The organism is Sphingobacterium sp. BN32, assembly GCF_030503615.1.
In the GTDB taxonomy this organism is placed as follows: Bacteria; Bacteroidota; Bacteroidia; order Sphingobacteriales; family Sphingobacteriaceae; genus Sphingobacterium.
On sequence record NZ_CP129963.1, the window covers coordinates 173015 to 288357 of the forward strand.

Consider the following 115343-nt stretch of genomic DNA (forward strand, 5'->3'; position numbering starts at 1 on the left):
ATACTATGTAGATCTTCCGTATCTAAGATCAGCAGGGCGTTAGGACATGCCGATTTCACCCGCCAGCTATATTGTTCCTCGACCATAAAACGATCGAATAGCACAATGTCCGGATGGAGTTCAGTAATAAAGCGATCGAAGGAACTGTCGTTCAATAGGATGTTATGTTCGCTGACCTGTAAATCAGTTAATGGGAAGGAATATTCCGATTTTCCGGCAGCACAGGCAAAATGGACGTCGTAGCCATATGCTAGGAAGCATTTTACTAATTCCAACATCCGCCAACCGGCCGCCGAGGAGTTCGGCTCCGGCCATACTAACCCCATTATTAAAACGCGCTTTCCCATGATGCAAATTAACATAATTAGGGCGATTCCACCGGATGAATTTTGTTTTCGTACCTTTGCGCTATAATATGAGCAGCTATGTTAGGATTAAAATTATTGACAGATCCCCGTTGGGCAAATATTGCGGAGTCGAACTTAGAAGAGATATTGACAGACCACGCTTGGTGCGAGCAAAAGGCCGCATCGAACGCGATTTCCTTGATCACACAGAACTCAGAGCATGAGGACTTGGTGCATGAATTGACGGCAATTGCCATCGAAGAGATGGAACACTTTAAAATGGTGATCGATATTATCCAGCAGCGCGGCTATATCTTAGGGAGAGAGCGCAAGGATGATTACGTAGGCCAATTAATGAAATTTGCAAAGAAAGACGGTTCTCGCAATATGGCATTTATCGATCGCTTGCTATTTGCGGCAATGATTGAAGCGCGAAGCTGCGAACGCTTTCGCGTATTGTCTAAGAATATTGCCGACCAAGAATTAGCGAAGTTCTACCATGAACTGATGGTATCGGAAGCAAACCATTATACAACGTTCTTGAACTTTGCAAGAAAATATACGATAGACGTCGATGTGGATAAGCGTTGGAAAGAATGGCTTGATTTTGAGGGCGAGCTGATCCAATCTTATGGAAAAAAAGAACATATCCACGGGTAGAAGATCTTTCTTAACATATATCAATGTATAGCCTGTTCATTCAGGCTATTTTTGTTTAACATTTAAGGAGAAATATCATGGAATTAGGAATAGGCATGTTTGGTGATTTACAAATAAATCCACAAACAGGTGAAATACAGAATACACAAGTTCGCTTAGGCGAAATCATAGAAGAGATCAAATTGATGGATGAAGTCGGCGTAGACTTCTTCGGTATGGGCGAGCACCACCGTGCAGACTATGCTGTTGCTTCCCCAGAGATAATCTTAGCCGCCGCCGCAACAGTGACGAAGAACATCAAACTAGGAAGCGCAGTTTCCGTATTGAGCTCCGCAGATCCCGTAAAATTATATCAGGATTTCGCTACGGTCGACTTGTTGTCCAATGGTCGTGCGGAAATTATGGCGGGACGCGGTTCGTTCATTGAATCTTTCCCACTATTTGGTTTTGATTTAAAAGACTACAGCTCGCTATTCGAAGAGAAATTGAATCTTTTAACACGCTTAAATAACGCTGAGACTATCACTTGGACGGGCAAGCATCGCCCAAGCCTGATCAATCAATCGATCTATCCAAGACCAACCAACGGTAAAATGCCGATCTGGGTTGCGGTAGGTGGTACAACAGAATCGGTTATCCGTGCCGGAAAATTAGGATTGCCCGTGATGTTCGCGATTATTGGCGGTTCGCCGATAAACTTCAAACCTTTGTTTGAGGTTTATGAACAAGCTTTTGTAGACTCCGGACATAACCGTGAGGATATGCAAGTCGGCGTGCATATGCATTCTTTCTTCGGGGAAGATTCGCAAGAAATAGCAAACTGGTACTACCCTTTCTACGCTGCACAAATGGATAGAATCGGGGCTTCCCGCGGCTGGCCTTCTTACCAACGCACGCAATACGATTACGGCCGCTCAAGACATGGACACTTAATTGTTGGCGATGTCAACGAGTCGGTAGACAAAATCCTCCAAATGCAAGAAACTTTCGGTCTGACCCGTTTCTCAGCGCACATGGACGTAGGTAGCCCGGACCATAGCAAAATGATGAAAGCTATCGAACTGTATGGTAATAAGATTATTCCACAGGTGAAGAAAGGACTTGTTTAGACATTAGATTTTAGATATGAGATATTAGAGCGAAGTCGGCTAAGTATAATTAGGCAGACTGCGTTGTAAGATAAGTCTACATAAACTAAATCACACCCAATACTAACCCCTATCAAAGCCCTTTCGAAGCGGCTATGATAGGGGGTTGTATTGGGTTTACATTGGGTTTGAAAGGGAATTAAGCAGTATTTGGTAGGGTGTGTTGTTTTGAACCAGGCAAGGAAGGATGCAAGGATTGTCAGGATCGGGTGGAAATGAAAGATGAAAGGATTGGCAGGATGTCTGGTCTTTGAACCAGGAAAGGAAGGATGCAAGAATTGGCTGGATCAAGGTCATCCTTTTATCCTTCCTTTCCTGGTTCAGACAAAATAGAAATTTAAGGATTTAAGGATTGGTAGGATCCTGTTCATCCTAAAATCCTTTCTTTCCTGGTTCAAAACAAATTTTCCTTACAGATTCAAAACAAACGAATACAATTTTCCTTTTTCGTTCAAAACGAACAAAACGAACAAAACGAACAAAATACCCCCGCTTTTCGCTAAAAGATAGCGACCATATCTAGCCGTCATATGTCCATCCCTGAAATAGGTTGACCACAAAATGGAGGTACTAAATGCAAACAAATTTGCGGTTAATCAGGAAATCACGGGTTTATTCTGATGATTTTAAGCGGGAAATAGTTTCCCTATTTGAGAGAGGGAAGTTGAGTGTTCTACAGTTAGAGCGGCTTTATGGAATAAGTAATCCCACGATCTATAATTGGATCTTAAATTTTCTAACTTTAATGAGAAAGGACAACGTATAATGGAGATGAAATCAAGTAGCACCCACAAAGTAAAAGCCATGGAACAGCGTATCCGTGAACTGGAGCGGATGATCGGCCAGAAGCAGATCAAGATCGATTTCTTGGAGAAGATGATCGACATCGCTGGAGAGGATCTTAAGGTCGATATCAGAAAAAATTTCAACACCCCACCATCGGATGGTTCCGGGAACACGCAGGAAAAATAGATTATTCCCTCAATCAGCTTTATAGAACCGTTGGTATGAGCAAACAGGCGGTGCATCAGCGCGCTGTTCGCCATTCCCGTTATCAGGTTCAATTCGCTGAGCTGATCGAAAAAGCGGATAAAGTGCGTAAGGAACATCCCGGTTGTGGGGTGGAAAAACTGTATTATATGCTCCGTCCGGATTTTGTGGGGAGAGATCGTTTCATAGAGACCATGATGTCTTTAGGATATCGATTGAAGGTCAAGAAGAACTATCGCAGGACGACTCGCGGGCTTTCCACAGCCTACCCTAATCTGATCAATGGCATGGTTGTAGGGACTCCCAATCAGGTTTGGCAATCGGACATCACCTACTTCTACGTGGGCGATAGGTTCTACTATGGAGTGTTCATTATCGACATTTACACCAAAAAGATCGTTGGATATCAAGTATCCAATCATATGCAGTCAACAGCTAATCTTAAGGCACTACGCATGGCCCTTAAGAATAACGGGGCACCCCAATATCATCATTCAGACCGAGGTTCCCAATATCATGCGACAGCTTATCTGCAGCTGTTGAAAGAGAATAATTGCAGGGTGAGCATGGGCAAGAGTGCCCAGGACAATGCATACGCTGAGCGGATCAATGGAACCATCAAGAATGAGTATCTGGATTATTGGAAGCCCAAGACGTTCGAAAGCTTAAAAAAAATGGTCAATAGAGCTGTCAAACAGTACAATAAACGAAGACTGCACACCTCATTACATAGGATGTCGCCAGAGAGTTTCGAAGAAAAGTGGTTTAGGGAGATATTGTCTCCTAAACCACTAATAACTATATTTGATCATGTTGATAAATTGTAAAAACGGTCAACACTATTCAGGGACAGACAATACTCTAATGTCTAAAATCTAATGTCTAATATCTAAAAGATACTTTATGGAAAACCACTCTTTTCTGCATCCTCCTAAAAACATAGCTATGAAAAGAGTCTATTTGTTAATGCTAAGTGCATTATTGTTGCTTGGTTCTTGCAACCAAGCGCATAAGAGAGAAAATGCAGCGGTCGCTGAAGTTGCATTAGAGGACAATATGAGTGCGGCGGATTATGCGGATGCGGCGGCTACAGGAAAGATTGCGGCAGAGATGTCTTCTCCAGAACAGGTTTCCACCGTCGATCCGGTCAAGCCTGTTGCGGAGAAAAAGATTATCCGTAGCGGGACGCTGTCCATCGAAGCGAAGGACGTAAAGGAGAGCAAGGCCGGTTTAGACAATACCCTAAAGAAATTTCAGGGCTATTATGAAAATGAGTCGGCAACAAATGCAGATACTTACACCTCTTATGACTTGGTTGTGCGTATACCGTCTGCCAATTTAGATAAGTTTTTATCGGAGTTGGAGCGTGGGAAGGATAAGATAACGGAGAAGAGCTTGAAGGCGGAGGACGTTTCTACGCAATATTACGATGTGGAATCGCGCTTAAAGAGCAAGCGTGCTTATTTAGAGCGCTATCAGCAGATGGTTTCTTCGGCAAAGTCGGTTAAAGACTTGTTGGAGATTCAGGAGCAGATCAGGATGCTGCAGGAGGAAATCGATGCGAGCGAGAGTGTGTTACGAAGCATGAGCGGTCAGGTGAATTACAGCACATTGACGATTCGTCTTTTTGAGGAAAAAGCCAACCTTCCGATGGGGTCTAATTCTTTTATGACAAGGGTGAAAGAGGCATTTGCATTCGGGTGGAATCTGATTGAAAACTTGGCTTTGGGCGTGATTGGATTATGGCCGGTAGTGCTATTAGTAGCTGCTGTGGTTTATGTTTTGCGGACGATTCGGAAGAGAAAAAGAGCGAAGCGAACAGGCACAGGTATCGAATAGTGTGACTGATGATTTCTAGCAATAGCATCAAAATTACGTTCCACTGATAAAAAATAACTTATCTTTGCACTGTGGAAAAAGCAACAAAATTGGTAGATATCAGAAGTTTGAGCCTCGATCAGATTAAGGCTGCTCTTGTGGAAATGGGGGAGCAGGGATTCCGTGCGAAGCAGATTTATGAATGGTTATGGCAGAAATCTGCTACTGATTTTGATCAGATGAGTAATTTGAGCAAGTCTTTGCGAGAAAACTTGAAGTCGCGTTTTTCTATTAATGCTGTTAAAGTTCGTCAGTCGCAGATTTCCTCCGATAAGACCATCAAAAGCAGTTTTACGCTTTACGATGGGAATGTTATTGAGGGCGTTTTGATACCTGCAGATGATCGGATGACGGCTTGCGTGAGTTCGCAGGTTGGTTGTAGTCTGACCTGTAAATTCTGTGCTACGGGCTATATGGATCGCAAGCGTAATCTGAATGCCGATGAAATCTATGATCAGGTTGTTTTAATCAGCAAGCAAGCCGAGGAGCAGTATGGGCACCCATTGACCAATATCGTGTATATGGGTATGGGTGAACCTTTATTGAACTATAGCAATATGCTGAAGTCGGTTGATCGTATCACCTCACCGGATGGTCTGAACATGGCTGCAAAGCGTATTACCGTTTCTACAGCGGGTATTGCAAAGATGATCAAGAAGCTCGGCGACGATCAGGTACGATTTAATTTAGCGTTATCCTTACACGCTGCTAACGACACGAAGCGTAATGAAATCATGCCTATCAACGAGCAGAACTCGCTGAAAGCGCTTGCGGAAGCTTTGAAATATTTCTACGCTAAAACCAAGAACCCTATTACCTTCGAATACATTGTATTCCATAATTTCAATAATGAGCTTGAAGACGCAAAAGAATTAGCACGATTCTGTAAGCATGTTCCTTGTAAAGTGAATATCATTGAGTATAACCCTATCTCACTGGCTGATTTTGTCAATGCCGAAGCCGATAAGATTGATCAGTTTGCTAATTACCTCCGCAGTCAAGGCGTTACGACCAATGTGCGCAGAAGCCGGGGTAAAGATATCGATGCCGCTTGTGGGCAATTAGCAATCAAAGAGAAAGAGTCTGAAAGCGTAGAAATATAGATTTAACTATAAAGCAAATATTATTTGATATAAGTTGCTTAGTTTTCGGCATGAAAATGCTTAAAGCTTATAAGAGCGCTGTATTAGACTTGTTTTTCCCAAAAGTGTGCATGGCATGTTCTAAGATATTGTTATATCAAGAATATACGATTTGTACCCCCTGTCTGTTTCATCTGCCCTATACAGACGATCATCTCAATCCTTATAATGAAAGTTTTATCCTCATGCAGGGTAAATTAAAAGTTGAACGTGCCGTCGCCATGCTTCGCTTTCGTCCATCTTCACGGGTGGAGCATCTTATCTATCAGATGAAATATGCGAATAAGCCACAGCTTGGACGCTTTTTAGGGTTAATGTATGGTACGCTTTTAACCGAGATGGAGTATTTCCATGATGTGGATGCCATTATTCCTATTCCGCTGCATCCTAGGCGGTTCGCGAAACGAGGATATAATCAAAGTGCGTATTTTGGGATGGGGATTGCAGAGCGCTTAGCCAAGCCCCTGTTGGAAAAGGCTTTATATCGCGTCGTGCATAACGCTAGCCAAACCAAGAAAGATCTGGTTTCTAGAGCAGAAGGGGTGGATAAGATCTTTCGCTGTTCTGAAGAATTAGACCTTAATCACAAGCATGTTTTGTTGCTCGATGATGTGTTGACTACGGGTGCCACCCTGGCATCAGCCGGAAATACATTGCTAGATAAATTTCCAGGCTGTCGTATTTCTATCGCTACGATTGCAAAAGCTTAGCGGCGTACTTTTCCGTTGTGAACGGATGGGCAGTCGTAATTGTTAGAGATGGAGCATGAGCTTACCGTGAAGCTGATCAATGCGGCAGCAAAGGCTATTTTAAAAAATCTTTTCATTATTGATACTGTGCTCTAGGGCTATAAAATAATAGGAAACTGAATAAGGCCATTCCTATTCCGACCATATCTGCAAATACATCCCACCAATCGGCTTGACGCGTGCTGGTGAAATACATCTGACCGAGTTCAGTAATGGCAACAAAGAGTATCGCGATGAAGAAAACGATGGACATGGTTTTTATTTTCACAGCTCTACGTTTTGTCTGTATCGCACTACCGAATAACATTAATGTGGTGAGGAGATAGAAGCTTCCGCAATGCACCATTTTGTCGGATCCGCAGAAGTAGTTTCCTGAAGGCAGTTCTGTAGCGGGCATAAACATAAGGACACACATTAAGATCGCCCAGATAATTGCCCACGCATAATTTAATATCCAATTCATTATCGTTAAAATTCGCTTTTTTAATTGAGATTAAAAAGAATTCAACCTCTTTTTATGTTTATCACGGAATTGATAATTTGCTAATAAAAATTATTGCATTGTAAATCAATGTGTTATGTGTATATTTTGCTTTTTTATAGTACTATGTATTGCAAAGTACCATCCAAAGGATATATCTTTGTATTGTTATGATAGCAGAAAACACACAAACCCAAATGAGGAAAGGAATACTAGAGTACTGTATTCTGTCTATAATTTCTCGGGGAGAGATATACGCCTCAGACATCATCGGCGAGTTGAAGAAGGCCGAGTTGTTAGTGGTTGAAGGTACGCTGTATCCCTTGCTTACTCGGCTTAAGAACAATGGGTTGTTGAGTTATAGCTGGCAAGAGTCGACGTCTGGACCGCCACGTAAGTACTATCAGATTACTGCCGAGGGCACTGAGGTGCTGCAGAAGCTCGATGTGACCTGGAAAGAATTGGTCTACGCAGTACAAACTGCAATTGGAGACCGCGAGATTAACTAAGACAATTAACTAAATATAGCCATGAACAGAACGATAATTATTAATATAAATAGCATAGTCTTCCACATTGAGGAGGATGCATACGAAATACTCCGGTCATACATGATCGAAATTAAGCGACACTTTGGAAAAACTGCCGACAGCAAAGAGATTCTTGAGGATATCGAGAATCGTATTGCCGAAATGTTTGCAGAGAAAATTCAAAGCGGTCGTAAAGAGGTAATCAATGTACAGGATGTCAACGAAGTCATTGGTCAAATGGGTCGTGTGAGCGACTTTGACGTGGACTTTCAAGAGGATGTTCGCGAGGAGCACGAGCCGCAATTTGCTGCTGCAACCGACGCGGAGCCTAGCCATGTTTTTGAAGAACCTGTTGAGGAGCCAAAACAAGAGGAGGAACCCTATAGCGAACCTGCATTTACATACCCTGCATCGAAGAAGTTAATGCGCGATATGGATGATCGCATTTTCGGAGGGGTGTGTTCAGGATTAGGTCATTATTTTAACCTAGAGTCCAAATGGATCCGTATCATCTTTGTCTTGTTCTTCCTATTTGGTGGTTCTGGGGTGCTATTGTATGTTGTTTTATGGGCAGTGATGCCTAAAGCATTAACGCGAGCTGATAAAATGGCCATGCGTGGAGAGGCAGCCAACCTGCAGAACTTTAAGAAGTCCTTCGATGAAGAAATGAAAGGGCTCGGAGAAAATTTTTCGGGCGCCGGCGAACATTTTAACAGAGGGGTTCGTACGGTAGGTGATCTATTGGGTCGCATTCTCACGATGTTTGGGAAGTTTGTGGCGATCATCTTGCTGATTACCTGTGGATTTGCAATTATTGGCTTGTTTATCACTTTTGTGTTCGGCACGTTGAACCTAATGGGTATCAAGAATGATATCATGCTTCCGCCACTCGAAGTGATGACCCCAGTTTCTGGATTCTTCGCCCTGCTAGCTGGATTCATGGCTATCGGTATTCCTACTTTTGCTCTGTTCTACATTATGCTGCGCATCGTGTTCAAGGTGCAACGCATGAACAACTACTTGAGCATGACCTTGTTCGCTACTTGGATTATTTCAATTGTCATGATCTTGTACTTCGTTGTTATCACACAGCAAGAGTTCAAGGAAGTGAGTACGATCAGTGTTGAAAAACCACTGGATAAAAGCGCTTCTTATGTATTTACAGAGAACGATGTTCGTGTGATCAAAGCTTCAGACGAGGAATTCAACAATAAGAAATTCAATATCAATGTTAAGGGCGAAAACTTGGCGGATTATTTAAGACGCGATATTTCTATCCGTTTTGAAGCGATAGATTCATTAAAAGCACCATATATACAATACAATTATAGAGCGAAAGGAAATACCTATAAAGAAGCTTCTGACCGTGCATCGCGCATTTCTTACAAGGTCAAACAAGATAAGAATGTCGTTTCATTCGACAGCCACTTTGCGATGAGTAAGCAAGATAAGTTCAGGGATCAGCATGTAGGTATGGTTGTTTATCTTCCGGTAGGTACGAAAGTATCGTTGAATGAATCTCTCGATTATAAGGTACATGATATCTCTACATGGGAGTGCTCTCAATATGATGCGGAAGCGAAATCTACCGAATGGATTATGACTGCAAACGGACTTCGTTGTATCCGAAAGATGGAAGAAGATCGATTGAAGGCGGAAGAGAAAGCGCAGGAAGAGGCTGATGAAATAGAGGATGAAATAGAAAAGAAAGCTAAAGAACTCGAAAAGGCCGCAGAAAAGAAAGCCAAGGAAATTGAAAAAGCAATTAAAGATTTAGAAGATAAAACTGAAAAAAAAGATAAAACTACTGCAACCAAAGCTTAAATAGTATCGTCAATAGAGTAAATTATTATTAACCGATCTAATCGTTTTATAGACCGGACAGGGAAACATATTTCAACAACCAACCAAAAGAGAAACAAAAATGGGAAGAGTAATTGTGCTAATCGTCGTAACAATGGTTATGCTATTTAACCAGGCATTAGCAAAGTCGCAAGACGCAGATATTAAAGGGCGAGTCGTTAATCAAGATAATCAACCCATTGCTTCGGCATCGGTGTATTTGATGTCTTCATCGTCAGATGTATTAATTAAAACAGCATTGACCGACCAAGACGGTAATTATATCATATTAAAAGCGCCTAAAGGAAATTACTACATCCAAGTTTCTTCTGTAGGTTTTGCGAACGGCAAGTCGGCGAACTTTGATTTAGGCGAATCTGCTTATAACGTCCCAGATATTAAACTTGCGGCAGCAAGTCAGGCTATAGAAACTGTTACTGTGCGTGGTCAGGCTCCTATGGTTCAGAATAAGGATGGTAAGTTGATTTTGAATGTAGAAAATTCCACCCTCGCTGCCGGTAGTAACGCCTTAGAAGTTGTTAAGCGTGCTCCTGGAGTTAGTGTGGATAAGGATGATAATCTGCAGCTCATGGGGCAGCAAGGTGTAACTGTGACCATTGATGGCCGTCAAACTTTCATGACTGGCGAGCAATTAGCAACCTTCTTGAAGTCTACCGATGCGGCTCAGATCAAAAGTGTGGAAGTAACAACGACCAGACAGGCAAAGGACGATGCAGAAGGCGCTGTGGGAACCATTAATATTGTGTTGAAAAAGAATAATACAGAAGGCTTCAATGGATCGTTTGTGGCTAGTGCTGCCCAAGGAAAACATTTTAGAGGCAACAGCTCAGTAAACCTGAACTATAAAAAGAATAACACAACGGTATTCGGTTCTTACGCCTATACTGACAATAAACGTGAAACTGAGTTGAATCTGGAAAGAACGATTGCGAATAATGGGAAGTCTACGGTATTTGATCAGCAAGCTGGTCTGATAGAAAGAGAGAAGAACCATAACTATCGTTTTGGTGTGGAGCAAAAGACTTCATCAAAAAATACGATGTTGTTACAGTTTACCGGAAACAACAATGAAGAAGACGGCGACAACCTGAGTGCTTCTTACATCGGTCCTTCGCTGAATGTAACAGACTCGATTATGCGAGCGAACTCCTATAGCCTTGCGAAGTTTAACCGCTATTCGGCAAACTTCAATAATGAGTATAAGATCGATACGACGGGCAGTAAGCTGACGTTCGACTTCGACTGGAGCATGTTTCGTACGAAGTCTGATGTCGATTACTTCTACACAACGGAAAACCCAGTAGGAGGACTATTGCGTCCGGAAGAAAGAGAACGAAGTAGTATGCCGGTAGATATTGATATCTATGTTTCCAAATTAGACTATGTGAAGCCTTTCAAAAAAGGGAAGTTAGAGGCCGGGTTAAAATATAGCAATGTAAAGTCGGATAACGACCTTGGTTTTGAGCGCTTCGTAGGCGGGCAGTGGGAAGATTATGAAGGAAGACCTAATCATTTCGTGTATACCGAACAAGTGTCGGCGGGTTATGTGGATTACAGTACCGAGTTTGGGAAGTGGACCGCGAAAGCCGGTGTGCGCGCAGAATACACCATCTCTGATGGTCATTCGATCACAAAGGATTCCCGCGTGAAACGCGATTATTTGGACTTTTTCCCTTCGGCAAACCTGGGATATAACATTAGTCCTAATCATATCCTGACCTTAAGCTATGCACGGAAGATCAGCAGACCTAACTATCGTTTCTTAAATCCGTTCCGTTATTATATCGATAAATTGACGTTCCAGGAAGGTAATCCTTACGTCAATCCACAGTATACTCATGGCTTCTCTTTGAACTATACGCTGATGCAGATGTTCAACTTTACCTTAGGTACCGATATCACCAATGATGCAATGGTGGAAAGCATGGGGCAGAATAAGGAAACCAACGAGACCTGGATTACGCGTGATAATTTAGCCAAGTCAGTAACTTCTTATTTGAATATGAATATTCCATATCGCGTCGGCAAGTTCTGGACAATGAACAATAATTTTACAGGGATCTACATGCACTTTAAAGGGCCGATTGCTGGCTATTATGCCGACCTAGGATCGTTTTTTATCCAAGCAAACAGTATGCATACCTTTAAATTGAGCAATCAATTTTCTGCGGAAGCCAATATTAATGGAAATACGCCGTTTATATATAACGTATACAAGATTAGTGGCCGCATAAACTTAGACCTAGGCTTAAACTATAATTTCAAAGATCAGAAAAGCTCATTGAAGCTTGCTGTGAGCGATGTGTTCCGATCGAACAGAAATAATGTGGACACTGACTTCGAAGAGTTTAATTCAAAGATTCGTCAATATAATGATAATCAAAGCGTTCGTCTTACCTATACCTACAAATTCGGTAACTTAAAGCAACAGATTCGCCGTCGCGATTCAAGTAACGAAGAGAAGGAGAGAGCGAACTAATAAAAGAGTTTTGTTTCAATGTTTAGTTAAGTTAAAGGCCTACAGGTTCTCCACCTGGGGCCTTTCTGTTTTTTAGATGTTAGATATAAGATTTTAGATAATAGAGTACGGCGGCTAGGGATGGGCGCTTTTTTGTTTGCGGATTTATGTTTTTAGAGGGGAGGGGGGGCAGTTTGTCTTTGAAGATAAGGATAGCGCTGTCTTGAACCAGGAAAGGAAGGATGAAAAGATGAGCAGGATATGGCAATCCTTACATCCTTCCTTTCTTGGTTCTAAACCCTTAAACAGCTTCTTTCATATTCCAAAAATAACGCCCGTACCTAGCCATCATACGCTAATGTCTTATATCTAACATCTAAATATCTAAAATCTAATTCCTATACTTGTTTTATGAAATTAAAGCAAATTGTAGTGTTCTGTGCTTCTAGCCCAGGTTTCGGGAATTCCTTTGTTGATGCTGCCAAGGCTGTAGGGAAAGCATTTGTAGATCGAGATATCCAGCTTGTTTATGGTGGCGGGCGTGTGGGATTGATGGGTGCTGTTGCTGATAGTGTGATGGAGCATGGCGGTGTCGTTGTTGGAGTTATTCCGCAGTTTTTGAACAGCAAGGAGATTGGACACTCAGGTATAACACAGCTCATCGAAGTGGATACGATGCATGAGCGTAAAGCGAAGATGAATGCGCTATGCGATGGTATTATCGCCTTGCCAGGGGGATTCGGGACGATGGAAGAGCTATTCGAAATGATTACCTGGGCCCAGTTAGGATTACATAAGAAACCTGTGGGTATTCTGAATGTGGATGGCTTCTATGACCACCTGATTCAATTTATACAGCAAATGGTCGATACAGGTTTGCTGAAGGAAGAAAACCAAAAGATGCTTCAGTATGCTGACATTATCGATGACTTGATCGATTTGATGGAGCAGTATGAAGCACCTCCGGTACCTAAATGGTTAAATATTGAAAGATCTTAAGCGCTAAAAAGCGCTGTTATTTAAATGGGAAGTAAGCCTTCGCATTATAATAGCAAATATCCTGAACGATTTTGCCTATCCATTCCATGTCGTGCGGTAATTCGCCTTTTACAATATCCTCAGCGAAGATATCACAAAGGATTCGACGGAAATACTCATGCCGAGGGAAGGATAGGAAACTTCTGGAGTCAGTTAACATTCCGACAAATCGGCTAATTAATCCGATATTCGATAGTGCAGTGATCTGACGTGTCATCCCATCTTTTTGGTCGTTGTACCACCACCCCGAACCAAACTGCATCTTTCCGATGGTCTTTCCATCATTAAAGTTTCCGCCCATAGCTGCAAACAGCTCATTGTCCATCGGGTTCAAATTGTAGAGTATGGTTTTTCCTAGTGTGTTCTGGCTATCCAGACGATTTAAGAACTTCACCAGTGCTTCCCCTTGTTTATAATCGCCGATGCTATCGTAGCCCGTATCAGCACCCAACGTTTTTATTGCTTTCGCATTGGTATTGCGGAATGCACCCACATGAAACTGCTGCACCCATTCTTTTTCATGATCCCACTCTGCAAACTGCACTAGCATCGCCGATTTGAACTGATTGAACTCCTGTTCGTTCAACTGCTCTTTGCGTCTAATTTTTGCAAAGATAGTCTTGATGTCAGCTTCCGTGTAGTCATCTGCATATAAATGGCTAAGGCCATGATCGGATACACAGCAACCGTTATCTGCGAAGAAGTCATGGCGTGCTTTCAGCGCGTCCAGATATTCTTGATAGCTGTTTATTTCCCGATCCGATATCTGCGCTAGTTTATCGATATATTGATTAAAGCTTTCGATGTTCTCCGGGCTCATGGCTTTATCCGGTCGGAATGCTGGAAACATTTTCAGCTTTTTACCGCTTTTTGCATAAGATTGATGGTATTCTAGGCTATCTATAGGATCGTCTGTTGTACAGATCACTTCTACGTTCATCTTATTCAGTAAGCCATCGACAGCGAAGTCTGGCTGCTGCAGCTTTGCGGATGTCGCTTCGTAGACTTCGTCGGCATTCTTTTCTGTAAGCAGATCATGGATGTCAAAGTATCGCTGTAATTCCAGGTGCGTCCAATGGTAAAGCGGGTTCCTGACAGTGTAAGGCACAGTTTTCGCCCATGCTCTAAACTTATCTTGATCCGATGCCGTGCCGGTGATAAATTTTTCGTCAATACCATTAGCGCGCATAGCACGCCATTTGTAATGGTCGCCCTGAAGCCAGATTGCCGTAATATTATCAAATTGCTTATTCGCAGCGACTTGATCGGGAGGAAGATGGTTGTGATAATCGATGATAGGAAGGTCCTTCGCATATTGATGGTATAACTCTTCTGCTACCTTGCTGTGTAGAAGAAAGTTGTCATCAAGAAATGTTCTCATGTCTAAGGGTTTTGGTTAATGCCATTGTAAAATGAAATTCAAAATACGGTTTTCTAAAACAAAATGTCTATAAAAGAGGTGTAATTAAGTATATTTATTTTGTAACTTAATAAATATTAATGTTTTAACGATGATGAAATACGTACTATCTCTAGCCCTTATCTTCTCTTTATGTACTTCTTTCGGGCAAAAAAAACTTACCCAGTTATGGGAGTCCAAAGAACAATTACCTGTCCCTGAATCTGTATTATATGTTCCGGAGCGTTCCGAGCTATTCGTAACATTGATTGATGGCGATGGTTCTACAGCCGATGGAAAAGGCGGTGTGGCCATTCTTAATTTAGACGGAACGATGAAGAATGCAACCTGGATCGAAGGATTAAATGCACCTAAAGGAATGGCACTGTATAGAGATCAACTCTATATTGCCGATATTAATGAAGTTGTTGTCGTCGATATCATTACAGGGAATGTTATCAATCAGATCAAGATTCCCGAATCAAAATTCTTAAACGACGTAACGGTAGATCGCGCAGGTAAAGTCTATATCTCCGACACGCGCGATGGAAAGATCTATCAACTACATAACAATCGTCCGTCCCTATTTATGAGCAATGTCCCTAATGTAAATGGCCTACGTGTTATCGATGGAAGCCTATATGCGATGGCAGGTCCGGAGCTTTGGAAAATAGACAGCAAAGCAAATAAAACAGTTATAGCGAAGGGTTTGAAACTAGGAGGAGATGGTCTGGAGCCGGTTGGCGATGGAAGCTTCTTAGTGACGTGCTGGGGAGGTTTGATCTATCACATCACTGCGCAAGGGCAAGTAACGGAACTATTGGATGTACAAGGGAAGATGAATACCGCCGATCTTGGTTATAACCCAAAGGATAGGATCTTATATGTCCCTACCTTCAATAGTAATTCAGTTGTTGCCTATAAATTAGACTAAACAGGCAAATACCAAATAAAAAGCCGATGCTTATGTTTAATCAAACAGCATCGGCTTTTCTATTTTTTGTATTTAACGCCTATTTCAATACCTCACGAAGCTTTGCGTTCAATGCGTCGCCATGCAAGTTTTTAGCGATAATGATTCCATTCGGATCAATCAGGATGTTTTGAGGAATAGCTTTCACACCATACGTCTGGCCGGCAGAGTTATTCCATCCTTGCAGGTCTGACACATGTTTCCAGGTCAGCTTATCATCTTTGATTGCCTTGTCCCAATTCGCAAACTCCTTATCAAAGGATACCCCTAAGATTTCGAAGTTCTTATCTTTAAATTCCGCATAAGTCTTTACGAGCCTAGGGTTTTCTTCGCGGCAAGGCGGGCACCAAGACGCCCAAAAATCCACCAAAACATACTTGCCCTTTAAATCTGAAAGGGCATAAGGTTCGCCCGCAAGATTTAATTGCGTAATGCTAGGTGCTTTCTTGCCCACTTGCGTGTTCTTCAAGGCATCTAAATAACGCTCAAATAATTTCCCGGAGTTGCTTTTGCGAACTTTCTTGTCCAGCTTTTTGAATAATCCTTGAAGTTCTTTATAATCAGGATCATAGACACCAATGCGCTGTAAAGTCTGCAAGGTCTGCACATCCTTCGGGTTTGCTTTCACTGTCGCGATAAGCTCTTCCTTGGTCTGTGCGAATAGCAAAGTCGGTACAAACGCCAATATGAATAGTAATTTTTTCATCCTAAAACTGTTTTATGCTCAAATATAAGGATATGCTACTAAGTTGATAGAATATGCATTGTCAAAAAAACTTAAACTTTGATGCGTAGAGCCTAACGAACTTATTCAAAGGCGCCATTTTTTAGCTGTACATTATGACTTTTACAATTGAGGAACTTTGACCTACGGAGAAATTTCAAATTTGTGCAAAAGAAATTGCAAATTTTACGCTAACAGCCCAATTTATTAGTAAATTTGTTACTCACTAAGGTATTTTTCAATTTAAATGGCAAGATTAAATTTATTAGAGGAAACCCGTTTTGAGAAAGTGCCGGTCTCGGTATACCCCTCTCAAGATGAAGCTTCTATCCAAGTTGCTCAACGCATTGCCGCTATCATCCTTGATAAGCAGGCAAAAGGGGAAAAGGCCGTACTCGGACTAGCTACCGGTGCGACGCCTGTTAAAGTCTACAAAGAGCTTGTACGCTTGCACAAAGAAGAAGGTTTAAGTTTTCAGAACGTAGTAACATTCAATTTGGATGAATACTACCCTATGCTTCCTAATGCTGAGCAAAGCTATGTGGCTTTCATGAAAAAACAATTGTTCGATCATATTGATATCCCTGAGGAGAACATCAATATCCCTGATGGAACATTAGCGCCAGAAGATGTACAGGCTTACTGTATAGCTTACGAACAAAAAATCTCTAGCTTCGGAGGATTGGATATCCAAATCTTAGGTATTGGTCGTACAGGCCACATTGGTTTCAATGAACCTGGTTCTGCTCCTAACTCTGGTACTCGCTTGGTAACCTTAGATGACCTTACTAGAAGAGACGCTTCTCGCGACTTCGGTGGTAAGGAAAATGTACCAACAAAAGCGATTACAATGGGTGTGGGCACTATCTTCAAAGCAAAAGAGATTGTGTTAATGGCATGGAATGAGAAGAAAGCTGAAATTGTTAAGAAAGCAGTAGAAGGCGAAATCTCTTCAGATATTCCAGCAACTTACCTGCAGATGTCGGATAATGTAGAGTTTGTTTTAGATACAGACGCTGCATCCGCATTAACGCGTTTTAACCTTCCTTGGTTAGCACATGACGTGGTATGGGAAGACAAATTAGTTAAGAAAGCAGTCGTATGGTTGTCTCTTCACCTGAAGAAAGCAATCTTGAAGCTTACTGATGATGATTACAATAACTACGGTATGGCTCAGTTAATTACCGAGCAAGGCCCAGCTTACAGTATCAACATCCGTATTTTCAACGAGTTACAGCGCACCATTACAGGATGGCCAGGCGGTAAACCAAATGTGGACGACTCAAACCGCCCAGAACGTGCAGAGCCAGCGAAAAAGAACGTTATCCTATTCTCACCACACCCTGATGATGACGTGATCTCTATGGGGGGTACTTTCATCCGTTTAGCAGATCAAGGCCATAATGTACATGTGGCTTATCAAACATCTGGAAATACTGCGGTATGGGATGATGACGTATTACGTTATTTAGAGTTCGTTCAGGACTTCGCTGTAGCAATCGATGACGATAATGGCGTAACAACCAATATCTATAACGAAGCACGCGAGTTCTTCAAGATTAAAAAACCAAATCAGGTAGATCCAGAAATTATCCGTACGATCAAAGGCTTAATCCGTAAGGGTGAAGCGATCGCAGGAGCACGCTTTGTAGGAGTACCGGATGAAAATATTCACTTCCAGAACTTACCGTTCTACGATCGTGGCAAATTCTCGAAGGAAGTTTCTTACGAAGATGATATCCAACAAACCATGGAGTTATTGCGCCAAGTTAAACCTCATCAGATCTTCGCTGCAGGTGACTTTGCCGATCCACACGGAACACACAAAGTATGTTTCGATATCATATTGGCAGCAATCTTACGCCTTCGCGAAACCGACGAATGGACAAAAGACTGCTGGTTATGGTTGTACCGTGGAGCATGGCACGAATACCCAATCCACGAGATCGAAATGGCGGTTCCACTATCTCCACAAGAGGTGAAACGCAAGCGCCTAGCCATCTTCAAACACCAGTCGCAAAAAGACCTTCCAGTATTCCCTGGAGATGATCCAAGAGAGTTCTGGGTGCGCGCTGAAGACCGTACTAGCGAAACAGCAGGCCTATACCATGACCTGGGTTTAGCAAACTACGAAGCTATCGAAGCTTTTGTGAGATGGAAATTTTAGGCTAGTAGTTAGTATTTAGTAGTTAGTATTTAGACCTATGGTCGAAGAGAAAGCTCGAATATATTAAAAGGGATACCAGAAATGGTATCCCTTTTTTTTTAGATTTTAAATATTAGAATAGATTTTAGATATCAGATTTTAGACTGTATAGTTTAATAGATTGGTTGGTTGGTTGGTTGGTTGGTTGGTTGGTTGATTTTGTTTTGAACCAAGAAAGGAAGGATGCAAGGATAAATTGGATCATGGTCATCTTTTAATCCTTCCTTTCCTGGTTCAAGACAACCTTCCTGTTAAGACGAAAGGTTCAAGACAAAACATCCTGAAAATCCTTTTATCCTTTTTTTCCTGGTTCAAGACAACCTTCCTGTTAAGACGAAAGGTTCAAGACAAAACATCCTGAAAATCCTTTTATCCTTCCTTTCCTGGTTCAAGACAACCTTCCTGTTAAGACGAAAGGTTCAAGACAAAACATCCTGAAAATCCTTTTACCCTTTTTTTCCTGGTTCAAGACAAGCGCTAAAACAAACTATACAACCGCCATACTCTAATATCTATTGTCTTATTTCTCAAATCTATAACAGCCATAGGTCTAAATACTAAATACTAACTACTAACTACTAACTACTATATACTAGATTATTTTCCGATTATTAAAGTTTTTAGCCGAATGTTTATTTTTTCTGAAATAACCAGGAATTACATTTGTACTTTATTTAGATTTAGTACAAATAAAGATGAGAATTGCTAAAATATTAACCTTACTATTCACAATATCTGCTGGAACGACCGTGATGGCGCAGACCACTGTTAAAGGGAAAGTTGTCAATCCGAAGGGTAAGGGCTTATCTGAAGTTAATATTTCCTCGAATGGATATGCTGCCAAAACGAACGGCAGTGGTCATTTTGAACTATACATCGGGCATCCGGGCGAATTCGTACTGGTTGTGAGTGCGGTAGGCTATGAATCTCGGAATATACAGGTGCAGCCGGATGGCGTCGAAACTAGAATTGCAGAACTGGTATTGAATGATAACCATAATAACATTGACAGCGTTGATGTGGTGGGTTATCACACCGTGAACGACAAGAAGCTTGCAGTGGGCAAGGGTGGTATATTGGTGCGCGATCTACCGCAGTCAGTACAGATTATCAATGCGCAGGTTATTCGCGATCAGCAGGTTAACCGATTGAGTGATGTATTGAAAAATGCGAATGGCGTAGCATTGGGAGCTAATCGGGGTGGCGTAAATGAAAATTTTTATGCCCGAGGCTATAGCTTGGGATCCAACAATATCTTTAAGAATGGTGCTAGAACCAACAACGGTGGGTCGATCGAAGCAAGTACGTTAGAATCTGTTGAAATTCTGAAGGGTACAGCCGCTTTATTATATGGAGGCGTATCGGGTGGTGCTGTCCTTAACTTGGTCACCAAAAAGCCTAAGTTTGAGCAGGGCGGCGAAGTTTCTATGCGTGTCGGAAGCTTCAATCAATATAAACCGATCGTTGATGTGTATGGACCGATAAGTGATCGATTAGCATTCCGAATTGTTGGAACAGGTGAATACGCGGAGAGCTATAGAGATAATGTCGAAAGCAAACGTTTCTATATCAATCCGTCTTTATTGTACAAAATCTCAGAGAAATCAACATTGAATGCCATGTTCGATTATTTAAAGAGCGACTTTACTCCGGACTTCGGAATTGGATCAGTCGACGGGAAAATCGATCAGCGCGTGGGAAGAAATACGTACCTAAATACCGAATGGGCATACAATAAGACGAATTCCAGCAATGGACAGTTGGCTTTTTCGCATGACTTCTCCAGCAACTGGAAACTGGACTTAAGCGCTAGCTACCAACAGTATAACAGAGACTACTTCGGCGCAGAAAGAATACAAGCGAAAGCGGACGGGACCATCCCACGTGCTTTAAACCGAACGGAATCAGAAGAATTAACCTTTAACCAACAGGCTAACTTAATGGGGACAGTGTATACCGGTACGATTAAACATCAGGTCTTGGTTGGTGCAGATTTCGATCAGTCAAATACCAAAAACTATGCGTTGAATATCTATGCCGGTGCGGATCCTTTAAAGCCATCCAGCGCCTACGATGAAATCAACGTTTTTGAAAAAGATTCCTATAAATCAAGAACTGACATCCCAAATACCGATCTGAAAACAAGGACAGCAACGAATGTCTATCGCTATGGCGTATTCGCTCAGGACTTGGTAAGCCTGACAGACAAGTTCAAAGTTTTAGTAGGCCTTCGCTATACGGAACAGAATAATAAACAAGCAGCGGGTTATGACTATGCAAAAGACTCTTCCTATGTGGTAGAGAATAAAACAAAAGATGGCCAGTTATTAGGCGATAAAAAGGAGCGTGCTTGGTCTCCGAAATTTGCTCTGATCTATCAACCGATTAAATCGACAACCCTCTTTGTGAGCTATGCCAATAACTTCACCTCAAATTCGGGCTATGATAGCGAGTTTAGACCCATGGGCCCATCCATTATCGACCATTATGAAGCCGGAGTGAAAAATGAATTATTCGCGGGACGCTTGACAGCAAACCTAACATGGTACCGAATCATCAACGATCGCTTTGCTCAAGCGATTATCGACGAGAGCGGAAATGTTCCGGACGCAAACATGAAGGAGTTTACCGGCAAAACTGCATCTGATGGGCTTGACTTGGATATCACAGGTACTATTGTTGACGGCCTGGAGGTCATGGGTGGATATGCCTACAACTTTATGCGCTATCTCGAGACCAATGATAATGGCAGCGTCGAAGGCGTTCGCCTGGTGGGAACTACAGCCCACACCGGAAATGCATCGTTATTTTATACAATTCAAAACGGAGGCGCAAGAGGTCTGAAGTTAGGGTTTTCAACCTACTACACCGGAAAGCGCAACGCAGGTTGGAACAATACTAAAATCAATGAAAGTAAAGGTGAAGATCGCATTATCCCAATCGATCCATTTACCACATTCGATTTCTCCGCAGGATATACCTACAAAAACTGGAGCATACTCGGTAAGATCAGTAATATCAGCAACGAGTTTAACTATTATGTACACGAAAACTACAGTGTGAACCCAATTCCGCCAAGAAGTTTTACGACGACCTTGAGCTATAAGTTTTAGATTAGATCTTAGAATATAAGATTTTAGATATAAGAGTATGGCGCCTAGTTTTTCTGGGCGCTTTTTGTTTTCATGTTTTTGAAGGAAAGGAGGGTATTGTTTTAAAGAAGGGAACGTTTGTGTTGAACCAGGAAAGGAAGGATTTAAGGATTGTCAGTATCGGGGTTAACGGTTAAATATTCACTACGACACTTTCCCGCACTTTTTGTCTTAGCGTAGAGGTAAGCTAGTCTACTTACTCCCATTTCAAACCCAATGTAAACCCAATTCAAACCCCAATCATAACCGCTCCGAATTGGGTATGATATGGTTAAGAAAGAGGTGTGAAATGCTATTCAGTAATAGCAGGTATGTCCAGGTCCTGTCCCTCCTTGCATCCTTCCTTTCAAAGACAAACTCCTGCTAAACCATCGGTTCAAGAAAGCACCTATCTCTAGCCGCCATATTCTAATGTCTAAAATCTGATGTCTAATCTCTAATAAAATCTCTATAATGAAATTTTCCCTATCATATCGACCATTTCGGTGATTCCTTCCTGTGCTACGAGGAAGGTGTATCTCAGGGAATTAGGGATAATTCCGAAATACTTTTTAAAGGCGGTGGTGAAGTGGGTGGAATGTTTGTATCCGGTCATGCGCGCAACGTCGGAAATGCGGTGCTTGCCGGTCAATATCAGGGATTTGGCATGCTCCATCTTTTTTTCGGTGATGTAATTCATGACGGTCTTGCCATAATATTGTTTAAAATGTTGCTTCAGATATTGCTCGTTGGTTCCGACATGCTTAGCGAGACTGGATATCGAATGGTTCTGAGAGAGATCTTCGTCAATTAATTGTTTTACCAGGACGATTCGTTCGTAATGGTTTTTGTTTGCAATCAGCTCCTTATTCTCATTTTCGGCATATAGGCCTTCAATTTGATGAACGATAGTTTCCAACAATAGAGACTGTACGCGCAACTGGTTGATAAAGGAGTCCGCAGCATATAAGCCAATAATTTGGTTTACGGCTAGACTGATACGTTTATCCGATTTGGTCAACAGACCGTTCTCAAAGCGTTCCTGTTGTTCTGTATAAGTTTTGTGGAAAGACTGTATTTTCTCGCTAGGGATGATGAGTAAAAGGAGGGTGCAGTCGGAGGAAAGACTTTTAACGTCAATTGCCGTTCCTTTTTGTAGGTGCTTGAGCAGGTTTTCATCCGCGTGCAGTATATATTGTTGCTGCTTTACCTGTAAGCTTACATTGGTTGAATTCTCCGCAATCAATACATTCAAATAACCATCCACGGGACTGTTGAAGGCGAAACGCTGTCTTCCTTCCAGCACCGTAAAATACATCTCGGTTCCCAGCGCCATGATACTTTGCTCGTCGGAGGCTTCCGGGATACCCAATATTTCTGAATGTGTAGCTTTTTTTTCTGATTGCGTCATTTTGTTATTTAGAATAATTCTAGATTTGCAGCAACATTTATTTAGACTTGTTCTAAATGATGCTCCAAAATTAGGTATTAATCTGGTATAATGAAATTTTTTTACATTACCTTAGTCCTTTTCCTGTGTTCAATCGCTTGCTTCGGGCAAACAGCAAGCATCAAAGGTATTGTACATTTATTAGACGGAACCCCTGTAAAACAGGCAACAGTACGTATAAAAGGCACCACAATCGCTTCTGTTTCCAATGAGAAAGGCGAGTATCTCTTAGCCGAAGTTCCTTATGGCTCACAAGTAATCACCGTAACTTCTGTAGAAGTGCAAACGAGGAATCTACCGCTTCAGGTCGATAAGTCGAAGTATGATTTACACATTCACATCGATCCGCGTGGAGAGGTTAGTTTGGACGAGATTCGTGTAACGGGAAACTCTGCCAAGCGAGAGATCGAGACAAAGGGCTTTGCGGTCAATGTGATTGAGACGAAATTAGCCGCATTACAGTCTATTCAAACCAATGAGTTATTAGACAGAAGTGCGGGGGTTCGGATCCGCCAAGATGGAGGATTGGGCTCGCACATCCATTATAATATCAATGGCTTGTCCGGCAATGCTGTAAAGGTCTTTATAGATGGTGTTCCTGCAAGTAACTATGGATCATCCTTCTCGCTTAACAGTATTCCTCCAGCTTTGATTGAGCGAATCGAGATTTTTAAAGGCGTCGTTCCTGGTTACCTCTCTGAGGATGCGCTTGGCGGAGCCATAAACGTGGTAATGAAGAAACAAAGAACACGCAATTCGCTTTTAACCTCTTATTCAGCGGGATCATTTAACACGCACCAATGGAATATGATTGGAAGCTTTAAAAATGAAAAAGGCTTGGGCGTCGATGCTTCTGCATTCTACAATTATAGTGACAATAACTACGAGGTTTGGGGAGAAAACATCTCTTTCAAGGATTATACAGGGGCAACCACTTTGAACCAACGTGCAAAGCGATTTCATGATGCATACCGTTCTTACGGTGGCCGCGTAAATTTTGGATATACGGATGTCAGTTGGGCTGATCGGTTTCTGATAGGCGGAGTTCTTTCTAGAGATTACAAAGAGGTTCAACACGGACGCACAATGAATAAGCCTTACGGAAATAGACATACGAGGGGGAATAGCAATGTCGCGACCTTAACCTATGAAAAGAAAGATTTATTGTTAGAAGGCCTTTCGGTTAAATTGGATGCAAGTTATTCTTATTTAGAGCGTCAATTAATCGATACAATTGACTGGATGTATGATTGGAGAGGGAAGCCTATCCAAAATCCTGACGGCTCTTATGTTACCTATACATCGGGAGCAGAGTCCTCAAGTTCCAAAACAACCGCTTTAAATAGCGATAAGACCTTAGTATCTCGTGTTAATTTAGGTTATGCGATCAATGCTAATAACCACCTATTCGCTAATTATTTATACAATAATTTCAAACGAGGTACCGAAGATAAAATGCAGCCCCTAGGCATTCAATTGCTAGAAAACACAAGAGATCTTCAAAAGAATATTTTTTCATTTACATACGAAAACTTATCCTTTTCACAGAAGTTAAGAACTAATATTTTTTATAAACACTATCTGCAGAAGGTTACATCGAATGAGCCCTATCAAATAAATGCAAACCCGCCAGAATATGGTCTGAAAAAGTTCGAGCGCGACCGAAATCACAGTGGATATGGTTTTGCGGCCTCTTATGCTTTGCGACCTACGCTATTTCTTCTTGGGTCGGGCGAGAAAGCTATTCGCTTGCCAAATGCTAATGAGATATTTGGGAATGTTGCAGACAACCTCTTGCCGCCTGTAGGCGAGTTGAACCCTGAGATCAGCTATAATGCGAATCTTGGAGTGAACTTGGGGCCATATATTATGGATAAGCATATGATCCGCTTGAATAGTTCGCTTATTTATAGAAATACGCAAGGCATGATTCGGGAAGGTCTTCAATCTGGAAACAATGATAACACGCGTTTCGAGAACTTAGAAGACGTAGAGACAAGAGGGATTGACGCGGAGATAAGGTACACATACAATCAAAAATTAGACTTCAATTTTACGATTTCCAAAATCAGTACACTGTTCAATACAGAGTTTAATCAGAATGGAGATCGTTATTTATTCTATCGTACGCAGATTCGGAATGAACCTTCTTTTAAGTTCAATGCGAACCTCGCCTATCGTTTGGAAAATCTGTTTGCTGATGGATCACATTCTTCCATTTATTACAACGTCAATTATGTGGAAGGCTTCTTGCGAAATTGGGCAAATGTTGGTGGAGTTAATTTGGACAAGATACCCACGCAATATGCAAATGATATCGGTTTAACCTATGCTTTTCCTTCAAGCAAGGTTATTCTGAGCGTTGATGCTAAGAATATTTTCAATCAACAGACATTCGACAATTTCGGTCTGCAGAAGCCTGGAAGAGCATTCTACGCAAAAATTACTTACGCAATTTTTTAACTATAAAATATCAATAATCATGAATATGTTTACAAAGAACACAAGACTTAAGGGGCTTTTTGCAGCAACAATCTGCGCTGCTGCTTTAATGACAAGCTGTTCTTCTGATGACAATCCGGTTACCCCGGAAGTAGTTGGAAGAGATTTTCAATTATCATTCGCAAGTGGATCAGGCTCAATTTCGGGAACTTATTTACAGGGTGTTTCTGATCTTAGTACTGGTGAAGTTTCCTTTTTGAGCAAAGGTTTCTTAATGAGTACTGCACGTACTTCACGTATATTCCCTTCATCGGACGGCAAGACAATCTACAGTTTAACCTATACCGTAGGTGAGATTGATAAATTTACATATAATGGCGGTAGTCAATACACTAAAGTGGCGACGTTTGACTCTTCGGTTCCCTTAGGAGCAACTGCAGTTCGATTAACCAAGTTGAGCGATGCAGCAGCCTCGGTACACTATATCAGTTCAAAAGCGGAATATGATGCCGTAAATACAACAGTTTACAAGAAGCACAAAATTACAGCGAGCATTGGTATTCTAAACTTGGATGCGATGAATTTTGGAACGAACTTCAATAAAGCTATTGATGTTGTATTACCTGGGACTCTAGCGCAAGAAGGCTATAATATAACGCGTATTGATGCTCCGGTGGTATCAGGAAGCAAAATTTACTATGGTGCTGCCGTAGGTAAGTTTAATCCGACCACTGGTAAGAACATTGAAACAGATAAAACTTTCACACTCGTTCTTGACTACCCGAGCTTAACAAACGCGACCGTTATTACAAGAAACGACGTAGCAGGTTCAACAAATGGATACCGTACGCCTACTCAGCATGTAAACGAAGCTGGTGAGATCTTACAAATGGTAAGCGCAGGTGGAAAAACGCATATTGTAAAAATTGTGAACGGCCAATACAACACATCTTATAAATTCAATTTAAGCGAGAAATTAGGTAGGGAGACAAGCAGTAACGGGTTTTTCTATGCTGGAAATGGTATCTGCTATATGCCATATGAAAAAGTTGGTGATGATAAGGTGCAAATTGGAGTAAATCCTCAAGGCGAGCCAACATATTCGTCTGCCTGGGGTTTAGCAAGAATTGATTTGAATAATAATTCTGTCGTAGATTTGAATACGCCATCAGGATTGTGGTTGCAACAGTATCAATCATCAGTAGTAAGAGATGGTAAGTTTTATATCGCTTTATCGCCTGTTGGGAAAGAAGGAAACATCTACATTTATGATGTGAACTCGACAAGTAAAGACGGTGTTAAAGGTGCTAAAATTACTTCAGGTGCGGACCAATATTACATTGGAATCTATTAATTAATACTTGATAAATCTGACATAAAAAAGCCGGCAATCATATTTTGCCGGCTTTCTTGTTTCTCCATTATGGAGACTAATGCATTTCCCAATAGGTAGCTTTATTTTTTGTCGGATGTCATTGCTCCGATAATCATTTCTATCACTGCAACAGCGATAGCGAAGAAGAATGCTGGCCAGAAGCCATCAACTTCAAATTTGGTACCCATGATTTTGTCAGATAACATAATCATCAATACCGTTATGATAAAGGAAACTAATCCGAACGTCAACCAATTTAAAGGGAATGTAAATAATCGTAGTATGCCCCCAACAATAGCGTTTACAAGCCCAATAACAAGACCTGTTAAAATCGCCCAACCAAATCCAGCGACTGCTACGCCAGGGATAACCCAAGATGCTAAAGCAACGACTAAACCTGTTACTAAAAGACTGATGATAAACCTCATAATTCGTACGTTTTGACTTATGATGCATCATTCAAATTTGATGCCAATACAGGTCCTCAATCGATTGATTATGATTAGTAACAAAAATAATATTATGCTAACATAGAATAATTTTGTTATCTTGACTTAACAATTTTAAACGATGTGAACTATGAAAAGATTATTGACAACAGTATGCGCGATATTCATCGGGCTAATGGTCTTTGCACAAAGTAATGATCCAATTCTTGGGAAATGGCAAAATCCAAGTGGAGAAGGGCGTATTGAAATCTACAAAAAGGGCGATAAGTTTTATGGGAAGTTGTATTGGATAAAGGACTCCAGCAAGAAGGATTTGAAGAATCCGAAAGAGTCTCTGCGTTCGCGGAATCTTCAAGGCTTAGAGATTTTAACAAATTTCACGAAGAATGGGAAGACCTACGAAGATGGACAGATTTACGACCCGAAATCAGGAAAGACTTATAGCTGCAAGATGACGCTGAAGGGCGATGATGCCCTGGATATTCGCGGCTATGTAGGCGTTAGCTTACTGGGGCGTACTGAAACATGGAAGAGAATTAAATAGCAGCTTGCTATGTTGAAAAGGGAAGAGTCGTAGGTTTAATGCGGCTCTTTCGCTATTTAGGGGGCTTTTGAAATTTCACACAAACGTTTTCGTGGGTCTGACTTTAAAAAAAAGCTTATCTTTATCACAAATAAATTTACCGATATGTACAAAACCTTAAAGCCCGCTTTAGAAACGGAATTGGCAGCGATTAAAGATGCTGGTTTATATAAAGAAGAACGCATTATCACGACTCCTCAAGGTGCGGATATTAAAATCAGTACGGGTCAGGAAGTGATCAACTTCTGTGCGAATAACTATTTGGGATTGTCTTCACATCCGAAAGTTGTTGCTGCAGCCAAAGCAGCGATCGATTCACACGGATATGGCATGTCATCAGTACGATTTATCTGTGGTACACAGGATGTGCATAAAGAATTGGAAGCGAAACTATCGAAGTTCTTAGGCACGGAAGATACCATTCTATATGCTGCAGCATTTGATGCAAATGGGGGTGTATTCGAGCCTTTATTCTCTGCTGAAGATGCGATCATCTCGGATGAATTGAATCACGCTTCTATTATAGACGGTGTTCGCTTATGTAAAGCGCAAAGATTCCGTTATAAAAATGCAGATATGGCCGATTTGGAAGCGCAATTGCAATCAGCTGCCGGTGCACGCCATAAAATCATTGTTACAGATGGTGCATTTTCGATGGATGGTTCGGTTGCTCCCTTGGATCAAATTTGCGATTTAGCGGATAAGTACGAAGCTTTGGTCATGATTGATGAGTCTCACTGTTCTGGTTTTATTGGTAAAACGGGCCGTGGTACGCACGAATTATTCAACGTAATGGATCGTGTAGACATTATCACAGGAACATTAGGTAAAGCGTTGGGTGGAGCATCCGGTGGTTTTACATCCGGTAAAAAAGAAATTATCGATATGCTTCGCCAGCGTTCGCGTCCATACTTATTCTCCAACACTTTGGCTCCTGCTATTGCGGGTGCTTCGGTTGCGGTATTGGATATGTTGAGCGAAACAACCGAGCTTCGTGATAAATTAGAAAACAATACAAAATACTTCCGCGAAAAGATGACAGAGGCGGGTTTTGATATAAAACCTGGATTCCATCCCATCGTTCCGGTGATGTTGTATGACGCTAAATTAGCGCAAGAATTCGCTTCTAAAATGTTGGAAGAGGGAATCTATGTGATCGGTTTTTATTATCCGGTTGTTCCGCAAGGAAAAGCCCGTATCCGTGTGCAAATCTCTGCAGGACACGAGCCTGAGCATTTGGACAAAGCGATTGCGGCCTTCACAAAAGTTGGTAAGGAATTAGGCGTGATTAAATAAGTCAAGCCGTTAAGATAAGTGAGAGCGGGTATCTTCGATGAAGATATCCGCTCTCTTTTTTCTGGAAGTGTCGGTTTTCAAAAGCTTTCAAGAACGTTCATCCCCGTTAGAGTTTCCCTAGGAACATGACAGGTTTTTGGGGATGGTATCCTTTTGGAAGTCTTCGCTTGGCCATTTGAATGCTTAATTATTGTGTTTCAGGGACTAATTTTATTATTCTTAATCAAGAATAAATACTGGCCTAATAAAATATTAACAAAAAATAGTGAGTTTTGAGGTGCAAATTGTATATCTTTGCACCTCTTATTTTTATATAACACATTATTGCTCAATGCAGAACATCAGAAACATAGCGATTATTGCGCACGTTGACCACGGTAAAACTACGTTGGTTGACAAAATTCTTCACTTTACTAACCAATTCAGAGACAATGAAAATTCAGGTGAGTTAATCCTGGATAACAATGATTTGGAGCGTGAGCGTGGGATTACCATCGTATCTAAAAACGTATCTGTAAAATATAAAGACACCAAAATTAACATTATCGATACTCCTGGTCACGCCGATTTTGGTGGTGAGGTAGAGCGTGTATTGAAAATGGCTGATGGTGTTGTTTTATTAGTAGATGCTTTTGAAGGTCCGATGCCTCAAACTCGCTTTGTTACGGGTAAAGCATTGGCATTAGGTATCAAACCTATTGTTGTTGTTAACAAAGTTGATAAAGAAAACTGCCGTCCGGAAGAAGTTTACGAGAATGTGTTCGACTTATTCTTCAACTTAGGAGCAACGGAAGAGCAATTAGATTTCCCGGTATTGTACGGTTCATCAAAACAAGGATGGATGTCTACAGACTGGAAAACTCCAACAACAGATTTTACAGACCTTCTTGAGGCAATCATTACGCATATCCCTGCACCAGAAGTATCAGAAGGTACGCTGCAAATGCAGGTAACATCTTTGGACTACTCTACATTCGTAGGTCGTATCGCGATCGGTCGTATTGTACGTGGTAGCATCAAAGAAAACCAACCGGTTTCATTAATGAAACGCGACGGTAAGGTGGTTAAATCTCGTGTTAAAGAGTTACAATTGTTCGAAGGACTAGGTCGTGTAAAAGTTTCTGAGGTTAAGGCTGGCGATATCGTTGCAGTTGTAGGTATTGAAGGATTTGAAATCGGGGATACAATCGCTGACTTCGAGAATCCTGAGCAATTAGAAGTGATGCACATTGATGAGCCAACAATGAATATGTTGTTCACGATCAATAACTCTCCTTTCTTCGGTAAAGAGGGTAAATTCGTTACTTCACGTCACATTTACGACCGTCTTCAAAAAGAATTAGAGAAAAACCTTGCATTACGCGTTGTCCCTACGGACTCTCCTGATGCATGGTTAGTATATGGCCGTGGTATTCTTCACTTGTCTGTATTGATCGAGACGATGCGTCGCGAAGGATATGAGTTACAAGTAGGTCAGCCACAGGTAATCGTTAAAGAAATCAATGGGGTTAAATGTGAGCCTATTGAGGAGTTAGTAGTTGATGTGCCTGCAGAGGTTTCTGGAAAGGTTATCGAACTAGTAACGCAACGTAAAGGTGAGTTGTTGATTATGGAGTCTAAAGGCGAAATGCAACACTTAGAGTTCTCAATCCCTTCTCGTGGTATCATCGGATTGCGTAACAACGTATTGACGGCTACTGCTGGTGAGGCTGTAATGGCGCACCGTTTGAAAGGATACGAGCCTTGGAAAGGAACAATTCCTGGACGTTTAGCTGGGGTATTGATCTCATTAGATACAGGTAGCACGACAGCTTACTCGATCGACAAGTTACAAGATCGTGGTCGTTTCTTTGTTGATCCAGGTGTAGATATCTACGAAGGACAAATCTTAGGTGAGCATATCCGTGATAATGATTTAACAATCAACGTAACGAAAGGTAAGCAGTTAACCAACATGCGTGCTTCAGGTTCGGATGATAATACACGTATCGCTCCTGCTATCAAATTCTCTTTAGAGGAGAGCATGGAATACATACAGGCTGATGAGTACATTGAGGTAACTCCTCAGAGCATGCGTCTTCGTAAGATTTATCTTACTGAAAACGAGCGTAAAGTAAATGCAAAGAAATTCCAATAAGACTGGAATCAAAATAGAGATAAGACAAGCTGCCCAATTTGGGCAGCTTTTTTGTTTTTAGCTAAAAAAGCCTGACATTTAATCTATGGAAGAATTCGAGGATGACGACTTAACCTGGCATAAGGTGCCTGCGAAGATCGATGAGACTAGGAATTATGTGAAAGCTCTGCATGTAGCGGGCAAGAAGCTCTGCCTAATCAGCGAGGGCGGTATCTTGTCGGTAACTTCGAGTCGATGCCCTCATGCTGGCGCCGATTTAACCCATGGATGGTGTGAGGAGGGAAAGCTGATCTGCCCATTCCACAGACATCGCTTCGATATTGAAACAGGGAAGGGTGATGAAAAACAGCATAATTACATACGCGTCTATCCGTTGAAAAAAGAAAATGGCGAGTTCTACGTCGGTATTAAACGCAGTTTATTGGATAAGATCTTTGGTTAGATCAATTTCTTCATCCATTTCAACAGCTTAAATGTCTTTTCTGTATAGGGAAACCAAAACATTTTGGACATCGGGATCAGCATGACATCGGCAATAGCGCGTTCATGGGAGAACGATTTAAATCCATACCAACCTGTCGACTGCCCAATCCCTGAGTTATTGACCCCTCCAAAGGGCAAATTAGGATGCAATATTTGTATCATAGCGTCATTCACGCAAGTTGACCCAGCACTGGTATGTCGGATAACATGGTTACTGAATTTGCTGTCTTGACTGAATATGTAGAGTGCCAAAGGCTTCTCCTTCTTATTGATAAAGCTGATCGCATCTGCTAGCTGATTGTAATAGACGATCGGTAGGATAGGTCCAAAGATCTCATCCGTCAGCAAGGGATTGTTCTCTGCAACATTGCTGAGCACCGTAGGCTCTATATAGCGATCTCTTTCATCTAAAGTTCCCCCTGCGACCACTTGTGCCCCCAAGGATCTTGCATCGGCTAGCGCATCGCTAAGTCGCTTGTACTGCTTGTCGTTTATAATGCGGGCAAAGTCGGGCGAATGCTGTGCATTCGATCCGAAAGCATGCTCCAATTCTTTTTTGAACAATTGTTCTATTTCAGATTTGAGAGGTCTAGGGGCGAGTAGATAGTCCGGTGCTATACAAGTCTGTCCTGCATTGACAAACTTGGCCCAGATGATGTTCTTAACGGCTTTCGCTAGTGACACATTCTTGTCGAATATCGCAGGGGATTTTCCGCCCAACTCGAGCGTAATGTCCGATAGGTTAGCACTCGCAGCTTTCATCACGATCTTACCTACCGCAGGAGAGCCTGTGAAGTGTATATGATCGAATCGCTTTGCTAAGAGATGCGTAGTTTCCTGCACCTCGCCTTCAATGACCGCCACATGCTCTTCTTTGAATACGCCCTCTAATATTTTCTTAATAACCTGATTGGTATTTTTTGAGAATTCGGATAACTTCAGCATCGTCACATTGCCAGCAGCTATGGATGCGATGAGATGCACCAGGGGCAACTGGAAAGGGTAATTCCAAGGGGTGATAATAAGGACCTGCCCTTTGGCCTCATAATGCAAAGAGGCAGAAACATTTGGAAACAAAAGTGAGCGGCTAACCGATTTTCCTTTTACCCATTTCTCGATGTGCTTGATAAATTGCTTCAGTTCAAATTCTACCGCGAATATCTCGGTGATGGCGGTTTCCATCGCTGACTTATGGAAGTCATGGTATAAAGCTTTCTGTATGGCGTCTTCGTTCGACCTTATTGCTGCGAGCAGTCGAACCAGCAGCTTCTTACGTTGTTGCGCAGTGCTATGTTTTGCTACATCTTTGTGTTTTTCCTGTGCAGAATAAATCTTTTCTATCTCGCTGATCGAAGTATAAGCCATAGTATTAAAGATAATGAAAATAGGGAAAAAAGATATCAGGCAATAGATTTTAGACGTTGCGCTGACAACAAAAGCTACGAAGTGCAGAACTTTCCGCCAGTAGGTTTATAAAAAAAACCTGAGCAACATAATGCTGTCCAGTTTTTGCATGTTTCATAGGATTTAATTTCGTTATTTCGATTTCGAGGGAGCGACTGCCGCTTGGTAGACCTTAAGATTATTTGCAAATCAAGAATTGTCTGTGGCATGGATAGCATAAAAATAAGCCGTATGTAATCTTCTCACATACGGCTTGTTGATATTTTGAAAAAACTCAATGATACATTAAGGAAGAATTAACTTCTTCTTTGTAGTATAAAGGGTATCAATTGAGTTCGAAGTAGGAATAAATCCATTAGAAAGATATACGTCTGTACCCGTCTTATAATTTGGAAGCACGATGGTATCTGTTGGATTTTTAAAGTCCAATTTAACGAGCTTATTCGCTCTATCTGTATATTCGAATTTTGATTTCGCTAAAACATTAGCGCGGTCACCATTAAATATTAATCTTAAATCATTCGTGTTAACCGTTGCTTTTGAACGCACATTCAATGTGGTTAGACTTGATTTATAACGATCACCATAAATTTTGAAAGATAATTCTCGTTTTATCGATTTCACATTGTCCTTATTCAAACTGTAGATCTGATACCGATAATTGGTCTCCATTAAATCTTTGACGATAAGGCTATCTTTTGTGCCTGATTTTCCTTCCGGAACATCAAAGACTAACGAATCTGTCGCTCCCTTTAAAACTATCTTGGAAACAGAGTTATTAGGAGGGATATCATATTTGATTTTTAATCTATAATATCCATTGGAGCCTTTCAGATTCTGTAGCTTTCCAGGATTATTGCGATCACTATAGATCAATAGATCCTTGTAATATTCATCCGGCTTACTGCATGATGCGAATGAAATAACAATTAATAATAATAATATTCCTAAATTTTTCATGTTAGTCTTCATAAATTCCAAAAAATGTCATTTCATCAATAGCGAAATCTGGCCATCCTGCCCACACACTTTTAATAGCTACTCTGTAATAACGATAAGCTGGAGCAGTATTTTCGATAATAAAATCCTCACCTGTAACGGATGCATAGGTCACTTGTTCTGCGGCACTCATACCTGTGGGATAAGGATTAGTGGATCGACTTTCCCGGAGCCAAATGAACTTACACCACGGATAAAGAATGATGCATTATCATTCCCGGGTTCACCTGTAGTTTGATAGGCAATCATACCGGCTACACGTCCAGCGAGTGCCGTCGTTAAATTGTTGGATGGAACTTTTAAATCCTTCGTGTTAACAGTCGTGACTGAGCCAATTAAATCCGTTTTCTTGACTTTGGTGTTAAAAGCCGTTACAACGACATCTTCAATGACTTCGTCTTTGGACTTCAAGTATACTTCCACGTAGGTTTTGTTTTGGATATCAATTACTTGAGTGTTGTATCCTACCATCACAAAACTTAATGTCTTAAAATTATTAGGAACTGAAATCCTGAATTCCCCTTTTGCATCAGATCCTGCAGCAATGTTGGTCGTTGGAATACTAATCGTTGCCCCGATAAGTAAAGATGAATCAGATTCCGACATTACTTTTCCCGTAATCTCTCGGTTTTGAGCACAAAGCCAATGACTAGTTAGTAAACCAACCATCAGCAGTAATAACTTGGTTATTTTCATGTGAATTTGGCAATATAATTTGTTAATAATTAGCGTTAAATAGGAGGGATTTGATAGTCCCCCTGTTAATAATTAGTGCGTCAAAACTAATGGATTAACTTATATTTTCAAATTCGACAACAATGCAGTATAACGATAAGATGAATTTTTGATTTATTTTATGTTAATAAATCTGTTTAATATTTTTTTAAAAATATTAACAATAACGTGTGGAATTTTTATAAATTTTAATTTTTTTCGAAAAGTTTTGTCAAAATTTAAAATCCCCATTTATCAATATCGAAAATTCATTGAATGAAATGGAATATATATATTTTACATTAGACAAAATATGTTTACGTTTCAAGCCAAAAACGGGACCTAATAGGCGCGTCTGAAGGAGATGTGGGATGAATATTTAAAAATAGAGATTGTGGAATAGTTGATGAAGTCCACAAGATGATTGTTGGTTTCAAAATAATCTGTTCGGAAGCTACCTGAGTTTCCTCGCTTGATACCTTTTCTCTTTCTAGCGTTTAGACTTTATAAGTTGCAATCAAAATCAACGAAAACTGCAAAAGGGACAAAAGATATCGGGCGATAGATTTTAGACGTTGCGCTGACAACAAAAGCTATGAAGTGCAAAACTTTTCGGCAGTAGGTTCATAAAAAAACCTTAACAACATAATGCTGTCCAGGTTTTGCATGTTTCATAGGATTTAATTTCGTTATTTCGATTTCGACGGAGCTTCTGCCGCTTGGTAGACCTCATCTGTCGTTGTGAAAATCTTAAACTGTACCGTGTATTCTTCCGGAACGTAGATCACGATCGGCATTTTGCCGTTGTATCGTAGGTTTGTAGGAGCCGCGGACACAAAGAGGTTGCGTTTTGGCATGTCAGGACAACCCATTTGGGTTCCAATGATGTCTCCCTTTGTCTTGAAGATATAATATTGATATCCCCAACCCTGCAAATCCTTTACCTCTGTCTGTCCTTGCAATCCGAAATGGTTACAACCGTCGACCTCCATGTATTTCCCTACGCTAAATTCGATGCGTTTAGAATCGTCGCGATCGGAATAAGGCACTTCGATGATCATTTTCTTATAGCCTTTTTCCGCTTTTGGGAAGATGTCGGTATCTACCTTAGCAATGGTTTCTTGTGCCATAGTATTGGAGAGAGCGAATGTTAATGCAACGGCCAATGTTGCAAATAACTGAAATATTTTTCTTTTACACATATAGATTTGTGAAAATTTTAATTAATATAACCAAATATTATAAGTTAAGAGTCAATTTGAACGGAAAGGTTTAAAGAATATCTTCTTTTAATTTAGAGGCATCTTGGGTTCTGATCAAAGCGCGTGCTAGGATTCGATTAGGGTCCAGTACAGGTAATCCATAATAGGATTTTTCCCGCAATGCCATAGGGATATCCGTGCAACCCATAATAATCAGTTCTGCTCCCTGGCCTTTCAGCTCTAGTATTGCCGCGACTAGCGCGTCGTGTGCACGGTTCGTTACGGGCGAGGAAACATGTTTCAAGCCGTAAGTCTTATCGTAAATGGCCTCGTGAATCTTTTCCTGCAGGCTTTCTGTGCTATCGATAAATGGAATTCCTTTTGCCTCTAAACTGTTTTTATATAAGCCGTTGTTCTTTGTGCCGTTGGTAACCAGGACTGAGACGGCTTTTCCGGGATAAACATCATTGATGTAGTCGGCGACTTCATCAATCATATTGAGAAACCTAACTTGAGAACCTTGTCGATTCAATTCGGTTTTAACCGTATCGAAGATGGGGCTCGTATGTGCGGTATTGCTCGGCATTCCAATAGCAGAAGCTCCCGCTTTTTCCAAATCCATAGCAATATTGGCGATATCAATTCCTGGATTTCGAGGTTCAAGTCCTAATAAATAGTCAACCCTATTGGGAATCTTGTTGGGTTGTGAGGATAAGAGAACAGGTAGATGGCCTTGGTCATTCTGTGCATTGGTCTCCTCAATGATTTTCCTAACAATATCAATCCCTGCTAACGGTCCTAGACCTCCAATAATTCCAATCATAACGCGTTCTTTTTTATTTAACAAAACATCAGATTACGATCCGTAATCTGCCTATAAGCTATTCAAAAATAACGCCAATAGCAAAAAAGAGCGACAAGTATTTGTCGCTCAATGCTATCTAAATATTTTAAAATGAGATGTTTAAAATTTACGAATTTGAGAATTCCTCGCTCAACTTGTCCATACGTCGTTTGATGGAGGCATCGACCCGATAATCTTCAATTTTATCAATCGCAGTTTTTTCGACCCGTACGCTTGTATCTGACTCATACTCGTGGATTTCTTTCTGATTTTTCAGCGCATTATCGTAAGCATCCCGTCCGCTCATAAGCTTCACAAAAACGGGAAGACATTCGAAGAAAATAAATAAAAGAGCAATAAAGATCACCGCATATTCGGTGGACTTATTGACTGTTCCATCGGGTTTCTTATGCAGGTTGCTAAGCGCTGCATTTCGATCGGCAAAGCCTGCTACATTCACTGCACTGTCCAAGGAACGATCGGATAATATGCGTTGATCCATCAAGCCCTCCGCCGATTTCCGCTGCAACAAGGATGATTCCTTTTGTTGTATCCGGCTTCGTAAGGTGTCTAAATAGACCTGTTGCTGATTCAACGAACCCTCTTTCATCTTCGCATACGGTCCATAGCCCATCACACCGGAAGTTTCATCGGTTTTAGTTCCGAATATTTCATGATTCAGCTGTTGGCGTGAGGTTTTAATGGAAGACTCTAAAGAGTCAGCTTGTGTTTTTAACGCATTAAGCTGTCCATATTCAACCAAATACTTATTCTCAAATGTTTTGTTCAGTGTGTCGATCTTAGCGTTCTGTTGCACCAGATATTCGGTGCGCAGGTATTCGCGGATTTCCTTATCGAATATTTTAAGTTCTAAAGGACGTGAGATAATCAAACCGATAAGGATCGCCAATAGAATACGCGGCAAGGCTTGCAGAAACTGCATGCCTCCGGAACGGCTTTTGTCAATACTGAGTACAATATATCGGTCTAAATTGAAAATTGCCAGTCCCCAAATAAGTCCGAAAACAAGGGCGTATAGGAGGGCAAAAGGGCTTCCGCTAAAAACAAAATATAAGGCATATCCACCCGCCAACGCTGCAAATAATCCGGTGAAGAATATAGTCGCACCGATGCTGATATACTTGTTCTGTTCCTCAGGATACCTTTCTAATGTGTCGCGATGGACACCCGCGCACCACCAAAAAAATGATTTCATCTTTAATACTTTGTCAGTTAGACGCTTAATAGGTGCTATTGTTACATCAAATGTCAAAAAAAATTAGCATATTTCCGATAGGTCAAAAGAATACCTTTGTGGTGTGTTTCTTTAAATAATAATTACCTTTGCACAAAAATTGAATTAAAACAACTAATAATGAACAAAAAACGTTTTCTACCCTACCTGGCTATTGTCGCAAGCTTAGTTGTAGGGTGTAACAATCAAGAGAGTAAAGAAAAACAAGAAGACTTGAAAAACCCATTATTAACGGCATACGAAACTCCATTTGAAGTTCCTCCATTTGATCAGATTAAGGATGAGCATTTCAGACCGGCTTTCAAAGAGGCCCTGTCTGTTCACAATGCCGAAGTAGACTCCATCTTAAATAACGCAGAAGAGGCATCTTTTGAAAATACAATTTTAGCATTAGAGAATGCCGGACAGTTGTTGAACCGCGTTTCTACGGTTTTCTATAACTTGAATTCAGCAAATACCAACGATACGATTCAGGCTATTGCCAAAGACATGGCTCCTGTGATGTCTGCGCATAGCGATGAGATTTCTTTAAATCCAAAATTATTTGATCGTGTTAAAGCGGTATACGCGAAAAAAGCGGAGCTAGGTTTAGACGCTGAAGACCAAAAGTTATTAGAAGAAACATATAAAGATTTCGTTCGTTCGGGTGCAAACTTGAAGGAAGCAGATAAAGAGAAATTAAAGAAAATCAATGCAGATCTATCTGTGTTGACTACTCAGTATGGTCAAAACTTATTGAACGAGCTTAATGCTTACGAATTAGTTGTGGATAAAGCAGAAGATTTAGCTGGTTTGCCGGAGGAATTGAAGACAGCGGCAGCCAACGAAGCAAAAGCTAAAGGAAAAGAAGGTAAATGGGTATTTACATTGCAAAACCCCTCAATCATGCCTTTCCTTCAATATGCTGATAACCGTGAATTGCGCAAGCAAATTTGGGAAGCCTATCAGATGCGTGGAAACAACGGCAATGACCAAGACAATAAAGAGACATTGGTTAAAATTGCAAATCTACGTTTAGAAAAAGCGAAGTTATTGGGCTATTCTTCACATGCAGCTTATGTATTGGAAGAGTCGATGGCTGAGAATCCAACGAATGTTAACAATCTGTTGAACAAATTATGGGCTCCTGCGCTAGCGAAAGCGAAGACAGAAGCAGCGGATATCCAAAAGGAAATTGCCGCAGCAAAAGATACTTTCACTGTAGCTCCATACGATTGGCGTTATTACCAAGAGAAAATCCGTAAAGCTAGATACGCGTTGAACGAAGAGGAGATCAAGCCTTATTTCAGCTTGCCAGCAGTGCGCGAAGGTGCATTTGAAACAGCTAAGAAATTATGGGGCATCAGCTTCGTAGCATTGAACAATGTGCCGGTTTACCACCCAGAAGTTGAAGTATATGAGGTTCGCGATAAAGACGGATCACACCTAGGATTGTTATATGCAGACTTCTTCCCTCGCGAGTCAAAACGCTCGGGGGCATGGATGACTTCTTACCGAGGACAAAGCAGAAAAGACGGAAAGCGCGTAGCTCCGGTAATCTCTATTGTATGTAACTTCACGAAGCCTGTAGGTGATAACCCTGCATTATTAACATTCGATGAAGCAACAACATTATTCCATGAATTCGGACATGCATTGCACGGCTTATTCTCTAATGTAAAGCATAGAAGTTTAGCAGGAACATCCGTTCCACGCGACTTCGTAGAGTTGCCGTCTCAGATTATGGAAAACTGGGCTGGAGATCCTGAAGTATTGAAATCCTATGCAAAACACTACCAAACGAAAGAAGCTATCCCTGATGCATTGATTGAGAAAATGCAAAAAGCAGGTACTTTCGATCAAGGTTTTGCAACCGTAGAATACCTTGCGGCTTCTATCTTGGATATGAACTACCACGCGGCAACTGCACCAATCGCAGCGAAAGCGAATGATTTCGAAAAAGCAGCGATGTCGAAAATCGGATTAATCGATGCGATCATCCCTCGCTATAGAAGTACTTACTTCCAACATATCTTCTCAGGAGGTTACTCTGCAGGATACTATAGCTATATCTGGTCTGAAGTATTAGACGCTGATGCTTTCGCAGCATTCAAAGAAAAAGGTCTTTACGACCAAGGAACAGCAGCAGCATTCCGTAGCAACATCCTAGAAAAAGGTGGAACTGGAAACCCTGCCGAAATGTACCGCAAATTCCGCGGAGCAGATCCAAACCCTGTACACTTAATGGTGAAAAGAGGATTAAATTAATTAGATATTAGACGTTAGATTTAAGACATTAGAGCTAACGGAATACAAAAAAGGGGCTACGCAAATAGCCCCTTTTTCTATGTATTATTGAGTAAGATTAGTATTCAATCGACCTCATTTTAATGTGTATATTCAATTCCTCAATCCGATCCCGCATACGCTAATATCTAATGTCTAACGTCTAATATCTAACATCTAAACTCTATTGTCTAATCCCAACAATCGCTTCGACAAACTTTCCTTCTTCTTCAAAGTCTGCAAAGACCAGCGTTACTTGCTTTGCTTTTTTTATGGCATCCGTTGCGGGTGCTAACTTCAGCTGGATGGCTACAGGAACATCTTGATTTAGCAGGTAGTTGAGGTAGTTCTGTCGGTCTGCGATATTAACAATTACCCTTCCAACTTGTACAGAAGTTAGGAAATGTTCCTTTCCATCGGCATCCGTTAGGTTGGATCCGAAAACATTGAGGCGGAATTCGCGCGGATTCTTTTCGTAAGAAATGGCGAAAAGATCAATCACTAGCGTGTCAGCGACCGTCTTCACAGACTTCAGGTCGAACTGAATTTCATTCACTACCTGAACACTTGGATCTTCAGCAACTTGTGCCCTCAAATAGTGAGGTGCAGCAAAAAGACCTATAAAAAATATAGCTAATAGAACTTGCTTCATGGCGTAAAGGGATTATCGCAGTCTATCCGCAGATTTAATCAACTTATTATCATTACGAATACCACGGATGGCCAAGCCTAAAAACAGAATAGAAACTGGCAATAGGAAGAAACCAATACCAATGTTATTAGCACCAATGCTTTGGTTGATCAGGCTCAGGATATTGTTTGCTGAGATGAACATCCAAATAGCAAATAAACAAATTAGAATAACCTGAACTAGGATAAGCGATAATTGTGTTTTGCGGTTTTTGTACTTAAAGATGATGAACAACGGGATCAATGCTAATACGACCGTAGCGATTGTCATCAACAGAAATGTGGATTCTTTGGTTGCTACGTTGTTTACCGATGAGTAAACCCCCGAAACATAAATGTTTTTTCCCAGTCCAACCAAGTCTATATAACTCACATAAGGGAACAGGAAGAGCGCGAAAAGTACAAGGCTAGATAATAATAACCATACGGTTTGAATACGCTGTATCATAGTTTAATTTTAAGTATATGTACAAATATACTATAAACAGTTCAAATTGGGTTTAGTTTCGGCGGCCTTTTGGTTTCCGTAAAAGCTAGTTTTGCGTACCTTTGTTGCGTGGAAGAAACATCAACACGTTATTTTTTGGAGATTGCGTATAATGGCACTGCCTATCATGGTTGGCAGATTCAGGATAATGCCGTTAGTGTGCAGGAAAAGCTAAATGGGGCCTTGCAGATCTTGCTTCGTGAGCCTGTAGAAACGGTAGGAGCTGGAAGAACAGACAGCGGGGTACACGCCAAGCAGCTATTTGTTCACTTTGATAGTGCTGCGCCCGTCCTTAAAAATGCAGATCGTTTCGTTCATTCCCTCAATGCTTTATTGCCTTTCGATATTGTCGTTTACCGACTTATTTCGGTCGATAGCGAGGCGCACGCACGCTTCGATGCAAGCTCCAGAAGCTATGAATATCATGTTCATTTTATAAAAGATCCCTTTTTACATTTACAGTCTTGGCTATTGCGCGACGTTCCGGACATCGAGAAGATGAATTTGGCGGCTAAAGACCTTTTAGGGAAACAGGACTTCAGTTGCTTCAGTAAGTCGAACACACAGGTTTTCACTAATATCTGCGATATAACGCGTGCTGAGTGGGAAATGAAGGATGGCAGGTTGATCTTTCATATCAGTGCAGATCGTTTCTTGAGAAATATGGTACGGGCAATTGTGGGAACATTGATGGAGGTAGGTCTAGGGAAAAAGCCTGTTGAGCATGTAAAAGCAGTTATTGCGAGTCAGGATCGTTCGATGGCGGGGACTTCCGTTCCGGCATGTGGCCTATATTTAACAAAAGTTTTGTATCCTTATATCGATTAATCACATCACCTTGGAAAAAGAATCAATCTCCGGAAAAGCATATGATAGTAAATTATTGGGGCGCTTAGCGAAATATATTCGCCCTTATCGCACTATTTTCTGGCTTTCTGTGCTGCTGACCATCTTATTGGCAGCCGTGGCTCCGGCTTTACCGCTATTGATTGAGTACACGCTAGACCATTATATCTTATCCGGATCGGGCAAAGGATTAACACAAATGTTGTTACTTATGCTCGCGTTATTGGTTGCACAGACGCTGATTCGATATTTTCACACATTAATGACAAATACACTCGGGCAGTCGGTTATCCGCGATATCCGCATCCAGGTATTTAATCATATTACCAACTTACGCCTTAAATATTTCGATAATACACCTATCGGTCGTTTGATTACTCGTACGATCTCTGACTTGGAGACCATAGCCAATATCTTTTCTGAAGGGTTAATCCAAATCATCGGAGATTTGTTGCAACTGGTGGTTATTCTGGGCGTGATGTTCTATACGGATTGGAAGCTGACCTTGGTCGTGCTGATTCCAATGCCGCTAATGATCGCTGCGACTTATATTTTCAAGGAAGCAATGAAATCAGCCTTCCAGAGTGTTCGTCTGTGGGTTTCTAACTTGAATACCTTCCTGCAGGAGCATATTACCGGAATGGCGGTGATTCAGTACTTTGCGCGCGAAGATCAGGAGATGCGTAAGTTCAAAGAAATCAATAAAGAGCATAGAAATGCGCATATCCGTGCCAATTGGTACTTTTCAATCTTCTTTCCGGTATTAGAAATCATCGTAGCCATTGCTACCGGACTTCTGGTTTGGTATGGTTCGAAGCAGATTCTGGCCGATGCCATCTCACCGGGTGTGGTCGTCGCGTTTATCATGTATATCAACATGATCTTCCGACCTATCCGTGAATTGATCGACAAGTTCAATACTTTACAAATGGGAATGGTTTCCGCGGAGCGGATTTTTGATGTCTTGGATACCGATGAATTTACACCTGACGCGGGAGAATATAAGCCGGAACATGTTGCGGGCGCTATTGAGTTCAAGAATGTTTGGTTTGCTTATAACGACGAGAAATGGGTGCTGAAGGATGTTAGTTTCTCAGTAAAGCCAGGTGAGACGCTTGCATTGGTGGGGGCTACAGGGGCAGGGAAATCGTCCGTAATCAATATATTGAGCCGTTTCTATGAAATTCAGAAAGGACAGATCTTATTGGATGGTGTAGATATCCGTGAATATGATTTGATGTTCTTGCGCCAGACAATTGCTACGGTATTGCAGGATGTTTTTCTGTTCTCAGATTCCGTACTCAACAACATTCGCCTGAACAACCCGAATATCTCGATGGAGAGCATCGTCGATGCCTCGAAGAAAGTAGGTGCCTATAACTTCATTATGCGCTTACCGGGCAACTTTGAGTATCAGGTGCAAGAACGAGGCTCAACATTATCTGCAGGACAAGCACAGTTGATATCCTTTATCCGTGCATTAGTGCATGACCCGAAGATCCTCATCCTCGATGAAGCGACCTCGTCTATCGACACCGAAACAGAGTTGATGATTCAACACGCCATCGACAACATGATGGATGGAAGAACATCCATTGTCATTGCCCACCGCCTATCGACTATCCAAAAGGCAGATAAAATCATTGTACTTGATAAAGGCGAAATCATGGAAATCGGAAGCCACCACGAGCTTCTAGAAATTGATGGCCATTATAGAAAACTCTACGAATTGCAGTTTAACTCGGCGGGAATTTGAGGATAGATATCAGATGTTAGACATTAGATTTTAGAATTTTCTGTCTTGAACCAGGAAAAAAAGGATGTAAGGATAGGCAGGATCTAGTCGACTGTCGAATATATAGTCTGAAAGGATCAGCGGTCTAGTATTGTTGGAGACGTTTAGTGAAACGTCTGATATAAATACCGTAAATGTGCGATGTGCATCCAATATCCTTCCTTTCCTGGTTCAAGACAACACACTCTTCCCTTCAGACATTATCCTTAGTATCAAAATAAAAAAAAGACGCCATTGGCGTCTTTCAGTATCTAAAATCTAATGTCTAAACTCTAACCTCTAATATCTATCTTGAATAGCGAAACTGTTGTTTATCCATCATTCCCATTTGAGATTTCATCATTTTGATTTGCTCTTCAAGGAGTTTGTTTTTATCGGCTTTCTTCGCTTCGGCAAGTAGTTTCTCTGCTTCGCGTTTATTGCGTTTTGCCATAGCTATACCTGCTAAGCTTAATTTTGCTAGTGCCACGTTGTGATCCATATGAAGACCCATTGATAGGGCTTTCTTGAAGTATTTTTCAGATTGTAGTGGTGCGCGTTGCGACTCAATTAAACCCAATAACATGTGGTAGTAACCGTGTTGTGCAGAGATAAGCTCTTTTTCATAGTTATTGATTTTTTTCAACCATGCTTCGGCTTTGTCCATGCGTTCTTTTCTCAGGAACCACTGTGCTAGCAACATCTTCTCATTGAAGAATACGGTAACCCATGCAAGGATTGTTATCAAAATGGCTAGAATTCCCCAACCCCATTGGCCAATCCAAAACAATGCGACTGTGCCGATCACCAATAAACTACAAATTATAATTCGAACAATATTTGACATAATTATACATTATACTGTAAGTTTGCAAATATCCGTTAATTTGCTGTCTCTTACAAATATGGACGGTAAAAATTCGAAATAATAACAGTAAATCATGTCAGAACGTTTTGATTCCACTTGGGACCCCATCTTGAAACCACTCTTTGCAACAGAAAAGATGAAAGCCTTATCGGCTTTTGTACAACAAGAGCGTTCGATGCATAAGGTGTTCCCTCCGAACGATTTGGTCTTTAATGCTTTCAAACTGACGCCCCTATCCAATGTAAAAGTCGTTATCCTTGGACAAGACCCTTATCATAACGACGGGCAAGCACATGGTTTATCATTCTCTGTACCGAAAGGAATGCCGCTTCCGCCTTCCCTAAAGAATATCTACACCGAATTGGTTACTGATATTCCGGGTTTCACCTATCCTAATCATGGTGATTTAACCAAATGGGCAGAGCAGGGCGTGTTATTACTAAATGCGACTCTAACGGTTCGCGCGCATGAAGCAGCTTCACATCAGAAGCGCGGATGGGAGCAATTTACAGATTCGATTATCAAGGAGATTTCCGATAAGAAGGAGCATGTGGTGTTTCTGCTATGGGGGAGCTATGCGATAAAGAAATCAGCATTAATTGATGCGAACAAGCATTTGATCCTAACAGCTGTGCATCCATCGCCACTATCGGTATATCGTGGCTTTTTTGGGAGTGCACATTTCTCGCAGGCTAATGAGTTTTTAAAACATCATCAGCTTCAGCCTATCGACTGGCAAGTCTAAGCATATCTTTCTTGTAGATTTTTATATTTGAATTCCTCCAAAGGAAGTTGCTCAAGGTGCTTGATACGGATTTTGCGTCCGTTTTGTTTAATATGGGTGAAAAGAAGGTGGCTGTCATAAGCAATTTCCCATTCCTCCGTCAAGCGCAGGGGCTCGGTCGATTCTCCTAAAACCACATATTCTAATTCGCCTTGCGTCGTGTAGCGGCTCACTTCTACCGTGAATTCGTTGCGCTGGTTGAGGTAATACCAGGCACCATCACCAACGCCACCTAAATATTTAGCGTGCTTAGGCACCGTGATAGGTTTAGAGCCAAATGCCATGGCGCCGATTATTAAGTCGGTCGGCAGTTGGTTAGCTCTATTTCGAAATACATTATCGCCCAACTGTTTCAAGAGGAAGCCAAAGGATTGCCACCTATTCATGCGGAAGCTCTGCATGCCGTCTGTTGGTGAATAACTATAGACTATGCGGTCCTTATTTGCATTCACAACATTGCTAATAGGGCTTGCTTTGATTGTTTCTGGCAGATTGATTCCATGCCAGTAATGATATTTGTCGGATGCTTTCATCAGCATCCGTGTAATAAAGCGCGAGCAGTTGTTGTTATTTCTGGCCACGGCGCCGTAAGGGTAAGTTCCTTGCTCGACGCAATAATCGCCATAGGCTTTTGCCTCTTGAAAATTGATATCACTAACGATGTTGAAAAACAGGCGGCCTTCGCCATACATGGCGGGCTTCATGTCTTCAAAATACTCAACAATCTGATCGATGTTTTTAATCTTGTTGTTTTCGATGATTGCTTGTAGGCGGATATGTAGCTTAGGGTCAGAATACTTTGATCTTGCGCGTCCATAACCGCGAGGTGTGATATAACGACCGAAGTCGTAGAACAACATCTCGCCCGAGTGATGGTCAACAATGACAACGCCGGTATGCCCTACTTTGAAGTTTAGATTTTTGACCAAACCGATCTTCTTGAAAAACATCATCCATTTTTCATCTCCTCGGATAGTCGCATCGGGCCAGGTTAATATTATCGCAAAATCTTTGTAACTCATTCGCTCACTAGTATTCCAATGGCACGATAGGCTCTTTTTTACTGGTCGACATAATCATCATGGTTTGGAAAGTTTTTACGAAAGGAATCTTCGAAATCTTCTCCATAATCACGGCTTCGTATGCTTTGATATCCCTAACATAAACCTTTAACATGAAATCGCAGTTCCCTGTTACGTGGTGACACTCAGTAACCTCGGGGATCGCACGCACCGCTTCTACGAACTCAGGGATCGCATTATGGGTGTGAAAGTCTAGAGATATCTGGATAAATGATTTAATGCCTAAGCCTAATTTTTCCTCATCGACAAATGCGTGGTAACTCTTTATAAATCCAGAGTTTTCAAGCTTCCTTACGCGCTCTAAGGTAGGAGCTGGTGACAGTCCAATATTAGTTGCTAGTTGCAAATTGGTAATCCTACCATTCTCTTGTAATAGCTTTAGAATTTTTAGATCCGTTTTGTCTGGTTGGTACGACATAGGCTTTTCAAATTTGTATTAGAAAGATAAATGTACAAAATTAAATTTGGTTTATTTGGCAAATTGTTTTTTTAACGATGACAAGCACTGTTTGTATAGAACTCGCCTATATTTACAGATTCAACCTATTGATTTTAGTTATACTAATCACGTCATTGTCATAATATTTTTAGTAAAATTGCTTCAGGAGCAAAATAAATGATATTTGTCATTTTTTTTCGATGAATGTGCCTTGTGAGCGTAGAAAGTCTACTGTTTTATGCTTTTTTAGTCGTAACTTTGCCATTCAAAACATGGGGGCCAAAAGCCTCGATAATTAAGTGAAAGCGATATGAGCACCAAAGACGACGATTTATTAAAAGAGTTAGAGCTCGAAGAATATAAGTACGGATTTACGACGGATATCGAGATGGATATTGCGCCAAAAGGGCTCAATGAAGATACCGTTCGTTTAATCTCAGCAAAGAAGAATGAACCGGAATGGTTATTGGAATGGAGATTGAAAGCATTTCGTCATTTCCAAACTATGAAAATGCCTACCTGGCAAAACTTTGAGAATCCTGAAGTAGACTTCCAAGATCTTTCTTACTATGCAGCACCAAAGCCTAAAAAGCAATTGGAGAGCATGGATGAGGTGGATCCGGAGTTATTGGCGACTTTTGAGAAGCTGGGGATTCCATTGGATGAGCAGAAGATTTTAGCAGGGGTGGTTGCAGTAGATGCTGTGTTTGACTCGGTATCTGTAAAGACAACATTCCGCGAGAAATTGAAAGAGAAAGGTGTTATTTTCTGTTCATTTGGAGAGGCTGTTCAAGAGCATCCTGAATTAGTAAAAGAATACTTAGGTACTGTGGTTCCACAGACTGATAATATCTATGCAGCATTGAACTCGGCGGTATTCTCCGACGGATCTTTCGTGTATATCCCTAAAGGAGTACACTGTCCGATGGAGTTATCTACCTATTTCCGTATCAACGCGCAAAACACCGGACAGTTCGAGCGTACATTAATCATCGCTGATGAGGATTCGTATGTTTCTTACTTAGAAGGCTGTACAGCGCCTATGCGTGATGAAAATCAATTGCACGCTGCGGTTGTAGAATTAATTGCGCTTCGCAATGCGGAGATTAAATATTCTACGGTTCAGAACTGGTATCCTGGCGATAAAGACGGTAAGGGAGGGATTTACAACTTCGTTACGAAGCGTGGTATCTGTAAAGGCGACCACTCGAAGATTTCTTGGACGCAGGTGGAAACAGGATCGGCAATTACATGGAAATATCCTGGGGTTATCCTTAAAGGCGACCATTCTGTAGGCGAGTTCTACTCGGTTGCTATGACACGTAATATGCAGGTTGCCGATACAGGGACGAAGATGATTCATTTAGGTAAGAATACACGTTCGAAGATTATTTCGAAGGGTATCTCTGCCGGAAAGAGCCATAACAGCTACAGAGGTTTGGTGAAGATAGGTTCAAATGCGGATAACTCAAGAAACTTTACACAGTGTGATAGTTTATTGATTGGTGACCGTTGTGGAGCACACACTTTCCCATATATCGAGAATAAAAATAAAACAGCAACACTAGAGCACGAGGCTACGACGTCGAAAATTGGTGAGGATCAAGTATTTTACTTAAATCAACGTGGTATTGACTCTGAGAAAGCCGTAGGGTTAATCGTGAATGGTTATGCCAAAGAGGTATTGAACCAATTACCAATGGAGTTTGCTGTTGAAGCGCAGAAATTACTGGCGATTTCGTTAGAAGGTTCTGTAGGTTAATAAAGTTTTAGAAGTACATGCTTGGGATGTGATATCCCGGTCAAAATACGCAATAGAAAGAATATGTTAAGCATTAAAAATTTGCATGCGTCTGTTGAAGACAAACAAATATTAAAGGGGTTAAATTTAGAGATTAAAGCAGGGGAAGTTCATGCAATCATGGGCCCGAACGGTGCTGGTAAAAGTACCTTAGGAAATGTTCTTGCCGGACGCGATACTTATGAAGTAACTGAAGGGCAAGTATTGTTAGATGGTGTTGATCTATTAGATTTATCACCAGAAGACCGTGCTCGCGAAGGACTGTTCTTAGCTTTCCAATATCCTGTTGAAATCCCTGGTGTTTCTAATATCAACTTTCTTAAAACGGCGGTAAACGATATCCGTGAGTACAAAGGACTTCCTCCAATGGAGGCGAAGGAGTTCTTACAAACGGTAAAGGATAAACAGAAACTGGTTGAGTTTTCAGCAAACTTGGCAAACCGTTCGTTGAACGAAGGTTTTTCAGGTGGTGAGAAAAAGCGTAACGAGATCTTCCAATTAGCGATGTTAAATCCTAAGCTAGCGATCTTGGACGAAACGGATTCAGGTTTGGATATTGACGCATTGCGTATTGTGTCAAATGGTGTTAACCAATTGCGTTCGGAAAACAATGCTTTCGTAGTCATTACACACTACCAACGTTTATTGGATTATATCGTTCCGGATTTTGTACACGTATTGTACGATGGACGTATCGTTAAATCGGGTCCAAAAGAATTGGCTTTAGAGTTAGAAGAAAAAGGTTACGACTGGTTAAAAGAATTAGATACGCAGAACGCCTAACCGAGAGGAAGTAAAAAAGAGGTAATGAGCGGATTGATAACAAATAACATGAGCACACTAGTAGCAAACTCCTTATTCCAACAGTTGACTGCAACATTTCAGGAATTGGAAGCTAGCAACGAGTCTTCGGCGGTTAAGTCGATTAGACAAGATGCTTTTGCACGCTTTCAAGAACTGGGGTTCCCAACGGTAAAGAACGAGGATTGGAAATATACGAATATCCACAACTTGGTTAACAAGACTTATCTTTTAAATGAGGATGTGGATGTTGCGAATTTAGACTTTGATGCTGCCGATATTCCAGGATTGGATGCACACCGTATTGTATTGGTCAATGGCCAATATGTACTGGCATTCTCTTCATTGGAAGATGAAATCGGTTTGACAGTGAAGTCGATCGAAGATGCGCAGGATGAGGTGAACTTCCAAAAGCATTTCGCACAGCACGCGGATAAAACAGGCAGTGCGATGGTGGCTTTGAACACAGCCTTACATACATCGGGAGTCTATATTTCAGTAGCGAAGAATAAAGTGGTTTCTAAGCCTTTGCACATTGTACATGTTGCGACAGGCGGTAATGACTTCTTTGCTCAAACTAGAAACCTGATTGTTGTAGAAGCGAATGCAGAGGTAGAGATCGTTGAGAGCTATATCACGGCAGCAAATTCAGCAAGCAATTTAAACAATAAGGTAACCGAGATCGTAGCGGAAGAGAATGCGAAGATTCAACATTATTATCTGCAATTAGCAGCAGAATCTGGCCATTACATCAACCATACCGAGGTTTATCAAGAAAAACATAGTTTATATAATAACTATAACTGTACTTTCCCGGGCCCGGCATTTGTTCGTAATGATATCAACATTCGTTTGGATGCAGAGCAGGTAGAGTCGCACTTATACGGTATAAACCTGTTAAATAAGAAGCAATTTGTAGATAACCATACGATTGTAGATCACATGAAACCTCATTGTGAATCTTACGAATGGTATAAAAATATTCCTCAAGAAGAGGCCACAGCAGTATTTAACGGTAAGATTTTCGTGCGCGAAGATGCACAGAAAACAAATGCCTTCCAACAGAACAACAACATGTTGATCGGCGATAAGTCTACCGTATTTACGAAGCCTCAATTAGAGATCTTCGCAGATGACGTAAAATGTTCTCACGGCTGTACCATGGGACAGTTTGATGATGAAGCATTGTTCTATCTGCGTGCTCGCGGTATTGGGGAAGACTCTGCTCGAATTCTATTAGTACATGCTTTCGCATTTGATGTAACGTCAAAGTTCTCGAATGATACAATTAAGCATTATGTAGAAGAATTGGTAGCTAGAGGATTGGAAAGCTAATAGTAGTGTAGTTTTAGTATAGAAAGCGTTTAGGAGAAATCTTAAACGCTTTTTTTTATAGAATACGATTCGAGATAACAGGGGGCTTGCAAGAAAACGCCTTGTTAATTTAATGGAATATTTTATTTTTGTGCTATGCTAGTAATTAATTATACAACATATGCCTTTAGAGCTTGGACTAAATAACTAGTCTAAAGCGTTTCTATTATTTTTTAGTTGTACTCCGCGACTGGAGTTGTATAATCATTTCATTTAGATTTTATGGAAAAGAAGAATTGGGTTAAAACCTATCTATTCATATGGGCGGGGCAGTTTGTGTCCTTGCTAACGAGTTCGGCAGTTAATTTTCCCGTAGTCATTTGGCTGAGTATGGAGTTTAAATCTGCGGAGATATTAGCCTATTCGGCAATCGCGGCCTTACTACCTCAAGCCATTATTGGTCCTTTTGCGGGCGTCTATATTGATCGTTGGAACCGTAAAAAAGTAATGATTTTTGCCGATGCATTTATTGCGTTCTGTACATTTCTAATGACTTTTGTTCTTCGTGAAGGAGCTATTCATCTGGAGCTGGTCTATTTGATCATGGCGCTGCGTTCTGTGGGATCGGCGTTTCATTCTCCAGCCATGCAGGCTATTGCGCCTTTATTGGTGCCCGAAGATCAGTTATTGCGCGTCTCGGGGGTCAATCAGATGTTGCAATCGGTAAGTCAGATTGCTGGACCTGCCATGGGGGCACTGGCGATTGCCTCCTTTCCAATCAATAAAGTCTTGTATTTGGATATTATTGGAGCAATTCTAGCCATTACCAGTTTATTATTCGTTAGCATTCCACATGTTAAAACGCAGGTGTCCGGATCTATTCAACAGGTGTGGCGAGACTTAAAACTGGGTTTGCTGGCGATTCATCAAAACAAAGGACTGAACCGAATGTTCCTCTACTCCATGTTGGCAACGGTGGGGATCATGCCGGTTGCAATCATGTTTCCCTTGTTAACGATAGATCACTTCAAGGGTGCTGAATTTGAAATGAGTGTAATAGAGATTGTTTGGGGTATCGGTATGCTGATCGGCGGTTCATTGTTATCCGTTTTCAAGATAGAAATTCGAAAGGTAGTCATGGTCAATACGATGCACATGCTCTTAGGATTTACCTTTGTCGTTTCCGGAATTCTTAGTCCGAATCTATTTATTGTTTTTGCGGTGCTGACGGGATTAGGAGGGATGGCGATGTCTATTTTCTCAGCCTCCTTTATGACGATCATTCAGGAAGAAGTGGCGCCCGATATGCTAGGAAGGGTGTTCTCCCTGTACTTCAGCTTCGCCATTTTGCCCAGCCTGATAGGCTTATTGTTTGCCGGAAACATTGCAGATAACATGGGCGTAGCAAACGCCTTTATCATCGCCGGCATCCTCTGCCTATTGATTGGAATTGCTTCTTTTCTAACGCCCTCATTGATGGCGATTGGTAAAGATAAACCGCAAAATAAATTATAAGTTGCTGATTATTTACTGTTTTGCTAGCTGATATGCGATAATTGCTATTCATATCAGCTAATTGTTAGCATGTTTTAGAATAAAGTTGCATAAAAACGCAAAGTATTGTTTTTTTTTCGTAGACTTGCTTCGACTAAATTAATGATATCCACGTCAATTTTATTCACACCTATTAAAACATCTATCAAACATGAAAAGAAGATTTTTACTTACTTTTTTCGGGGTTTGCCTCTATGCTACTTGTTTGATGGCGCAACAAAAAGCAATTACGGGTAAAGTTACTTCGGCTTCGGGAGAGGCGATGAGTAATGTGACTGTAATCGTGAAAGGGACGACTCGTTCTGTACAAACCAATGCAGACGGTTCATTCGCTATCCAAGCAGCGCCAGGCGAAACATTAATATTTAGAGCAATTGGCTCCAATGGGGCACAGCAGGTTGTTGGCTCCGGAAGTGTTTACAACGTTGAGCTCGCTAGCTCGGAGGAGTCTATCGACGAAGTTGTAGTAACAGCACTCGGTATTAAGAAAGAGAAGAAAGCCCTGGGATATGCCGTTCAAGACATCAAAGCAGATGAGTTGATGAAGAACAAGAATCCTAACATGATCAACTCTTTGAATGGTAAGATCGCCGGCTTAAACATCACTAACTCTGGTGGTTCGCCAGGTGCATCAGCATCCATCGTTATTCGTGGAGGTACTTCCCTGGAACGTGATAATCAACCATTGTTCGTTATTGACGGTATGCCGATGGATAACTCCACTGGTATGGGCGACATGTCGGCATTCGATGGTAATACCAATATCGCGACCACCAACGGTAACCGCGCAATGGACATCAACCCGGAAGATATCGAGTCAATCTCCGTATTGAAAGGACCAACAGCGGCAGCACTTTACGGTATTCGCGCAGCTGCTGGTGCAATCGTCATCACAACTAAAAAAGGTAAAGAAGGTACGGCTACAGTAGGCGTTAATTCGCGTGTTGGAGCAAACTGGGTAAACAAACTACCTGAGCTTCAAAAGAAATATAAGTTAGGAACGAATCCTGATGGTAAGTTAATGGACTTGAACACAAACTTATCTTGGGGTGATCCATTTGCTTCCGGAGAAACGATCTACAATAACTTGGAAGACTTCTTCGAAACTGGATATACGTATGATAATAGCTTTAACGTGAGTGGTGCAACTGCCAAGAACAACTATTATTTATCAGGGGCACACTTAAAGCAAACGGGTATTGTTCCTACGACAGACTACGGCCGTTATAACTTCCGTTTTAATGGAGAGCAAAAGCTCGGCATTTTTACCTTCGGAGCGAACGCCGCTTATTCGCAAAGTCAGACAACAAAGACCTTAACCGGTACTGGCCTTTGGGGTTCAGGAGGTAATGGATACATGGAGTCTATTATTGCTTATCCGCAAAGCGCCGATATGCGTGATTACTTAAATGCTGACGGGTCGCAAAAGTTTTTATATAGAAGAGGAGATACGCCAGAGGCGATCCTGGAAAACAGTATGGACAACCCATATTGGACCATCTATAAAAACCCACAAACTGATAAAACCAATCGTTTCTTAGGAACTTTCTATACAAATGCACAGCTGACCGATTGGTTGAATTTTACTTATCGTTTAGGCGTCGATAACTATACATCAACCTATCGTTCTTTAGTATCAGCGGGATCTGCTGTAATCAAAGAATACCAAAAAGGTATGCTGTCGCAGAATGTTAGACAATACAATTTTATCACCAACAACTTCTTGTTGAGTGCTAACAAAACTTTTGCAGAGGTGTGGGATGTAAGCTTATTATTAGGAGCGAGCACCGAGGATATCAATTCAAAGTCTACTGCAAATAAGGCGCGTAATTTCAAAATTCCTGATTTCTATTCATTCAACAATGCACCGGATGCTGATCGATTTGTGTTAGATAACAGAACAGAAATTAGAAGAGTTGGTGTGTTTGGCGATGTAAAAGTTGGATACAAAAACATGGCATTTGTGGGTATGACCTTAAGAAATGACTGGTCATCGACACTTCCAAAAAAGAACCAATCTTTTATGTATCCTTCCTATAGCGCGAGTTTAGTGTTCACGGAATTATTTGAGAAAAACGACATCTTAAGTTACGGTAAACTTAGAACCTCATGGGCCGAAGTAGGAAAGGATGCTCCTGCTTATCAAACGAACTCTTATCTGGATCCATACGAATTGACTATCGGTGGAGGATATAAGAACTCATGGACTTTAGGAAACCCTAATTTGATTCCGGAAAAGACACAATCTTTCGAAGTTGGTACAGATTTGAAATTCATGAACAACAGATACGGTTTAGAATTCACTTACTATAACAACAAATCTGTCGATCAAATTTTATCGCCACGTGTAGATAATGCAACTGGAGGTATTTTCCAATATGTAAACTCGGGAGTTCTACAGAACAAAGGGGTGGAATTAACCCTAACTGCAGAATTAATGAAAAAGGACAACTTCTCTTGGGATGTGATGTTGAATGCTTCACACAACAAAGGAAAAGTTAATTCATTACCAGGTGGTTTAGCGATTCTTTATGTAACCGATGTACAGGTTGCGGATGGTAAAGCGGCATCATTCAACGATGGCGACTTTATGGGAATCAGCGGTAAGGATTGGACAATGAATGATGAAGGTAAGTATATCCTGAACTGGACTACAGGTTTGCCAACAACCAACAGTAACGCAACGCTTCATTTAGGAAATAGAGAGCCTAAGTTTATCGGAGGTTTGACCAACAACTTCAGATACAAAGACTGGGGATTATCGTTCTTAATTGATTTCCGCAAAGGTGGAGCAATTTTTAACGGAACTGAAGTATTGTTAACACAATATGGTTTAAGTAGACGTACGGAAAACAGAGGAGAGAAAATCACGATGACAGGGGTTTCTTTAAATCCTGCAACTGGGGCGTACGAGGATGTTACACGTGAAATAGTAGCCGATCAAAATTACTATATGAACTACTACGTTAACAAAACCAGCAACTTCATTGAAGAGGTAAACTGGTTGCGTTTAAGATCAGTAAACCTTTCTTACGATCTTCCACAAAGCTTGTTGGTGAAATCTGGCTTTATCAGAGGTGCTTCTTTCAATTTAAATGCGACGAACTTGTTGTTATTTACGAACTATTCAGGTATGGATCCGGAAACAAGTGCTGCCGGAGCAGGGGTAATCGGTTCGGGTTCCGTAGGTATTGATTATGCTGGTGTTCCGAATACGAAAGGCGTAACATTTGGTGTTAACTTAAAATTCTAAGACAGACATGAAAAAGATATTTTCTATAATGGCGGTTGCGGGAGCTTTGATGATGACATCTTGCGATAAGTGGCTCGATGTTAATGACAACCCCAATACACCGAATACAAAAGTCCCTTCGGTAGACTTACGCCTTCCGTCTATCATTGCGCGTTTTGCTGAGGCATACGAGAGCGGTGGTACACGTGCGGCAATTATTTCTCAGCAATTAGCTGGTACAACAGCAAACAACTGGGCATTATCGCGTTGGAACATTTCCACAGCAGCGGTAAACTGGCCTTACCAACCTTGGTATATCTACACGGCGAATAACATCCCCGATTTAATCGAAAAAGGAGAAGCGACAGGTGCCAATCACTATATCGGTGCTGGTAAAATTATCTGGGCTTGGGGATTTGCGGCATTCTCGGACATGTATGGTATGCTGCCTTACGAGGAGGCATTCCAAGGAGGATTAATGACGCCAAAATATGATCAAGGAGACTTGATTTATGAGAAATGCTTAGCAGAACTAGATCAGGCAATTGAATACCTGCAAAAAGGGCAAGATGCTGCCGCTCCGGCTTTATCCGTGGGAGATCACCTATTTAAAGGAGATACCAAGAAGTGGATTGCCTTGGCAAACGGTATCAAAGCGAGAATGTTGAATCACCTGTCTAAAACAGACAAATTCAATGCAGCTGAGGTATTGGCATTATTGGAGAAAGCTCCAAAAACAGCAGCGGAAAGTGCATTGTATCAATACCAGGATCGCGCAGTGTCGACAAAGCCAGAGACCGAGTCTTTGCAGTACCAAAACAACAGTTCCAACCGTCTGACAAAGCTTTATATTGATTACGTATTAGGCAACTATACAGGCGCCCCAACGGGAGCAAACAATATGGAAGACCCAAGAGCTGACTTATTGATCCCTCGTTTTATTGCGACAGGCTTACGCACGCCAGGTGTGGACATGAGTGTAATCCCTGAATCAGGTTTCGGCTCTACCATAACAAGCTATGCGGCATTACGCCCGACTGCGAATGTATCCACAGGATCAGTATACGTAGCAGCAGGAGCGAAAGGTTTATTGCTGACCAGTTCAGAAATGCACTTCATCAAAGCCGAAGTACTCTTCAACCAGAACAATAAAGCAGGCGCACTGCAAGCTTACAAAGATGGTATCAAAGATCATATGGAAATCTTAGGCGTGCCGGCAGCGAAGATTACGAGCTATTTAGCAAGTTCTTCCGTACAGCAATCTGCTAGCGCATTGACCTTGAGCCAGATCATGATCCAAAAGTACATCGCTTTATCATACTCGCCAGAGGTGTTCAATGATGTTCGTCGTTTGGAATTCTGTACTGACGCCAGCGGCAAATACAACGAATCTGTAGGTATCTATAAGGGTTTAAAACGTCCGGGAGCCGTATTTACGATTGCATTGCCATCGGAAGATATGTGGCCAAGACGCTTCACCATTGCTAGTTACAGTATCAATTACAACTACGATCAAGTAATTAAAGCAGACCCAGATGCAGCAGATGCAACCTATACCGCAAAACGTATATGGTGGGATGTAAAAAAATAAATTTTTAATTCTGAGATAGAAAAGCTGCCTGAAAAGGCAGCTTTTTTTTGTCTTTATGGAAAGGAAGGACGTTTTGTCTTTGAACCAGGAAAGGAAGGATGCAAGGATTGGCAGGATCATGTAGAAAGGATAAACGTGTATTTTTCAAAGGAGACGTTTAGTGAAACGTCTCTACGCATTGGCGTCCAATTGGCGTCTATACAATTTTGAACTTTATAGTCTCCCATAGGTCTTTATACTATCTACTAACTACTATTTCTTTCTTGGTTCAGATAAATTTATCTTCCTGTTTAAGCCAATGGGTCAAAACAACCATCCCGCGTATAAAATCAAAAATCTAGCAAACCCTAGGTCTAACTACTAACTACTAACTACTAACTACTCAATACCATCTAAAACTCATTTCCCTTTCAAACCCAATACAAACCCAATACAAACCCAATGCAGAACCAATTCCAAAGGGGTATGATATGGGTCTGCAATGGGTGTACAAGAGATGATACTCAAACAAAAACCGTTAAAGAATTCTGCTCGCTTCGCGATGCGATCTTAAGAAGGAAAGTGTATACATGAAAAAAGCTTCCAGATTCTGGAAGCTTGATGAGCGAAAGACGAGATTCGAACTCGCGACCCCAACCTTGGCAAGGTTGTGCTCTACCAACTGAGCTACTTTCGCTTGTTGTGATACAAAAATACAACAATAAGGCATTATTGTCAATACATACCCGGAAATATTCCTAAAATGCCTGTCAACAAATAATTTAAATTTTAATAGCGTCGACACAATTAATGCCGTCAATTGCTGCAGACACTATTCCTCCTGCATATCCTGCTCCTTCAGCACATGGGTATAGGCCGGCCACTTGCGGATGCTGGAAGCTATCTTTGTCTCTTGGAATTCGGATTGGAGAGGACGTTCTGGATTCTACGCCAACCAAAATTGCCTCATTGGTATAATACCCTTTCATCTTCTTGCCGAAGATCGGCAAGGCTCCTTGCAGGGATTTATAAACAAAACTTGGTAACACCTCCCGAAGATCGACCGAGCGGGTTCCAGGTTTGTACGAATTAATAGGAAGATCAGTAGATACTTTATTCTGTACGAAATCAACCATACGTTGTGCTGGCGCAACCAAACTGCCGCCTCCAAGTTGGAAAGCCTGCTGTTCAATCTGACGTTGGAATGCTAACATGGCAAATGCGTCCTCGCTGGACTTTGCTACATCTTCTAAATTGATCTGAATGACGGTTCCGGAGTTTGCATGCGGGTTATTGCGTTTGGATGGCGACCATCCGTTGACAACAATCTCCTCATGGTCTGTCGCACATGGTGCGATAATACCGCCCGGACACATGCAAAAGGAGAATACTCCCCTGTTATTCACCTGCTCCACTAAGCTATAGTAGGCTGGCGGAAGGTTTTCCGGACGCGTAGAACAGTGATACTGCGCCTGATCGATAATAGACTGTGGATGTTCGATACGTACGCCTAGTGCAAAGGGTTTCGCCTCCAGTAACCATCCTTTTTGTTGGAACAGCTCGAAGATATCCCTTGCCGAGTGTCCTGTTGCGACGATGACCTGATCTGCTTCAAAGGTTGCTCCTTCTGCAGTTTTGACACCTTTCACGCTGCCAAATTGTTCGATGATATCGACAACCTTGCAATCAAAGTGGACTTCACCACCACATTCGATAATGCGCTCGCGCATACTCTCGATGATATGCGGAAGTTTGTTGGTTCCGATGTGCGGACGAGCATCCACCATAATATCCTCCGGGGCGCCATGCTCCACAAAAATGGAAAGTACTAATTGCACATCTCCGCGCTTATTGGAACGAGTGTATAATTTACCATCGGAATAAGTCCCCGCGCCGCCTTCGCCATAGCAGTAGTTGGATTCCGGGTTCACAATGCCCTCTCTGTTAATCTTGGCTAAATCCCGACGGCGGTCTTGCACTTTCTTCCCGCGCTCAAGTACAATGGGCTTTAAACCACGCTCTAAGCAGCGATAAGCAGCAAATAAACCTGCAGGGCCAGCTCCAATAATGATTACTGGTTTAGCATTATTTACCTGCTGGAGTTTCGTGTGGAATTGAGGCGTTTCAACCGGCTCGTCGATAAAATAAACGACGCGCATACGGAACAATACCTGTTTCCCACGGGCATCAATAGAGCGCTTGCGCACATGAAAACCCTGAACACGTTTTTCGGATATTCCCAGCTTCTTAACGCCTTCTTTTAGGATGAAAGCTTCGTCGTTAACATGCGCCGGGCTAAGAGCGATTTCTATTTCTTTCTGCATATATATGTTGGGGTTTTATCCCAAAAGTCCTGCAAAGATATTAAATCTGCTATAATTTCAGTACGCATATCATTTGGTATGTGCTTTGATATGGTTTGTATTTAAAAACAATTTCTTAATTTTAGACGTATACTAAGAAAACATTACACATGAAAAGATTATTAATCGTATTTGTTGGCCTACTTACTGCACTTTCGTTTAGCTCTTGTGGATACAACACGATGGTATCTCAGGACGAGAATGTAAAAGCGAAATGGGCGCAGGTTGAGAATGCTTACCAGCGTAGAGCCGACCTTATTCCAAACCTTGTGAACACGGTAAAAGGTGCAGCACAACACGAAAAGGGAACTTTAGAAGCTGTTGTTGAGGCGCGTGCTAAAGCAACATCGGTAACTGTAGATCCTTCGAACTTAAGCGAAGAAGCTATTGCTAACTACCAACAGACACAAGATGCATTATCGCAGTCTATCGGTCGTTTGTTAGTAAGCGTAGAGGCTTATCCTGATTTGAAAGCGAACTCAAACTTCCAAGAGCTACAGGCACAATTGGAAGGTACAGAGAACAGAATTTCTGTAGAGCGCCGCGCGTATAATGATGCCGTTCAGGAATACAATACCACTGTTCGTAGTTTCCCGAACAACATTATGGCAGGTATTTTTGGCTTCAAAGCGAAAGGTACTTTCAAAGCTGCTGAAGGGGCTGATAAGGCGCCAACAGTATCATTTTAATGATTTTAAATATTAGATCATAATACAAAGATGAATGTTGGTAATATGTTACTAAACATTCATCTTTTTTTTCGGAAATATATTTGTTTTCAATGGCCATCAAGAACTTTCAGCCTTGTTGGTGTTTCAATGGAAATATGAAAGGTTATTGGTATAAAGATGGAAATATTCAATCAAGAGGAGCAGGAAAAGATCGTACAGGCAATCAGCTTAGCAGAGAACCGGACTTCGGGTGAGATACGCCTAGTGGTTGAGCGTCAGCTGCATGGCTTAGAAGCATACGACCAAGCGAAGCATTATTTTGAGAAACTTAAAATGCACCATACAACGCTGCGTAATGGCGTTCTGATTTACCTGGCAACGCAAGATCATCAGTTTGCGATAATTGGAGATGCCGGCATACACGCGAAAGTGGGTGATGATTTTTGGCAGAGTACAAAGGAAAAGATGGTGTCTTTTTTCCGTCAGGGCGATTATATGAATGGCCTTATTGAAGGTATTCATGAAGCTGGTGCACAGTTGGCGACGTTTTTTCCAAGACGTGAGGATGATGTAAATGAATTACCGAACGATATTTATTTTGGTAAACAATAAACATATGTTGAATAAAATGCAAAGTTTAAAAGGCTCAACAAAACTATTTTTTACCTTTTTCTTGGGCTTACTACTATCCGTTGTTGCGGTAGCCCAGGACTTCCCTGCGGTCCCCAATCGCTTAGTTACTGACTATACAAACACATTAAGCTCGGGCCAGCAGATGGAATTGGAACAAAAGCTACTTGCTTTCGAAGATTCTACGTCCATACAGATTGCTGTGGTGGTCATGAACTCCACTGGAGACTATGATATCGCAGACTATGGCGATCGGCTTGCCAAACAATGGGGCATCGGGAACAAGAAGTACGACAATGGTATTCTGTTCTTGGTCGCTTTGGGCGATCGCGCGGTAACTATCCGAACCGGATATGGTTTAGAAGGTGCTGTTCCGGACGTTATTGCTTATCGTATTATCGAAAATGAAGTAAAGCCCGCTTTCAGACAGGGAAACTATTTCTCGGGAATAGATAATGGCGTCAATGCCATTATATCTTATTCGAAGGGCGAATATAAAGCGGATCCGAAGGATAGCTACTCGACAGAAGGTGGCGGCGGTATCCCGATTATTTTTATCATCATCATCATCTTTGTGGTGCTTGCGTTGATCTCTCGTGGCGGCGGTGGCAAGAATGGCGGTGGTCGCGTAATGAATGGACGTGGGTCATCGGATTTATTCTGGTGGACCTTACTGAACTCCCTAGGACGAGGCGGAAATGACGACGACCGTTTCGGAGGTGGAGGCTTTGGCGGTGGCTTCGGTGGAGGCGGCGGCGGAGGTTTCGGCGGATTCGGAGGAGGTGGCTTCGGAGGTGGCGGCGCCAGCGGGCGATGGTAGTTATGATAAAAATGATTAACTTTATGGTAAATAATATATGAATAAAATGAAAAGAGGAATTTTATGTTTGTTAGGAGCGATCCCTAGCTTATTATTTGCCCAAGAAGCTTTTTCAGTGAAGGGTAAACTACAAAATACAGACGCTCCGGCGAAGGTATACATTCAGTACGCAGCGGATGGGCAGCGCGTAATTGACTCTGCAGCAGTTGTTAAAGGAGCATTCTCTTACAACGGAACAGTTTCAGAGCCTACGCAAGCGCAGTTGATCCTTTCTCCTGATGGTGCTGGAATCCGTACCTTAAGAAACCCTGATCGTACGGCAATTTACTTATCTAAGGGTGTTATCAATGTGGAGGGAGCTACATTGAAAGACGCTAAGGTATCAGGAAATGCTATCAACGACGATTTTGCAAAATACAGAGCCTTAGTTGCTCCGTTAAATGCTGAATTTGAGGTGTTAAACAAAGAATATCAGGCTGCTTCTGACGAGCAAAAGAATGATGAAGCATTCGTAAATGGTTTGCAAGAACGTGCTTCTGCAATCTTTGAAAAGCAAACGAAGATCGGCGAAGAGTTTGCCTTGAACAACCCGAACAGCTATGTTGCGATGAACCTATTGGAAGAGATGATTTCTGCGGAAAACGTTGTTTCTGTGGGCGAACCGGCTTACAACAAGTTGTCAGCAGCATTGAAAAACACAGCGAAAGGTAAAGCTATTGCGAAGAAAATCGAGACCTTGAAGAAGGTAGCAATTGGTGCAACGGCTCCTGAATTTGCATTGCCAGATACATCAGGTAATGTACTTGCTTTGTCTTCATTACGTGGAAAATACGTTCTAATCGACTTCTGGGCTAGCTGGTGTGGTCCTTGTCGTGGTGAAAACCCGAACGTAGTGGCAGCATTCAACAAGTTCAAAGACAAAAACTTTACGGTATTAGGTGTGTCTTTAGACCGCGAGAACGGTAAAGAAGCTTGGATGAAAGCAATTAAAGATGATAAATTAGAGCAATGGCCTCATGTTTCAGACTTAAAATTCTGGAAATCAGAGGTGGTAGGCTTATACGGGATCCAAGGAATTCCTCAGAACTTCCTAATCGATCCACAAGGTAAGATCATCGCATCAAACCTTCGTGGCGCAGCATTAGAAGCAAAGTTAGCAGAGGTAATTAAGTAACAATTTACTAGGTTTCAAAAAAATTACAAAAGGGAAAGGCGCCGATTTCGGCGCCTTTCTCTTTTGTAATTTTCAGTATTTAGTAGTTAGTATTTAGTATTAAGACCTAGTCTGGGAAACAGAGTCTAGTTATCAGACATTAGACCCTCGTTTGGACCTTTGGTCGCGATAAGATGGTTGTCTTGAATTATCTTATTTCTTATGTCTAAAATCTAATTCCCGCCCTAGGTCTAACTACTAACTACTAAATACTAACTACTATCCAAATAAAGCACTAAACACATCTTCCAGCGTTGCGACTGGGCGAATGGCGATATCGTATTTCTTGGCGTCTAGGCCTTTGGTGTTGTATTTAGAGATGAATATTTGTCCGAAGCCTAGTTTTTCGGCTTCTTGTATGCGTTGTTCGATTCGATTTACGGCGCGTATCTCACCGGAGAGGCCTACTTCACCGGCGAAGGTGATGTTAGAGCCTAGGGGGATATCTTGTTGTGAGGAGATGATTGCAGCAACGACGGCGAGGTCAATTGCGGGGTCTTCGACGCGTATTCCGCCGGCAATATTCAGGAAGACGTCCTGTGCGCTAAGGCGGAAGCCGAAGCGTTTTTCTAATACAGCCAACAGCATATTCAGGCGTTTGGTATCGAATCCCGTAGAGCTCCTTTGTGGGGTTCCGTATGCTGAATTAGAAACTAAGGCCTGCACTTCGATCATTAAGGGGCGCATGCCTTCTAACATAGCTGCAACTGCTGTACCGCTCACCTGCTCTTCGCGTTGCGACAACATGATTTCCGAAGGATTCGAGACCTCACGTAACCCGGAGCCTTGCATCTCGTATATTCCTAGCTCTGATGATGAACCGAAGCGGTTTTTTACTGCGCGTAGGATTCGGTAGACATGGTTTCTGTCGCCTTCAAATTGCAAGACGGTATCCACCATGTGCTCTAATACCTTTGGGCCCGCGATTGAGCCATCCTTCGTGATATGGCCCACAATAAACACGGGAGTATTGGTTTCCTTCGCAAAGCGAAGCAGCTCTGCAGTACACTCGCGCACTTGCGATACAGAGCCCGGCGCTGATTCAATCTGTGCAGAATGTAGCGTCTGTATAGAGTCAATTACCAATAGGTTTGGCTGTACCTGGTCGATCTGTTTAAAGATGTTCTGCATCGATGTCTCTGTCAGGATGTAGCAGTTCGCATTGGAGGTCTGAACGAGGCGTTCAGCGCGCATCTTTATCTGCTGCTCGCTTTCCTCCCCCGAGATATATAATGTTTTCACATGGGAGACCGTAAGGGCTAATTGAAGCATCAAGGTAGATTTACCAATTCCTGGTTCTCCACCGATCAAGACCAGTGAGCCCGGAACAATTCCTCCGCCTAAGACGCGGTTGAATTCTTTATCGGGAGTAACGATGCGCTGCTCCTCGGAATAGACAATTTCATGGATGATAGCGGCCTTGTTTGCCCGCTTCGTATCTGCCTTCGAACTGGCGGTACTCCGCCATTCGGGTACTCGGGAAGAAGATTTCTCAACCACTTCTTCAACAAAAGTATTCCATTGCTTGCAAGAAGGACATTGTCCTAACCATTTAGGCGAGTCGTATCCACAGGATTGGCAGAAGTATGCCGATTTAGTTTTAGCCATTGAGCTAAATTAAAAAAAGATGAGTACAAGTTGTAACAATACTGTACTATTGTCTACAAATAAGGAAAGATGTATAGTAACCTGGAACAAGAATTTGTGTCGTTGCTGGAGGAAAATCAGAATATCCTCCACAAGATCTGCAAGCTGTATACAGTGGATCTTGCCTCGCATCAAGATCTTTTCCAGGAGATGGTCATCCAACTGTGGAAGTCTTACCCGATGTTCAAAGGGGATTCCAAATTTTCTACCTGGGCATATCGCGTATCCTTGAATACCGCCATATCCCTCTACCGAGGTCGAAAAATAAAGATTACAACAGTCGACTGGGATAATTCCTTGGCGAATATTCGATATGAAGAGTATAATACTGAGGAGGAGGAGCGACTGAAGTCGCTGTATGAAGCCGTTCGGCAGTTGAGCGATATTGATAAAGCGTTAGTCTATATGTATTTGGAGGATAAAGATTATAGCGAGATATCGGAAACCTTGGGGATCAGCGAGGTGAACGCCAGGGTGAAGATGAACAGGATAAAGACCAAATTGAAAAACATGTTGGCAAAACAAAAAATAGCGTAATGGACGAACTGGATTTTTTAAAACAGCATTGGAATAAAGACGAGGATTTTCCGAAGGTCGATAAAGAGGGGATACGGAAAATGCTGCATAACAGCTCGTCTTCCATCGTCAAGTGGATTTTCTACATCAGTATCATTGAACTGTTGGCAGGATTCGCTCTAAATTTCCTAGTGCCCTACGATAGCGATGTCGAAACTGATTCGGTCATTGTAAGCACATTGGAAAACGCATTATCTGTCGTTTTCTACTTGGTGATTGCCTATTTTATCTACAAGTTCTTTAGCTCATACCGCAGTATCAAGAACACAAGTAATACGAAAGATTTGCTTCGAGACATCATCGAAACACGGAAGGCCGTGGATCAATATATCCGATTTAATATTTATTATATCATTACCGTATCTGCGCTTGTTACCGTTACGATGATGATTACGGATGGGATTTTCGATAAGCCTTGGGGCAAAGCGATATTTTATGTGCTGGGGATCAGTATTTTCATGGTCATCGCCATAGCGATCCTGCTGGGTCTTGTGAAATTCTATTACAAAGTCGTCTACCGTCGTTTAGTGAACAAATTGAATAAAAACTACGAACAACTAGTACAGCTAGACGAGCAGGAGGAAGTTCCTACGATTGAATAATAGCGGAAGTTTATAATCCCTGGATCATTATCCGAGTGTTCTTACTTCCTGTTATTTTCGTTTTCTTTTAAGATTCTCAGGAAGTTTAACCCCATTATTTTCGCAACATCCGCTTGGCTATAGCCCTTTTCTAATAAAGCCTGTGTAAGGACTGGAAATTTTGAGACATCTTCCAGCTGTTGCGGTGCGGAAGTAATCCCATCGAAATCAGATCCGATGGCAACATGGTCAATTCCCACTTTAGAAACTAGATAATCGATATGCTTCAAGACCGTTTCAAAGGGAGCGTCGGCTTTATGTTTTAAGGCTTTTGGCAATTTGCTATACATCTTGTCTACTGATAATTTAGTATCTGCAGCCTCTTTGAAGTGCGACTTATAAAGGCTTTTCACTCGGCCTCTGTATTTGGAATCTAAAAATTCCGAATAGAAATTAACACCAATTACTCCGCCGTTTTCTTTCAATGCTTCGAGTTGCTTATCATCTAAGTTGCGATAATGCGGTGTCAGGGCAGCGGCATTGCTATGCGATACGAGAATCGGTTTAGTAGATATTCGCAATACATCATAGAACGTCTGTTTTCCAGCATGCGATAGGTCGACCATCATTCCTAATTCGTTCATCCGCTTGATGATTGCTTCTCCCTGCTTGTTCAGGCCTTTGTTTTTTGAGCCTTTGGTTTTTACTTCAATGGCGGCAGCAGTCGCCCAAGGTAGGTTGTAGTTCCAAGTGAGGGTGAGGTATCTTGCTCCGCGATCGTATAATTTTTCTAGATTGGGAATACTGCTTTCAATCATATTTCCGCCTTCGATCCCAATTAGCGCTGCGATTTTACCTGATTTCTGTATGCGTTCAATATCAGCACTGCTTTTTGCGAGTTCAATTTTGCCAGGATTCTTCTTGATCAATGCTTCCAGCGCGTCTATCTGATCGTTCGCATGCTTAAAGGCATTCTTCTGATATTTCTTGTCATCCGACCAAACCGCGAATACTTGCACATCTACACCGCCTTCTTTCAGCCTTGGCAGATCGGTATGCCCCGATTTGATCCGGTTGCTGATGTCTTTCCCCGGCAAGATACTTTCGATCAACACGTCGTTATGACCATCAATGACCAACAGGTCTTGATGAATCTTTTTATAGTCTTGTGCATACAGCGAAAGGCTCATGGCAGCGACGATAGTGCTAAGTATAAATTGCTTTTTCATTATTTAGCGTTATTGATAGTTTCGTAGATCACATCTTGAATGCGGCTACGGATGTTCAAATCCCCTAATTTAGAACTTACCTGCGGATGTACACGGTTCGATAGGAAGATATAAACCAATTGGTTTCGTGGGTCGATCCATATACATGTTCCGGTATATCCGGTATGTCCATAAACAGACTCATTAGCTAGTTTGGATGGGTAATCTGCTCCGGGCTTTGGATCGTAACGATCGAAACCTAATCCTCGGCGAGAGGTAGCGGACTGTTTGGAAGTGAATAAATCAATTGTTTCGGATTTATAGAATTGCACACCGCCATAGGTTCCACGGTTCAACAACAACTGTCCATAGATAGCAAGATCATTGGCCGTAGAGAAGAGACCAGCATGTCCAGCGACTCCACCTGCCATTGCTGCGCCCTCGTCGTGGACAAATCCTTGCAAGAGCGTTTTCCGGAATACCGTATCGTTTTGCGTAGGGACAATTCTATTGCGATCAAAGCGGTTTCTAGGAAGATAGCCCGCAGTTTTCATCCCGATCTTTTTGTAAAGGATTTTCTGCACATAGTCCTGCATAGGAACGGAGGTTTCATGCTCCGAAACTTCCTTCATCACATACATGCTGATGTCCGAATAGACATATTTTCCAATCGGCTTTACCGGCGAGTTTAACATCTCCGGCCACATGACATCCTGATAGTAATTGGTTTTCAAGTAGGCATTATCCGCAACTTGTACCTGGTGGTTCGCGTCTTTCGTTCGTTGCAAGTCTCCAGGTTTTAGCTCCTTGTAAAACGGTATAAAGGGCGTAAAGCCTGCCTCATGCAGCAGGACTGTACGTAAAGTAATATTCGCCTTGTTAGTTTCTTTTGCTTGCCATAAGTAATGCCCCATCGTGCTGTCCAAGTTGATGATGTTTTTCTCTTGCAGATACATGACAACAGGCGTTGTTCCCGCGATCTTACTGATAGATGCAAGGTCAAAGATGTCACTGATGCGGGTTACTTGTTTTTTCTCGTAGGTATGATGGCCGTAGGCTTTCTCAAAGATTACCTGACCATCTATAACCGCCATCACGACCATCCCTGGTGCCGCTCGTTGATCGATGGCTTCCTTAGCAATTGCGTCAATGCGTTGTCCCATTTTCTTAAGATCCATATCCGAGCGCATCCCTCGGTTATATTGCAGGCGGGTCTGTTCAGTCTTTATCGTCCCTTGCGTAATGCCTAGCCCCCCGAAAATGGACATCGCCGCGTACTCCTGCGCCTGATTGCCATTCTCCGCAGTACGAACCAAGCTCGTAAACTTGCGTAATTGCTGTGGGGTAACACTTAGATTGGTGAAGTCGTAATCTGTACCAAATTGGCATAGGATAACATTTTTATTGTTGACCGCAGACTGGATCAACATCGCTAATTGCCCGGGATGAAGTTCACTAGCTGTTCCTGCAACAATGATCGTATTGTAGTATTTGGTCTTTTCGTCGTATTGCTGAAAATCAAAAACCTGAACGTCTGCATAGCGCTCAAGCTGATCAATAAAGGGTTGGTATTTATTGTTATTCGGCGTTACGACAGCAATTTTATATTGGTCAAGGCTTTTTAAGGGAATGACATGATTGATATTGCTTTCTAATCTTGTTTTGTTCTCTACAGTTTGTTTATACTGAGCATTAGAAACTTGCGCTTGAAGGATCAGCGCTAGGAATGCGATGCCAATGGTACGAATCATACGTTGATGTTGGTTTATACTTGTAAATGTACTAATAAAACGCACAAACGTGCAGCGCTGCGCTGTAATAAATTCAGTATATTTGATTGTATGCCCGAATCTGTAGACAATAAAACGGTTTTCACACTGCTTGAAGTTTCCCGAAGTATCCAGAAAACAATTGCCGAAAGGTATAAAAGTTTGTACTGGATTAAAGCGGAGATGAACAAGTTGAACCATTATACCCATTCTGGACACTGCTATCCCGAGTTATTGGAGAAGAAGGATGGCCGTGTAGTGGCCGAGATGCGTTCTATCCTGTGGAAGACAGATTACCAACGCATAAATCGGCAGTTTATAGAGCTCTTGGGCGAGCCCCTACGCGAGGGGATTACGATTCTGATGCAAGCAGGCATTTCCTACGATCCGCTTTATGGCTTCAGTTTAAAGATTGTGGATATCGATCCGACCTTTGTGCTGGGGGAGTTAGAGCGCGAGAAGAAAGAGTCGATACGGCTTTTGAAAGAAGAAGGGCTCTATGAGGCTAATAAGCGACTTCCTTTCCCATTAATTCCAAAGCGCTTGGCGATTATTTCTGTGGAAACCAGCAAAGGGCTTTCTGACTTCTTCAAAATCATAAACGGCAATCCTTGGGGCTATAAAATAGAGACTACCTTATATCCCGCCTTACTGCAAGGGGATAAATCGATTGCATCGATCATTAACCAACTCAGTAATATTGCGGAGAAGATTGAACAGTTTGATGCGGTTGCAATCATTCGTGGCGGAGGCGGCGAGGTCGGATTGAGCTCGTATAACAATTATCTTTTAGCGAAGTCGATCGCGATGTTCCCTATTCCTGTGCTAACGGGCATTGGGCATTCTACCAACGAAACGGTCAGTGAGATGGTCGCCTTCAAGAATGCGATTACTCCAAGCGAGTTAGCGGATTTTCTTTTGCAAAAGTTTCACAACTTTTCCATCCCTATGGATCAGGCACAGGAACGTCTGTTACGAGCGGTTAAGGAGCAGTTTGCGCAAGAAGAACAACAGCTCAAGCAACTGGCGCAGGCAATCTCTTGGAATAGCAAGTCAGTATTTCTAACGGAACGCAATAAACTGAACCAATTGATGCTGCATACACAAATGTACAGCAAGCAGCAGTTTAAGGATGAAAAATCTAAATTGATTCATGTGGAACAATTGCTAGGTTTGTTGAGTCCAATACATATTCTAAAGCGAGGATTTAGTATTGTTCGGATGAATGGAAAGGCTGTTCATCAAATAGATCAAGTGAGTGTAGGCGATTTATTGGAAATTCAAGTAGAAGATGGAACAATACAATCCCAAGTAGTTAACAAAGAAGAACATGGAAAATAAATATACCTATCAAGACGCTTTTTTGGAGTTGCAACAAATTGTTGCGGATATTGAAGACGGTGAAGTTTCTGTCGACGAGCTGACCTCGAAGATTTCAAGAGCATCCGAGTTATTGGCCATCTGCAAGGCAAAACTAACAGCATCCGAGAAGGAAGTAGAAAAACTGCTGGAGAAGTTGGATAGCGCTTCTGATGCGCAAGCCGAGTAATCCGACGAACCACATTCCCATATTTCAAGATTAATGTAATTCCTGCGTTGCATTTTCAATTTTGTTGATGCTAACAGTCGGTGTTTTGTAGAGTTTTCCATAACTTTGATAGTTATGCAAGAACGTGCAAATCATACTCCAAAGTCACACATTCAAATCAAAGGTGCTCGGGTTAATAATCTTAAGAACATCGATGTTGACATCCCAAAAAACAAGCTTATTGTTATCACCGGTATGTCAGGGTCGGGGAAATCCTCATTAGCATTCGATACCCTTTACGCCGAAGGACAGCGTAGATATGTGGAAAGCTTATCCTCCTACGCGCGACAGTTTATGGGCCGTATGAATAAACCTGATGTAGACTACATTAAAGGTATTGCACCGGCTATTGCTATCGAGCAAAAGGTGATCTCCAGCAATCCGCGCTCTACAGTCGGGACATCGACCGAAATCTATGATTACCTAAAACTTCTTTATGCTCGTATTGGGCGTACAATTTCGCCTGTTTCAGGACAGGAAGTAAAGAAAGACTCCGTATCCTCTATCGTCTATAAACTATTATCCTTCGAAGATGATACCACGATCACGATCTACAGCGCGCTGATTCCCTCCAATAATAGGAAGCTGAAGGAAGAGCTTTCCTTATTGCTTCAAAAGGGATTCACCCGCATAAAATATCAGGGAGCAATCAAAAAGATTGAATCCATCATCGAGGACAAGGAAATTGCGAATGCAAGTTTCAAAGAAGGCGATATCTTTATCGTGATCGACCGGGTCGTGCTCGACCATTCTGATGACACGATCAATCGTTTAGCAGATTCCATCCAAACAGCCTATTTCGAAGGAAAAGGGGAATGTGACATCGAAGTTGCCGATGAGACCTTCCATTTCTCGGACAAATTTGAACTCGACGGCATGGTATTCGAAGAACCAACACCCAACTTTTTCAGCTTCAACAACCCCTATGGGGCCTGTAGGCGCTGCGAGGGCTATGGGAAGGTAATAGGCATTGACCCGGATCTGGTTATTCCGGATAAAAGTCGCTCGGTATTCGATGGTGCTATCGCTCCTTGGCGTGGCGAGAAGATGGGCGCATGGTTAGATAAGCTTGTGCGATCAGCAATTAAGTTTGATTTCCCAATCCATAGAGATTATAGCGAGCTGACCAAGGCGCAGCAAGAATTGCTTTGGACAGGCAACAAATACTTCCGCGGACTGAATGATTTCTTTGCCGAACTGGAAGAACAGACCTATAAAATCCAATACCGCGTTATGCTATCCCGCTATCGCGGAAAAACAGATTGCCCAGACTGTAAAGGAACGCGCCTGCGAAAAGACGCTTCTTATGTCAAGGTCAATGGATATTCTATAACCGATATCGTTCTGTTGCCGTTAGATAAAGCCTTTGAGCTGTTCAGCAACCTGGAGCTTACAGAAAACGAAGCTATTATTGCCAAGCGATTATTGGCCGAGATTGTCAACCGCCTTCAATTTCTTTGCGATGTGGGCTTGAGCTATCTGACGCTGAACCGCCTAAGCAATAGCTTATCCGGTGGTGAATCGCAACGTATCAACCTGGCAACTTCACTAGGAAGCTCACTAGTTGGGTCCATCTATGTACTCGATGAGCCGAGCATTGGCTTGCACCCACGGGATACACAACGCCTAATCTCTGTCCTAAAATCGCTCCGCGATGCCGGCAATACGGTTATTGTCGTAGAGCATGAGCAAGAGATGATGGAAGCCGCAGACTACTTAATCGATATTGGACCCGAAGCCGGTATACATGGCGGTGAACTCGTCTTCGCGGGAACTTACGATCAAATTATCAAAGATAAAGACAGTTTAACAGGACAGTACCTGAGCGGCGAGCTTAGCATACCTGTTCCGAAACGCCGAAGAAAATGGGCGGATTATATCCGTATCAAAGGCGCTAGAGAAAACAACCTGCAGAACGTAACGGTTGACTTCCCGCTGCATGTCTTTACCGTGGTATCCGGCGTGTCTGGGTCGGGTAAAACATCCTTGGTGAAGCGCATTCTATACCCGGCATTGCAGAAAGCATTAGGCAGCTATTCCGGCGAACAAACGGGAATATTCGATGGAATCGAAGGCTCTATTGATTTGGTAGAACAAATTGAAATGGTCGATCAGAACCCGATTGGTCGCTCTACGCGTTCCAATCCCGTAACCTATGTAAAAGCATGGGACGAAGTCCGTGCTTTATATTCGAGCCTGCCGGCAGCGAAAGCAAATGGCTTGAAACCTGCAGCATTCTCCTTCAACGTGGAAGGCGGCCGATGTGAAATGTGTCAGGGAGAAGGCGTGGTGAAGATCGAGATGCAGTTTATGGCAGACATTATTCTTCCATGTGAAGCCTGTGGCGGCAAACGTTTTAAGCAACATGTATTGGATGTAACCTACAAAGAGAAGTCGGTTTCTGATATCCTCGAGCTAAGTGTAGATGAAGCCATCAGCTTCTTCGCAGACCAACCTAAGATATTAAATAAGCTTGGCCCATTACAAGAGGTAGGCCTAGGTTATGTTAAGCTTGGACAATCCTCCAGCACCTTGTCAGGTGGTGAGGCACAACGTATTAAATTAGCATCCTTCCTGATCAAAGGAAATAATCAGAAGAAAACCCTCTTCATATTCGATGAGCCGACTACAGGGCTTCATTTCCATGATATCGAAAAACTCTTAAAAGCGTTCAACGCCCTTATCGAGCAGGGCAATAGTGTCTTGGTTATCGAGCATAACCTGGATATGATTAAGTCTGCCGACTGGGTTATCGATATTGGTCCGGAAGGTGGAAATAATGGAGGTAAGGTCGTGTTTGCCGGAACACCGGAAAATCTGGTGAAGGCTGATGATTCCTACACCGGAAAATACTTACTACGTCACCTAAATTCTTAAAATAAATCAAGTACTATGTTAAAAAGAATATGCGCAACATTGTTATTTCTAGGCTTTTGCACAATTGCAAGCGCGCAAGTAGAAAGACCGAAGTTGGTCGTAGGCCTAATGGTCGACCAAATGCGATGGGATTACCTGTATCGCTTTGCAGATCGCTACGGTAATGACGGGTTCAAACGCCTGTTAAAAGAAGGATATTCCTGTGAGAATACGTTGATCGATTATGTGCCTACTTTTACGGCTATCGGTCACAGCTCGGTCTACACAGGTTCCGTACCTTCCATTCATGGCATCGCTGGTAACGACTGGATCGAGCAGCAAACCGGAAACCCCATGTATTGTACGCAAGACGATGCGGTTGAAGGTGTAGGGACGATCGAAAAAGAAGGCAAACAATCACCGCGCAACCTATTGGCTTCCACAGTGACCGATCAACTTAAATTAGCAACAAACTTCAATTCAAAAGTTGTTGGAATTGCGATCAAAGACCGCGGTGGTATTCTACCGGCAGGACACTTCGCAGATGCGGCATACTGGTTTGAGGCCAAGTCGGGCGATTGGATCTCAAGCACCTATTACATGAAGAACTTACCATCCTGGGTGACTAACTTCAACAAGCAGAAACTAGCCGATAAATACCTTAAACAGGATTGGAATACGCTTTACCCAATCGAAACCTATGCAAACAATAGTGTTGCCGATGATAATGAGTATGAAGGAAAATGGGCAGGTGAAGAGAAACCAACATTCCCGAGAAAGACTTCGCTGTTGATGAAAGATGCTGGCTATGAATTGATCAAATCCACGCCTTTCGGAAACCAGATTACTTTAGACTTTGCGAAAGAGGCGATCAAAAACGAACAGTTAGGAAACAATCCAAAGAAAGCGACAGATTTCCTTTGCGTTAGTCTTTCCGCAACCGATTATGTTGGTCATCGCTACTCCTTATCTTCTGTAGAAATTGAAGATATCTACCTGCGCTTAGATCAGGAGTTGGCAGCCTTCTTTAAATACCTGGACCAAACGGTAGGAAAAGGAAATTATACCTTCTTCCTAACGGCAGATCATGCAGCTTCCTACAACTCACGCTACTTTATGGATATGCGCGGTAATGGCGGATACTTCTTCTCTAGACAACTGCACCGCAATTTGAACGAGTCCTTGAAGGAAGAGTTTGGTGTTGACAATCTGGTAAGAAGCTTAATGAATTATCAGGTTCATCTGAATTATACAGCAATCGAGCAGGGTAAATTGGATGAAGAGAAAGTGAAGAAGTCCATAATCAAACAATTGCGTCATGAAGATGGCGTGGCTTATGTGGTTGATGTGGAAGGCGGCGAGAACATGCTATTGCCTGCACCCTTGCGCGAAAAAATTATCAATGGCTATAACCGCAAGCGTAGCGGTGCTATTCAGATCATCACCGAACCGCAATGGTATGATGGTACGCCACGTTCTACCGGTACGACCCATGGAACCTGGACACCTTATGACTCGCACATCCCATTAGTATTTATGGGCTGGGGAATCAAACACGGGAAAACGAATAAAGTCGTTCATGTAACAGACATTGCGCCGACGCTTTCATCGCTCCTGCATGTTATGGAACCTAACGGTTCCATCGGACAACCCATTGTCGAGGTTTTAGGGAACAATTAAAATTAGTACATTTGAGGAACAAGGGGTAGTTTACCTATTTATAAATATGCTTTCAAAGAAAACAAAATACGCTATCAAAGCCCTAATGGTATTGGGCAGGAATTTCGGAAAAGAACCCATGCAAATCGGTAAGATTGCGGAGGAAGAACGTATTCCAAAGAAATTTCTAGAACAAATTCTATTAGAGATGCGAAATGCCGGAATTTTGTACTCTAAGAAGGGTGCCGGGGGTGGCTATAGCCTGAACAAAGCACCGGAGGATATTTATTTATCTCAGGTTATGCGTCTGATCGACGGGCCGATCGCTTTGCTTCCTTGTGTCAGCCTGAACTTCTACCGCTCTTGTGAAGAATGTGTGGAGGAGCATGCCTGCGGTATTCGTGATGTATTTGTAGAGGTACGAAATGCCATGCTGCAGATATTGAATGATACCAGCATTTCCCACTTAATCAATAAAGAAAAGGAATTGAACTTAGATGTGGATTCCAACTAAATAAATCTTAAATAGATCACTGAAAGATGCCTAGCGGTTTTCAGTGATCTATTCTAAACAAATAGCTTGGCTGTAACTCTTACAGCAAATCCACCAATTTCTCAAAAGCCATCCCTCGAGAAGCTTTCAATAAAATCATATAGCCGGATAATGGAGCTTGACTTAGGTTTTGTCGAAGGTCCTCTGTAGTTTCATAATATTCCGCCTCGCTATCGCGTTGCGCAAAAAAGGCTTTGCCCACAAATATCAACTTATCGACGCCAATGGATTTTGCCTTCTCGATGACCTTGCGATGCTCTACTTCACTTTCATCCCCCATCTCGAACATGTCACCCAGAATAATTGCTTTTTTATCCGCCTCAATTACTTCAATATTTCCCAATGCCGCAGCCATGCTGCTTGCGTTCGCATTGTAATAATCCGCGATAATCGTATTGTTGTTGGTTTTTACAACCTGGGAACGGTTGTTCTGCGGAACATAGCCGCTTAAACCCTTATTAATTTCCTCTGCATGCAAATCGAAGTGCAAACCCAATGCCACCGCCGCCAACATATTTTCCGTATTGTAAGCACCCGTTAAGTTGGTATGAACCTTATAGATCACCTCATCCTGCTCAACTTGCTTCCAGAAAATAGTCAATAAAGGATCGGCTTTCACTAAACCACCTTTTACCGTATTTGTATCGGAGAAGCCATACCAAATAATATGCTTTAAGTCGCGCGCCTCAGCCATCGCTCTTAACTCGGTATTATCACCCTGAATAAAGGCTAAGCCATGATGTTCTTTTAAAAAGTCGTAAAGCTCGCCTTTCGTCTTCTTTACCCCCTCAAAAGAACCGAATCCTTCCAGATGTGCCTTGCCGACGTTCGTAATAAGGCCATGGGTAGGTTGCGCGATACTGCACAGAAAAGCAATCTCTTCTTGGTGATTGGCACCCATTTCAATAATCGCAATTTCCAAATCCTTGGGTAGCGATAGAATGGTTAAGGGCACACCGATATGGTTATTTAGGTTACCTTTTGTAGCAAAGGTTTTAAATTTTTGAGAAAGTACGGCATGCACCAATTCCTTTGTTGTGGTTTTACCATTAGTGCCGGTAATGCCGATAAACGGAATGCTCAATTGTTGTCTATGGAATCGAGCCAGATCCTGTAAGCTGCTCAGTACATCCTCTACAAGAATGTAGCTTTCCTTCTCCTGATAGTATGTCGGATCGTCGACAACCACATATTTAGCACCTTGCGCTAGCGCCTGCTCAGCAAAGCTATTCCCGTTGAACGATTCGCCTTTCAAAGCAAAGAATATACAGTCTTTGCTGATTTGTCGGGTATCGGTACAAACCTGAGGGAATTCTAAATAAAGCTGATAGAGTTGTGCTATTTGCATGACATTATTTTTTAACAAAGGTAAGTATGCAATTAGCCAATGCCAATAAAAAGGCACAATTTTTTATCCTATTTTCCCGAATCGCTGGCGTTCGAAACTTCCATATTTCTTCCCATTTGCTCCCTAGCAATCTCCTTCTCCTTACTTGCTACAAATGCGCCTATGGCGAGCCCGGCAAGAAGGCAGAGAAATGCAATGGTGAGCAGCATTTTCTTCTTCTTAGAATCCATGTTAGTGTGTTTTGTTCAATGTTGTGTGCTTAATATACAGCTATATGCGAGAGAATGTTTTCATAATTGTGCAATAATCATAAATTCATATTGTTGCCGGAAAAACAGGAAATCTAACAGTGCTGGATGGCACTTTAAAAGCGGCACATGCATAAAAAAAGGCAGCCTGTAGGGCTACCTTTCAAATATTGATTTATTGTCGATAACAAGATTATAAAGACAGGATCTCAACGATACGTGTTAAGTTCGTATTGATTTTGTCGATGTGTTTAATCGCTTTGTCAAACGGTGTAAACTGTACATTTCCACAGATCAAACCCGCCATTTCACCTCGTCTGCCTTCTAAAAGCCCCTCTACCGATGCTACGCCCAGACGGCTCGCTAATACACGGTCCATACAAGTCGGCTTGCCACCGCGTTGAATATGCCCTAGAATCGAAACACGAACGTCATAGGCCGGGAAGTTCTGTTTGATTTTCTCGGCTACCACTAATCCACCTTCTTCGTCGCCTTCAGCCACGATGATAATACGTGAAGATTTATTCTTACGTGTTTTATCCAGGCGCTTCATAATCGCGTCGTAGTCTACTTTCAATTCGGGAATCAAAACAGCCTCAGCACCCGTACTAATTCCGGAACGCAGGGCGATCAATCCCGAGTCACGACCCATTACTTCAACAACGAACAAACGATCGTGCGACTCTGCAGTATCACGGATCTTATCCACGGCGTCGACAACGGTGTTGATGGCTGTATCATAGCCGATGGTGAAATCAGTTCCCGCTAAGTCATTATCGATAGTACCCGGGATACCAATCACAGGGATATCAAATTCCTCGATCAGTTTAGACGCTCCGGTGAAAGTACCATCTCCACCAACAACGACCAAGGCGTCTATATTTAGTTTTTTAATGTTTTCGTAAGCTTGTTTTCTGCCCTCTACCGTGCGAAATTCATCGCTGCGAGCAGTCTTTAGGATTGTTCCTCCACGTTGAATGATATTCGCAACAGATTTTGCATCCATTGGAATAATATCACCATGAACTAATCCGTCGTATCCACGGCGGATACCAAACATATTAACACCATGGTAAATTCCTGTTCTAACAACTGCACGGATGGCAGCGTTCATTCCTGGGGCATCCCCTCCTGAAGTTAATACAGCTATGTTCTTAATGTTGCTCATGTCTCAAATATACCAATTCCTTGGCTTTAGTATGTGAAAATTGTCTTGGTTGATGCGTAAAAATACATCAAAATCAGGAAAAGAACGAGGGAATGCCTAGGTAAATTGTTAAATAATAAATCAGAACTGGGATTGCTTAAACCCAATGCAAAGCCCTTTCAAACCCAATGTATAACCCAATCATAACCGCTCGGAAAGGGCTATGATTGGGTTATGAAATGGGTACAGAAGAGGACTGTTTGATCGAAGGTACCTAAATGCTTCATTCGTAGTCCAATAGAAAAGAGAAAGGCGCATGTTCCGGAGACGATGCGCCTTTCTATAGAAAAAGCGGGGGTTATTTCGCTTTGTAAGCGTCTATAGCGCTTTGCAGGTAAGCTGCGTAGCTATCGATATCATAGTTTGCACCGCTTGCCGGAACGAGTAGCTGCTCATCAGCACCTACGATCGCATACAAAGGTTGCGAGTTGCTCTGGAAACGGGTAATCTGGAAGTCGGTATTCTTCTTACCAACGGTATTGATCTTCTTGCCGGTTTCTTTGGAAACATATTGTTCTGCTTCTGGCAATTTCAAATCATGCTCATCCACATATAGCTCCACCAGAATAAAGTTCTCATTGATCAGGTTCCGTACTTTCGGATCCGACCAAACCGAAGCTTCCATCTTACGACAATTGACACAGGTCCATCCTGTAAAGTCGATCATCAGGGGTTTATTCTGCGCTTTCGCTGCTGCCAATGCTTCATCATAATCATAGTAAGGATCGAACCCTTTGATGGTCGCGCGGCTATGGAAATGTGTGTAATGCTTTCTGCTGCTAGCATCTGCCGATCCGGTCGGAGCGGACACATGGCTGGCATTGGCAAGGTCGAAGTCCTGCGTTCCGATTGGAGGAAGGAAGGCGGCGATCGATTTCAATGGTGCTCCCCACATCCCCGGGATCATGTAGACTACAAAAGAGAATACAATAATCGTCAACATGGTGCGTGGAACAGAAAGATAGGGCAGGTCGCTATCATGCGAGAACTTGATCTTTCCTAGTAGGTATAGCCCCATTAAACCGAATATAACGATCCATAGCGCTAAGAAGACCTCGCGGTCCAATAGCTGCCAATTATAAGCTAAATCCACGTTGGAAAGGAATTTCATCGCTAGCGCAAGCTCCAAGAAACCCAATACGACTTTCACGCTGTTCAACCAACCGCCTGATTTCGGCAATGACTTCAATAGAGAAGGGAACATGGCGAACAATACGAATGGGATAGCCAATGCTAGAGAGAATCCGAACATCCCTACGGCAGGGCCTAAGCGCTCGCCTTTGGTTGCTGCTTCTACCAGTAAGGTACCGATGATAGGTCCTGTACAAGAGAAGGAAACCACGGCTAAACTAGCCGACATAAAGAACAAGCCAATCAGACCACTTTTATCCGAGTTGGAGTCGATCTTGTTCACGAATGAACTTGGCAAAGTAATTTCGAAAGCTCCAAAGAAAGAAGCCGCGAACACCACCAATAACAGGAAGAATAGGAAGTTGAAGATACCATTGGTAGACAGGGCATTCAATGCCTCTGCGCCAAAAGCGATGGTGATCAACATTCCTAATGCAACATAGATTACAATAATGAATAAGCCATATAAAAAGGCTTGAGATACCGCCTTGCCTCTGCTGCCTGATTTCTTGGTAAAGAAAGATACCGTGAGAGGTACCATCGGGAAGATACAAGGCATCAGGAATGCCGCGAATCCGCCGATCAGACCGGCGATAAAGATTCCCCATAGGGATTTAGACTCTTCCGGAGCCGCAGTAGCAGCAACAGAACTTGTCGTTGTATCTTGAGAGTCCTGGCCATCGGAGAAGACGACGTCTTCAGTAGAGAATAGCGTATCTTGTTCGCTTGTCGTTTCCGCTTGCCCGGTTCCAAAATCTACATCTTCGTAATTGATTAAAGAATCTTGGGCGAAGCTACTGAGGGGGATTGTTGCACTTAAAAATAGCCACGAGAAGGCTATAAAAAGGAATTTTAATTTGCTCATATTCGAAAATTAAAGTCCAAACATACAAAAAGGCAGGGGATTCCCTGCCTTTGTAGATTGTAATTCTTAAAGTTTTACTTTATGGTTACAGCAAACTCGTACTCATCAGGTGGAAGACAACGTTCTTTATCACATGCCATGAAGGATGCAACACCTTTTACTGTAGTAGGTTTGTTGTTAGCAAGTTTCACCTTTTGTTGGAATACAACTTCGCCGTTGTAGTAAGGAACGTTCATTTTGAATACGTCCTCAAATTTTGTTTTAGGCTCTTTTGCTAGTGTTTTTCCTTGAACTTTAGCTCCGTTTGCTGGAGTGAAAGTAAAGGATGTTGACTCCGGACCACCGGCAGGAACGTTCATGCCGTAAATGTGCCATCCTTGTTCAACGTTTGCTTTGATCAAAATAACTGCTTCATTGTTAGCTAGTTTTTTAAATCCTACCGACCATTTTACTGGGTTATGAACCTGTGCCATAACGCCGGAAACGGCAAATACTAAAAACGCAATTAATAAATTTATTCTTTTCATGTAAATTACTTTTATTTATTGACTTGGTGACGCCAATAAAGTTTAAATCAAAGTTAGGATTTATAATGAAATTTAATTCTATGTAATCGATTTATTGCAAAAGAAATTCGACTTCCTTAAAATAAAATGTTGATATCTGGTAATTTCTTAATAAATGCAATTTTCCATCCGGACTTACCTCCTTTAATTCCGCTTTAAAGGTCTCATCTCCTGCGCGGTAAAGGGCAGTTTTTCCGCGAAGAAATAGGTTGTCATTGTATGCCCTTAGCAATTGATCGGTCGAAATTTTCTGGTTTTGAATTTTAAGATAACGTTGCTGTATATAACCTACTAGTGTTTCGCAAGCGCTTTCTAAGGATGCTAAGCGATGGGAAGTTTCGCGAAGTATAGAGCTTGCTTTCTGTTCGATCTCATGCGGAAATTTCTCCTGATTGGCATTGATGCCGATGCCTACGATGGAATGCTTTATACCTTTCGAATTGCTCGTGTTCTCGATCAATATTCCGCAAACCTTTTTATTGTTAATCATGATGTCGTTGGGCCACTTGATTTTAGCGTCGATCTGTAAGGAACGGAACCAGTCGACCAACCCAAGGCTAACACACATGTTCAATATGAAATGATCTGTTAGTTTGAGGAAGTTGGGATAGAGTAAAAGACTGAAAGTAATATTGGCATTCGCTTCAGATAGCCATGTGCTGTCGCGTTGTCCACGACCATTTGTTTGCTTTTTTGCCATAATGGCAGTAAACTCAGGAAGTGGCTTGAAATTTGACAGTTGTGTCTTTAAATAATCGTTTGTGGAAGTAACTTCGTCTAAAACAATTAAACTTTGGCGTAGTGAATCTCCCGAAAATGTGTTATTTTGCAAAAGATAATATCATTTAAAAATTTATCAGTCAAAAGTATAATAAATCTTGATGAGTAAAAACAAAAAGTCTTCGTTGTCCGAGAAGCTAGCCGATGTTGTGATACATGGGATGCAGGAAAAGAAGGGTAATGAAATAGTGAGGTTGGATATGCGCGAAGTTAATGGGACATTGTCTGATTATTTTGTTATCTGCCATGCCGACTCCAACGTGCAAGTAAATGCAATAGCCAAAAGTGTAGAAGAAGAAGTGTATAAATCCTTTGGTCAAGATCCTTGGCACAAGGAAGGGCACGGTAATGGCGAATGGGTTTTGCTTGACTTCGTGGATGTTGTTGTCCATATTTTTAAAACAGAAACAAGGGAGCATTACAGAATCGAAGATCTGTGGGGCGATGCTCAAGTTAGCACTTACCAAAGTGCATAGTGAGAATAAGTGAAACGTAGTTTAAGTGTATAAATGAAGAAAGTTCCTAGTAAAAAAATTACGCCAATGCCACCAAAATTTAATATGATTTGGCTTTGGATTGCAATGATTGTAGGCTTCATCGGGCTTCAGTACCTCTTCAGTGGGGATGGTGCGAAGAAGATTACCTATAAGGAGTTCGAAACCAAGATGCTTATCCCAGGCGATGTGGAGAAGCTATTAGCGTCAAAAAGCAACGATTTAGTAGAAGTTGAGGTATATATCAAAAAAGATAAATTAGCCGACGAGAAATATAAAGATGTAGCGCCAAATCCAAATGCGCTGTCTTTATCTCCTAGCGTAGGGCCTCAGTATAAATTTACGGAGCCCTCTGCAGAGATCTTGGCAGAGAAATTAAAAGTATCGCAAGATAGTTTAGCGGCAGACCAACCGAGGATTAGTGCTTCTTACGAAGATAGATCGAATCCATGGGCGGGATGGTTTATTTCGTTTATGCTTCCATTATTGATCATTGTAGCGATCTGGATTCTCTTGATGCGCCGTATGAACGGTGGTGCTGGAGGCGGTGGCGGTGCGATCTTCAATATCGGCAAGTCAAAAGCACAATTATTCGATAAAGAATCTCAGATCAACATTACTTTCAACGATGTTGCGGGTCTTGAAGAGGCGAAGCAAGAAGTTATGGAGATTGTTGATTTCTTGAAAAATCCGAAGAAATATACCGACTTAGGAGGTAAGATTCCGAAGGGAGCCTTATTAGTAGGCCCTCCGGGAACGGGTAAAACCTTATTGGCAAAAGCAGTTGCAGGTGAGGCACAAGTTCCTTTCTTCTCCCTGTCAGGTTCTGACTTCGTGGAGATGTTCGTTGGGGTTGGTGCATCACGTGTTCGTGATTTGTTCAAGCAGGCAAAAGAAAAAGCACCTTGTATCATCTTTATTGATGAGATTGATGCAATCGGTCGTGCTCGTGGAAAGAACTCCATTATGGGAGGAAATGATGAGCGCGAAAATACATTGAACCAGTTATTGGTGGAGATGGATGGTTTCGGTACGAACTTAGGGGTTATTATCCTTGCTGCGACCAACCGTTTAGATGTATTGGATTCAGCATTATTGCGTCCAGGACGTTTTGACCGTCAGATTTCTATTGATAAGCCGGATTTGATCGGTCGTGAGCAAATCTTTAATGTGCACTTGAAGCCATTGAAGTTGGCGGAGGAGGTGGACGCGAAGAAACTTTCGGCACAGACTCCAGGTTTTGCGGGTGCAGAAATTGCCAACGTTTGTAACGAGGCGGCTCTAATTGCTGCTCGTAAGAACAAGAAAGCGATCAATATGCAGGATTTCCAAGACGCGATTGATAGAGTGATCGGTGGTCTTGAGAAGAAGAATAAAATTATCTCTCCGGAGGAGAAAAAGATCGTTGCTTACCACGAGGCAGGTCACGCGATTGCGGGCTGGTTCTTGGAACATGCGGATCCTTTGGTGAAAGTATCGATCGTTCCACGTGGTGTTGCGGCATTAGGTTATGCGCAATACCTGCCAAAAGAACAGTTCTTGTATACAACTGAGCAATTAATTGACAGTATGTGTATGACGATGGGTGGACGCGTTGCTGAGGATATTACTTTCGGTAGAATCAGTACCGGTGCGCAAAACGACTTAGAGCGTATTACGAAGTTAGCTTACGCGATGACGGCTGTATATGGTATGAACGATAAGGTGGGTAATGTGTCCTTCCGTGATAGTTCGGAGAACAGCCAGTTCCAAAAGCCTTATTCAGATCAAACGGCTGAGTTGATCGACGACGAAGTACGCGTATTGATTTCAGCGGTTTACGATAGAACAAAAGAATTGTTGTTGTCGAAACAAGATGGATTGATCAAAATTGCGGAGAAGCTATTAGAGAAAGAAATCTTATTCCAACAAGACTTAGAAGAGATATTGGGTAAACGCCCGTTCCAAAATAAAACAACTTATGATGAGTTTGTGAATGGAGGAGCAGACGGAGGCGGCGTTCCGCAGACGGATTTATCATTGCCGTCGAGCGATCATGGCGATGTTCCGCAAAGCGCACCTGATAATCAGTCTAGTCAAGAAAACAATCAATAATACTTAACAGACATGGTTTACCAACCATGTCTGTTCTTTATATATGAATATTCGAAATACAACAGCCAAAGAGAAGATGCTGAAGAAGATTCGGCAAGCCCTGCTTCAAAAGCGTGAGAATCCTAATCCTGCTTTTGAAGATAGTCCTTTGTATAAGGACGAAGAAGATCCTTTGGATGTGACCTTTGCGCGTGAGTTTACTAATGTTGCCGGGCAGTTTGTTTACTGTGATGGAGAGATCAATCTGATTGAGAATTTGATTATCCTTTTGGAGAAGCTGAAGCTGACGAAGCTCTATGTATGGGATAAAAACCTACAGAAGTTTTTGGATCAGTATGGTTTTCCATATCATAAGCATAGAAGTGACTTTGATGATATTGAGGTTGGTGTTACAGCATGTGAGGCCTTGATTGCACGCAATGGAAGTATTTTGATCAGTAATGCCGATGCTTCAGGTAGACGGTTGAGCGTTTATCCTCCTGTCCATATCGTTATTGCAAAGACATCGCAATTAGTAATGGATATTAAGCATGGGATGGCGTTGATGCGCGAGAAGTATGGAAACGACTTGCCTAGCATGATCACAACCATTACCGGCCCTAGCCGTACGGCTGATATTGAGAAGATGCTGGTGCTCGGTGCGCATGGCCCTAAAGAACTATACCTATTACTCCTAGAAGATAGATTTTAATGCTACAATATTATATCTTAAATATGCCGGTTGCAAGTGTAATTTTCGCACTCACGATTGGCCTTAGTATTTATGTGTTTTCCAATCCGGAATGGTTTGGACGATTGATGTTGCACCCTTATTCGATTCATCGTGATAAAAGTAGATGGTATCTGATCTTGACGAGTGGATTGATCCATAAAGATTGGATGCACCTGCTGTTCAATATGATCACCTTCTACTATTTTGGTTTTGGTCTGGAAGGGATATTTGTTGAAATAAGCGGTCCTATGGGGCATTTATGGTTTGCTTTATTGTATGTGGCAGCATTGGTGCTGAGCGATATCCCAACGATTATACAACAAAAGGATAACTATGGCTATCATAGCTTAGGTGCATCGGGAGCTATCAGTGCGGTGCTGTTCAGTTATATCTTATTCTATCCGAAGATGATGTTAGGGATTTTTATGATTATCCCTATGCCCGCATATCTATTTGCATTTCTGTATTTGGGATACTGTATCTGGGCGTCTAAGAATGCTAGAGATGGGATTAACCATGACGCCCATTTATTTGGGGCATTGACGGGGATTGTATTTACATTGATACTCTACCCTTGGATTTTTAAGCATTTTATTGGTCAGTTCACCGGATAGGTTATTCAAGAAAAGATATTGAATCGGCGTGGTCTCCCACGCCGATTTTGTTTTTAGCCTAGCCAGCTTTGTCGGTCTAAGCTGCGGAACTGTATCGCTTCGGCAAGATGCTCATTCTTGATATCGATAGATTGTTCTAAATCGGCGATTGTTCTGGCAACCTTCAGGATGCGGTCATAGGCTCTAGCAGATAGATTGAGTCGCTCCATGGCGGTCTTGAGCAGACCCTTTCCCGTAGCGTCAATCAAACAGATTTCTCTTATCTGCTTCGCGCGCATCTGCGCATTGCTGTGGATGTTGGATATGCCTTTGAATCGGCACTCCTGTATATTTCGTGCTCGGATGACGCGCTCTCGAATAGCTTCACTTTTCTCGGCCTTACGGCTTTCTAATAGCTCGTTGAACTCTACGGGGGTAACTTCGATATGGATATCTATGCGGTCGAGTAGCGGTCCTGATACCTTGCTCAAGTATTTTTGGACGTTTGCCGTTCCGCAGATGCAGGGACGGTTGGGGTGATTATAGAATCCGCAGGGACAGGGGTTCATTGCTGCGATCAACATAAAGCTGGAAGGATAATCTACGGTAATCTTGGCGCGTGATATGGTGATGTTTCTGGATTCTAACGGCTGCCGCATCACTTCGAGTACCGATCGTTTGAATTCGGGCAACTCGTCGAGGAAGAGCACCCCATTATGTGCGAGGGAGATCTCTCCCGGCCTGGGGTTCTTCCCTCCGCCAACGAGCGCGACATCGGAGGTAGTATGGTGAGGTGCGCGAAATGGGCGCGCGGTCATCAACGAAGAGGCGCTGGGGAGTAGACCAGATACCGAATGTATTTTAGTAGTTTCTAGCGATTCATCGATGGTTAAAGGCGGTAAGATGGTTGGGAGACGTTTCGCGAGCATGGTCTTGCCTGCCCCCGGCGGGCCAATGAGAATGACGTTATGTCCGCCCGCGGCAGCAATCTCTAATGCACGTTTAATGTTTTCCTGTCCGCGAACTTCGGAGAAGTCCAGCTCGTAGTTATTGATGTTTTTCTGGAATATGTCATCTATGGAAATGCGAGCAGTCGGGAGTCGTTTTAAGTTGGTCAGATGGTCGACGACCTCGGACAGATGATTGGCGGCGTAGATAGTTAGTCCATCAATAATGGCCGCTTCTTCGGCGTTCTCTTTGGGTAGGATCAATCCCTTGAAGCCGTCTCGTTTGGCTTGTAAGGCAATGGGCAAAGCGCCTTTGATGGGGTTAATCTTTCCATTGAGGGAGAGTTCGCCGAGAATGACATAGTCTTCCAGCTCAGTGTTGTGGATTTGGTATGAGGCAGTAAGTACCGCGATGGCAATGGATAAATCGTATGCCGAGCCTTCTTTCCGGATATCGGCTGGACTTAAGTTGATGACGATCTTTTGCCGCGGCATTTGATGGTTGATCGCAAGTATGGCACTTTCAATGCGCTGTATACTTTCTTTGACCCCCACATCCGGCAAGCCGACAATGAAATACTGGGTTCCGGATGTGATGTGGGTTTCTACGGAGATGGTTGTAGCGTCAATACCATGTACTGCGCTACTATAGGTTTTTGCAAGCATCTTAGAATTAGATATTTCTATAAAAATAATTAACTTATTCTATAGTTAATATTAATTCTTTGATAAGAGGCTGTTGATTAAAAGTTTAGTTGAAATACTTCCAGGCTGCTGCTGATACCTCTGCGATGATTTTTGCGCTTCGCGGCTCGCCCTCTTCGCTATCGGTTACAAAAACCGAAATATAGTACACTTTGCCGTCAGGAAGACTAACGACGCCAATATCATTGACAGCGGCGATTACACCGGTTGTTCTGTTCCTTCCAGAGTAGCCTGTCTTATGTGCTACCACGGTACCTTTAGGAAGGTCCCCCTTTAGTCGATCTGGCCCCGTCGTTGTACCGCGCATAGTATCCCAAAGAAATTGATGGGAGCTCGCTGAAAGCAGTTTCTTACTGTTCGTATAGTAATCATATAGTATCTGGTTGCTCGAACCTACTGTTGTCCAGTTTTCGAATTGCCTGTTCCATTCCTTCTGTTGTACAGCTTCAATAAGTTTGATCGAGAGGTTGCTGTATCCCTTATCCTCGAAATACTTTTGGACATGTTTGGGGCCGCCGATTAGTTCGAACAGTACGTCGCAGCCTACATTATCGCTGGCTGCAATTGTGTATACTAATACCTCTCGCAGCGTCAAAGTAACTCCATTGGGATATTTGTCTTTGATGGGGCTGTACATCTCAGTTGTCACTGCTTCTTTAGAAATTTTAACAGGTTGATCCAATGCTAAAACCCCTTTATCAACTTGATCTAGGATGGCAATTCCTAAATGATACTTATAAACACTTTGAAAAGGGAAGTGATAATCTCCGCTGACTATCAGGCTGTCTGTATAATCATGATTGTGTATCGCTACGCCGACCTTCGCTTTATACTTCGCCAATATGTTTTCAATATCTGTTTTCAACTGTTCTTTATTCTGTGCATTGCTGTAGGAGCTTAACAGAAGTAGAACGATCATCGGAAGGATACTTTTCAGGTTTTTATACATCTTTTCATGTTTTTATGGCTAACGAATTTCCTGAAAAAATATTGTATTTCGCTAAATATCTGCTTTAAACTCTTCGTTAAAATTTCCGTCTAAGTAGACAAGGTGTTGTAGAAATAAGACACTTCATGAAAAGAAGATTAAATTAGGGCTAACGGTTTATTGAAACATAATAAATGCTATTTTGTCATTTAGAATTAAGTTTCCACAAAGTTTTAGGAAATAAAAACGAAACGGTCTTTTTTTTGTTATATTAAATGAAAGTGGAGTTTAATAATTGTATAACTAACAAAACACTATATTAAGATGAATGATAACGGAAAAATCGTAACAGCTTTATTAGCTGGTTTGGCAGCAGGAGCTGTATTAGGAATTTTATTCGCGCCAGACAAAGGTTCTGATACGAGAGAAAAAATCAACGAATCATTAGCTGATTTAGGCGATGCAATCAAAGAGCGCGCTGAAGAACAATTCGATCAATTGAATGATTTTAAAGAAAAGGTAGTAGCTACTTTAAAGACCAAATTAGGTAAAGCCGAGTCGATGATTGACGAGGAAATCGAAGAACACGCGTAATTTCGTTTACTTAGGTAAACTTATTCACATAATTTAATAGAGCTGTCAATAGCTTATTCGGCAGCTCTATTTAATCAAATCAATGCATGGAAGAACAAAAATTCTCTTTTTCAGAATCCTTTAAGAAATCAAAGGAGTATCTCGACACACAGTTCGAACTATTAAAGTTGCAAGCGATCTCGCGGATGACGCGGATAATCGGGTCTTTAATCGTTGATGCCAGTAAGTTGTTGTTGACACTCTTAGTGATATTCTTTTGGTCGCTCGCTCTAGGTTTCTATCTTGGCGAACTTCTCGGAAGCAACTCCTTAGGCTTTCTGGCAACAGGAGGGATATTTTTGATCATCATTCTATTGATTCGTGCTTTTGAACCGAAATTGGAAGCGAAGTTCATGAACCTATCGATTAAGCGAATCCTAGCGAAGTGGGATGATCCAGATGATGATGAAGAGGAGAAGATTAATGCTGATACAGCTTATGCATCGACCAATAACAGCAACACGGCTACAGAAACAGCAGAAGAAAGGATAGCCGAAGAAGAATTGAAACAAGAACAAGAGGATAAAGAGCGAGTATAGATAACTATGAGAATCAAAATTTCAAATATTACAGATTTACAAACTGAGATTGCTCGTCTGAAGATAGAGAAGAAAGAGCATGAGCAATTTTTAGTGAATCAATATCAACTTTTGAAACACAAAGTAGAAGCACCTGCTCGAATCTTTAACATGGTTGTTTCTAATGTGCCGGGTGTTGATATGGTAAAAGGGCTGGTTTCGGGAATTACTTCTAAGAAGGGTTCCGGCAAGTCAGACTGGTTAACTAAGACGGTGCAACTCGCACTTCCATTGGTACTCAATCGTACGTTATTGAAAAATGCTAGCTGGTTGAAAAAGGGGCTTGTCCTTTTTGCATCAGAAACCGCTGCGCGTGAGGTTAACCAGACTACTGTTTCTTCGGTAATTGATAAGATAACATCCTTTATTAAGCCGAAGAAGAAAAAGAAGAAAGAAAAATTAGCGGATGCTGAAGTCGCTACGGCTCAAGTGGCGCCTCCGCAACACCCTCCAATGATCACTGCAGAGGAGAGTGTGCAAGACAATATTTACGGAATTCCGAAGGACAGCGAGACTTATTAGTCTCGTTTTTCGTTTTCCTTAGATATGAAATCCTGATAAGCCAAAGCTATACCTTCCTTTAAATTTATTTTATGCTTCCAACCCAGGCTATGTAATTTGCTGACATCCATCAGCTTTCTTGGCGTGCCATCTGGCTTACTGCTATCAAATTCCAGCTTACCTTTATATCCGACAACTTCCTGGATAGTTTCTGCTAATTCTTTAATACTGATATCTTCTCCTACTCCGATGTTGATGAATTGCAATTCATCATAATTCTCCATCAAGAAAACACAAGCATCTGCTAAATCATCGGCATACAAGAATTCACGTAATGGAGTTCCGGTTCCCCAAATGCTAACTGATGGCGCGTTGGCTTCCTTAGCTTCGTGGAATCTTCGGATCAGCGCCGGCAACACATGCGAGTTTTCCGGATGGTAATTATCATTGATGCCATAAAGATTCGTTGGCATTACGGAAATATACTTGTCGCCATATTGCAAACGATAGGATTCTACCATTTTGATACCGGCGATCTTTGCAATTGCATAGGGTTCATTGGTGTACTCTAAAGTGCCTGTCAGTAGATAATCTTCATTCAATGGCTGAGGGGCCATCTTCGGATAGATACAGCTAGAACCTAAGAACATCAGTTTCTCCACATTGTTCTCATGCGCAAAGTGAATTACATTATTCTGTATAGCGAGATTTTCATATATAAAATCCGCGCGATAAGTATTGTTAGCCATGATCCCGCCAACCTTAGCTGCCGCCAGGAACACGTACTCCGGCTTTTCAGATTCAAAGAATTCTTTAACTGCTTGCTGATCACGAAGGTCGAGCTCTTTCGATGTTCTAGTGACGATATTGGTATATCCTAGTTCTGTTAATTTGCGGTATATCGCAGATCCCACCATACCACGATGGCCTGCAACGTATATTTTCGCTTGTTTTTCCACGAGAAAGTATTGATTAGTACAAATATAAGGTTATTTTTGCGACTTAATTCAAAGTAATGGGTAAGGATAAACTTAGAAAATTTGCAGAAGTAGCTACATTTCCAAATGTTGTACAATTAGATGCCGGTAAACCTTTCAAGGGTAAATGGGCATCCGATTTCTTTAAAAATGACAAACCACTTATCCTTGAATTAGCATGTGGAAAAGGAGAATACACCGTCAATCTGGCCAAGTTATTTCCAGAAAAGAACTTCATAGGTATTGATTACAAGGGTAATCGTATCTGGAGAGGTGCAAAGACGGCCATTGAAGAGGGTATATCGAATGTGGGATTCTTAAGAATCCAGATTGAGACGATTCTAGAGTATTTTGCTGAAGCTGAGATCTCTGAAATATGGATCACATTCCCTGACCCGCAGCCACAAGAAAGCCGCGAGAAAAAGCGCTTAACCAATCCTGCATTCTTAGAGCGTTATAAACACATCCTTGTTCCGGAAGGTATTATGCACTTGAAGACGGACAACGACGGCTTCTACGCATATACGGTAGAACAGATTGAGCTGCAGAACCTTCCGAAGTTGAAGGAAACCACCGACCTTTATCATTCCGATTTAGTGGATGAAGTATTGTCTATCAAAACGTATTATGAGAAAAAATACCTTGCGGTAGATAAGAACATCAATTACATGCAGTGGAAGTTTAAAAAGTAAACAGCATTAGATCTTCCTATTTCTGATCATTGCTACCTTAAAAGGTGGCTAGATACGGTATTGTCTTTAAAAAAGCTTGCACAATCTGATAGCAAAATCGGTTTAAAACAATTGTATCTATTTTGCTAACATACTTTTTTATTTATATTTGATATTCAACCAATACCCATTGCAATACCTTTTTGAATCTAGCTGATAGTGAAGACTTATGAGCCATATAATGATGAGCAAACGTTACTTCTCCTTTTAAAATCAGGGGATTATCATGCTTTTACGCAGCTTTACCAGCGGTATAGCCTTCGACTGCTCGGTCGTATCATTCGACTTGTCAAATCCGACGAAACTGCCGAAGAGATTCTCCAGACGCTCTTCCTCAAGGTGTGGGAGCGGAGGGATCAAATAGATCCTGATAAATCATTGAAACCCTTCCTATTTACCATTGCACAAAATTTAGTATACGACCATTTCAGAAGAATGGCCTTAGACGAACGCTTTAGGAATGAGTTTATTAAGCAGTATGCCGAGGATTATCAACATATTGAAGAGGATCTCACTTTTAAACAGACACAAGAAAACGTGATGAATGCGATAAAAGCACTGCCCCCACAGTGCCAGAAGGTCTTCATATTGTTTAAGATCGAAGGAAAGAGCTACGCTGAGATTTGCGAAACCCTGAATATCAGCAAGTCCACTGTCAACAACCATCTGACGAAAGCCAATTCCTTATTGAAAAGTAATTTACCCCTATATCAGTATAGATTGCTAACAGCTTTTGTCTTCTTGTGGTGTCAACTTTAATTTTTTTCAAATATCAGTAGGTACTTTTTAGGAGTTAAGCGTATTAGCTTATAAAACCTAAACTGACCAATGCCGAAATCCGATATCCAAATCGCTTTTGACAGGTATCTTGCTGGTCACTCGACACGAGAAGACTTACAGATTATTCTGGATAGCCTTCAGTGTGATGAGGATACGACCATAAAGGAGCGAATCTTTCAAGAGCTTGCGACAGAGGAAACTAGTCCTCCGCTGAGAATACATCAGGAGATACTCGATAGAGTCCTCTTAAACCTTGATAAGAAGCGGGCAGAAGAACTATCGCTGCTCGGCGGGGATAAGTCTGCGCCTGAAAAGCCCGAAAGCGCAGAGGGGCTTAAATCCAATATTATCAAATTTCTCAATCCCAAGAAGTGGTTTTTGGTCGCGGCCTGCTTTCTTGGTCTTTGTTTTATGATTTCTGTCTTATGGAATAGCACAGCGACAGATACTAATACCTCTTCCGCAAAGAAATACGACATTTCTCTTCCCTCAACAAATGCAGCAACCATCTTATTCGAAGATGGGGAGGTTCTTTCACTCCTCAATGCTGATTCAGCGCTCCTGCGCAGTCGAGGAATTGAGGTTATCAAAAAAGCGAATAAAGAACTTCAGTTTAAGATTAGCGCTGTAAGTGTTGCGCCGAATATGAAACAGACTTTCCGTTCGCCCAAAGGCATTGTCTCGCACATTATCTTGTCGGACGGTTCCCATGTACTGCTCAACTCCGCGAGCCAATTAAGTTACAGCAACACATTCACAGAAAAAGAGCGACGTGTGTCCTTGAAAGGCGAAGCCTATTTCCAAGTGAGCCATAATAAGCAGCGTCCTTTTATCGTGAATGCCAATGAGACGCAAATTAACGTCTTGGGGACTTCCTTTAATGTAGTTACCGATGAAAAGAGGCAGCAGGTGGTCACCACCTTGGAGGAAGGATCTGTATTGGTTAAAACTAAACAACAGCAGATGCACATGACGCCCGGCATGCGGTCGGCGTCACATCTGAACAACGGCAAGATTGATACAGCGCATGTGAATATCGCCAATGAAATAGCCTGGAAGGAAGGCTTATTCAAATTTGCCGATGAGGATATATACAGCGTTATGGAAAAGCTGCAAACCTGGTACGACATAGAAGAGATCGAAATAACCGACAAAACAACCGACCGTTTTAGCGGTACGGTCAAGCGCACGCGCAAGTTGTCCGAGTTGTTCCAGAACCTGGAAAAGATATCGAATTATAAATTTCAAATTAAAGACAGGAGGATTATCGTTAGCAAAGGCACGTAAATTTTCAATTCTGAGTAGTCCGAAGCCTAGCGGTATTGGGCTGTTAAAGCATTCAATCAATTAAACTTATAACCCTATCTATTAACCAATGAGAAAACTCAACCCTAAAACGACGCTCTTTGATCGGCGCAAGCTGATCAGAGGCATTATGACCGTTAAACTTATTGTTTTCATCGTATGTTTAATGTTCGTGCAAACATTTGCAGCAAGTTATGCGCAAAATGTTTCCTTAAGATTCAAAAATGCTAACCTACAAAAGGTGTTGGATGAAATCCAACAGCAGACAGGCTTAGAGCTTTTATACAACAATACCTTGGTTAACCGCGCAAAAAAAAAGGTGACGATCGATGTAACGAATGTCTACTATAAGAACGCTCTTAAACAGGTTTTATCTGAAACGGATCTCACCTTTGAAATCAACAACAACACGGTTGTGATCAAAGAATCCAATGGCAGCCCGAAGAGTAGCACAAACATCATTAAGACTACTGCGACAATGCAGCAAAGTACTGTAACGGGAAAAGTAACTGATGATCAAGGGTCTCCGCTCAGCGGCGTAACGGTGACTGTGAAAGGAACGAATATCGGTACTTCCACTGACAACGATGGTAATTACAGTCTTTCTCTTCCGCAGTCGGCTCAAGTACTTGTCTTTTCGGCAATGGGTTATAATAGTCAGGAGCTCCCAATCAACGGACAGGCAAAGGTAGATGCAACCTTAGTAGGACAGGTGGATAACCTTGACGAAGTAGTTGTCGTGGGTTATTCAACTCAAAGAGTTCGTTACTTATCGAGCTCTGTGAGCACCATATCAGCAGAAAAATTGAAAGACGTGACTGCCAATGATCTTCCAAGCATGTTACAAGGTAAAGCACCGGGGGTAGTCGTTTCAACGGCATCTGGCGACCCTTCTAGCCCTCCTAGAGTGCTTATTCGTGGAGCAGGTACCATATCGGCAAGTACTTCACCTCTAACAGTAGTTGATGGAAATATCGGAGGTACCTATAACCCTGCGGATATCGAATCTGTGTCCATATTGAAGGATGTCGCTGCGACTGGTCTTTATGGTTCCAGAGCTGCCAATGGTGTTATCATCATCAACACCAAAACAGGAAAGCCCGGACAGACCAAAGTAGAGTTCAATAACTCCTTCGGGATGGGGAAGGCGACGACAGGAAGCTTCCGCTTGATGAACTCTCAGGAATTATACGACTTCCAAAACACCTTCTACAACCGCGATGCCAAGTTGTTAGAGAACAATACCAACTGGTGGGATCTTGCTTTCCGAACCAGTTATGTCAATAATCATAACCTTTCCATCTCTGGAGGATCCGAGAAAGTGCAGTACTATACGTCGGGTGTTTTCTACAAAGAGCTGGGAACACTTCAAGGTACAGGCAATACGGGTTATAACTTCCGTAACAACCTGAACGTACAGATTACCGATCGTTTCAAAGCAGCGGTATATGTCAATGGATTGGTCAACAAGAATGAGTTGGAGAATAGCAATACCATGTATGATGCTTATACAGGATTACCTTTCGACCCGGCATACGATGCCGACGGAAACCCTATCGATGGACGTTTCTATGAAGGCTGGACAGGTCGTGAGAAAGAAAACTTCCTACATTCCCTGCAGTACAACTACAATCGCTCGAAAAACTGGGAAGTAAGTGGAGACTTAAATCTAGATTATAACGTGACTAGTAAGCTAACGCTATCCAGCTATAACCGTATCCAATTAGGTAATGGAGCTTCCGCGACTTACTACGATCGCAGAACCAAACAGGGTGGTGCAAACATTGGCGAGCTATACAACGGGACAGACGAGTACAGAAGATACCTAACCTCCAACCGCGTTCGCTATGCCGAGCAATTCGGATTGCATAACCTCGTGCTATTAGGTGCCGCCGAAGTTGAAACGACCACTTCAGCTTGGGCTAACACCTCCGGAAAAGGGCTTCCTGCCGGCAAGGATGTGATGTCTGTTGCTACTGGCATTCTGCAGAACCCTAGCGGAGCCAGAGATCAAGTAGGCTTCAGAAAGTATCTCGCGCAAGCCGACTACAACTTCAATGATCGATACTTCTTAATCGGTTCCTTTGTCAATGAGTTCTCTTCCAAGTTCGGAAAGAATAATTCTACAGCAAACTTCTACCAATTGGGAGCTTCCTGGATATTAACCAATGAGGAGTTCCTAAAAAATCATCCTGCTATCAGCTTCGCAAAGATCAGAGGATCTTACGGAACGGTGGGTAATGCCGATGGTATCTCTAACTTCGGTGCGCGAGGCTTATACAGCATCACGCAAGAGGCTAGCTACTCCGGTCTTCCGGGAGCAGCGCCTTATCAAAAAGGAAATCCAGACCTAAGCTGGGAAAAGATCGAGTCCGCCAATATCGGTGCCGACTTCTCCCTATGGAACCGCATTTCAGTAAGCTTAGATGTGTATGAGAAAAAAGCAAGTGAACTCTTGTACAGAAAACCTCTTGCAGCAACAACCGGCTACAGCTATGTGTGGGTCAATGCAGGGTCGGTACGCAACAGAGGCCTTGAGTTCAGCATTCTTTCTCAAAACATCAAGAAGGAGGATTTCACTTGGGAAACTAATTTCAACATGGCATTCAACAGAAACAAAGTATTGGAGTTGAGTGATGGGGCAAAAGTATTCAACCCGGGAGCGAGACAGCCAATTGCTGTAGGTTATGATATGGATGCTTATAACTTCCCGATTTGGGCGGGCGTAGATCCAGAGAATGGAGATCCCCTTTGGGAAAAGATTACTGTGGATGGCAATGGCAATCAAACCAAAACAACAACGAACAAGTATAGCGAAGCAGCATCCTCAGACTCTCGCCAGTTCACAGGAACCTCCGCGGCACCAAAATTTACTGGAGGTATGAATAATGCTTTAACTTACAAAGATTTCACCTTCTCGGCATTCTTCAACTTTGTCTATGGTAACTATGTTTACAACGATACCCGTGCGTATTTTGATAATGATGGTCTCTACGAGGCTTTCAACTCCATGGTATTGCCAGACGGATGGACACGTTGGGAAAAACCAGGGGACAATGCAACACATCCGAAACCAATTGTCGGCGGAAATAAGGAGTCTAATCAGTCCTCATCACGTTATCTGGAAAATGGAAGTTACTTGCGCTTAAGAAATATCAAGCTTGGTTATAACCTGCCACAGTCTGTAATTTCCAAGATGCGTTTATCCAAACTGCATGTATTCGTAAGTGCGGACAATGTATGGACATTAACCAATTTTTCAGGACCAGATCCTGAAGTTTCGCTTAGCCAGGTAGACTTAAGCTCAGGTATGTCGAGCTTCAAATATCCGGTAACAAGACGATTCCTATTTGGTCTAAACTTAACCTTTTAAACTTAGAGAAATGAAATTAGCATCACTATATCGCTCGATAACACTCATAGCATGCTTTACGCTGTTGTTCTCCTGTGAAAAATACTACGACCCAACTGAATATATCGATGAAGAGTCTGCATTGACCAATGAAGCCGATGTCGCAACCGCCACTATTGGTAGCTACGCATTGCTTAAAAGCGAAGCATACATCCGTAGCGGCCACTTCCTGATGGAATACCCTGGCGATGCCGTAGCACAAGGACAATCTTCAGGCGATGACTTAACACGCGCATATCGCTATAACCATATCAATACCTCCGGCCATGCCACCAACTTCTGGTCCCAATCATATAAGATTGTTGCTGCCGCGAACAAAGTCATCGAGTTCGTGCCGGACAACGCCTCAGCAGGTCTACTTCAACTGAAAGGTGAAAACCTCTACCTACGCGCGATGGTTCACTTCTATCTCGTACGTGTGTTCGGACGCCCCTATCCACAAGGGAAAGGCGAAAATATGGGCGTGCCGATCTTGAGAGAAGGATTGACGGATGAGGAAACCGCTGTCCTGACCCGGAGCTCCGTAAAAGAAGTGTATAACTTCGTTCTTGCGGATCTGTTGAAAGCTGCTGAATTGATGTCAGAAAACAAAAGCAATTCCTTCGCATCCAAAGAAGTTGCCTATGCTTTGCTGTCGCGTGTTTACCTGTACATGGAAGACAACGCAAATGCAATCAAATATGCCAACCTAGTCATCAACTCAGGACGTTATTCGCTCTTAGAGGGTTCCGAATATCAAGGATTCTTCAAAAGCTCCCCGGATAATAACAGGGAAACCATCTTTTGTATTCGCCACACCAAAGTGGAGGACAGAGGCATGAGCTCAATCAATTCCATGTATTTCAGTGGTGATGTCGCGGGAAATCCACTAGGACAGGGCGTCAGCGGATGGGCGGAAATCTACGCTTCCAAAAAGTACTACGATTTGCTACAAACCTATCCGAATGATTTAAGAAACTCGTTTATCACCCCCTATCTATTGGACGGAAAACTTCAGTACAATCAGAAGTTGACTCCGGTTACACCGATGTATTATGTCAATAAATATGCTTTGCAAGAAGGACAGATCAACCTGAGCTCGCCAATCTTTCTACGTCTTGCGGAAATCTACCTGATCCGGGCAGAGGCACAAGCAAAGTTAGGAAATACCGCAGAAGCCATCGCTGATGTTAATTTATTGCGCCAGCGTGCCGGACTTTCTGGCGCCGCATTACGCACGACAAGCAATCTGCAAACTGCAGGAATGACCATTCTTGATGCTGTAATGGAAGAAAGATACCTCGAGCTAGCATTCGAAGGCCACCGTGCTTACGACTTGTTCAGAAACAATATGCCGATGGAAAGAAATTATCCAGGAACGCATTCTTTGAATAATACGCCTACAACGAATATCACGCAAAAGGTATTACCTACAGACCCGCGCGTAGTATTTTATGTTCCACAGGCAGAAATCAATAGAAATAGCAATTTGAAACAAAACCCTTAATCAACACTAAACCTAACGAATATGACTTTTTCAAGAAGAAAATTTATCAAAGCAGCAAGCCTTACGACCATGTCGGGCATCTTACTGAATCAATCAGGCATTGCATCAGAACGGGTATGGTCGCTAAATAATAAAACATTAAAGGTAGGACTGATTGGCTGTGGCGGTCGTGGAACGGCCGCCGCCATGGAGGCCCTCAATGCTGACCCCAATGTCATTCTCTATGCTATGGCGGATGCCTTTCAGGATCATCTGGACGAGTCGCATAAGACGCTTACCGAAAAGATGGGCAAGAAAGTACAGGTTTCTAAAAACAACCAGTTTGTGGGATTAGATGCCTATCAGAAACTATTAGCGACAGACGTCGATGTGGTCTTGTTGGCTGCTCCACCAGCATTCCGACCAAGCCACTTAGAGGCCTCGGTCAATGCCGGAAAGCATATCTTTTGTGAAAAGCCTTTCGCAGTGGATGCACCTGGCCTACGTCGCGTAATAGCCGCATCACAAAAGTCCAAAGAAAAGAACTTAGCTCTTGTTGCAGGATTCTGCTGGCGCTATCACCTACCAAAGCGCGAAACGTTCAACAGAGTATTGAATGGTCAGATCGGGAATGTCCTAGCGTCTGAAAGCACCTACAACACCGGCGAATTATGGTATAAAGAAAGAAAACCAGAATGGACCGACTTTGAATACCAACTAAGAAATTGGTTGTACTACAACTGGCTTTCCGGCGACCATATTATTGAGCAGGCGATCCATAGTATGGATATGTTGCAATGGGCAATGGGCGATCAGCTGCCAATCCAGGTCACAGGGTCCGGAGGACGCCAAAAAAGAACTGATCCGAAATTTGGCAATATCTATGACCACTTCGCTTTGGTTTATGAGTATCCAAACGGCTCCAAATCGTATTTCTCGTCCAGACAGCAAAGCAATACTGCACCGTCCTACATGGTCGAATTGGTCGGCGAGCAGGGTAAATGCCTTGTTGACTGCCGTACAGGCGTCCATAGCATCACCGGGAAATCACCATGGAAATATGATGATGAAACCAAGTTTACGGACGAGAATGCTTACAAGAAATCCAACTCGCGAAGCATGTATCAACAAGAACATGATGAGCTTTTCGAATCCATCAGAAAAAATAAACCAAAAAATGATGGAGAATGGATGGTAAAATCTAATTTAGTGGCATTAGCCGGTAGGATGGCAGCATATTCCGGACAAACAGTAACGCTAGACGCTGCGTTAGCGTCTAATGAAACCTATAGTCCGACGGAATTTTCATGGGATATGAAGTACGATTTACCGATTGCTATTCCTGGTGTAAACATTAAAATCTAAACTATGAACAGAAAGAATTTCTTAAAATCTGCAGCCATATTAGCCGGGTCGTCGATTGTTGCGCCTCAGCTACAAGCAGCAGCTAATTTCGGCTTCTCTAACTCCGCAATGCAAGGAAAACTTAAAAAGGGGATAGGCTTTGATATGATCAAGGAGGAGATTCCGTTGGTCGACAAATTCAAACTGGTTAAAGATTTAGGCTTTGATGGCATTGAATTCAACAGCCCGGTTGCCCATTCAATCCAAGATCTGTTGAAAGCAAAAGCAGCCTCAGGAATAGAAATACCAACATTGGTCAATAAAGACCATTGGTCAAAACCGCTGTCGGATCCCGATCCGGAAGTTCGTAAGTTTATCATCGACTCCTGTGCGAAGTCGCTGCAGGAAGTCAAGGAACTAGGCGGTGATACTGTACTCGTTGTGCCTGGCGTTGTGAACGAGAAAGTATCCTATAAAACAGCTTATAACAATGCGCTGGACTCCGTTCGTAAATTAATCCCTGCCGCCGAAAAGACCGGCATGAAAATCGGATTAGAAAACGTTTGGAACAATTTTCTTTTAAGTCCTATTGAAGCAGCACGCTTTGTCGACGAAATAAACCACCCCCTGGTCGGATGGTATTTTGATATCGGCAATGTCCTTCGCTACGGCTGGCCAGAACACTGGATCGAAGTACTTGGCAAGCGTATCTTTAAGCTCCATATCAAAGAATTCAGCCGCGAGAAGATGAACAATGAAGGCCTATGGAAAGGATTCAATGTAGAACTGACCAAAGGCGATATCGATTGGGCAACAGTCATGAAAAAAGTGCGCGAGGTCAATTACAAAGGCCAATGGATAACTGTAGAAATACCGGGCGGAGATAGAAATAGATTAAAAACTATCTCAGCACAAATGGATGATATCATTGCGCATTATTAATGGGCTCATACTAATCCGGTTTGAATGCCTATCCATGAAACAATATGTTGTATAGATTATAGATAGCATAAACAACATATAGAAATTACTATCAGAGCCCTTTAGTTGAAGGGCTCTGCGTTTTGCGTACAGTTTGATGCCTATTTATTCAGAATAATAAGGCTATTAAAATCTCAACCCATCCATTTACATGAAGATTTCGTAATTTCAATCTATTATGAAAAGAATCTACCTAATCAGCCTATTATTTTTAAGCCAATTTGCATTCGCCCAGGAGGCTTTAAAAGAAAATTTTGAAAATATAGTTCAGGATATCAACCAACATTCGGAAGCATACGATCGACTCAAATATAGTACAGAAAAGATTGGACACCGCCTTACCGGTTCTAAAAACGGAAAGAAAGCAGAGACCTATGTGCATGATCTATTAAAGTCTTATGGCTATCAAGTTTCCTATCAGCCTTTTTCTGCAGAGGCCTGGTCCAGGAAATCATTGAAGCTGCGGTTCAATAAACAGGAGGTCCCTTCCGTATCCTTGGCGCACTCTCCCGTTCGCGCGAAAGTTGAGGCCGAGCTCGTCGATCTGGGGAATGGGTTAGAAACCGATTACCAGCGTGTGGGCGATAAAGTAAAAGATAAAATAGCCTTGGTCTTCCTTCATATTTTGCCGAATTCAGGAACGGGTTTAAAGAATCTGCACCGATCGGAGAAAACCGCACTTGCGGAGAAATACGGTGCGGCGGGCATTATCTTTATCAATAGTGTAAAAGGCAATGTACTGTTGACCGGTACAGCATCGATTACAGGCAAATTGATCAACATTCCGGCGGTTTGCATTGGTTTTGAAGACGGGATGAAATGGAAAGAAACCCTAGCGTCACAGCCCATATCGGCGGCAATCGATATGAAGAATAAGTCTGGCGAAGCAACGGCTCGCAATGTGCTGGTGCATATTCCAGGAACGAGCCTATCGAACGAAAAAATCGTTATTGGCGGCCACTTGGATAGCTGGGACCTGGCAACCGGAGCAATTGACAACGGGATTGGCTCTTTCGCTGTCATTGATATTGCCAGAGCTTTCAAGAAGCTAGCATTCCAAAACAAGCGCTCGATTGATTTCGTACTGTTCATGGGCGAGGAGCAAGGCCTGTTGGGGGCGAAAGCCTACGTGGATCAAGCAATTAAAGAAGGCAAAATTGAGCAGATCAAGTATATGATAAACCTCGATATGGTAAATGCTCCTACCGGCTTTACCACCACAAGGGAAGAAATGAAAGTGCTTTTTGATCAGTGGGGCGCGGTATATGCGCAGGTTGACGAGAAATTTAAAAACGAGAATACCATCGCTGCAGGCCTACATAGCGATCATCAGCCCTTTATGCTTCAGGGTATCCCTACCGCCACAGGTAGAGGCGGCGCATTGCCAAATAATGCAGGGATGTACTATCACTCTAACCGTGATGTTTTTGGATTGGTCGATAAAGGAGGCTTAGAGCAGACCGTCCGCGTGAGTGCAGCATTACTGTATGCTTTAGCGAATGCGAATCAAATCCCCGCAATCAAACTATCGGATGCGGCTATTAAACAGTTTCTTGAAGAAAAAGGAATGAAAGAGCCGCTGAAAATTTCCGGTGAATGGCGATGGGGGCAAGATTAATCGACTTCTATTGAATAGTTGGCTAAGAGCGATTGCAGTTTCTTCCAGGTACTCGATTGTATCGGAGCAGCGTAATCCTCATCAGTGCTCAAAGTTTCTATCTTAGCTTCAATGTAGGCTTTGCGATCGCTGGGCGAGGGATGCGTGGATGCCCAAGTCAGGTCAAGATCGCCAGTTAGATACACATCAAATAATTCCATCACCTGCTGGAGGCTTTTTGGATTTACACGAGCCTCTACTAAGTAGACCAAAGCCTGTTCATCGGCTTCGCGTTCTAGCTTCCTGCTGAAGGCTTGCCCGGTCAGGAAGTTGGTTACTTCCGATGTGCCAGATCCCGACAATAGCAAGTCTAATCCGAATTGCGTAATCAGCGACTTCATCACATGCTTCTTTTCGCAATGTGCCATCTCATGTGCTAGTATTGCGGAGAGGTAGTTCGCGCTGTCCAAAAAATTAATGATACCGGTAGTCAGAACAATATGTCGATCAGGCAATGCGAATGCATTGACCTGTGAATCCTCTACAACGATGATTTTATAACTCTTGCGCGAAATGCCATTTTTGGACGCCAAGGGATTGAAAAGAGAGTCTACAATTTGCTTGACACTATCATCTCGAACCACCGTCATCGTATTCTCTAGCTCATTAATGACCAACTTGCCCAGCCGCTTCTCCAGTTTTTCTTGCTTCTCGTCCAATTCAAAGAGCTTGCTCCAGTTAATCTGGGAAAGACCAAAATACAGTGCGCCAATGCTCACTAATAGTAATATAAACTTGCCTACTATCTTCATTTCTTGAACAAATAATCTGTGATATCACCGAATAAAAACCAACGCACATGTATGCCCTTTCTGGTTCGTACAGACGTATAGATTGTCGAAACAATCTCGATGATGTTAATGAGGATAACGATACTCAGGTAGGAAAAATAACGATTGAATTCCGCGTCGGTCAGGATCTCATCTCTCCAAAAAATAATACGTATCGTCCACCAGAACGCAACCGTATTAAAGAAAAAGATAAACAGCTGCGATACTAAGGCTTGCATGCAATGCCATTTGACAAAGGCAGTCGACTTCCTATTGCCAAGATAAAAGATGACCGTCGCTAAAAGATTAAAAATGGGGAGGGGTAAGCCCACAAAGAGGGCAAACAATGACATGAGGTAGCTATTGGAAGCATACTCTCGTTCATTCTCTGTTATTTCTCTTGGCGAGAAGTTTATAGTCCTTTCTTGATATTCCATATCCAATTTAAAAGGATGAAAAGAATTAAGATAATACTCAACAGACGTTGGGTCTGCAGCGTGTGCTCTATCCAACGGTAAGCTCGGAAAAAGTAATCTTTTCGAAAAAGTAGATCGGTCAGCATCAGCATGATAATTCCGATAGCAAGCATACTGACCAGCAGACCCAAGGGGTTAATCATGATGGCTTGCATAAGATCGCCGTCTAGCAGACTTTTAACAGACCTTGTTGTTCCGCAGGAGGGACAGGGATAACCCGTCACATGCTTAATTGGGCATAAGGTTGTTCCTGTCGGACTATGATAATCGATGTAAAGCCATATAAGTCCGAAAAAACAAACTATACCTGTCGTAAAGTATAGTTTGTTCTTTGCCGATATCGTTTTTAGTAACTCAATGATTGTACTAATTTTTCGAAGTTCTTGCTTTTCGTAGCACCCATGATCAAGAAATAATCAATGATTGCCCAAATGCCGAAGCCGCCGCATGTTAACAGTTTACCGATGCCAAGTCCTGTATCTCCGATCATAAAACGGTCAATACCCAGAGGGCCCGCTAGTAAGGATACAATCAATACCGTCGTCGGATCTTTATACTGTTGTATTTGTACGTTGGTAAATTTGCTGTCGTCCGCCTTTGTTAGTAAGTCTTTGATTTCCATTAAATGATAGGATTCAAAGTACTTGTTATGAGACATTAAAAACATGTCAACTCTTTGGCTTTCCATTGTGTTTAGTGGTTATTTGTTAGTTAATAAAAAATCCATTTATGCTGTTAAGATAAATGGATTTTTTTGATAAATATAGAAAACTTTAATTTTTAATAAGTTTCTTATGCTTGCGTTTGCTAATTTTTTCAACGTTCACCGGTTGCGGAACTTTTACATAGTATCCGGTGCCATCATATTCGCGCTTGCGAGGGTGGGTTTTACACTCGTCTGAACAACAGCCGTCCATCTCCCAACCACACTCATCGCATTGCGTGAAGTGCTCATTACAAACCGGATTGGCACAGTTGATCATCTTCGACGTTGTCTTTCCACAGTTCTTACAAGTAGAAATGACTTCCGGATTTACCGAATTCACATCGACCGTAACGCGGTTATCAAATACATAGCATTTGCCTTCGAAATCTTTTCCTCCAGCTTCTTTACCGTATTTGATGATTCCGCCGTGTAACTGATAAACATCCTCGAAACCTTCTTTCAATAATAATGCAGATGCCTTTTCACATTTGATACCGCCGGTGCAGTAGGTCAGGATTTTCTTGCCTTTATACTGCTCCAATTCTTTTACCTTTTCAGGAAACTCACGGAAGTTTTCAATATCTAAGGTAACCGCATTCTTAAATCTGCCTACGGAATGCTCATAATTTGAGCGAACATCCAGGATAACCACATCCTCATCATCTTTCATTTTCATGAAATCCTGAGGCTCCAGGTGCTTACCTGTCTGTCTATTAGGGTCGATTACTTTAGGGTCTCTAAGTCCGGAGTGTACAATTTCTTCTTTGTATCGACAATGCATTTTGATGAAGGATAGTTCCTCCACATCGTCGATCTTAAATTCCGTCTTCGCAAATCTAGGATCCGCGTGTACCGTATCCATATACGTTTTTACCGATTCAGGTGTGCCGGAAATAGTACCGTTCAAGCCTTCGTCAGCAACAATAATACGACCTACTAGATTAAGGGATTTACAAAAGTTTAAATGATCGTCAGCGAATTGTTCTGCGTTTTCGATCGGGCTGTAACAATAGTACAGCAGGGTTTGATATTTTGCCATATATTCATTGATACCGCTGCAAACGGCGTTTAATGTTAAAAATTATACGCAAAGATACGTAATTAGGAAAAATAAAAATTGATACGCATCACTTTTTGATCAAAGGGCGCAATAAATATTCAAGTCCGTTCACCTTGATTTCATAAAGACTTGCCAGTTGAATACCCAATTTTCCGGGAGGAAATCCCTTCTTCTTGAACCATACTAAATACGGCTCCGGTAGGTTGCAAAGCAGGTAACCCTGATATTTGCCAAAGGGCATCTTCGCATTCGCCAGCTCAATGAGCATCTCGGGACGGAACAAATCAGTCTCTTGTTTTGCCATTTTTAAATCGATGTAACATTAAGCGCAAGGCGATAATGCCGTGGTTAAATAGATTGGGGATAAAACCGTAATATTTTTTGAAAATCTCGTATCGTTCTTTTAGGCTTTGTTTATGTCGCTGCTGCGACATGCCCCCGACTAAATATTTGGCTACATAATCCTTAACGTTGACAATCTTGTTTGCCTTTTTCGCTGCACGAATCACCCAGTCGATGTCCGAGCTAAGCTTATATTGCAAATCATAGGGTTCAGTGATGCTGCGCTTGACGTAGATCGCCTGATGGCATACATTCATGCCATATTTAAACGACTTCCAGTCGAACTGCTCGGGGCAGGCATGACGACGGTCGCCGAGTATCTCCCGATCCTCATTCACGAGCTTGGTTTCCCCATAATAAATATCGGCATCAGGAGCAGAACCGAAAACCTTGCTCAAAGTATCGCTCGCAAAAAGCTCGTCACCGGAATTCAAGAATAATACATAATCGCCTGTTGCTGCGCGCAATCCCTTGTTCATCGCATCGTAGATGCCCTTGTCCTTTTCAGAAATCAAAATGCTGATATGCTGCCTAAATTCCTGGATAACATCCAATGTTCCATCCGTAGATAGGCCGTCCACAATAATATATTCAATATTCGGATAATCCTGCTTAGCAACAGAGGCTAGGGTATAACGGATGTCCCGAACATTATTGTACACAATGGTGATGATGGAAATTTTTGGCTTCTTCTCAAGCATACTGATGTCCCGAATTTCAAAATACAAAAGTACGCAATATCGCGGTATTATATTCGTCCGGATTCTGCCAAAATTTAGGACTGCTTCAAGACACTCACAAAACATACCCAAATTAAACCCAAATCAAAGCCCTTTCGGAGCGCTTCTGATTGGGTTATACATTGGGTTTGAAAGGGGAGTGAAAGGGTTTTAAGCAGACGAAGTTACGAGTAAGCCTTGAACAAGCTATCTGCAAATTATCGTCGCATCGCATTTCTATTTTTGCGAAATATTTTTAAGTTTGTGTAGCGAAATTAGTTAAGAATATGCTGATGTATTCCAATGGTATTTTCGCGATTTAACCATTTATTGATTTTTTTAATGCGCTTTTTCTCGCTTGTATTGCTCTGTTGGATTTCTTTTACTTCCTGTCAATCTTCTGGTTCTGATGTACGTCTTGCTGTCGAAAATTTGGATCTGGACTCTGTAGGGATACAGTTCTCTCATTATATGACGGGGCAAGAGATATTAGATACCGTCGTGCCGGTGGGTGATTTCGTTACGATTTCGGGACTGCCGGAGGATATGTATATCGTCATGCTGCGCTGGCCGAGAACCTATATTCCGCATCATTATCTGCGGAACCGGGAGTTTCAGCAGGGCTTAGGCACGCAGTACTTGGTCAACAAGACATTCTATGTCAATCCGAAGGAGCAAACAGATTATAAATTTTCCTTTGATAAGGGTCTTCGCGCTGAAGATATCGAAATGAACGAGGTGGAAAAGGTTAATTTAAATTTAGGAGAGTGCAGCAGCTGTGCGATTGCGGAAACCTATTGGAAAGCTTACCATGACTTTATTGCTCGCAAGGAATCGAAAATCAAGGAGCTAAGCCAGGTATATTACAAAGCTTTAGATGAGAAGGATGCATCGAGCAAGGAGAAGTATCAGCAGATTGAAGCTTATAAGCAGGATACCAATGCGGATGAAGCATTTTTAAACGAGTTTGATAAGCTGACGGCTTCCTTTGGAAATGAAGCAGTCAGCAGCTTTTTTGTGTTCTTCCAATCGAATATGGATAAAGGGAATAAGCGCTATTTGAAGAATTTCGAGGATTTAAAAGGGGAGGCCTTGCAGTCCCCTTATTATGAGCAGATGTTGAAGAGAAATAAGTAGTACAGGAATTCTACTAAAACACGCTCCATTCTTTATCTTTCCAGATACTATTTGTAACTTATTGCTGTTATATAATAAGTTAAACCAGTAAACTGAATGCCCTCATTAAAAAAGACCATTTTAAAATACTTTCCGATCGATAAGTTTTTCTTTTCCAGATCTTATTCACAAGAGGGCGAGGACATGCTCATCCGCAGTTTTTACGAAACACGCAAGCGCTACAAAGGCTATTATGTAGACGTCGGTGCACACCATCCCTATCGTTTTTCGAATACGATGTTTTTTTATAAACAAGGCTGGCGTGGGATTAATATTGAGCCATCACCGGAAGCGATGAAATGGTTTCAGTTTTTCCGACGTCGGGATGTGAATTTAAACATTGGAATCAGTGAGAGTCCGCAGGAGCTGACCTACTATTGTTTCAACGAGCCGGCCTTAAACGGCTTTTCACAGGAGATATCGGAGAAGCGAGACGGCTTGAATGCAAAATACCATTTGATAAAAAGCATTCCCGTTCCTACACTACCGCTTTCGGAGGTATTGGATAAGCATTTGCCGAAAGGGCAGGAGATTGACTTTCTTTCCATCGATGCGGAGGGATTTGACTATATCGTATTGCAGTCGAACGACTGGGAGCGTTATAGGCCCATATTCGTGTTGGTGGAGGAAGAGCTAAGCATTAAGGACTTGAGCCAGTCGGCGGTTTACCGCTTTCTGAATGAGAAAGGGTACGAACTTGCCGGAAAAACGAAGCGCACCTTGGTGTTCAAGCGTGCCGATACGCGCTAGCGCATTGCTTTCTTAGCCTTCCGTTGGTTTATTTTCTTTTCGATGAATCGAGCTAAGCGTTCGAAAAATGTTCCTTTCCTATTCTTGTAGAAGTGCTTGATTTCCGAAAGCGCTATAGGATCTTCCTCTACAATCGTCGGGTACTTCCGTATGGTCGTTTTCGCCAATTGTACTTTATAGACTTGATCAACATCGGAGTGGGTTCCGGAGCCGTCAGTTCCAGTATTTTGAATATAAGAATTACGCGGATAGAGTACCAGGCCTTGCTGATTAAAGACCGATAGGTACCAGCGGATTGCCCAGGAGTTGATCTTCCCCGCTTTGAATTGCTTCACCTGTTTCCAGAAGTTCTCGGTATGATCTACGCTAAAGGCTTTGATGTCGCGGCGTTTGAAATCTTTCGTCAGTTCTTCGATATCGGGGTTGAAATGCTTCCACGCACGATCCCATGTCGCCCATCCCCAGCTGCTGGCTACCCGAAAGAAGAAAGACTCGGGGAGCGATTTAGGATTCTTAACAGGATACATATAGCCTGCAATCTGCATCACTTTCTCATTTTCGGCATATTGATTCAATGCCGAGTTGAAATAAGTCAGCGCAAAGCGGGACGTTTCCAAATCATCTTCTAATACGATAATGCGCCCATGTTTCTGCAGCACCTGTGTTACCCCGTCGATAACAGAATTGGCAAGACCTTTATTCTGTCCACGTTCAATGATATAAATATGCTTAAACTTCCAGGGTTCCCGAATAATAGCGCGCACGCTGTTGACATCGTCGATATTCTCGGCCGTCTTTGCAGCATCGGAAAAGATGTAGATTTCAGACTGATCAGCCAGTCTATTGGCTTCTAAAGCCTGTAGTGTTTTTCTAGTGTGAACGGGTCTGTTATAAACAAATAGTGCAATCGGTGCTAACATGAAGGGGTTTTACTATCTATATGGTTCAAATATATGGAGTTAATCTCGCAATGCTTACGTATATTGGTATTTTTTATATGCTGTACAAATATCTTTCCTAAATTTGATGAGTTTTTAAATTCATGAGCGATAATACAAAAAACATCACCCTCAACGGCCTTTTCTGGAATGCCCTTGATCGTTTTGGTAATCAGATCATTGTTACCCTCGTCACGATCATCACTTCCCGAATTTTAAATGAAGAGGATTTTGGGGTAATTGGTGTTTTGATGATCTTCTCGACGATCGCTACTGCGTTTGTGGATAGTGGCCTCGCCACTTCTTTAGTACGTTCCAAGAAAGTGGACGAACTGGATTATTCGACCATGTTCGTTTTCAATCTATTCGTCAGTGTCTTTTTCTACCTGATTTTATTCTTCTCTGCACCTTATATCGAGGATTATTATGGCATCCCTAATCTAGCGCTCTATGCGCGGGTGCTGTTCCTGCAGCTGTTGATTCATGCCTTCGGAATTGTACAGTATGTGAAGATCCTAAAGAATTTCCAGTTTAATGTGACTGCGAGAATCAATGTGCTAGCCATCTTTTTTTCGGGGATTATTGTCGTTGTTCTGGCATTAACAGGTTTTGGCGTTTGGGCCTTGCTGTTGCAGACCGTTCTCTATACCCTTTTTCGGACAGCCATGTTATGGTATTGGGGCAATTGGAAGTTGAGCACGCAGGTGTCTATGGCTTCGCTTAAGCATCATTCCTCTTTTTCCTTGTCTTTTATGGTCGCTAATATGATGGGGAAGGCGCTATCGCCTCTGTATTATTCCTTTATCGGGAAGCACTTTACGATTAAGGAAACCGGCCATTATTACTTCGGAAATAAATGGGGAGAGACGCCGGGGATGATGATTTCGGCAATCATACAGGGCACAACCTTATCTACCCTACCCCCCATACAGGATGATTATCCACGATTCTTAAATGCCTGTAGGAAATCCATGTCTTCTTTGGCTTTTGTGCTGCTGCCGGTTAGCCTTTTGGCGATTGCAGTGGCAAGACCGGCTTTCAGTTATTTCACGACGGATAAATGGTTGCCTTCTGTCGAATATTTTCAATGGTTATGTTTTGCAGGCTTCTTCATCTCCTTTGCAGATATGAATGTCAACTTCTTAAATATTAAAGGACGTTCGAAGTATGCACTCGGCTTGGAAGTTGCTAAATTTTCCTTGGCGATAATCGCGCTATTGTTGACTTATAAACAGGGGATCATTTATATTGTTTACGGACAGGTTGTTGTGCGGATACTGATCTATTTGGCGACAACCGTGATGAGCGGCAGGGTGTATGGCTATCATTTCCTTTCGCAAATGAAAGATCTTGGTCCCTCGTTTCTCATTAGTATTTTCGCTGCGGTTTTGGCCTATTTACCCCTCTATTTTCAGCTTATTTCGCACGATTTACTGCTCATCATCTGTCAAAGCCTTATATTCGTAGTCGTTTATGTCGGCATCAATCACCTGATCGGAAATGCCATTTGGTTAGAGGTGCTCGGCATGCTTAAAAAGAAATTTGCTAAATAGTTTTCATGGATTTTGTTGCACAAGGAAATTGGGTTGGATATCAGACTGTTTTTTATCATGATAAAACAGGTGCCTATGGTTTGGATATCAATGATGTCATTGACTACGGCAACCTGGACATTGATCAGGAGGGGTTAGCAGCTTATCTGGACTTTGGTTATTCCGTATTCGGACATACCCCTGTCAAACATGTGAAATTCTTGTTGCCCAATCAACGTCTTTATCTGGAGGATGGAAAACCAGTGGTACGCGAGCGTGCGGATGCCATTGCTGCCGAATTGGGAAAAGAAACCCATGAGGATGATGTTCTCCAATTGATTCATCATCGGGTGAACAATTGGGCGAACGGTTTTTCAGAGAACATCCTTATCCCTACCAGCGGAGGCTTTGATTCGCGATTGATGAATGTGTTGATCGATGACAAATCTCGTATTCATGCTTATACCTATGGTACTTCGTTTAATCAGGGCGCTTCGCGCGAGTCAGTATATGCTAGTTTGCTGTCAGAACGTTTAGGGACGCAGTGGCATCGGATTCCATTAGGTCAGTTCAACATCTATATGGACGATTGGTACGATCAGTTCGGGCCGGCGGTTGCCGCTTCGGGGACCTATCATATGGAGTTTTACGAGAAGATTCGGGCGAAGGAGAATCGGGCGAAATTGGGACTACTAAGCGGTATCATCGGTGACGCCTGGGCTGGTGCAGTCAAGGTTCCGGAGATCACCTCGGCTAGTCAGTACCGCACCTTAGGCTATACCCATGGCATGAGTGCGGATTCCAAGTTGGCGATGAATGTAGACTACACAGGTCTTGCCGAAACTTTATTTGATAAACAGAAGGAACATCTGAAGAGTCCGGACTTCCGAATCGTTACAGCGATGCGGACCAAGATGATGATGCTGCAGTATTTAATCGCTGTACCGTCGCGTATGGGCTTCCCGGGATATTCACCCTTCGTGGAAGAAGATATTGCGCTTGCGATGTTAAATTTGCCGGTAGAGCGAAAGCAAGATCGCGCATGGCAGCGGGATTATTTTAGAAAACAGAATTTACTCTTCGAAGAGGAGAAACATAAATATACCTACCAAAATTCGCTAAACTATTATGCGTTGCTGCACGAACAGTTAGCGCCCTTAGACGCATCTTTATTGCGCGAATTGATCAAGCCGGAATATCTGGACTGGATTAACCAGCGCATTCTTAATATTGGAGCGAAAGAGCGCGTTTTCCAAACGCTGATGCATACGCCGAAGGTGAAGGGCGTGCTGAAGCTGTTAGGCGCCAGGAACGGCCTATTAGCGGCTTATTTTGCGTATATTACTATTAAACCTATCGAAACCTTATTAAAGAAACGGAATGCAAGCATCAGCCCAGCATAGATTTCTATTCGTCGGCGACGCCGTGTTGCAGACGGAGCCTGAACTGTCGGAAGAATTAAAGGCTTTGTTATTCTCTGCCGATATTCGTTCATGCAATGTGGAAGCACCTTTGCAGGGCTTTGGTAGCCCTATTGCAAAGACCGGTCCTTTGGTTGCACAGAATCCGCTAGCGGCGGATTGGCTGATCGCTTCGGGATTCAACCTGTTTCCGATGGCGAATAATCACATCTATGATTATGGGATCGAGGGCTTATTACATACCATGGAAGCTTTTCCACATGACGCAACCCTGGGCGTAGGAACGGAAGAGGATGCTTATGATATTTTAGTGCAGACCTTCGACGATGTGAAATATGGGTTTTTGGCGTATGGCGAGAATGGTTATGGGGCGTTAAATGGTGACCGGGAAGCGGGGCATGCTTGGGTCAATAGCCCAAGGGTGCAAGAGGATATACAGCGCTACAAGAAAATGGTCGACGTTTTGATTGTGCAGGTGCATGCAGGAGTAGAGCTATTGGACGTGCCGATTCCGGAATGGCGTGCTCGCTATCGTCGTTTGGTGGATTTAGGCGCTGATGCGGTAATCTGCCATCACCCGCATGTGATGCAGGGAATTGAAGAATACAAGGGCAAACTGATTTGTTATAGCCTAGGGAATTTTTACTTTGATTACCCAAGCAATCATCCACAGTGGAATCTTGGTGCGGTGTTGACCTTAGACTTCCAAAACAAGGAATGCGTTGCTTATGACTTCCAGGTGGTTAAGAAAACAGGGACACGCGTAGAATTGGAGGAGGAGTCGGTTTCTGCGACTTGGCTGAAGAACCTCAATGAGAAGCTAAATGCTTCCTCCTATATTGATTATGTGAATGAAGCCGCTGTGCGCGATTGGGAGCAGCACCATGCGACATACTATGCGAAACCTTTCAATGGATTAGCGAAATATAGCTTGAAGAATATGTTGAAGCATGCGAAAAGGGTATTGTTCAATAAAAGTATTGATTACAATATGATTTGGCATAACATGTTTATTGAAAGCAACAAATGGCTCGTTGAAAGAGCCATTCGGTATAAATTTAGACAGGAACAAAAGTAAGGCTTAGATGACCGTTACTTGGTTTCTGAACTCTTTTAAACTTGGATGATTGGGGTCTAGATCGGTAATCAGGTAGTTGATATCGCGCAATGGCGCTACACGCATCTTCTGATTGGAATTCAGCTTTTCTACGATGCTCAATACGCCTAATTTCTTCGAGCATTTAATCATCGCTTTCTTAATCTGCACAACCTCCCAGTCAGAATCTGTGATGCCTTCTTCAACAGATAAACTGTTAGTTCCTAATAAACAAAGATCGACTTTGATTTCTGATAAGGCATTGATCACCTGTGAACCCGAAACAATATTGGTATTTCTAGATAGATGCCCGCCTAACAGAATGACTTCTAGATTTTCTTTCTCAGCAAGTTCCAAAGCAACTAAAGGGCTGATGGCGAAAAAAGTACATTGTATGTCTTTCGGCATCAAGCGTGCTAGTTCGATCATACTGGTACCACCACCAACTAGTACGGTCATGCCGCTCTGTATTAAAGAGATCGCTTTGCTGGCAATTTCTTTCTTTGCCTCTTTTGCATAGACATTGTTTTCCTGGAAAGGGTAGTGGAAAGACTTGGATAATGCACCTCCATATACCTTCAGTACTTGCCCGCTTTCCGCTAACTCATTTAAATCTCTACGAATCGTATCCTCCGAAACATTAAGCTGTACACTTAGATCAGATGAAAGTACTTTATTGTGGATATTAATTTGATGGATAATAAATGCCTGTCTTTCTTCTTTTAACATAACTTATGTATTGATTAGGTCTGTAAAAATATAAAAATATTGGATAGTTCGAATTAAGAAGCATCATCTGTAGGAGAATCTTTTCCTTCCTCAGCTGTTTTCTTTGCTTTGAAGCGCGGCGTGAAGCCTCTAGGCTTCGCTGCTATAGTAACGCTTTCTTCGCTTGATTCCGTATCGGGCGTTTGCGGTTTTTCCGCCGCCTGCTGATCTTGGACGTCTGGGCTAGGTTGGGTAGATGTGGTCTCAGGACTCGCCGTTGTTTTCGTCAATCCTGCTTTAAACCGGGGCGTGAAGCCTTTAGGTTTTGCAGCAGGGATAGGTTCCTCTTCTTTTTCGGAAGCAGGAGGCTCAATTGCAGGGACTGCTGTTTCAGTACCGGGCTCAACGGCTTTTGGTGGATTGGCAGCTTTAAAGCGAGGCTTGAAGCCTACGGGCTTCGTAGTAACAGGTTTACCTTCTGTCTCTGCTGCGGGCGAATCGCTTGCTGTCTTGGTTTCTTCTGTTGGGCTTTCTTCTACTTTTTTAGGAAGGTTGGCCGCTTTAAAGCGTGGCTTGAAACCGCTTGGTGCTGCGGGTTTTGTTTCTTCTTTCGCTGCCTCTTCGGTTTTCTCTTCAACAGGCTTTGCCGCTGCAGCTACTTTAGGACGGAATTTGG

General features: G+C 42.3%; 102 protein-coding genes and 1 tRNA gene (2 of these 103 running past the window's edge). 61 read left to right on the forward strand and 42 right to left on the reverse strand.

The window, feature by feature from the left end:
* Positions 1 to 326, reverse strand: partial view of a glycosyltransferase gene (locus QYC40_RS00750; RefSeq protein WP_301991852.1) — the 5' end (the start) only. 871 nt of this gene lie to the left of the window's left edge; the window shows 326 of its 1197 coding nt (coding positions 1-326); it begins with the start codon at positions 324 to 326; its stop codon lies off the left edge, out of view.
* A 99-nt stretch (positions 327 to 425) separates the two neighbouring features.
* On the opposite strand from QYC40_RS00750, the gene QYC40_RS00755 reads away from it, so the two are divergent.
* The 7 genes from QYC40_RS00755 (at position 426) to QYC40_RS00785 (ending at position 6875) form a co-directional block, all read left to right on the forward strand.
* On the forward strand, positions 426 to 1007 hold the full coding sequence (locus tag QYC40_RS00755) for a tRNA-(ms[2]io[6]A)-hydroxylase (RefSeq protein WP_301991853.1): 582 nt from the start codon (positions 426 to 428) through the stop codon (positions 1005 to 1007).
* A gap of 77 nt (positions 1008 to 1084) precedes the next feature.
* Positions 1085 to 2116: an LLM class flavin-dependent oxidoreductase gene (locus QYC40_RS00760; protein WP_260043904.1), complete on the forward strand. Its 1032-nt coding sequence runs from the start codon at positions 1085 to 1087 to the stop codon at positions 2114 to 2116.
* An 810-nt stretch (positions 2117 to 2926) separates the two neighbouring features.
* Positions 2927 to 3127 carry a hypothetical protein gene (locus QYC40_RS00765; RefSeq protein WP_301991722.1) on the forward strand — a complete coding sequence of 67 codons (201 nt, stop codon included), beginning with the start codon at positions 2927 to 2929 and terminating at the stop codon, positions 3125 to 3127.
* Between the two features lie 35 nt (positions 3128 to 3162).
* Positions 3163 to 3972: an IS3 family transposase gene (locus QYC40_RS00770; protein WP_301991854.1), complete on the forward strand. Its 810-nt coding sequence runs from the start codon at positions 3163 to 3165 to the stop codon at positions 3970 to 3972.
* A 118-nt stretch (positions 3973 to 4090) separates the two neighbouring features.
* Positions 4091 to 4984 carry a DUF4349 domain-containing protein gene (locus tag QYC40_RS00775; protein WP_301991855.1) on the forward strand — a complete coding sequence of 298 codons (894 nt, stop codon included), beginning with the start codon at positions 4091 to 4093 and terminating at the stop codon, positions 4982 to 4984.
* 71 nt (positions 4985 to 5055) lie between these two features.
* Positions 5056 to 6126, forward strand: a complete 1071-nt coding sequence (gene rlmN, locus QYC40_RS00780; RefSeq protein WP_301991856.1) for a 23S rRNA (adenine(2503)-C(2))-methyltransferase RlmN — start codon at positions 5056 to 5058, stop codon at positions 6124 to 6126.
* Positions 6127 to 6176: 50 nt separating this feature from the next.
* Complete coding sequence (locus QYC40_RS00785; RefSeq protein ID WP_301991857.1) at positions 6177 to 6875, forward strand: ComF family protein; 699 nt, start codon at positions 6177 to 6179, stop codon at positions 6873 to 6875.
* 115 nt (positions 6876 to 6990) lie between these two features.
* Here the strand turns inward: QYC40_RS00785 and QYC40_RS00790 are convergent, their stop codons facing one another.
* Positions 6991 to 7377, reverse strand: a complete 387-nt coding sequence (locus QYC40_RS00790; protein WP_301991858.1) for a VanZ family protein — start codon at positions 7375 to 7377, stop codon at positions 6991 to 6993.
* Positions 7378 to 7565: 188 nt separating this feature from the next.
* On the opposite strand from QYC40_RS00790, the gene QYC40_RS00795 reads away from it, so the two are divergent.
* The 4 genes from QYC40_RS00795 (at position 7566) to QYC40_RS00810 (ending at position 13245) form a co-directional block, all read left to right on the forward strand.
* Positions 7566 to 7904 carry a PadR family transcriptional regulator gene (locus tag QYC40_RS00795; RefSeq protein WP_301991859.1) on the forward strand — a complete coding sequence of 113 codons (339 nt, stop codon included), beginning with the start codon at positions 7566 to 7568 and terminating at the stop codon, positions 7902 to 7904.
* Positions 7905 to 7925: 21 nt separating this feature from the next.
* Positions 7926 to 9749, forward strand: a complete 1824-nt coding sequence (locus QYC40_RS00800) for a PspC domain-containing protein (protein ID WP_301991860.1) — start codon at positions 7926 to 7928, stop codon at positions 9747 to 9749.
* A 100-nt stretch (positions 9750 to 9849) separates the two neighbouring features.
* Positions 9850 to 12267: a TonB-dependent receptor gene (locus tag QYC40_RS00805; RefSeq protein ID WP_301991861.1), complete on the forward strand. Its 2418-nt coding sequence runs from the start codon at positions 9850 to 9852 to the stop codon at positions 12265 to 12267.
* 390 nt (positions 12268 to 12657) lie between these two features.
* The gene (locus tag QYC40_RS00810; protein WP_301991862.1) at positions 12658 to 13245 is read left to right on the forward strand and encodes a TIGR00730 family Rossman fold protein; all 588 of its coding nucleotides are present in this window, start codon (positions 12658 to 12660) and stop codon (positions 13243 to 13245) included.
* 16 nt (positions 13246 to 13261) lie between these two features.
* Here QYC40_RS00810 and uxaC read toward each other — a convergent pair whose 3' ends face one another.
* Positions 13262 to 14665 carry a glucuronate isomerase gene (uxaC, locus tag QYC40_RS00815; RefSeq protein WP_301991863.1) on the reverse strand — a complete coding sequence of 468 codons (1404 nt, stop codon included), beginning with the start codon at positions 14663 to 14665 and terminating at the stop codon, positions 13262 to 13264.
* Positions 14666 to 14795: 130 nt separating this feature from the next.
* On the opposite strand from uxaC, the gene QYC40_RS00820 reads away from it, so the two are divergent.
* Entirely contained in the window at positions 14796 to 15617 is an 822-nt protein-coding gene (locus tag QYC40_RS00820) for an SMP-30/gluconolactonase/LRE family protein (RefSeq protein ID WP_301991864.1), read from the forward strand.
* 79 nt (positions 15618 to 15696) lie between these two features.
* Here the strand turns inward: QYC40_RS00820 and QYC40_RS00825 are convergent, their stop codons facing one another.
* Positions 15697 to 16362: a peroxiredoxin gene (locus tag QYC40_RS00825; protein WP_301991865.1), complete on the reverse strand. Its 666-nt coding sequence runs from the start codon at positions 16360 to 16362 to the stop codon at positions 15697 to 15699.
* Positions 16363 to 16627: 265 nt separating this feature from the next.
* Here QYC40_RS00825 and nagB point away from each other — a divergent pair, with 265 nt between their 5' ends.
* Positions 16628 to 18547: a glucosamine-6-phosphate deaminase gene (gene nagB, locus QYC40_RS00830; protein ID WP_301991866.1), complete on the forward strand. Its 1920-nt coding sequence runs from the start codon at positions 16628 to 16630 to the stop codon at positions 18545 to 18547.
* Positions 18548 to 19281: 734 nt separating this feature from the next.
* Positions 19282 to 21699: a TonB-dependent siderophore receptor gene (locus QYC40_RS00835; RefSeq protein ID WP_301991867.1), complete on the forward strand. Its 2418-nt coding sequence runs from the start codon at positions 19282 to 19284 to the stop codon at positions 21697 to 21699.
* Positions 21700 to 22186: 487 nt separating this feature from the next.
* Here QYC40_RS00835 and QYC40_RS00840 read toward each other — a convergent pair whose 3' ends face one another.
* Entirely contained in the window at positions 22187 to 23128 is a 942-nt protein-coding gene (locus QYC40_RS00840; protein WP_301991868.1) for an AraC family transcriptional regulator, read from the reverse strand.
* A 90-nt stretch (positions 23129 to 23218) separates the two neighbouring features.
* Between QYC40_RS00840 and QYC40_RS00845 the strand changes: the two genes are divergently transcribed.
* Together QYC40_RS00845 and QYC40_RS00850 are read left to right on the forward strand one after the other, a co-directional pair.
* Entirely contained in the window at positions 23219 to 25630 is a 2412-nt protein-coding gene (locus QYC40_RS00845; protein ID WP_301991869.1) for a TonB-dependent receptor plug domain-containing protein, read from the forward strand.
* A gap of 19 nt (positions 25631 to 25649) precedes the next feature.
* Positions 25650 to 26963 (forward strand): hypothetical protein, encoded by a 1314-nt coding sequence (locus QYC40_RS00850; RefSeq protein WP_301991870.1) that lies wholly within the window; start codon positions 25650 to 25652, stop codon positions 26961 to 26963.
* 101 nt (positions 26964 to 27064) lie between these two features.
* Here the strand turns inward: QYC40_RS00850 and QYC40_RS00855 are convergent, their stop codons facing one another.
* The gene (locus tag QYC40_RS00855; RefSeq protein WP_301991871.1) at positions 27065 to 27412 is read right to left on the reverse strand and encodes a phage holin family protein; all 348 of its coding nucleotides are present in this window, start codon (positions 27410 to 27412) and stop codon (positions 27065 to 27067) included.
* 151 nt (positions 27413 to 27563) lie between these two features.
* Between QYC40_RS00855 and QYC40_RS00860 the strand changes: the two genes are divergently transcribed.
* From QYC40_RS00860 to QYC40_RS00875, 4 genes are all read left to right on the forward strand, one after another.
* On the forward strand, positions 27564 to 27977 hold the full coding sequence (locus QYC40_RS00860; protein ID WP_301991872.1) for a DUF2147 domain-containing protein: 414 nt from the start codon (positions 27564 to 27566) through the stop codon (positions 27975 to 27977).
* A gap of 144 nt (positions 27978 to 28121) precedes the next feature.
* Positions 28122 to 29312 (forward strand): glycine C-acetyltransferase, encoded by a 1191-nt coding sequence (kbl, locus tag QYC40_RS00865; RefSeq protein WP_301991873.1) that lies wholly within the window; start codon positions 28122 to 28124, stop codon positions 29310 to 29312.
* Positions 29313 to 29643: 331 nt separating this feature from the next.
* Positions 29644 to 31449, forward strand: coding sequence for a translational GTPase TypA (typA, locus tag QYC40_RS00870; RefSeq protein WP_301991874.1), 1806 nt, complete (start codon positions 29644 to 29646; stop codon positions 31447 to 31449).
* Positions 31450 to 31534: 85 nt separating this feature from the next.
* Complete coding sequence (locus QYC40_RS00875; RefSeq protein ID WP_301991875.1) at positions 31535 to 31891, forward strand: Rieske (2Fe-2S) protein; 357 nt, start codon at positions 31535 to 31537, stop codon at positions 31889 to 31891.
* On the opposite strand, the gene QYC40_RS00880 is transcribed toward QYC40_RS00875, so the two are convergent.
* From QYC40_RS00880 to QYC40_RS00910, 7 genes are all read right to left on the reverse strand, one after another.
* The gene (locus tag QYC40_RS00880) at positions 31888 to 33297 is read right to left on the reverse strand and encodes an aldehyde dehydrogenase family protein (protein ID WP_301991876.1); all 1410 of its coding nucleotides are present in this window, start codon (positions 33295 to 33297) and stop codon (positions 31888 to 31890) included. The genes QYC40_RS00875 and QYC40_RS00880 overlap by 4 nt on opposite strands.
* Positions 33298 to 33621: 324 nt before the next feature.
* Entirely contained in the window at positions 33622 to 34296 is a 675-nt protein-coding gene (locus QYC40_RS00885) for a DUF4998 domain-containing protein (RefSeq protein ID WP_301991877.1), read from the reverse strand.
* Position 34297: 1 nt separating this feature from the next.
* Positions 34298 to 34468 carry a DUF5000 domain-containing lipoprotein gene (locus QYC40_RS00890; protein WP_301991878.1) on the reverse strand — a complete coding sequence of 57 codons (171 nt, stop codon included), beginning with the start codon at positions 34466 to 34468 and terminating at the stop codon, positions 34298 to 34300.
* Positions 34465 to 35031: a carboxypeptidase-like regulatory domain-containing protein gene (locus QYC40_RS00895; RefSeq protein WP_301991879.1), complete on the reverse strand. Its 567-nt coding sequence runs from the start codon at positions 35029 to 35031 to the stop codon at positions 34465 to 34467. The genes QYC40_RS00890 and QYC40_RS00895 overlap by 4 nt, the downstream gene beginning before the upstream one ends.
* Positions 35032 to 35738: 707 nt before the next feature.
* Positions 35739 to 36179 (reverse strand): ecotin family protein, encoded by a 441-nt coding sequence (locus tag QYC40_RS00900; protein ID WP_301991880.1) that lies wholly within the window; start codon positions 36177 to 36179, stop codon positions 35739 to 35741.
* A gap of 142 nt (positions 36180 to 36321) precedes the next feature.
* Positions 36322 to 37074, reverse strand: coding sequence for an aspartate/glutamate racemase family protein (locus tag QYC40_RS00905; protein ID WP_301991881.1), 753 nt, complete (start codon positions 37072 to 37074; stop codon positions 36322 to 36324).
* Positions 37075 to 37222: 148 nt separating this feature from the next.
* On the reverse strand, positions 37223 to 38311 hold the full coding sequence (locus QYC40_RS00910) for a DUF4407 domain-containing protein (protein WP_301991882.1): 1089 nt from the start codon (positions 38309 to 38311) through the stop codon (positions 37223 to 37225).
* A 159-nt stretch (positions 38312 to 38470) separates the two neighbouring features.
* Here QYC40_RS00910 and QYC40_RS00915 point away from each other — a divergent pair, with 159 nt between their 5' ends.
* Positions 38471 to 40597: a M3 family metallopeptidase gene (locus QYC40_RS00915; protein WP_301991883.1), complete on the forward strand. Its 2127-nt coding sequence runs from the start codon at positions 38471 to 38473 to the stop codon at positions 40595 to 40597.
* A 202-nt stretch (positions 40598 to 40799) separates the two neighbouring features.
* Here the strand turns inward: QYC40_RS00915 and QYC40_RS00920 are convergent, their stop codons facing one another.
* The gene (locus tag QYC40_RS00920) at positions 40800 to 41267 is read right to left on the reverse strand and encodes a hypothetical protein (RefSeq protein ID WP_301991884.1); all 468 of its coding nucleotides are present in this window, start codon (positions 41265 to 41267) and stop codon (positions 40800 to 40802) included.
* A gap of 12 nt (positions 41268 to 41279) precedes the next feature.
* Positions 41280 to 41753 (reverse strand): DUF4293 domain-containing protein, encoded by a 474-nt coding sequence (locus tag QYC40_RS00925; protein WP_301991885.1) that lies wholly within the window; start codon positions 41751 to 41753, stop codon positions 41280 to 41282.
* Between the two features lie 108 nt (positions 41754 to 41861).
* Here QYC40_RS00925 and truA point away from each other — a divergent pair, with 108 nt between their 5' ends.
* Positions 41862 to 42620 (forward strand): tRNA pseudouridine(38-40) synthase TruA, encoded by a 759-nt coding sequence (gene truA, locus QYC40_RS00930; RefSeq protein ID WP_301991886.1) that lies wholly within the window; start codon positions 41862 to 41864, stop codon positions 42618 to 42620.
* Positions 42621 to 42630: 10 nt separating this feature from the next.
* On the forward strand, positions 42631 to 44394 hold the full coding sequence (locus QYC40_RS00935) for an ABC transporter ATP-binding protein (RefSeq protein WP_301991887.1): 1764 nt from the start codon (positions 42631 to 42633) through the stop codon (positions 44392 to 44394).
* A 325-nt stretch (positions 44395 to 44719) separates the two neighbouring features.
* Here QYC40_RS00935 and QYC40_RS00940 read toward each other — a convergent pair whose 3' ends face one another.
* Positions 44720 to 45259 (reverse strand): lipopolysaccharide assembly protein LapB, encoded by a 540-nt coding sequence (locus tag QYC40_RS00940; RefSeq protein ID WP_260044147.1) that lies wholly within the window; start codon positions 45257 to 45259, stop codon positions 44720 to 44722.
* 94 nt (positions 45260 to 45353) lie between these two features.
* Here QYC40_RS00940 and ung point away from each other — a divergent pair, with 94 nt between their 5' ends.
* Complete coding sequence (gene ung, locus QYC40_RS00945) at positions 45354 to 46025, forward strand: uracil-DNA glycosylase (RefSeq protein ID WP_301991888.1); 672 nt, start codon at positions 45354 to 45356, stop codon at positions 46023 to 46025.
* Here the strand turns inward: ung and QYC40_RS00950 are convergent.
* The gene (locus QYC40_RS00950) at positions 46022 to 47086 is read right to left on the reverse strand and encodes a DUF6695 family protein (RefSeq protein ID WP_301991889.1); all 1065 of its coding nucleotides are present in this window, start codon (positions 47084 to 47086) and stop codon (positions 46022 to 46024) included. The two genes, ung and QYC40_RS00950, sit on opposite strands and share 4 nt — an antisense overlap.
* A gap of 7 nt (positions 47087 to 47093) precedes the next feature.
* The gene (locus tag QYC40_RS00955; protein ID WP_301991890.1) at positions 47094 to 47564 is read right to left on the reverse strand and encodes an Lrp/AsnC family transcriptional regulator; all 471 of its coding nucleotides are present in this window, start codon (positions 47562 to 47564) and stop codon (positions 47094 to 47096) included.
* Between the two features lie 331 nt (positions 47565 to 47895).
* Between QYC40_RS00955 and sufB the strand changes: the two genes are divergently transcribed.
* The 6 genes from sufB (at position 47896) to QYC40_RS00985 (ending at position 57878) form a co-directional block, all read left to right on the forward strand.
* On the forward strand, positions 47896 to 49347 hold the full coding sequence (sufB, locus tag QYC40_RS00960) for a Fe-S cluster assembly protein SufB (RefSeq protein WP_301991891.1): 1452 nt from the start codon (positions 47896 to 47898) through the stop codon (positions 49345 to 49347).
* A 63-nt stretch (positions 49348 to 49410) separates the two neighbouring features.
* Positions 49411 to 50169 carry a Fe-S cluster assembly ATPase SufC gene (sufC, locus tag QYC40_RS00965; RefSeq protein ID WP_301991892.1) on the forward strand — a complete coding sequence of 253 codons (759 nt, stop codon included), beginning with the start codon at positions 49411 to 49413 and terminating at the stop codon, positions 50167 to 50169.
* Between the two features lie 48 nt (positions 50170 to 50217).
* A complete protein-coding gene (gene sufD / locus QYC40_RS00970) occupies positions 50218 to 51522 on the forward strand; it encodes a Fe-S cluster assembly protein SufD (RefSeq protein WP_301991893.1) in 1305 nt (434 codons plus the stop codon).
* A 261-nt stretch (positions 51523 to 51783) separates the two neighbouring features.
* Positions 51784 to 53016 carry an MFS transporter gene (locus tag QYC40_RS00975; RefSeq protein WP_301991894.1) on the forward strand — a complete coding sequence of 411 codons (1233 nt, stop codon included), beginning with the start codon at positions 51784 to 51786 and terminating at the stop codon, positions 53014 to 53016.
* Positions 53017 to 53206: 190 nt separating this feature from the next.
* Positions 53207 to 56308, forward strand: a complete 3102-nt coding sequence (locus QYC40_RS00980; RefSeq protein WP_301991895.1) for a SusC/RagA family TonB-linked outer membrane protein — start codon at positions 53207 to 53209, stop codon at positions 56306 to 56308.
* 7 nt (positions 56309 to 56315) lie between these two features.
* Positions 56316 to 57878, forward strand: a complete 1563-nt coding sequence (locus QYC40_RS00985; RefSeq protein ID WP_301991896.1) for a SusD/RagB family nutrient-binding outer membrane lipoprotein — start codon at positions 56316 to 56318, stop codon at positions 57876 to 57878.
* A gap of 603 nt (positions 57879 to 58481) precedes the next feature.
* Here QYC40_RS00985 and QYC40_RS00990 read toward each other — a convergent pair.
* Positions 58482 to 58554 (reverse strand) — tRNA-Gly (locus QYC40_RS00990).
* A gap of 85 nt (positions 58555 to 58639) precedes the next feature.
* Positions 58640 to 60181, reverse strand: coding sequence for an NAD(P)/FAD-dependent oxidoreductase (locus QYC40_RS00995; RefSeq protein WP_301991897.1), 1542 nt, complete (start codon positions 60179 to 60181; stop codon positions 58640 to 58642).
* Between the two features lie 149 nt (positions 60182 to 60330).
* On the opposite strand from QYC40_RS00995, the gene QYC40_RS01000 reads away from it, so the two are divergent.
* From QYC40_RS01000 to QYC40_RS01015, 4 genes are all read left to right on the forward strand, one after another.
* Positions 60331 to 60909 (forward strand): LemA family protein, encoded by a 579-nt coding sequence (locus tag QYC40_RS01000; RefSeq protein WP_149527374.1) that lies wholly within the window; start codon positions 60331 to 60333, stop codon positions 60907 to 60909.
* 159 nt (positions 60910 to 61068) lie between these two features.
* Complete coding sequence (locus QYC40_RS01005) at positions 61069 to 61503, forward strand: TPM domain-containing protein (RefSeq protein WP_301991898.1); 435 nt, start codon at positions 61069 to 61071, stop codon at positions 61501 to 61503.
* Positions 61504 to 61507: 4 nt separating this feature from the next.
* Entirely contained in the window at positions 61508 to 62341 is an 834-nt protein-coding gene (locus tag QYC40_RS01010; protein ID WP_301991899.1) for a YgcG family protein, read from the forward strand.
* 46 nt (positions 62342 to 62387) lie between these two features.
* A complete protein-coding gene (locus QYC40_RS01015; protein WP_301991900.1) occupies positions 62388 to 63515 on the forward strand; it encodes a TlpA disulfide reductase family protein in 1128 nt (375 codons plus the stop codon).
* Between the two features lie 258 nt (positions 63516 to 63773).
* On the opposite strand, the gene radA is transcribed toward QYC40_RS01015, so the two are convergent.
* On the reverse strand, positions 63774 to 65162 hold the full coding sequence (radA, locus tag QYC40_RS01020) for a DNA repair protein RadA (RefSeq protein ID WP_301991901.1): 1389 nt from the start codon (positions 65160 to 65162) through the stop codon (positions 63774 to 63776).
* A gap of 69 nt (positions 65163 to 65231) precedes the next feature.
* Between radA and QYC40_RS01025 the strand changes: the two genes are divergently transcribed.
* Both QYC40_RS01025 and QYC40_RS01030 read left to right on the forward strand, forming a co-directional pair.
* The gene (locus QYC40_RS01025) at positions 65232 to 65738 is read left to right on the forward strand and encodes an RNA polymerase sigma factor (protein WP_301991902.1); all 507 of its coding nucleotides are present in this window, start codon (positions 65232 to 65234) and stop codon (positions 65736 to 65738) included.
* Positions 65738 to 66379 (forward strand): hypothetical protein, encoded by a 642-nt coding sequence (locus QYC40_RS01030; protein ID WP_301991904.1) that lies wholly within the window; start codon positions 65738 to 65740, stop codon positions 66377 to 66379. Before QYC40_RS01025 ends, QYC40_RS01030 begins: the two co-directional genes overlap by 1 nt.
* A 41-nt stretch (positions 66380 to 66420) precedes the next feature.
* Here the strand turns inward: QYC40_RS01030 and QYC40_RS01035 are convergent, their stop codons facing one another.
* Both QYC40_RS01035 and QYC40_RS01040 read right to left on the reverse strand, forming a co-directional pair.
* A complete protein-coding gene (locus QYC40_RS01035; RefSeq protein WP_301991905.1) occupies positions 66421 to 67587 on the reverse strand; it encodes a dipeptidase in 1167 nt (388 codons plus the stop codon).
* The gene (locus tag QYC40_RS01040; protein WP_301991907.1) at positions 67587 to 69317 is read right to left on the reverse strand and encodes a serine hydrolase; all 1731 of its coding nucleotides are present in this window, start codon (positions 69315 to 69317) and stop codon (positions 67587 to 67589) included. The genes QYC40_RS01035 and QYC40_RS01040 overlap by 1 nt, the downstream gene beginning before the upstream one ends.
* Before the next feature lie 90 nt (positions 69318 to 69407).
* On the opposite strand from QYC40_RS01040, the gene xseA reads away from it, so the two are divergent.
* The 5 genes from xseA to QYC40_RS01065 all read left to right on the forward strand — a co-directional run bounded on the left by xseA (position 69408) and on the right by QYC40_RS01065 (position 75952).
* Positions 69408 to 70676 carry an exodeoxyribonuclease VII large subunit gene (xseA, locus tag QYC40_RS01045; RefSeq protein WP_301991909.1) on the forward strand — a complete coding sequence of 423 codons (1269 nt, stop codon included), beginning with the start codon at positions 69408 to 69410 and terminating at the stop codon, positions 70674 to 70676.
* Positions 70666 to 70884, forward strand: a complete 219-nt coding sequence (xseB, locus tag QYC40_RS01050; protein WP_301991910.1) for an exodeoxyribonuclease VII small subunit — start codon at positions 70666 to 70668, stop codon at positions 70882 to 70884. Before xseA ends, xseB begins: the two co-directional genes overlap by 11 nt.
* A 114-nt stretch (positions 70885 to 70998) precedes the next feature.
* Positions 70999 to 73800 carry an excinuclease ABC subunit UvrA gene (gene uvrA, locus QYC40_RS01055; RefSeq protein WP_301991911.1) on the forward strand — a complete coding sequence of 934 codons (2802 nt, stop codon included), beginning with the start codon at positions 70999 to 71001 and terminating at the stop codon, positions 73798 to 73800.
* 15 nt (positions 73801 to 73815) lie between these two features.
* The gene (gene pafA / locus QYC40_RS01060; protein WP_301991912.1) at positions 73816 to 75459 is read left to right on the forward strand and encodes an alkaline phosphatase PafA; all 1644 of its coding nucleotides are present in this window, start codon (positions 73816 to 73818) and stop codon (positions 75457 to 75459) included.
* Between the two features lie 46 nt (positions 75460 to 75505).
* Positions 75506 to 75952, forward strand: a complete 447-nt coding sequence (locus QYC40_RS01065; protein ID WP_149527361.1) for an Rrf2 family transcriptional regulator — start codon at positions 75506 to 75508, stop codon at positions 75950 to 75952.
* A gap of 79 nt (positions 75953 to 76031) precedes the next feature.
* Here the strand turns inward: QYC40_RS01065 and murF are convergent, their stop codons facing one another.
* From murF to QYC40_RS01095, 6 genes are all read right to left on the reverse strand, one after another.
* The gene (gene murF, locus QYC40_RS01070; RefSeq protein ID WP_301991913.1) at positions 76032 to 77339 is read right to left on the reverse strand and encodes a UDP-N-acetylmuramoyl-tripeptide--D-alanyl-D-alanine ligase; all 1308 of its coding nucleotides are present in this window, start codon (positions 77337 to 77339) and stop codon (positions 76032 to 76034) included.
* Positions 77340 to 77407: 68 nt separating this feature from the next.
* On the reverse strand, positions 77408 to 77569 hold the full coding sequence (locus tag QYC40_RS01075) for a hypothetical protein (RefSeq protein ID WP_301991915.1): 162 nt from the start codon (positions 77567 to 77569) through the stop codon (positions 77408 to 77410).
* 211 nt (positions 77570 to 77780) lie between these two features.
* Positions 77781 to 78755: a 6-phosphofructokinase gene (gene pfkA / locus QYC40_RS01080; protein ID WP_301991916.1), complete on the reverse strand. Its 975-nt coding sequence runs from the start codon at positions 78753 to 78755 to the stop codon at positions 77781 to 77783.
* Positions 78756 to 79092: 337 nt separating this feature from the next.
* Complete coding sequence (locus QYC40_RS01085) at positions 79093 to 80790, reverse strand: protein-disulfide reductase DsbD (protein WP_301991917.1); 1698 nt, start codon at positions 80788 to 80790, stop codon at positions 79093 to 79095.
* A gap of 74 nt (positions 80791 to 80864) precedes the next feature.
* Positions 80865 to 81317, reverse strand: coding sequence for a protein-disulfide reductase DsbD domain-containing protein (locus QYC40_RS01090; RefSeq protein ID WP_260043557.1), 453 nt, complete (start codon positions 81315 to 81317; stop codon positions 80865 to 80867).
* 91 nt (positions 81318 to 81408) lie between these two features.
* Positions 81409 to 82188 carry a biotin--[acetyl-CoA-carboxylase] ligase gene (locus tag QYC40_RS01095; protein WP_301991918.1) on the reverse strand — a complete coding sequence of 260 codons (780 nt, stop codon included), beginning with the start codon at positions 82186 to 82188 and terminating at the stop codon, positions 81409 to 81411.
* Between the two features lie 49 nt (positions 82189 to 82237).
* Between QYC40_RS01095 and rsfS the strand changes: the two genes are divergently transcribed.
* The 4 genes from rsfS to QYC40_RS01115 are packed head-to-tail and all read left to right on the forward strand — an operon-like array spanning position 82238 to position 86050.
* The gene (gene rsfS, locus QYC40_RS01100; RefSeq protein WP_301993721.1) at positions 82238 to 82612 is read left to right on the forward strand and encodes a ribosome silencing factor; all 375 of its coding nucleotides are present in this window, start codon (positions 82238 to 82240) and stop codon (positions 82610 to 82612) included.
* 33 nt (positions 82613 to 82645) lie between these two features.
* Positions 82646 to 84724 carry an ATP-dependent zinc metalloprotease FtsH gene (gene ftsH / locus QYC40_RS01105; protein ID WP_301991919.1) on the forward strand — a complete coding sequence of 693 codons (2079 nt, stop codon included), beginning with the start codon at positions 82646 to 82648 and terminating at the stop codon, positions 84722 to 84724.
* Between the two features lie 43 nt (positions 84725 to 84767).
* Positions 84768 to 85415 (forward strand): LUD domain-containing protein, encoded by a 648-nt coding sequence (locus tag QYC40_RS01110; RefSeq protein WP_301991921.1) that lies wholly within the window; start codon positions 84768 to 84770, stop codon positions 85413 to 85415.
* A complete protein-coding gene (locus tag QYC40_RS01115; protein WP_301991922.1) occupies positions 85415 to 86050 on the forward strand; it encodes a rhomboid family intramembrane serine protease in 636 nt (211 codons plus the stop codon). The genes QYC40_RS01110 and QYC40_RS01115 overlap by 1 nt, the downstream gene beginning before the upstream one ends.
* 53 nt (positions 86051 to 86103) lie before the next feature.
* Here the strand turns inward: QYC40_RS01115 and QYC40_RS01120 are convergent, their stop codons facing one another.
* Both QYC40_RS01120 and bla read right to left on the reverse strand, forming a co-directional pair.
* Positions 86104 to 87642: a YifB family Mg chelatase-like AAA ATPase gene (locus QYC40_RS01120; RefSeq protein ID WP_301991923.1), complete on the reverse strand. Its 1539-nt coding sequence runs from the start codon at positions 87640 to 87642 to the stop codon at positions 86104 to 86106.
* Positions 87643 to 87727: 85 nt separating this feature from the next.
* Positions 87728 to 88630 carry a class A beta-lactamase gene (gene bla, locus QYC40_RS01125; protein WP_301991924.1) on the reverse strand — a complete coding sequence of 301 codons (903 nt, stop codon included), beginning with the start codon at positions 88628 to 88630 and terminating at the stop codon, positions 87728 to 87730.
* A 303-nt stretch (positions 88631 to 88933) separates the two neighbouring features.
* On the opposite strand from bla, the gene QYC40_RS01130 reads away from it, so the two are divergent.
* The 3 genes from QYC40_RS01130 to QYC40_RS01140 all read left to right on the forward strand — a co-directional run bounded on the left by QYC40_RS01130 (position 88934) and on the right by QYC40_RS01140 (position 90342).
* A complete protein-coding gene (locus tag QYC40_RS01130; protein ID WP_149527343.1) occupies positions 88934 to 89203 on the forward strand; it encodes a YtxH domain-containing protein in 270 nt (89 codons plus the stop codon).
* 86 nt (positions 89204 to 89289) lie between these two features.
* Positions 89290 to 89781 (forward strand): hypothetical protein, encoded by a 492-nt coding sequence (locus QYC40_RS01135; RefSeq protein ID WP_301991925.1) that lies wholly within the window; start codon positions 89290 to 89292, stop codon positions 89779 to 89781.
* A gap of 6 nt (positions 89782 to 89787) precedes the next feature.
* A complete protein-coding gene (locus QYC40_RS01140; protein WP_301991928.1) occupies positions 89788 to 90342 on the forward strand; it encodes a hypothetical protein in 555 nt (184 codons plus the stop codon).
* On the opposite strand, the gene QYC40_RS01145 is transcribed toward QYC40_RS01140, so the two are convergent.
* Entirely contained in the window at positions 90339 to 91280 is a 942-nt protein-coding gene (locus QYC40_RS01145; protein ID WP_301991929.1) for a GDP-L-fucose synthase, read from the reverse strand. The genes QYC40_RS01140 and QYC40_RS01145 overlap by 4 nt on opposite strands.
* A 56-nt stretch (positions 91281 to 91336) precedes the next feature.
* Here QYC40_RS01145 and trmB point away from each other — a divergent pair, with 56 nt between their 5' ends.
* The 8 genes from trmB (at position 91337) to QYC40_RS01185 (ending at position 102934) form a co-directional block, all read left to right on the forward strand.
* Entirely contained in the window at positions 91337 to 91990 is a 654-nt protein-coding gene (gene trmB, locus QYC40_RS01150; protein ID WP_301991930.1) for a tRNA (guanosine(46)-N7)-methyltransferase TrmB, read from the forward strand.
* 198 nt (positions 91991 to 92188) lie between these two features.
* Positions 92189 to 92788, forward strand: coding sequence for an RNA polymerase sigma factor (locus tag QYC40_RS01155; protein ID WP_301991931.1), 600 nt, complete (start codon positions 92189 to 92191; stop codon positions 92786 to 92788).
* A gap of 69 nt (positions 92789 to 92857) precedes the next feature.
* On the forward strand, positions 92858 to 94096 hold the full coding sequence (locus tag QYC40_RS01160) for a FecR family protein (protein ID WP_301991932.1): 1239 nt from the start codon (positions 92858 to 92860) through the stop codon (positions 94094 to 94096).
* Between the two features lie 88 nt (positions 94097 to 94184).
* Positions 94185 to 97487, forward strand: coding sequence for a TonB-dependent receptor (locus QYC40_RS01165; protein WP_301991933.1), 3303 nt, complete (start codon positions 94185 to 94187; stop codon positions 97485 to 97487).
* 10 nt (positions 97488 to 97497) lie between these two features.
* Entirely contained in the window at positions 97498 to 99012 is a 1515-nt protein-coding gene (locus QYC40_RS01170) for a RagB/SusD family nutrient uptake outer membrane protein (RefSeq protein ID WP_301991934.1), read from the forward strand.
* Between the two features lie 21 nt (positions 99013 to 99033).
* Positions 99034 to 100356 (forward strand): Gfo/Idh/MocA family protein, encoded by a 1323-nt coding sequence (locus QYC40_RS01175; protein ID WP_301991935.1) that lies wholly within the window; start codon positions 99034 to 99036, stop codon positions 100354 to 100356.
* A 3-nt stretch (positions 100357 to 100359) separates the two neighbouring features.
* A complete protein-coding gene (locus QYC40_RS01180) occupies positions 100360 to 101277 on the forward strand; it encodes a sugar phosphate isomerase/epimerase (RefSeq protein WP_301991936.1) in 918 nt (305 codons plus the stop codon).
* Between the two features lie 217 nt (positions 101278 to 101494).
* A complete protein-coding gene (locus QYC40_RS01185) occupies positions 101495 to 102934 on the forward strand; it encodes a M28 family peptidase (protein WP_301991937.1) in 1440 nt (479 codons plus the stop codon).
* Here QYC40_RS01185 and QYC40_RS01190 read toward each other — a convergent pair.
* The 7 genes from QYC40_RS01190 to QYC40_RS01220 all read right to left on the reverse strand — a co-directional run bounded on the left by QYC40_RS01190 (position 102931) and on the right by QYC40_RS01220 (position 107028).
* A complete protein-coding gene (locus QYC40_RS01190; RefSeq protein WP_301991939.1) occupies positions 102931 to 103725 on the reverse strand; it encodes a M48 family metallopeptidase in 795 nt (264 codons plus the stop codon). The two genes, QYC40_RS01185 and QYC40_RS01190, sit on opposite strands and share 4 nt — an antisense overlap.
* A complete protein-coding gene (locus QYC40_RS01195) occupies positions 103722 to 104180 on the reverse strand; it encodes a DUF4870 domain-containing protein (protein ID WP_301991940.1) in 459 nt (152 codons plus the stop codon). Before QYC40_RS01195 ends, QYC40_RS01190 begins: the two co-directional genes overlap by 4 nt.
* Positions 104156 to 104590, reverse strand: coding sequence for a DUF2752 domain-containing protein (locus tag QYC40_RS01200; RefSeq protein ID WP_367652329.1), 435 nt, complete (start codon positions 104588 to 104590; stop codon positions 104156 to 104158). The genes QYC40_RS01195 and QYC40_RS01200 overlap by 25 nt, the downstream gene beginning before the upstream one ends.
* On the reverse strand, positions 104566 to 104907 hold the full coding sequence (locus tag QYC40_RS01205) for a TM2 domain-containing protein (RefSeq protein ID WP_149527330.1): 342 nt from the start codon (positions 104905 to 104907) through the stop codon (positions 104566 to 104568). The genes QYC40_RS01200 and QYC40_RS01205 overlap by 25 nt, the downstream gene beginning before the upstream one ends.
* 85 nt (positions 104908 to 104992) lie before the next feature.
* The gene (locus QYC40_RS01210) at positions 104993 to 105964 is read right to left on the reverse strand and encodes a rhodanese-related sulfurtransferase (protein WP_301991941.1); all 972 of its coding nucleotides are present in this window, start codon (positions 105962 to 105964) and stop codon (positions 104993 to 104995) included.
* Between the two features lie 88 nt (positions 105965 to 106052).
* Positions 106053 to 106289 carry a DUF3820 family protein gene (locus QYC40_RS01215; RefSeq protein WP_301991942.1) on the reverse strand — a complete coding sequence of 79 codons (237 nt, stop codon included), beginning with the start codon at positions 106287 to 106289 and terminating at the stop codon, positions 106053 to 106055.
* On the reverse strand, positions 106270 to 107028 hold the full coding sequence (locus QYC40_RS01220) for a glycosyltransferase family 2 protein (RefSeq protein ID WP_301991943.1): 759 nt from the start codon (positions 107026 to 107028) through the stop codon (positions 106270 to 106272). Before QYC40_RS01220 ends, QYC40_RS01215 begins: the two co-directional genes overlap by 20 nt.
* Positions 107029 to 107388: 360 nt before the next feature.
* Between QYC40_RS01220 and QYC40_RS01225 the strand changes: the two genes are divergently transcribed.
* Together QYC40_RS01225 and QYC40_RS01230 are read left to right on the forward strand one after the other, a co-directional pair.
* Complete coding sequence (locus QYC40_RS01225; RefSeq protein ID WP_301991944.1) at positions 107389 to 108183, forward strand: hypothetical protein; 795 nt, start codon at positions 107389 to 107391, stop codon at positions 108181 to 108183.
* A gap of 96 nt (positions 108184 to 108279) precedes the next feature.
* The gene (locus QYC40_RS01230; RefSeq protein ID WP_301991946.1) at positions 108280 to 108972 is read left to right on the forward strand and encodes an FkbM family methyltransferase; all 693 of its coding nucleotides are present in this window, start codon (positions 108280 to 108282) and stop codon (positions 108970 to 108972) included.
* On the opposite strand, the gene QYC40_RS01235 is transcribed toward QYC40_RS01230, so the two are convergent.
* On the reverse strand, positions 108969 to 109892 hold the full coding sequence (locus QYC40_RS01235) for a sugar transferase (protein ID WP_301991947.1): 924 nt from the start codon (positions 109890 to 109892) through the stop codon (positions 108969 to 108971). The two genes, QYC40_RS01230 and QYC40_RS01235, sit on opposite strands and share 4 nt — an antisense overlap.
* 122 nt (positions 109893 to 110014) lie before the next feature.
* On the opposite strand from QYC40_RS01235, the gene QYC40_RS01240 reads away from it, so the two are divergent.
* The 3 genes from QYC40_RS01240 to QYC40_RS01250 are packed head-to-tail and all read left to right on the forward strand — an operon-like array spanning position 110015 to position 113941.
* Complete coding sequence (locus QYC40_RS01240; protein ID WP_301991948.1) at positions 110015 to 111463, forward strand: lipopolysaccharide biosynthesis protein; 1449 nt, start codon at positions 110015 to 110017, stop codon at positions 111461 to 111463.
* A 5-nt stretch (positions 111464 to 111468) separates the two neighbouring features.
* Entirely contained in the window at positions 111469 to 112845 is a 1377-nt protein-coding gene (locus QYC40_RS01245) for an asparagine synthase-related protein (protein WP_301991949.1), read from the forward strand.
* Complete coding sequence (locus tag QYC40_RS01250; protein ID WP_301991950.1) at positions 112823 to 113941, forward strand: CapA family protein; 1119 nt, start codon at positions 112823 to 112825, stop codon at positions 113939 to 113941. Before QYC40_RS01245 ends, QYC40_RS01250 begins: the two co-directional genes overlap by 23 nt.
* A 3-nt stretch (positions 113942 to 113944) precedes the next feature.
* Here the strand turns inward: QYC40_RS01250 and QYC40_RS01255 are convergent, their stop codons facing one another.
* Positions 113945 to 114688 carry a DeoR/GlpR family DNA-binding transcription regulator gene (locus QYC40_RS01255; protein WP_301991952.1) on the reverse strand — a complete coding sequence of 248 codons (744 nt, stop codon included), beginning with the start codon at positions 114686 to 114688 and terminating at the stop codon, positions 113945 to 113947.
* Positions 114689 to 114741: 53 nt separating this feature from the next.
* Positions 114742 to 115343, reverse strand: partial view of a hypothetical protein gene (locus tag QYC40_RS01260; RefSeq protein WP_301991953.1) — the 3' portion only. It continues 382 nt past the right edge of the window; only the last 602 of its 984 coding nucleotides appear in the window; the start codon falls outside the window, past its right edge; the stop codon is at positions 114742 to 114744.

Bases quoted from the DNA above. Each gene is read 5' to 3' on its own strand.
- QYC40_RS00755 (WP_301991853.1), top strand. From the start codon at position 426: ATGTTAGGATTAAAATTATTGACAGATCCCCGTTGGGCAAATATTGCG.
- QYC40_RS00760 (WP_260043904.1), top strand. From the start codon at position 1,085: ATGGAATTAGGAATAGGCATGTTTGGTGATTTACAAATAAATCCACAA.
- QYC40_RS00765 (WP_301991722.1), top strand. From the start codon at position 2,927: ATGAAATCAAGTAGCACCCACAAAGTAAAAGCCATGGAACAGCGTATC.
- QYC40_RS00770 (WP_301991854.1), top strand. From the start codon at position 3,163: ATGAGCAAACAGGCGGTGCATCAGCGCGCTGTTCGCCATTCCCGTTAT.
- QYC40_RS00775 (WP_301991855.1), top strand. From the start codon at position 4,091: ATGAAAAGAGTCTATTTGTTAATGCTAAGTGCATTATTGTTGCTTGGT.
- QYC40_RS00785 (WP_301991857.1), top strand. From the start codon at position 6,177: ATGAAAATGCTTAAAGCTTATAAGAGCGCTGTATTAGACTTGTTTTTC.
- QYC40_RS00790 (WP_301991858.1), bottom strand. From the start codon at position 7,377: ATGAATTGGATATTAAATTATGCGTGGGCAATTATCTGGGCGATCTTA.
- QYC40_RS00795 (WP_301991859.1), top strand. From the start codon at position 7,566: ATGATAGCAGAAAACACACAAACCCAAATGAGGAAAGGAATACTAGAG.
- QYC40_RS00800 (WP_301991860.1), top strand. From the start codon at position 7,926: ATGAACAGAACGATAATTATTAATATAAATAGCATAGTCTTCCACATT.
- QYC40_RS00805 (WP_301991861.1), top strand. From the start codon at position 9,850: ATGGGAAGAGTAATTGTGCTAATCGTCGTAACAATGGTTATGCTATTT.
- QYC40_RS00810 (WP_301991862.1), top strand. From the start codon at position 12,658: ATGAAATTAAAGCAAATTGTAGTGTTCTGTGCTTCTAGCCCAGGTTTC.
- uxaC (WP_301991863.1), bottom strand. From the start codon at position 14,665: ATGAGAACATTTCTTGATGACAACTTTCTTCTACACAGCAAGGTAGCA.
- QYC40_RS00820 (WP_301991864.1), top strand. From the start codon at position 14,796: ATGATGAAATACGTACTATCTCTAGCCCTTATCTTCTCTTTATGTACT.
- QYC40_RS00825 (WP_301991865.1), bottom strand. From the start codon at position 16,362: ATGAAAAAATTACTATTCATATTGGCGTTTGTACCGACTTTGCTATTC.
- nagB (WP_301991866.1), top strand. From the start codon at position 16,628: ATGGCAAGATTAAATTTATTAGAGGAAACCCGTTTTGAGAAAGTGCCG.
- QYC40_RS00835 (WP_301991867.1), top strand. From the start codon at position 19,282: ATGAGAATTGCTAAAATATTAACCTTACTATTCACAATATCTGCTGGA.
- QYC40_RS00840 (WP_301991868.1), bottom strand. From the start codon at position 23,128: ATGACGCAATCAGAAAAAAAAGCTACACATTCAGAAATATTGGGTATC.
- QYC40_RS00845 (WP_301991869.1), top strand. From the start codon at position 23,219: ATGAAATTTTTTTACATTACCTTAGTCCTTTTCCTGTGTTCAATCGCT.
- QYC40_RS00850 (WP_301991870.1), top strand. From the start codon at position 25,650: ATGAATATGTTTACAAAGAACACAAGACTTAAGGGGCTTTTTGCAGCA.
- QYC40_RS00855 (WP_301991871.1), bottom strand. From the start codon at position 27,412: ATGAGGTTTATCATCAGTCTTTTAGTAACAGGTTTAGTCGTTGCTTTA.
- QYC40_RS00860 (WP_301991872.1), top strand. From the start codon at position 27,564: ATGAAAAGATTATTGACAACAGTATGCGCGATATTCATCGGGCTAATG.
- kbl (WP_301991873.1), top strand. From the start codon at position 28,122: ATGTACAAAACCTTAAAGCCCGCTTTAGAAACGGAATTGGCAGCGATT.
- typA (WP_301991874.1), top strand. From the start codon at position 29,644: ATGCAGAACATCAGAAACATAGCGATTATTGCGCACGTTGACCACGGT.
- QYC40_RS00875 (WP_301991875.1), top strand. From the start codon at position 31,535: ATGGAAGAATTCGAGGATGACGACTTAACCTGGCATAAGGTGCCTGCG.
- QYC40_RS00880 (WP_301991876.1), bottom strand. From the start codon at position 33,297: ATGGCTTATACTTCGATCAGCGAGATAGAAAAGATTTATTCTGCACAG.
- QYC40_RS00885 (WP_301991877.1), bottom strand. From the start codon at position 34,296: ATGAAAAATTTAGGAATATTATTATTATTAATTGTTATTTCATTCGCA.
- QYC40_RS00890 (WP_301991878.1), bottom strand. From the start codon at position 34,468: ATGAGTGCCGCAGAACAAGTGACCTATGCATCCGTTACAGGTGAGGAT.
- QYC40_RS00895 (WP_301991879.1), bottom strand. From the start codon at position 35,031: ATGAAAATAACCAAGTTATTACTGCTGATGGTTGGTTTACTAACTAGT.
- QYC40_RS00900 (WP_301991880.1), bottom strand. From the start codon at position 36,179: ATGGCACAAGAAACCATTGCTAAGGTAGATACCGACATCTTCCCAAAA.
- QYC40_RS00905 (WP_301991881.1), bottom strand. From the start codon at position 37,074: ATGATTGGAATTATTGGAGGTCTAGGACCGTTAGCAGGGATTGATATT.
- QYC40_RS00910 (WP_301991882.1), bottom strand. From the start codon at position 38,311: ATGAAATCATTTTTTTGGTGGTGCGCGGGTGTCCATCGCGACACATTA.
- QYC40_RS00915 (WP_301991883.1), top strand. From the start codon at position 38,471: ATGAACAAAAAACGTTTTCTACCCTACCTGGCTATTGTCGCAAGCTTA.
- QYC40_RS00920 (WP_301991884.1), bottom strand. From the start codon at position 41,267: ATGAAGCAAGTTCTATTAGCTATATTTTTTATAGGTCTTTTTGCTGCA.
- QYC40_RS00925 (WP_301991885.1), bottom strand. From the start codon at position 41,753: ATGATACAGCGTATTCAAACCGTATGGTTATTATTATCTAGCCTTGTA.
- QYC40_RS00940 (WP_260044147.1), bottom strand. From the start codon at position 45,259: ATGTCAAATATTGTTCGAATTATAATTTGTAGTTTATTGGTGATCGGC.
- ung (WP_301991888.1), top strand. From the start codon at position 45,354: ATGTCAGAACGTTTTGATTCCACTTGGGACCCCATCTTGAAACCACTC.
- QYC40_RS00950 (WP_301991889.1), bottom strand. From the start codon at position 47,086: ATGAGTTACAAAGATTTTGCGATAATATTAACCTGGCCCGATGCGACT.
- QYC40_RS00955 (WP_301991890.1), bottom strand. From the start codon at position 47,564: ATGTCGTACCAACCAGACAAAACGGATCTAAAAATTCTAAAGCTATTA.
- sufB (WP_301991891.1), top strand. From the start codon at position 47,896: ATGAGCACCAAAGACGACGATTTATTAAAAGAGTTAGAGCTCGAAGAA.
- sufC (WP_301991892.1), top strand. From the start codon at position 49,411: ATGTTAAGCATTAAAAATTTGCATGCGTCTGTTGAAGACAAACAAATA.
- sufD (WP_301991893.1), top strand. From the start codon at position 50,218: ATGAGCACACTAGTAGCAAACTCCTTATTCCAACAGTTGACTGCAACA.
- QYC40_RS00975 (WP_301991894.1), top strand. From the start codon at position 51,784: ATGGAAAAGAAGAATTGGGTTAAAACCTATCTATTCATATGGGCGGGG.
- QYC40_RS00980 (WP_301991895.1), top strand. From the start codon at position 53,207: ATGAAAAGAAGATTTTTACTTACTTTTTTCGGGGTTTGCCTCTATGCT.
- QYC40_RS00985 (WP_301991896.1), top strand. From the start codon at position 56,316: ATGAAAAAGATATTTTCTATAATGGCGGTTGCGGGAGCTTTGATGATG.
- QYC40_RS00995 (WP_301991897.1), bottom strand. From the start codon at position 60,181: ATGCAGAAAGAAATAGAAATCGCTCTTAGCCCGGCGCATGTTAACGAC.
- QYC40_RS01000 (WP_149527374.1), top strand. From the start codon at position 60,331: ATGAAAAGATTATTAATCGTATTTGTTGGCCTACTTACTGCACTTTCG.
- QYC40_RS01005 (WP_301991898.1), top strand. From the start codon at position 61,069: ATGGAAATATTCAATCAAGAGGAGCAGGAAAAGATCGTACAGGCAATC.
- QYC40_RS01010 (WP_301991899.1), top strand. From the start codon at position 61,508: ATGTTGAATAAAATGCAAAGTTTAAAAGGCTCAACAAAACTATTTTTT.
- QYC40_RS01015 (WP_301991900.1), top strand. From the start codon at position 62,388: ATGAAAAGAGGAATTTTATGTTTGTTAGGAGCGATCCCTAGCTTATTA.
- radA (WP_301991901.1), bottom strand. From the start codon at position 65,162: ATGGCTAAAACTAAATCGGCATACTTCTGCCAATCCTGTGGATACGAC.
- QYC40_RS01025 (WP_301991902.1), top strand. From the start codon at position 65,232: ATGTATAGTAACCTGGAACAAGAATTTGTGTCGTTGCTGGAGGAAAAT.
- QYC40_RS01030 (WP_301991904.1), top strand. From the start codon at position 65,738: ATGGACGAACTGGATTTTTTAAAACAGCATTGGAATAAAGACGAGGAT.
- QYC40_RS01035 (WP_301991905.1), bottom strand. From the start codon at position 67,587: ATGAAAAAGCAATTTATACTTAGCACTATCGTCGCTGCCATGAGCCTT.
- QYC40_RS01040 (WP_301991907.1), bottom strand. From the start codon at position 69,317: ATGATTCGTACCATTGGCATCGCATTCCTAGCGCTGATCCTTCAAGCG.
- xseA (WP_301991909.1), top strand. From the start codon at position 69,408: ATGCCCGAATCTGTAGACAATAAAACGGTTTTCACACTGCTTGAAGTT.
- xseB (WP_301991910.1), top strand. From the start codon at position 70,666: ATGGAAAATAAATATACCTATCAAGACGCTTTTTTGGAGTTGCAACAA.
- uvrA (WP_301991911.1), top strand. From the start codon at position 70,999: ATGCAAGAACGTGCAAATCATACTCCAAAGTCACACATTCAAATCAAA.
- pafA (WP_301991912.1), top strand. From the start codon at position 73,816: ATGTTAAAAAGAATATGCGCAACATTGTTATTTCTAGGCTTTTGCACA.
- QYC40_RS01065 (WP_149527361.1), top strand. From the start codon at position 75,506: ATGCTTTCAAAGAAAACAAAATACGCTATCAAAGCCCTAATGGTATTG.
- murF (WP_301991913.1), bottom strand. From the start codon at position 77,339: ATGCAAATAGCACAACTCTATCAGCTTTATTTAGAATTCCCTCAGGTT.
- QYC40_RS01075 (WP_301991915.1), bottom strand. From the start codon at position 77,569: ATGGATTCTAAGAAGAAGAAAATGCTGCTCACCATTGCATTTCTCTGC.
- pfkA (WP_301991916.1), bottom strand. From the start codon at position 78,755: ATGAGCAACATTAAGAACATAGCTGTATTAACTTCAGGAGGGGATGCC.
- QYC40_RS01085 (WP_301991917.1), bottom strand. From the start codon at position 80,790: ATGAGCAAATTAAAATTCCTTTTTATAGCCTTCTCGTGGCTATTTTTA.
- QYC40_RS01090 (WP_260043557.1), bottom strand. From the start codon at position 81,317: ATGAAAAGAATAAATTTATTAATTGCGTTTTTAGTATTTGCCGTTTCC.
- rsfS (WP_301993721.1), top strand. From the start codon at position 82,238: ATGAGTAAAAACAAAAAGTCTTCGTTGTCCGAGAAGCTAGCCGATGTT.
- ftsH (WP_301991919.1), top strand. From the start codon at position 82,646: ATGAAGAAAGTTCCTAGTAAAAAAATTACGCCAATGCCACCAAAATTT.
- QYC40_RS01110 (WP_301991921.1), top strand. From the start codon at position 84,768: ATGAATATTCGAAATACAACAGCCAAAGAGAAGATGCTGAAGAAGATT.
- QYC40_RS01115 (WP_301991922.1), top strand. From the start codon at position 85,415: ATGCTACAATATTATATCTTAAATATGCCGGTTGCAAGTGTAATTTTC.
- QYC40_RS01120 (WP_301991923.1), bottom strand. From the start codon at position 87,642: ATGCTTGCAAAAACCTATAGTAGCGCAGTACATGGTATTGACGCTACA.
- bla (WP_301991924.1), bottom strand. From the start codon at position 88,630: ATGTATAAAAACCTGAAAAGTATCCTTCCGATGATCGTTCTACTTCTG.
- QYC40_RS01130 (WP_149527343.1), top strand. From the start codon at position 88,934: ATGAATGATAACGGAAAAATCGTAACAGCTTTATTAGCTGGTTTGGCA.
- QYC40_RS01135 (WP_301991925.1), top strand. From the start codon at position 89,290: ATGGAAGAACAAAAATTCTCTTTTTCAGAATCCTTTAAGAAATCAAAG.
- QYC40_RS01140 (WP_301991928.1), top strand. From the start codon at position 89,788: ATGAGAATCAAAATTTCAAATATTACAGATTTACAAACTGAGATTGCT.
- trmB (WP_301991930.1), top strand. From the start codon at position 91,337: ATGGGTAAGGATAAACTTAGAAAATTTGCAGAAGTAGCTACATTTCCA.
- QYC40_RS01160 (WP_301991932.1), top strand. From the start codon at position 92,858: ATGCCGAAATCCGATATCCAAATCGCTTTTGACAGGTATCTTGCTGGT.
- QYC40_RS01165 (WP_301991933.1), top strand. From the start codon at position 94,185: ATGAGAAAACTCAACCCTAAAACGACGCTCTTTGATCGGCGCAAGCTG.
- QYC40_RS01170 (WP_301991934.1), top strand. From the start codon at position 97,498: ATGAAATTAGCATCACTATATCGCTCGATAACACTCATAGCATGCTTT.
- QYC40_RS01175 (WP_301991935.1), top strand. From the start codon at position 99,034: ATGACTTTTTCAAGAAGAAAATTTATCAAAGCAGCAAGCCTTACGACC.
- QYC40_RS01180 (WP_301991936.1), top strand. From the start codon at position 100,360: ATGAACAGAAAGAATTTCTTAAAATCTGCAGCCATATTAGCCGGGTCG.
- QYC40_RS01185 (WP_301991937.1), top strand. From the start codon at position 101,495: ATGAAAAGAATCTACCTAATCAGCCTATTATTTTTAAGCCAATTTGCA.
- QYC40_RS01190 (WP_301991939.1), bottom strand. From the start codon at position 103,725: ATGAAGATAGTAGGCAAGTTTATATTACTATTAGTGAGCATTGGCGCA.
- QYC40_RS01195 (WP_301991940.1), bottom strand. From the start codon at position 104,180: ATGGAATATCAAGAAAGGACTATAAACTTCTCGCCAAGAGAAATAACA.
- QYC40_RS01205 (WP_149527330.1), bottom strand. From the start codon at position 104,907: ATGGAAAGCCAAAGAGTTGACATGTTTTTAATGTCTCATAACAAGTAC.
- QYC40_RS01210 (WP_301991941.1), bottom strand. From the start codon at position 105,964: ATGGCAAAATATCAAACCCTGCTGTACTATTGTTACAGCCCGATCGAA.
- QYC40_RS01215 (WP_301991942.1), bottom strand. From the start codon at position 106,289: ATGGCAAAACAAGAGACTGATTTGTTCCGTCCCGAGATGCTCATTGAG.
- QYC40_RS01220 (WP_301991943.1), bottom strand. From the start codon at position 107,028: ATGCTTGAGAAGAAGCCAAAAATTTCCATCATCACCATTGTGTACAAT.
- QYC40_RS01225 (WP_301991944.1), top strand. From the start codon at position 107,389: ATGCGCTTTTTCTCGCTTGTATTGCTCTGTTGGATTTCTTTTACTTCC.
- QYC40_RS01230 (WP_301991946.1), top strand. From the start codon at position 108,280: ATGCCCTCATTAAAAAAGACCATTTTAAAATACTTTCCGATCGATAAG.
- QYC40_RS01235 (WP_301991947.1), bottom strand. From the start codon at position 109,892: ATGTTAGCACCGATTGCACTATTTGTTTATAACAGACCCGTTCACACT.
- QYC40_RS01240 (WP_301991948.1), top strand. From the start codon at position 110,015: ATGAGCGATAATACAAAAAACATCACCCTCAACGGCCTTTTCTGGAAT.
- QYC40_RS01245 (WP_301991949.1), top strand. From the start codon at position 111,469: ATGGATTTTGTTGCACAAGGAAATTGGGTTGGATATCAGACTGTTTTT.
- QYC40_RS01250 (WP_301991950.1), top strand. From the start codon at position 112,823: ATGCAAGCATCAGCCCAGCATAGATTTCTATTCGTCGGCGACGCCGTG.
- QYC40_RS01255 (WP_301991952.1), bottom strand. From the start codon at position 114,688: ATGTTAAAAGAAGAAAGACAGGCATTTATTATCCATCAAATTAATATC.